Here is a 99,295-nt window from a genome sequence, read left to right as displayed (position 1 = left end):
CTCACCTCGACGAAGATCGTGGTCGCGGGGGGCTTCGGGGTGGGCAAGACGACGTTCGTCGGGGCGGTGTCGGAGATCATGCCGTTGACGACGGAGGCGGTCATGACGGACGCCTCCGCCGGTATCGACGATCTCGGGATGACGCCGTTGAAGTCGACCACGACCGTCGCGATGGACTTCGGCCGGGTCTCCCTCGACCGTGACCTGATCCTGTATCTGTTCGGTACGCCCGGGCAGCACCGGTTCTGGTTCATGTGGGACGACCTGGTGCGGGGTGCCATCGGCGCGGTCGTGCTGGTCGACACGCGTCGCCTGGCCGACAGCTTCCCGGCCATCGACTACTTCGAGGAGGCCCAGCTTCCGTTCATCGTGGGCGTCAACGGCTGGGACGGTCAGTACCTCCACGACGACGGCGAGGTGCGTGACGCTCTCACCCTCGCGCCGCACATCCCCATGGTCCGGCTCGACGCCCGCTCCAAGGACTCGGTCAAGAACGCGTTGATCCAGCTCGTCGAACACGCGCTCACCGTCCGGATGGCCGTGCCAGGCTGGAGCGGCTGAAGGAGCGGCTAGGCTGGAGTCTTAGACGTTCATTCGCTTCGAGGACTGGCCAACCACGTGTTCGAGACGCTTTCCGACCGGTTGACATCGGTCTTCTCCTCCCTCCGGTCCAAGGGCCGGCTGTCCGATGCCGACATCGACGCCACCACCCGCGAGATCCGCATCGCCCTGCTGGAGGCCGATGTCGCGCTGCCCGTGGTCAAGGCGTTCGTCGCCCATGTCAAGGAGCGAGCCCGGGGAGTCGAGGTCTCCCAGGCGCTCAACCCCGCGCAGCAGGTCGTCAAGATCGTCAATGACGAGCTCATCGAGATCCTCGGCGGCGAGACGCGCCGGATCCGCCTGGCCAAGACGCCGCCGACGGTCATCATGCTGGCGGGTCTGCAGGGTGCGGGCAAGACCACCCTGGCGGGCAAGCTGTCGAAGTGGCTGCGCGAGCAGGGCCACGCGCCCATGCTGGTGGCCGCCGACCTGCAGCGTCCCAACGCCGTCACGCAGCTCCAGGTCGTCGGCGAGCGCGCCCAGGTCGCCGTCTACGCCCCAGAACCGGGAAACGGCGTCGGCGACCCCGTCGAGGTGGCCCGCAGGTCGGTCGACGAGGCCAGGCGCCTGCAGCATGACATCGTCATCATCGACACCGCCGGTCGCCTCGGCATCGACCAGGAGATGATGAAGCAGGCGGCCGACATCCGCGACGCCGTCCGCCCCGACGAGACCCTGTTCGTGGTCGACGCCATGATCGGTCAGGACGCCGTCACGACGGCGCAGGCGTTCATGGACGGCGTCGGTTTCGACGGCGTCGTGCTGACCAAGCTCGACGGCGACGCGCGCGGCGGTGCGGCGCTCTCGGTCCGCCACATCACCGGCCGGCCGATCATGTTCGCCTCCACGGGCGAGAAGCTGGAAGACTTCGACGCCTTCCACCCCGACCGCATGGCCTCGCGCATCCTCGACATGGGTGACATCCTCACCCTGATCGAGCAGGCGCAGAAGACGTTCGACGAGGAGCAGGCCGCCAAGATGGCGGGCAAGCTCACGTCGGGCGAGAGCTTCACGCTCGAGGACTTCCTCGAGCAGATGATGATGGTCCAGAAGATGGGCCCGATCAAGAACCTGCTCGGCATGATGCCCGGCATGGGGCAGATGCGCGACCAGATCAACTCGATCGACGACCGCGACCTCGACCGCATCGCGGCCATCATCCGCTCGATGACCCCCGCCGAACGCCAGGACCCCAAGATCATCAACGGCTCGCGCCGCGCCCGCATCGCCGCCGGTTCCGGCGTCACGGTCAGCGCCGTCAGCAACCTGGTCACCCGCTTCTTCGAAGCACAGAAGATGATGAAGCGAGTGGCGGGCGGCATGGGCATGCCCGGCATGCCGGGCGGCCGCGGTAAGGCGGCCAAGGCGCAGAAGAAGGCCAAGAAGGGACGGCGCGTCAGCGGCGACCCGCGCAAGGCCGCGCTGGGCAAGGCCCCGGCCGAGACTCCCGCCGAGCCGCAGCCGGGTGGCGTGCTGGGCAACCTGGGCGGCAAGCTGCCGCCCGGCCTCGAACTCCCGCCGGGGTTCGACCCGTCCAAGCTGAAGCTGCCCGGTCAGTAGGAGCAGTCCGCCAAGGCCCGGCCGACCGGGACTTGGTGGGCCTTTGCGGCATGCCGCCGCGCGAGGTCGTGGCAGTGTTGTGGCAGTGTCGTAGCAGTGCCGTCGATCTGGCACAATGACATGTTGGAACATCGTGACCAGGCGGGTGCCCTCTCACCTCCCGCCGGACGCGCCTGTCCCTGGAGCGTCGTCCCGTCGTGCCCCACTCGGCGAGATGCCGTTCACCCACGCTCGAATGCAGGAGAGACCACACCCGTGGCAGTCAAGATCAAGCTCAAGCGGCTCGGCATGATCCGCAACGCTCAGTACCGAATCGTCGTCGCCGACAGCCGCACCAAGCGTGACGGCCGGGCGATCGAGGAGATCGGCCTGTACCACCCGAAGGACAACCCTTCGCGCATCGAGGTCAACGCCGAGCGTGCGGCCTACTGGCTCGGTGTCGGCGCGCAGCCGACCGAGCCGGTGCTCAAGCTGCTCAAGCTCACCGGCGACTGGCAGAAGTACAAGGGCGAGCCGGCTCCGGCTCCGCTGAAGGTCGCCGAGCCCGCTCCCGACCGTCACGCCATCTACGAGGCCGCGGCCAAGGAGGCCCTGTCCGGTGGCGACACCGGCACGGCCGCCACCACGCCGAAGAAGGCCAAGAAGAAGGACGAGGCCGAGGCCACGGCCGAGGCCACCGCCGAGACCAAGACCGAGGGCGAGGCCTGACGTGCTCGAGGAGGCTCTCGAGCACCTCGTGAAGGGCATCGTCGAACATCCTGACGATGTCCGGGTCCGCGCACGCCGCATTCGCAGCGGGCGCGTCCTGGAGGTCCGGGTGCACCCCGAGGACCTGGGCAAGGTCATCGGACGCGGCGGGCGCACCGCCAAGGCGCTGCGCACGGTCGTGAACGCCCTGGCCGACGGGAAATACGTGCGGGTCGATCTGCTCGATCTGCACGAAGCAGTCCGTTAGCGTCAGGAAAAGCGCGCCCTCATCGGTGTTCCGATGGGGGCGCTCGCGTTGAGAAAGGCAGATTACGTGCAGCTGGTCGTCGGCCGGATAGGCCGTCCGCACGGGGTACGCGGCGACGTGACCGTGGAGGTGCGCACCGACGATCCAGAGCTGCGCTTCGCCCCCGGCACCTCGATCGCGACCGATCCCGCGAGCCGCGGCCCGCTCGTCGTCGCGGGGCGCCGCTGGCACAAGGACGTGCTGCTGGTGACCTTCGAGGGCGTCACCGGCCGCGACGCCGCCGAGGAACTGCGCGGCACCATGCTGGTCATCGACTCCGCCGAGCTCACACCGCCGGACGACCCCGACGAGTTCCACGACGCCCAGCTCATCGGCCTGACGGTCGAGACCGTCGCGGGCGAGCCGGTCGGCGAGGTGCAGGACGTCCTGCACCACGGCCAGGACCTTCTGGTCGTGCGCCGCGCGGGGCAGGACGACGTGCTCGTCCCCTTCGTCAAGGCACTCGTGCCGGTGGTCGACCTGGAGTCGGGCAGGCTGGTCGTCGATCCGCCGGAAGGGCTGCTGTGATGCGGCTCGACATCATCTCCATCTTCCCCGAATACTTCGCGCCGCTGGACGTCTCCCTCATCGGCAAGGCCCGCGAGCGCGGCACCCTCGACGTACGCGTCCACCAGCTCCGCGACTGGGCCCACGACGTGCACAAGACCGTGGACGACACCCCTTACGGCGGGGGGCCCGGCATGGTGATGAAGCCCGAGGTGTGGGGCGAGGCCATCGACACGGTGGTCGGCGACGGATCCCCCCGGATGATCGTGCCGACGCCGAGCGGCCGGCCGTTCACCCAGGAGCTGGCGCAGGAGCTGGCCGACGAGCCGTGGCTGCTGTTCGCCTGCGGGCGTTACGAGGGCATCGACTCACGCGTCATGGACGAGTACGCCACGCGGCTGCGCGTCGACGAGGTGAGCATCGGCGACTACGTGCTCGCCGGGGGCGAGGTGGCGGTGCTGGTCATGGTCGAGGCCATCGGGCGGCTGCTGCCCGGGGTGCTGGGCAACGCCCAGTCGGCCGTCGACGACTCGTTCGCGCCCGGGTCGATGCAGAATCTGGTCGAGGGGCCGGTCTACACGAAGCCGCCGGTGTGGCGGGGGCACGAGGTGCCGCCCGTTTTGCTGTCCGGACATCACGGAAATGTCGCCCGGTGGCGACGTGACCAGGCGATCCGGCGTACCGTTCGCAACCGGCCTGAGCTGGCGCGGGAGCTCGACCCCGGCACGCTCGACAAGCACGACAGGAAGCTCCTCGACGAGCTCGCGTTTCGCGTCGGCCAGGAAGATGTGGCAAACTGAAGCGCTGCCGACCATCATGCGGTCGGTGTTGCGTGCCCGGGAATGCGACCCCGGGCCTCCGGAGACAGCAGGCGCGTCCACGTCTGTAGCCGTGCTCGCGTTCGGGTGTGGCCGGGTGGACCTCCGCGTGCTCGCTAAACGTTGAGGAATGACTCTCATGCACACGAAGATCCAGGAGCTCGAGAAGGCGACCCTGCGCAGCGACGTGCCGGGCTTCCGCCCCGGTGACACGCTCGAGGTTCACGTCCGAGTCGTCGAAGGCAACCGGTCCCGCGTCCAGGTCTTCAAGGGCTTCGTGCTGCGCCGGCAGGGCAGCGGCGCCCGCGAGACCTTCACGGTCCGCAAGGTCAGCTACGGCGTCGGCGTCGAGCGCACCTTCCCGGTGCACAGCCCGGTCATCGAGAAGATCGTCCTCGTGACCCGTGGTGACGTCCGCCGCGCCAAGCTCTACTACATGCGCGACCTGCGCGGCAAGGCCGCCCGCATCCGCGAGAAGCGTGAGACGACGGCCGCCAAGTGACCTGAGCCGTCCTCCAGAAAGGCCCGCGCTGTCCGCGCGGGCCTTTCGGTTTTACGGGCCCCTTTCTTTTATGTGGAGGGAATCAGGGGTGGGTGTAACGTCGGTCGGGGGTTGTCGAGCCGGGGCATCATCTAGGCTCGTCAGCGACGATTAGCGAGGGTCAGGAGTACGGCGCACCGCGCCGCCCTGTCGAGGACGAGGTGGACGTGGTCGCGGAAGAGGCTCAGGTGCCGGCCAAGGGCAAGGACAAGGAGAAGAAGGGCTCGTTCTGGAAAGAATTGCCCGTTCTCGTCGTGGTGGCCCTGGTCCTGGCCCTGATCATCAAGACGTTCGTGGTCCAGGCGTTCTACATCCCGTCGGAGTCGATGGAGAACACCCTGCTCACCAACGACCGGGTCCTGGTCAACAAGCTCGTCTACCACACGCGTGACATCGAGCGGGGCGACGTGGTGGTCTTCTCCGGCGTCGACTCCTGGGACGGCGAGTTCAAGCTCGAGGAGCCGTCCAACGCGGTGGCGGCGTTCTTCCGGTGGGTCGGCACGGCGTTCGGCCTCGTGCCCGGCGAGAAGGACTACATCAAACGGGTCATCGGCGTCGGCGGCGACCACGTCAAGTGCTGCGACAGCGAAGGCCGCATCACCGTCAACGGCGTGCCCATCGACGAGAAGAGCTACCTGTACCCGGGTGACGAGCCGTCCATGGAGTCCTTCGACATCACCGTGCCGCCCGGGCGGCTGTGGGTGATGGGCGACCACCGCTCGGTCTCGCTCGACTCCCGTTCCCACACCGGCGACCCAGGGGGCGGCTCGATCCCCGAGAGCCAGGTCATCGGACGCGCGTTCGTGATCGTGTGGCCGTTCAACCGGTTCACTTCCATCGACATCCCCGCGACTTTCGCCCAGCCGGCGCTCCAGGCGCTCGGCGGCCCCGAGCCGATGGTCGCCGGGTTCGCGTTGGCCGTACCCTTGGTGCTGGTCCGTCGGCGTCGGCAGCGCAAAGGACACTGACGGCCGTCACCTAGAAGGCGGAGGCGTGGCGAAAGAGAAGGAAAAGAAGAAGGGCGGTTTCCGCGAAACCGTCCTTCTGCTCGCGTTGGGGGTCGGCATCGCTCTGCTGCTGCAGGCGTTCGTGGTCGGGTCGTTCTACATCCCGTCCGAGTCGATGGAGCAGACCCTGTTGATCAACGACAGGGTGTTCGTCAACAAGCTGTCCGGTGCACCCGAGCGCGGCGACATCGTGGTGTTCAAGGGCTGGAACGGCGAGGACACCATCAAACGGGTCATCGGCGTCGGCGGTGACCACGTGGTGTGCTGCGACAAGCAGCGGCGGATCACCGTCAACGGCACACCGCTGGAAGAGACCTCCTACCTCTACCCCGGCGACTACCCGTCGGGCGACACGTTCGACGTGACGGTGCCGCAGGGCAAGCTCTGGCTCATGGGCGACCACCGCAGCGCCTCGGCCGACTCGCGGGCCCACATGGAGGAGCCGGGTCGCGGGTTCATCGCGGTGGACGATGTCATCGGCAAGGCTGTCGTGCGTTACTGGCCGCTGTCGCGGGGCTATCTTTTCTCCCAGCCCGACATCTTCGACAAGGTCAAGTAGAGCGGGCTTTCGGTCGCGGTTCACGGCGAATGGGGCGTACGCTGCCTGTGTCATGACAGTTGCGTTCCGCCCACGGCCCAGCGTCATCCGGCGCGACTCCGGTCTCTACGCCTACGAGCGGGCGCTCGCCCGCCGCGGCCTCAACCCCATCGCGGGTGTCGACGAGGCCGGACGGGGGGCGTGCGCCGGGCCGCTCGTGGTCGCGGCCGTCATCCTGCGCAAGCGGATCGACGGCCTGGCCGACTCCAAGCTGCTCACCCCCGCCGTGCGCGAACGTCTCTATGAGAAGATCGTGCGCGCCTCGCACGTCGGGGTCGTGATCATCCCGCCGGAGGAGATCGACGCCAAAGGTCTGCACAAGTGCAACGTCGCAGGAATGCGGCGGGCCGTCGCGCAGTTGCCATGTGATCCGGAGTACATCCTCACCGACGGGTTCCCGGTGCCTGGCCTGCCCGCCCCGTCGCTGGCGGTGTGGAAGGGTGATCAGGTGGCCGCCTGTGTGGCTGCCGCGTCGATCGTGGCGAAGGTGACCAGGGACCGCCTGATGGTGGCGCTCGACCAGCGTTACCCGCAGTACGGGTTCGCCGATCACAAGGGGTATGTCACACCAGGACACCGGCTGGCGCTGCAGGCGCACGGCCCATGTCCTGACCACCGCTACTCCTTCGTCACGGTGGCGAGGCGGATGGGCGAGAATGAGATGGGGGCCGGGGTTGCCTGAGCAGGCACACCGGGGGACCGGTACGACAGGAGGACCGCGATGAGCGCAGAGGATCTCGAGAAGTACGAGACCGAGATGGAGCTGCAGCTTTACCGCGAATACCGCGATGTCGTCGGTTTGTTCACTTACGTGGTGGAGACTGAGCGTCGGTTCTACCTGACCAACTCGGTCGACCTCGACGTCCGCACGGCCGAGAACGGCGACGTCTTCTTCGACGTCAAGATGCAGGACGCCTGGGTGTGGGACATGTACCGCCCTGCGCGGTTCGTGAAGAACGTACGGGTGGTCACGTTCAAGGACGTGAACGTGGAAGAACTGGCCAAGGCCGACCTCGAAATGCCCAAGGAGGGCTTCTCCGGGTAACGCTGGTGTGAGGGCCGGCTCGCGTCGCAGGTGCGACGGGGGCTTGGCCGCGTGCGTCTCTACGGTGGTGGGTCCGTCCGCACACGGAACTGGGGCGTACCGACCATGGTGAGCGGGGCCAGCAGCCGGCGTCGAGCCGTTGAGAGCCTGACGACACGCTCGGCCGCCTCCGGCCCGCAACGGCATGTTTCGCCCTGCTCCCAGACAGTTTCGTCGGGCATGGGGAAAGCCGGCTCATCTGCACGTCATCGCGGGTTCCATCGAACGCCACGCGCGCCACACAGGGCTTGCCTTCGGCAGATGAGGCCCACCACGGCCTCCGAATGGACCGGGTTGCTACAGCAGCAGGCCGGGGGTTCCCTCATGGCGCAGCCACGCTCGGGGAGGAGCACCCGGAGTCATGCAGATGCGCCCGGGCTCGTGAAGGAGCGCCTCCTGGGTTCCCGGAGAAGCGGCTGTCGCTCTCCGGCGGATCAGGGCTCCAGCATCCATTCGCGCCGGCCGGTCAGCAGTGGATTCGCTGCCGATACCGTGATCCGTTCCAGGGGGACCCCGCCCGTTGGGGTTGAGCCCGTTGCTCGGCAGTCTCGGCAACCACGAAGGCACCAGCCGGCGGTTTCGTCATGATCGAGGGGACTCGCATGCGCGTCGGCCCTTCCGTCCTCACGTATGAGGCGCTGTACGCCGCGCTTGGTGGAGCTGTGCCGGTAGGCCGGTGGTGACAGCGGTTCGCCTCTGACTGATCCGTTCAGTGGTGCCCCGGCCTGGGGCGGGGCCGTTGCCTGGCGTTTTCGGCAAGTTCGGGGACGTCTGTGGGTGTCTGCGCTGCCGCGACCACCATGAGCCGCACTACGCGTTGGGAGCCCGTTCCTTCACGTTGAGCCGGCCCGCCTGGATGGAGCGAACCCCGTATGCCGAGGGGCTGTCTTGTCCGATGGGGCATGGAAGGCATCGCGGGTTATCGGGTTGTCCACAGCCGTGCTGCCGTCCTGGCCTGTTGTCCACAGAACTCCGTTCTGGGGCCCTGGTGGGGTCTCGTTTTCGCGAAGGTCGGTGACCGGACCCCGACCTATCCCGACGGAGGTGGCTGATGAAGCCGGACAGCAGGCTTGATCTCGGCAGACAGGGCGAACAGATAGCCGCGACCTATCTGGAACGCCAGGGCATGACGGTGATCGAGCGCAACTGGCGCTGCCGTGACGGTGAGATCGACATCCTGGCGGAGGATGGCCCGCACCTGGTCGTCGTCGAGGTGAAAACCCGATCGAGCCGCTCCCACGGCACGGCTCTGGAGTCCGTACGTCCCGCCAAACTCGCCAGATTGCGCATGCTCGCGACCCGGTGGCTGGCCACGCAGCCGCGCACGTTCGAGACCGTACGCGTGGACGTCGTCGCGCTGGAACGGTTCGCGGGCGACTTCGCCCTGCGCCACGTACGGGGGGTGATGTAGGTGGCGGTGGCCCGCACCCGCAGCGTGGCGCTGGTCGGGGTCGCAGGCCGTACGGTCGAGGTCGAGGCCGACGTGGGCAACGGCCTGACCGGCATCCACCTCATCGGGCTTCCCGACACGGCCCTCAGCGAGGCCCGCGACCGGGTCAGGTCGGCCGTGGTCAACAGCCACTATCCATGGCCGGACGCCCGCATCACCGTCAGCCTCTTCCCGGCCAGCCTGCCCAAACGCGGCTCGCAGTTCGACCTCGCCATAGCGGTCGCGATCCTGGGCGCGGCCGGGGTGGTGCCCGCCGAGCGCATCGCCGACCCGGTCTTCCTGGGCGAGCTCGGCCTCGACGGCCGCATCAGGCCCGTACGCGGTGTGCTGCCGTCGGTTCTGGGCGCGGCCCAGCACGGCGAGGTGACGGCCGTGGTCCCGTCCGGCAATGCGGCGGAGGCATCGCTCGTACCCGAGCTGAAGGTCGTCCCGGTCGGGCACCTGCGGGAGCTCGTGGAGTGGCTGCGCAAGGGCGAGGAGCCGCCGCAACCCGAGGCCGCGGAGCCTGCGCAGCAGCCCCAGCCCGAAACGGCCGGTGAGGTCGATCTGGCCGAGGTCGTCGGGCAGCCGGTCGCCCGCCGAGCTCTTGAGGTGTGCGCGGCGGGCGGTCACAACCTCTGGATGCTCGGGCCCCCGGGCACCGGCAAGACCATGCTGGCCGAACGGCTGCCCACCTTGCTGCCACGGCTCGACCTCGACCACTCCCTGGAAGTCACGGCGATCCATTCCGTCGCGGGAACGCTGACGTCCAACGCTCCGATGTTGAGCCGTCCCCCGTTCGTCAGCCCGCACCATACGGCGACCACAGCGGCGATCATCGGAGGCGGCAGCACGGTCGTCCGCCCCGGGGCCGTCTCGCTCGCCCACCGCGGCGTGCTCTTCATGGACGAGGCACCCGAGTTCGCGAGACACGTCCTCGACGCTCTGCGGCAGCCGCTTGAGTCAGGGCGGGTGACGGTGTCGAGGGCGGCGGGCTCGGTCACGTTCCCGGCGAGGTTCATGCTAGTCCTGGCGGCCAACCCGTGCCCCTGCGCCAGGGCGGAGGACCAGACCGAGCGCTGCACCTGCACCCCCACGGTCAGGCGGCGCTACCTCGGACGCCTGTCGGGGCCGCTCCTCGACCGCATCGACATGAAGGCCACCGTGGCCCGCTCGTCCAGACGCGAACTGCTGGCCGACCGCCAGTTCGTGGAGACGAGCGAGACGGTGGCCGAACGCGTCCTGCTGGCCCGTGATCGAGCCGCCAAACGCCTGGCGGGCACACCGTGGCGGCTGAACGCCGAGATCCCGTCCGCCGTGCTGCATTCCGACTACCGTCCTCCGGCGGCCGCGATGCAGCCCATGACGTCCTGCCTCGACTCGGGCACGCTGACGGCCCGCGGCCTCGACCGGGTCGTACGGGTCGCCTGGACCCTCGCCGATCTGGCCGGCAAGGACAGCCCCGGACAAGAAGAGACGCACACCGCGCTCGGTTTCTGGCTCGGTGTGAAGTGACGAACGCCCCTGCCGCTGGCTCCGCGCCGGCCGCCACCACCATTCACCGCCGAGGGTTCTTCCCCCTCCGTACGCACAAGGAGACGCCGTGACCAGAACTGACCTCTCGCTCGTCGTGCGAGAAGACGTTCCTCCCCAGCAGATCCGGTCCGGCCCGAGATCCGAACAGGATGCCGAGGCCAGGGTCGCGCTCATGCGTGCCGCCGATGTCGGCGACGCGGTCATGGGCCGTCTCGTCGACGCGTACGGGGCTCCGGCGGCGGTGGAGGCGATCCGCAACCGGGCGCTGCCTGCGAAGTTCGCCGCCGAGGAGGCCGCCCAGGAGCGTCCGCCTGACCTGACCGCTCGCCTCAACGCCTGGTACGCCCGCCTCGCCGCGGTCAACCCGGCGGCTGACCTCGAAGCCGGTGAGCGATCCGGAGCAAGGTTGATCATCCCTGGCACGCCGGCCTGGCCGACCCAGCTCGACCAACTGGGTGCCGGACGCCCACTCGGCCTGTGGGTCCGCGGTTCGGCGGATCTCCGCCTCGCCTGTCTCAGATCCGTGGCCGTGGTCGGGGCCAGAGCAGCCACGTCGTACGGGTCGCACATCGCGGCGGAGTTCGGCGTCGGCCTGAGCGAGTCCGGCTGGACCGTCGTGTCGGGCGGGGCGTTCGGCGTCGACGGAGCCGCTCACAGGGGAGCGCTGGTGGCGGGTTCACCCACGATCGTGGTTCTGGCGTGCGGCGTCGACGTCTGCTATCCGCGCGGTCACAACACCTTGTTCGCGGACGTGCGGGCTCAGGGCGCGGTGATCAGCGAGTGCCCGCCTGGTGTTCATCCGACTCGGGCCCGCTTCCTCATCCGTAACCGGCTGATAGCCGCGCTCTCGCGGGGCACGGTCGTCGTGGAGGCGGCGGTCCGGAGTGGGGCGCTCAACACCGCCGCGCACGCGCTCACCCTCAACAGGCACCTCGGTGCGGTTCCCGGGCCGATCACGTCGGAGATGTCGGCCGGATGCCACAGACTTCTCCGCGAACGGAAGGCGGTCTGCGTCACGTCCCCTGAAGAGATGATCGATCTCGTCGGTGTGATGGGTGACGACCTCGCCCCGCACGTCCAGGTGCCGGGCCGACCTCGTGACAAGCTCAACGAAGTGACGAAACGGGTGCTCGACGCGATTCCCGCCCGAGGGGGAGCGGGGCCGGCGTCGATCGCGGTGGCGGCCGGGGTCGGCCTTGACGTGACGTTGAGCGCCCTGGGTGGTCTGGCAGCCGCGGGCTACATCGAGCGTTCGGCGAACGGCTGGCGGTTGTGCAAGCAGACGGTGTCGTACCGGAAGGCGGCGGAATCGGCAGTGCTCGACCCTCCTCCGGCTCCCGCGCCCGACCCTGACGAAACCCCGCCATATCCAGACGACTGCGCGACGTCTCCGGCCTGACGATGCGCCGTACGCGCTCCTGCCCGTCACCGCGAAGTCGTCGGATGCGATGATGCGATGGGCTCACTCGCGGACCCGCACACCCATCCCTTCGACAGCGGGAACACGGTTGAACAGCATCATCGACAAGATCGCTTGGGTCCACCTGGACAACGGGAAGATCCTCAGCGCCAGGTCGCGAGGCAAGGACGTCTACTACGTCCCCGGCGGCAAACGGGAAAGCGGCGAAACCGACCTCGACACACTCGTCCGCGAGATCAAGGAAGAACTCACCGTCACGATCGACCCCGCGACGGCCGTCCAACTGGGCGCCTTCGAGGCGCCGGCGCACGGCAAGGCGGCGGGAGTCACCGTTCGGATCACGTGCTACAGCGCCGACCACCGCGGATTGCCGACGCCGAGCGGCGAGATCGAAGAAGTGGCCTGGCTCGGTTACGCCGACCGGCATCGGGTGTCCCCGGCCAACCAGGCCATCTTCGACCACCTGCACCAACTCGGTCATCTCCGCTGAGTCCCGGGGTTCAATATCTGGAGGAGTCAAGGACGACCGAAGCTGCCGGCGTCCATGGCGACGGCCAACTAAGGGGCGGGCGTGGACAGGGACGAGGTTGTCAGCGAGTTCGGGCGGTACTTGCGGCTGGAGCGCGATCTTTCTCCTCATACGGTTCGTGCCTATCTGGCCGACGTAAGCTCCCTGCTCGATCACATGGGTGGGCAGCTCGAAGGGCTCGACATCGGTGCCCTTCGACGGTGGCTGGCCGATCAGCATGCGTCAGGAAAGGCGCGGGCGACTCTGGCACGCAGGACCGCCTGCGCACGTGTGTTCACCGCGTACTGCCACCGCCGGGGGTGGCTGCCCACGGACCCTGGGTTGTTGCTCGGCAGCGCGAAGTCGCCCCGGCCGCTGCCTGTCGTGCTCGACGAGAAGCAGGCGACGGCCGCACTGAGCGTGCCTCCCACGGATGACCCCAAAGAGCTGCGAGACCAGGCGCTGCTCGAGCTGCTGTACGCGACTGGTGTGCGGGTCGGTGAGCTGTGCGCGCTGGACGTCGATGACGTGGACCGCGAACGGAACGTCATCAGAGTGCTCGGCAAGGGACGCAAGGAACGCACGGTGCCGTTCGGACAGCCCGCGCTGCGTGCGCTCGATCGGTGGTGCATCCATGGCCGCCCGCTGTGGGTGCGGGCACGATCGGGGCCGGCGCTCTTCCTGGGGGTTCGGGGCGGGCGTATCGACGCGGGAACCGTACGCCGGGTGGTGCACGCCCGCTTGTCCACGGTTGAGGGCGCGCCCGACATGGGACCGCACGGATTGCGCCACACCGCGGCGACACACCTGCTCGAGGGTGGTGCGGACCTCCGCAGCGTCCAGGAACTACTCGGTCACGCCTCCCTGAACACCACGCAGATCTACACCCACGTCTCCATCGACCGCCTCAGAACGGCGTACCGCCAGGCACACCCAAGGGCGTGACGGCTGCACCGGGAGTCCGGCTAGTGGCGGATGGGCACGCCCAGGAGAAGGCTTCCGCGTGCCGCTCTCCTGGGTCTATGGGCACCGTGTAGGGCGGCGTCTGCGGGACCGGGTTCTGCGGCGTCCTTTGCGGTGCTGGCCTCTAGCAGGGGCGCGACGGTTCGAGCGGCGGTCGCGTGCTCGGCGTACCGCGAGGACCACGAGTATGGCGCCCAACAGCATGCCGAGCCCAATGGCGGGATCAGTCGGGATCGACACACCCCAGCCGGTCAGCAGCAAGCTCGGGGTCGAGGGCTTTCGGGCCTCGCGGCGTGCGACTTCGCGGTGTACATGGGCGGATGACGTCGACGAGGTGGTGCCAAGGCCTTGCCTGACGTCTTCGGACGATGGTTCTCCTGACGCGACTGCTGTCGAGATCTGTCGTGCTGATGGAGGGCCGGCGATGCGATTCGGTTGCGGTCGTGGGGTTGCGCCGGCCACAGAACCTTGATGGGGCGTCGGAGCGTTGCCTCGCTGCCGGATGACAGCGCGAGCCGGAAGGGGTGCCGTCGCCGGAGGCGACTCCCAGAAGGGGAGTAGCCGGGTGAGGACCTGCCCCAGGAGAAGCAGCGGGTCCAGGTAGCGGCCGTCACGGATGAGACCCCAGTGCAAACACGACTCGTGGCAGTGGGGTTTCGAGGTCGCCAGGACGCCCAGCAGGGTTCCGGGCGTGACGGTTTGGCCTTGGCGGACAGAGGGCTCGACAGGGAGGTACGTCGTGCGCAGCCCGTTCGGGTGGTCGATGGTCACCACGCCCCTCCCTCCGACAGCCCCGGCGAAGCGGATGGTGCCCGCGCCGGCCGCCACCACCGGCATCTTCGGGGGCGCGGCCAAGTCGATGCCGCGGTGACCGGCGAGCCATGGCTCAGGAGGAGGCGCGAAACGCTGTAGGACTCGGGGGTGGCCGTCGAGCGGCCAGCGCCAGGTCGCGGGGGATGCTCGCGCTGGGAGAGTTTGCACCGGTAGAGCGAGTGCTGTGGTGATCAGGATCAGCAGGATGGCCGCCCGGCGGCGCATCGATGTCCGTAGGCGGGCTGCTCTGCGTTGAACTTCGGTCAGCAGGCCGATCGCTGTGACCGGCGTCTGCGACGCTTCCCTCGTGAAGGGGCGACCCGGTGACGAGGTGGTGGTCGGGGCACAAGTCGCCTTGGACCTCTTGTTTGCCGCATCCGCGTCCCTCAGCGGTGTGGCGGTGGGAGTGACGTTCATGGCGCGAGTGTCGCCGCAGCGGCATCGGCGGCGGAGAAGTGAACCGCGTTCTGTGGATAGAGGCGTCAGGGCGTTCGCTGCCTGTGGACGACGGGACCGAGGAGCTTCGCGGAGCGGGCATGATGGGACGTGCCGGTGCGGCCGCTAGAGCCACCGAATACGGCTGCGAACGATCAAGTGCTCTACGGATTGACGGAAAGACGACTGAGCTGCGAAGTGGTCGTACGCCCTCCTGCGGGGATGGGAGGGCATGAGGCCGGTGCTGAGCGTCGGCCTCTCGGAGTGAGGGCTTGCGGTCGAGCGTCGAGGTGACGGGTCAGGGCGCGAAGTGCGGCGCTCGGAGCGATCAGGACGGATGGGTGACGTCCAGATCCAGACGCTGCTGAGAGCGATGCCGGCCGCGCAGATGAGGATGACTGGGCGAAGACCGATCAGTTCGGCCACGAAGCCGCCGACGAGACCTCCGAGCGCCAGCACTCCCTGAACGGCGAAGGTCATGGTGGCGTTCACCCGGCCGCGAAGCTCGGGCGAGCTCTCCCGCAGGGTGATGGCGCCCAGGCATGTGGAGAAGGTGACGACGATGCCGCCGGTGATGGTCCCGGTGAGAGCGAGCAGCGACAGTTTCCACCAGAGCGGGCCACCGAGCAGACCGACCGCGAGGATGTCGAGCGGGAAGAAGATCACGGAGTAGAGCAGGAGGCGGTCCTCCCCGTGGCGCTTGGACAAGCGGGACGTCGCCCAGGCGCCGAGCAGACCGCCCACGCCACTCAGAGCTATGAGGAAGCCGATCATGCTGTTCGGGATGTTGAGGGTGTCCAGCATGTAGAGCATGTAGACGGACGTGTAAGCCATGGCGAAGAAGTTGATCGTGACGCCGGCACCGAGCAGAGCGCGCAGAACGGGGTGAGTGACGCTGGTTCTCAGGCCCTGCACGACGTCGCGACCCATACCGCGCGACGCGGCGGGGGTGTTCTTCTCGGGAGTCCGGATTCTGTGGAGCAGCAGGGCTGAGGTCAGGAAGGACAACGCCTCAGCCAGTACGGCGAGCGGGGCCGTGAGGAGCTGCACCAGGAGGCCGGCCAGGCCAGGGCCGCTGACAGAGGCCACCGAGTAAGAGGACTGGAAACCGGCCATCGCCGCGGTCCGCTGGTCGGCGGCCACCATGCCCACCACATGGGGGAAGTTCACCGCTTTGAAGAGGACCCCAGCCGATCCGATCATCAGTGCCACGACGATCAACCAGGTGACATTGAGAAGCCCCAGCACCCAAGCGAGCGGGATCGTGGCCGCGGCGGCGGCGGAGACAAGTTCGCAAGCGATCATCACCGGACGGTGACGGCGGAGCCGGTCGGCGAGGGCGCCTGCCTGGAGGCTGAACAACAGGGCCGGTACGAAGGCAGCGGCGGTCAGGAGCCCCATCTGGGCGGGGGAGGCGGTCAGCAGGGTGACCGCGGTCAAGGGGATGGCCAACTTGGAGACTTCTGAGCCGGTGATCGAAGTCGTTCGTGCGGTCCAGAGCAGGCGATAGTCACGCTGCTTCCACAGTGGGCGCTGCGGCTGGTCGGGGCTGGAGGAGTGGCTGGAAGTCGTCGTGAGTGGAGTGTCGGGGGCTGCTGTGTTCGAGAGGCGAGCGGAGGGCGGAGCTGTCTCTGAGGAGGTGGGGGAAGGCTCGGGGTTCGAAGATAAGGCGAGGGACGAGGTGGGTCGAGGGGCCGGGGAGTTGTGAAGGGAACGCTTCATAGATGTGAAAGTACTCCTTCATAGTTATGAAGGCAATCCTTCATGTCTCGGATTGGTACCTTTGGCGCATGACGCGGCACACCGAGGACCTCAGTGATCCCAAGGCGATGCGGGCGTTGGCTCACCCGGCGAGGTTGAGCATTCTGAACAGGCTGAGTGCGGGGGGCAGTGCAACTGCCACTGAGGTTGCGGAAACTGCGGGGATCACTCCCAGTGCCGCCAGCTACCACCTGCGGATGTTGGCCAAATACGGGTTCGTGGAGGATGCGCCTCCACGGGGTGATGGCAGGGAGCGGCTGTGGAGGCCCGCGCACAAGGGCTTTCACGTCGGGGTGCAGCCGGATGACTCGCCGGAGGTCAAGGACGCCAAGGTGTTGGTGATGGAGGCGCTCCGGCGAGACGCCAACGAAGAGGCGCGCCGGGCCCTGGCGAACATCGACCGGGAACCGAAGGAGTGGCAGGACGCGACTCGGTTCAGCCGGTTCCGGCTCCGGGTCAGTGCCGCGGAACTGGCGCAACTGGCGGTCGAGATCGAGCAGCTGATCGAGTCGTACATTGCCAAGACCCGTAGTGAGGAGGACGCGCCGGAGGGGGCGAGGTTCGTCGAGGCGCAGATCAACCTGTTCCCGATGGTGAGCAGGCCGGTTCCTGGGCTGCCCACCGAAGATCACGACGCTCGAGGTGCGAGCGCAGGGCTGAGCGAATGAGGGTGGGCGCATAGGGGCGGCGTTGGCTTGCTGGTCTGGTCGGTGGGCGTCGGGTCGGATGTATAGCGGCGGCGCTGGACGTCCCGGCTGATTGGCGCCGGGCTGTGTGCATCGGGCTGTGGCGAGGGGGTGGCGTCAGATGTCAGGCCGGTCGATGTCAGGCCGGTCGGCGTGTGGCATGGGGCTGGACATCCGGGTGACTTCGCCGCAGCGGCGCGGTGCCCATCTCTCGTCGCCAGGTGCGTGGTGCCTATCTCTCGTCGCCGGGACGGCATGGGCGCCGGCATTGCTGATGCGTGGTGGCGCGAGTTCTGCTGTGGCCGTCATCGCTTGGGGTTTGTAGGGGTTGTCCGAGGCCGCCGTCCTCGGGGCGTGTGCTGCTGACAGCGTGCGGCCACCCGTCGCCAGTCGGTGACGTTCGGATGTTGAGGTGCATGGTGGCGGGGGTCTGCTGTGGCCCGGCCCGCGCTTGGGGTCTGTTCGGGGTCGTTGGAGGCCGCCGTCCGCGGGCCGTGTGGCTGCTGACGGGGTGCGGCCGCCCCGTCGTCAGACAGTGACCTTCGGATGTTCAGGCCGGAGTCGGCGTGCGCCCTGGTTGTGCGGCTGGCGCGCCCACAGCGGGTCGGTATGCAGCGGGATCTGCTGCGGCTGGCCTATGGGGTGTGTGCCTGGGGCAGCATGCGAAGCGGTCGACTGTCGGGGACGTTCTGCACGGGGTGGGTCGGCATGTGTGGGGTTTGTTGAGGCTGGCATGGGCGGGGCGTGTCGGGGCGGCGTGTGAGGGTGTCCGTTCGTCGCGAATGGTCTGTCCGGGGTAGGTCGGCATGCGTGTGGGTGCTGTTGATGTCGCGTGGACGGGGCCTCCGCTAGGTGTGGGCCCGGGTGGGTTCTGTTGCGGCGGGCGTGCCCTTGATGGCTGTTGGCGTCGGTATACGCGTGGACCGTGTTGGGCCGCATGCGTGCGGCGTCCGCTGTGGGTGGTGTCCCTCGCGCGCATGTGCGTAGTAGGGGTTGCGTGTCCATGGGGCGCGGGCTGGGTGGGTGCGGTGGGGCGGTTGCTGCGGGGTGCTTGATCGTGGGTCGGAGGTCGCGGCCTGGTGAGTGTTGTAGGGGGGTTGGGGTGGGTTTGCGGTGTTGGTGGAATGGTGGTGAGCGAGGGGCGGGATGTCTGTTTGACCGCAGGCGGTCAGCCGGGGGCGGTGCGGGAGGTAGACTTTCCGGTGGCCTGTGACTCACAGGCCGACTTCGCATGCCCCATTGCGGACCGCGCCATCGGTCCGGGCCACGGCCCGGCGGGTGCGGGCTCGGGGCATCAGGGCGGCAGACCACGCGCTGCTGCGGCATAACCGAAAACCGCGTCCATCCGCAGGACGCCCAGACCTGGAGGACCAGATCATGGCCCCCGTCGTCACCATGCGACAGCTGCTCGAGAGCGGCGTTCACTTCGGCCACCAGACCCGGCGCTGGAACCCGAAGATGAAGCGCTTCATCTTCACCGAGCGCAACGGCATTTACATCATCGACCTGCAGAAGTCGCTGTCGTACATCGACCGCGCCTACGACTTCGTGAAGGAGACGGTCGCCCACGGCGGCACGATCCTCTTCATCGGTACCAAGAAGCAGGCGCAGGAGGCCATCTCCGAGCAGGCGACCCGGGTCGGCATGCCGTACGTCAACCAGCGCTGGCTGGGTGGCATGCTCACCAACTTCTCCACCGTGCACAAGCGCCTGCAGCGCCTGAAGGAGCTCGAGGAGCTCGACTTCGACAACGTCGCCGGCTCGGGGCTCACCAAGAAGGAGCTCCTCATGCGGCGCCGCGAGAAGGACAAGCTCGAGCGCACGCTCGGCGGTATCCGTGACATGGGTCGCGTGCCCAGCGCCGTGTGGGTCGTCGACACCAAGAAGGAGCACATCGCGATCAGCGAGGCCAAGAAGCTTGGCATCCCGGTCGTCGCGATCCTCGACACCAACTGCGACCCCGACGAGGTCGACTACCCGATCCCGGGCAACGACGACGCCATCCGCGCCGTCGGCCTGCTGACGCGGGTTGTCGCCGACGGTGTCGCGGCCGGTCTGATGGCTCGCTCCGGCGCCGCTCGCGGTGACGAGAAGCCGGCCGCTGCCGAGCCGCTGGCCGAGTGGGAGCGTGAGCTCATCGAGCAGGGCACCGCTGAGGCGGCTGCTCCGGCCGAGGAGACCGCCGCTGCTCCGGCGGAGACCGTTGAGGCGGCTGCTCCGGCTGAGGCTGCTGCCGAGGCTGCTCCGGCCGAGGCCGCTGCTGAGGCTGCTCCGGCCGAGGCCGCTGCTCCCGCCGAGGCTGCTGCCGAGGGCGAGACCGAGCAGCAGGCCTGACGCCTCTCGGTTGGGTGCGAGCCTGTCCCGCGTGTCGGGGCAGGCAGGCGCTCCCGCCAAGCGGGCAGCAACGAGACGTTACAGCTGAATAAGGGCGAACCACCGGTGGCCACGGCCCTGGAGGCTTCGTCAGGCGGGGAACGCGTCCGGGATCGGCATCAGCTGAGCCCGGGGCGAGACTCACCGGACGGGCCACTTCAGGGCTGAGGCCGTAAGCCGGCCGGACGGGTCGGCCAGATCGATGCCACGGCGAGACAGCGGTGGCCGACCTGGCCGAGCCTGACGGCCTCGACCGGGGCATGGGGCGAAGCGGTTGAGAAGGCCCGGCGTTGCCGGGTGCTGAAGCGCTTGACCTGGGTTCCACGGTTGGGTGCCGCCGTAAGGTCGGCACCGGCTTGGCCGAACGGTCGGAGCTGCGGGGTTTCCGAGGCTCGGATCCGGTCGAGGCGGCTGCTGGCGCTGAGGTTCAGTTGGAGCGAGGGCGTGAGCTGGTCGTGAGGCGGTGCCGAGCTGAGGCGGTAGGCCAAGGCGAGGCTGGGCAGTATGTCGAGCGAGGTTAACGAAGCCGGCAGCACGCCGAACGGGCAGGCGAAGCTCAGTGGTTGCTGGGCAGAGTGAGCGAAGCCGGGCAGAGCGCCAGGGCGAAGCGAGCGAAGTCCGACGGTGTGCCGGGTGGAGTGCCGAGCCAGGCAGAACGCCGAGCTGGGCCGGCCGAGATCGGGGTGTGCCGGGCGGAGTGCGAGCTGAGTTCGGTCGGGGTGCTGGGCTGAGGAAAGAGGCTTGGCGGATGCCCTGGCGAAGCGAGCGAAGTTGCACAAGACGGGCTGAGTTGGGCCCGGAGCGCCTGTACGGCACGCGCCCGCCGTACGACCCTAGGGTGGGTGGCCGGATACCGGCGCCCGCCCGATCCACGATGACGACGACGAAATCCCACAAGGAAAAAGAGCAATGGCTTCCGTGAACATGGCCGACGTCAAGCGGCTTCGCGAGATCACCGCTGCCGGCATGATGGACTGCAAGAAGGCGCTGGAGGAGTCCGAGGGCGACTTCGACCGGGCCATCGAGCTCCTGCGCCTCAAGGGCGCCAAGGACGTCGGCAAGCGCGAGGCTCGTACCGCCTCGAACGGTCTGGTCGCGCTCAAGCAGGACGGCGACTCCGCCGCGGCGCTGCTCGAGCTCAACTGCGAGACCGACTTCGTGGCCAAGGGCGAGCGCTTCCAGGAGCTCGCGGCCCAGGTCGTGGCGCACATCCTCGAGACCAAGCCGGCCGACGTAGCGGCGCTGCTCGAGTCCTCCTTCGACGGCAAGACCGTCAAGGAGCACCTCGACGTCGCCAACGCCGCGCTGGGTGAGAAGATCGAGATCCGTCGGTTCCAGGTGCTGGAGGGTGGCTACATCGGCGCCTACATGCACAGGACCGACCCGGCGCTGCCGCCGGCGGTGGGCGTGCTCGTCCAGCTCGACAAGCCGAACGCCGATGTCGCCAAGGACGTCGCGCAGCACGCTGCCGCGATGGCGCCGCAGTACCTCAAGCCGGAGTCCGTCCCCGCCGAGGTCGTCGAGAAGGAGCGCAAGCTCTTCGAGGAGATGACCCGCGAGGAGGGCAAGCCCGAGGCCGCCATCGGCAAGATCGTCGAGGGCCGCGTGAACGGCTGGTACAAGGACTTCACGCTGCTTCAGCAGGCTTTCGTGAAGGACAACAAGAAGAGCGTGGGCAAGTACGCCACCGAGAATGGCGTTGAGATCCTCGCATTTGTCCGTTTCAAGGTCGGTCAGGCTTAGGCTTAGGCAAGCTTCGAGCTCGAACGATCCACCGATTGAAGGAGGCCGCCGCCGTGCAGGACCACCGGGAGTCAGCCCACGAATCCACACGGACGGCGGCTTCCTCATCGCTAGACCCGCACATCCCGCTTCGCTGGAAGCGGGTGATGCTGAAGCTGTCCGGAGAGGCGTTCGCCGGCAACGAGCCGCTCGGCATCGACCCGGGCGTCGTCGACCACCTGGCCGACTCGATCGCTGAGGCGGTCAAGGAGGGCGTGCAGGTCGCCGTCGTGGTCGGCGGCGGCAACATGTTCCGCGGCGCCACCCTGTCGCAGGGCGGCATCGACCGCGCCAGGGCCGACTACATGGGCATGCTGGGCACGGTCATCAACTGTCTGGCCCTGCAGGACTTCCTCGAGCGGCGCGGCGTGGAGACGCGCGTGCAGACCGCCATCACCATGCAGCAGGTGGCCGAGCCGTTCCTGCCGCGCCGTGCGATCCGGCACCTGGAGAAGGGCCGCGTGGTCATCTTCGGCGCAGGGCTCGGCTCGCCGTACTTCTCCACCGACACCGCGGCCTCCCAGCGGGCCTTGGAGATCGGCGCCGAGGCGCTGCTCAAGGGCACCCAGGTTGACGGCATCTACGACTCCGATCCACGCAAGAACCCCGACGCGGTCCGGTTCGACCATCTCGATTACGGCGAGGTGCTGCTGCGCGACCTCGCTGTCATGGACGCCACCGCGATCAGCCTGTGCAAGGACAACGACCTGCCGATCGTGGTCTTCGACCTCATGGGCGAGGGCAACATCCTGCGAGCGGTACGCGGTGAGAAAATCGGCACGCTGGTGAGTCCCGCAGGCAAATGACGAGCGAGCCCGATACCGCCAGCTAGTAGACAGGGAGCCGCTGTGATCGACGAAACCCTCCTCGAAGCCGAGGAGAAGATGGACAAGGCCGTGTCGGTCGCGAAGGAGGACTTCGCGAGCATCCGTACGGGCCGCGTCACCCCCTCGATGTTCAACAAGATCAGTGCTGAGTACTACGGCACGCCGACGCCGATCCAGCAGCTGGCGTCTTTCCACGTGCCCGAGGCGCGCATGGTCATCATCCAGCCCTACGACAAGAGTTCGATGGGCGCGATCGAGAGGGCCATCCGCGACTCCGACCTTGGCGTCAACCCGACCGACGACGGCCAGGTGATCCGTGTGACGTTCCCTGAGCTGTCCGAGGAGCGCCGCAAGGACTACATCAAGGTCGCCCGGAACAAGGGTGAGGCCGCCAAGGTGTCGGTACGCAACATCCGCCGCTCCGCCAAGGAAGTCCTCGACAAGATGATCAAGGACGGCGAGGCGGGCGAGGACGAGGTCAGGCGGGCAGAGAAGGAGCTCGACGACCTCACCCAGAAGCACGTCGCCAAGATCGATGAGCTGCTCAAGCACAAGGAAGCCGAGCTGCTCGAGGTCTGAGCGGCGCCGCGACGAAGGGCCGCGTCGGACGGCCCCGGCGAGCGGGTCAGCATCATCTACGGCCCTCGCCCCGGTGGCGGGGGCCGTGGCACATGGAGATTCTCAGTGGAAGAACGTACGGCTGGCACCAGTTCGAGCGGCGGCAGCCGTACCGGAAGGAACCTGCCGGCGGCGATCGCGGTCGGTCTGGTGCTGGGCGCGCTGGTCCTTGGCACGCTCTACACCGTCAAAGAGCTGTTCCTCGTGGTGGTCGTGGCTGCCGTCGGCGTCGGCGTGATGGAGCTGTCGAAGGCCTTCGCGACCCGTGACATCAAGGTCCCGGTCGTGCCGGCGCTGGCGGGGTTGGTCGCGATGCAGGCGGCCGCCTACTGGCTGGGCGCGTCGTGGTTACTCGCCGCGTTCGCTGTCTTCGCGTTCGTCCTGCTGATCTGGCGGATGTTCACCGCCGGCACCGAGGGCTTCGTACGTGACGCGTCGGCGTCCGTGTTCATCCTGTTCTATCCCGCGTTACTCAGCACGTTCGTGGCGCTGTTGCTCAAGGCTCCCGACGGTGACCATCGCGTGCTCGTCTTCATCGCGATCACCGTGGCCAGTGACACCGGCGGTTATGCCGCGGGCGTGCTGTTCGGACGGCATCCGATGACGGCGATCAGCCCGCGCAAGACGTGGGAGGGCTTCGCCGGGTCGCTCGTCGCGTGCACCGTGGTCGGCGCGTGGCTGGTGACGTGGCTGCTCGGCGGCGAGATCTGGCAGGGTGCGCTGATCGGCGCGCTGGCGGCGCCGCTGGCCACCCTGGGCGACCTGATCGAGTCGATCATCAAGCGCGATCTCGGCATCAAGGACCTCGGCACGATCCTTCCCGGGCACGGCGGCCTGATGGACCGTCTGGACTCGCTCGTGACGACGCTGGTGCCCGTCTGGGTGCTGATGACGCTGTTCCTCTGACCGTCGTTCAGCGCAGGGCCTCGGTGGTGACGGGGGACAGCCAGAGCCACCGTACGTTCTCCCCGCCGAAGGCGAATCCTGACATGTCGGGCATGTGGGGTGGGTTCGCCTGCATGAGCACCCCCGAATACTGCGGACCCAACGGGAACGTGGACGGCTCGTGGTACCACTTCGCCGTGTGTCCGTGACCGAGCCACGTGACCGAGTGCCAGGGGTACTGCGCCAGCCACACCAGCAGCAGCGCGGCGTCGCGCGGGTCGTCGCGGGTCGCCACGGCCAGCTCGATGCGGGCGTACGCGCCGGGCCTGTCGATCCACTGCTCCACCGTCGGCATGCGCTGGCAGCTCATCCCCACCGTCGACAGCACGGTGTACGCGCGGTCGCCGTGTGGCGGGCGTTCGGTGATGCCCACGGTCGGCAGGCGGTCGCCGCTCGCGTCCCAGTAGCGGGCCGCCGGACCCAGCGCCAGGTCGAGGTGTCCCATGACGAACTGCTGGAGCGACGGCCACGCACCCTCGCTGTGGCGCCAGCGCCAGAAGGACCTGGCGTTCGAGATACGGGGCTGTAACCCTTCCAGCGCCTCCTGCAGCGCCCACGCGAACGGCGTCTCGCCGACCGCGTCGCGCGCGTAGCCCGGCATTCCCCTGCGCATGTCGGCCCAGCCCGGGATGACGGCGAGCAGCTCGTCGTTCTCGTAGAGGGCCACGCCGTCGCCCTCCTCGAACCACAGCGCGCTGAGCTGTCCGAGCGGCCTGCGCCCCTCGGGATGCAGGGTGTTGGGACGGGGCATCAACGGCGGCAGACCGGCGTTGATCCGCGCCAGGTCGACCACGGGCGGGGCGGGCCGGTGGTTCGCCAGCCAGACGGCTCCGTGCACGGAACCGTCCGGTGAGCACAGGTAAGCTACCGAGGAGTCCTCGTCCCGCTCGACCACGAGCGTCCGGCTCCCGTACGGGTTGCCGACAGCGAGGACGACCTCGGTGCCGCCCGCGCCGGATGCCGACCGAAAAATCGCCATACGAGATGACTGTAGATCGGGTGGAGACCAGGACGCGAGTGCGACGTGACCAGGAATTCCGCTTCCGATCCGAACGTTCACTACCCTGGTCGAGAACCCCTCAAGCAAAGGCAGCAACGTGTCCCAGCCTCCAGGTCAGCTCACCTTCGTCGCGCCCCGGCGAGCCAAGCCCGCACGGCACCTGGCCGACCTGTCGATGGCCGACCGGCGGGCGGCGGTCGTGGAGCTGGGCGAGAAGGCGTTCCGCGCCGACCAGCTCTCGCGCCACTACTTCGAGCGGCTCACCACCGACGTCGCGGCGATGACCGACCTGCCGGCGGCGGCCAGGGAGAAGCTCGGGGCGCTGCTGCCGAGCCTGCTCACGCCGGTGCGCGAGCTCACCACCGACCGCGGCACCACCCGTAAGACGCTGTGGCGGCTGTTCGACGGCGCGTTGGTCGAGTCGGTGCTCATGCGCTATCCCGACCGGGCCACGATGTGTGTGTCGTCGCAGGCCGGGTGCGGCATGAACTGTCCGTTCTGCGCGACCGGGCAGGCAGGGCTGACGCGCAACATGTCGACCGCCGAGATCGTCGAGCAGGTCGTCGCGGGCGCCCGTGCGCTGGCGTCCGGTGAGGTGCCGGGCGGGCCCGGACGGGTGAGCAACGTCGTGTTCATGGGCATGGGCGAGCCGCTGGCCAACTACAAGCAGGTGATCGGCGCGGTCCGGCGGCTGGTCGAGCCTGCTCCCCACGGGCTCGGCATCTCCGCGCGCGGGGTGACGGTCTCCACCGTCGGGCTGGTGCCCGCGATCGGCAAGCTCGCCGACGAGGGGCTGCCGGTGACGCTCGCGCTGTCGCTGCACGCCCCCGACGACGAGCTGCGCGACACGCTCGTGCCGATCAACACGCGGTGGAAGGTGGCCGAGGTCCTCGACGCCGCCTGGGCGTACGCGGCCAGGACCAAGCGGCGGGTCTCGATCGAGTACGCGCTGATCAAGGACATCAACGACCAGGAGTGGCGGGCCGACCTGCTCGGCAAGCTGGTCAAGAACAAGCTCGTGCACGTCAACCTCATCCCGCTCAACCCGACCCCCGGCTCGAAGTGGACGGCGTCGCGGCCGGAGGACGAGGCGGCGTTCGTGCGGCGGCTGCAGTTCCACGGGGTGCCGGTGACGGTGCGCGACACGCGCGGCCGCGAGATCGACGGCGCCTGCGGCCAGCTCGCCGCCGCCGAATAAAGCCGTTCCGCGCCCATCGCCGGTGAGGGGCGCTGTACGCGAGGTTACGTACGGTGGCGTAGCCACGCGTACGTCGACAGGCCTGCTGTGCACCAGGCCAGCGAGATCGCGGTGAGTTCGGGGAGCCGGTCGAGGAGGTCGCCGGCGTTCGCCGCCTTCATCCAGGTGAGCAGCGGCACCGTCAGCCAGTACAGCGACGACGAGCTGACCAGCAGCATCACCATGAAGCCGAGCAACAGGGCCGTGATCGATACGGCCGGCGACGGGAGCAGGCTGCGGCTGGTGAGGGCGCCGAGCGCGGTGCCGGTCAGCGTGGCGAGCAGGTTCAGGAGCACCACGGCCCCCAGCACACCGGGCGACGGGGAGCCGGTGATGCCCAGCAGGAGCGCCCAGAGGAGGGCGAAAGCCGCGAGTGCCGCGCACGCCGCGAACGCCGCCAGCAGGCCCGCGGCGATCTCTCTGCCCCGCCCGCCCACCTGGACCGCCGACAGCTCGCGCTGCGTGTCAGGCTCGGTGTCGAGCAGGCTTCGCGCCGCCCAGGCGAGGACCGGGATGATGAGGACGGCTCCGTCGGTCAGCACGGCGGTCTCCGCGCCGGCCGGGGCCCGGCTGCCGTACAGGATGGCCAGCAGCGCCATGGTCAGGAGAAGGGCCTGGTAGACGCGGTGGGAACGGATGTAGGCGGCCAGACGGAAGCCGGTCAGGGCGATCACACGGCCTCCTCGATCTCGTGGGCGCCGTAGCCGTCCTCACGCATCCTGGTCAGGAAGCGCGGCAGGTCGGCGGCCGGGAGGGTGACGGCCACGGTGACGTGTTCGGTGTCCCATCCGGTGGCGGGCGCGTCCGCGTCGAGGTGGCCGTCCCGCAGGGTCCAGTGGCGCAGGGCGGGCAGGTCGCGCAGGCCGCTCTGGTGGTCGCTGGCGACGACGATCCCGCCCCGGTCCGCCACCTCGGACGCGATCACGGGCAGCGTCTTCCGCGTGTCGGCGTCGAGGCCGGCGAAGGGTTCGTCGAGGATCAACAGCTGAGGATCGGCCATCAGCGCCTGCGTCAGGCCGACCTTGTGCGCGCTGCCCTTCGACAGGTCGCGCAGGGAGGTGTTCATGAGGTGCCCCATGCCGAGACGCTCGGCCCAGGGCTCCCAGCGGGCGCCGCCGCGTACGCGGGACATGTGCCGCAGGTACGTCGTAACCGTGAACGGCTGGGCCGTCGGGAACCGGTCGGGGGCAAAGCCGACGACCGCGGGACGGTCGAGAATCACGCCAGAGGTCGGACGGGTGAGCCCGGCCAGGAGGCGGAGCAGAGTGGACTTGCCCGCCCCGTTCGTACCGGTGAGCTCGATCACCTCGCCAGGGAAGAGGCGCGCATCAACGTCCGTGATGACAAAGTGTTCACGTTTTCGGTAGCGAAACGACACACTGGACAGTCTCATGATCGGGTAACCCTATAAGTCAGGTCGCATGCTGGGGATAAAGGTCCGACAATAGATGGGCCTCAGCACAGGTCAAGAGGAGTGAGGTTGAACCGCTTTCCGCGTGTCATGGGCATGCGTTCGGGTTATGACCCCGTCGAGGTGGACGCCCTCGTGGGGCGGATCGAGTCGACCCTCGGCCGGGGCCCGCACGTTCTGGAGCCCGTGACCGCTGACGAGGTGCGCAGGGCGACGTTCCGGGCCAAGCGCGGCGGATACCAGGAGATCGCGGTCGACTTCGCTCTTGAGGCGTTCGTCGTGGCTCTGGAGACGCAGGCCAGGCGGCCCGTACGGCTGGCCATGGCCGAACCGACCGGCGACATGATTCGCGAGGAGTGGTTCGAGACGCAGGCGGCGCGGGTCGAGCGGGTCGCCTTCCGCGCCGGTCGCTGGGGGGCGGGCTACAACGAGGACGAGGTCGACGCCTTCCTCGACCGGATCGTGGCCACGCTGCGCGGCACGACGGAGTACCCGGTGACGGCCCTGGAGGTGCGGGAGGCGAAGTTCTCGACCGTGGTGGTTCGCTCGGGCTATCTCGTCGTGGACGTCGACGCCTTCCTCTCCGACATCGCCGACGTGCTGGAGCAGCGGCATCGGGAGCCGAGCGGCGCCGAGCTGCTGGCGCAGCGGTTCCGCGAGCAGAGCGGGGCCCACCTGCTCGCGCAACGCTTCCGCGACCCGAATCCTGCTGTGGCTTCCCAGACGTTCCGTGATCCGAATCCAGCTGTGGCTTCCCAGGGGTTCCGTGACCCGAATCCTTCCGTGGCGTCCCAGCGGTTCCGGGAACCGAACCGTGCCGCCGTGGCGTCCCAGCGGCTTCCTGAGCCGAGTGCCGCTGATGACACCAACGTCCCCGGCCTGTGGTTCAGGCGCGAGCCGCAGCGCTGACCGCACAGCCGCCCCGCCGACGAAACGCGGTCCGCGTGACGGCGGTGTGAGTGCCGTACGGCGGGTTCAGGCGGTTTCTACTGCGGCGAGGAGGTTGTGCAGGTCTGACTGGATGTGCGGGACCACTGTCCTGTCGGACGGCAGGTCGCCCAGGCGGTTGATCCACACTCGCGCCAGTCCCAGCCGGTACGCGGGTTCCATGTCGTGGAAGTAGCTCTGGGCGACGTGCACCCACGTCTCCGGCTCGTACGTGTTCCGGAACAGCTCGAAGTGGTCGTGGGCCGGCTTGTAGGCTCCCGCGTCCTCGGCCGTCACCACGGCGTCGAACGGCACGGGCAGCCGCCGCCGGGTCTCGGCGACGAGGTCGCGGTCGCAGTTGGTCAGCAGGGCGAGCCGCCATCCGGCCTCGCGCAGCGCGGACAGTTCGCCGCCGACCTCGGCGAACACCGGCCAGTACGGCAGCGTGGCGGCCAGCACGCCCGCGTCGTCGGGGTTCAGCCGCACCCCCTCCTCGGCGCACGCCCTGCGCAGTGCCTCGGCCATGACGTCGCGGTAGCGCGACCCAGGCGACTCGGCCTCCACGGCGTGCTCGTGCCGGTTGTACGCCTCCAGCAACCGCGCCCCCTGCCCGGGGGCGATGAGCTCGGCGCTGGTGGAGATGCCGTGCCGCCAGTCGACCAGGGTGCCGAAACAGTCGAACGTAACCCATCGCATACCACCCATCATGACGGCGGCGATCACTCGGTGCGGGTCTTGAGCGGGGTGGCGTGTGTGAGGGCGGTGGTTGCTTTGTGCGGGTCTTGTGTGTGAGGGCGGCGATCACTCAGTGCGGGTCTTGTGTGGGGGTGTGTGAGGTCGGCGAGCGCTCTGAGCGGGTTTGGTGTGAGGGCGGTGGTTGCTGGGGGCGGGTCTTGTGTGGGGGAGGGGTGGCGATCATGCGTGGCGGTGGTTGTGGACGAGGGCGACGATGACGGAGGTGACGGGGGCTGCCAGGAAGGCGCCGGTGATGCCGGCTACGACGCCGCCCAGGGCGATCGCCACCAGGATGACGGCGCCGGGGAGGTCGAGGGCCTTGCCGTAGATCTGGGGGGCGAGGACGTGGCCCTCGATCTGCTGCACCGCGATGGTCACCGCCACGACGATGAGCGCCACGAGCCAGCCCTTGGCGACGAGCGCCACCACGGCGGCCAGCAGGCCCGCGATCAGCGCGCCCACCACCGGCAGGAACGCCCCGACGAACGTCAGCACGGCGAGCGGCAGCGCGATCGGCACGCCGAGGATCCACAGGGCGATGCCGATGAAGAACCCGTCGACCAGGCCGACGAGCGCCACCCCGCGGATGTAGCGGCCGATCACGTCGAAGATCAGGTCGCCGGCCTCCGCCAGGCGCGACCTGGCCCGGATGGGGGCCAGGTCGAGGAGCCAGCGGAACAGCCGGTCGCCGCCGTGCACGAAGTAGACCGACAGGATGATGGCGAGGATCGCGCCGATCACGATCTCGCCGACCGTCTTGACCCCGGCCAGCGCGCCGGTGGTGATCTGGCCTCCGCGCGTCGAGATGTAGTCGCGGGCCTGCTGGAGCATCCGCTGGTCGTCCAGACCGAGCCGGGCGGCGAGGTTGTGCAGGTCGTCGAGCACCTGGCCGAGGCTCGTCTGCAGCTCGGTGACGCTGGCGACGGTGGGCGGCACGAGCAACGCGATCAGCCCGCCGGCCAGCAGCAGCCAGCCGACGAAGACGACGGACGTGGCCGCCGCGCTGTTCAGGCCGCGCCTTCTGAGCCAGCGCGCCGGTGGCAGCAGCAACGCCGTGAGGAAGACGCCGATGATGATCGACATCGCCACCGTACGCGCGTGGTACAGACAGAACAGGACCACGGCGGTCACCCCGAACCACCCGAGCAGCCGCCACGGCCCCATCCCAGCCCCCCTAGAACGCCCGGTCAGTGGCGTTCCCCGGGGAGATCGTGCTCACACGGGCGGAGCCAGGTGCGGGTGCTGGTCGCGCTTGCCCGCGCTGTATCCGGCGAGCGCCGCCTCCGTGGCGCTCGTGGTGGCGACCTGCGCGACCGGCACGTCCCACCACGCCTCGGAGGACGGCACGTCGTCGGCCATCCGGTCGGTACGGACGTAGACGACGGTGGTCTCGTCGGACGCGCGGGCCGCGTCGAGAGCCTTGCGCAGGTCGGCGACCGACTCGGGACGCAGCACGGTCGCGCCGAGGCTGGCCGCGTTGGCCGCGAGGTCGACCGGCAGCGGCCCGCCGTCGAACCTGCCGTCGCCGCGGTAGGCGTAGGCGGTGCCGAGACGTTCGGCGCCGACGCTCTCGGACAGGCGGCCGATGGAGGCGAACCCGGAGTTGTCCACCAGGACGACGACCAGCTTGACGCCCTCGGAGACGGCGGTGACGAGCTCCTGGGACATCATGAGGTAGGAGCCGTCGCCCACCAGCACGAACACCTCGCGCTCCGGGGCCGCCATCTTGACGCCGAGCCCGCCGGCGATCTCGTAGCCCATGCATGAGTAGCCGTACTCGACGTGGTAGCTGCCCGGGCCGCTGGGGCGCCAGAGCTTGTGCAGGTCGCCGGGCATCGACCCGGCGGCGCACACCACGACGCCGTCCTCGCCGGCGGCCGCGTTGACCGCCCCGATGAGCGCGGCCTGCGAGATCGGGGTGCCGTCGACCCCGTACGCCGCGTCGACGGCTACGTCCCAGGCCCGGATCAGCTCGCCGGCCCGCTCCCGGTAGGCCGCCGGGGTGCCCCAGCCCGTGCACGCCTCGGCCAGGTCGGCGAGACCCTCGCGGGCGTCGGCGACCAGCTGCACACCGGACAGCTTGGCCGCGTCGAAGCCGGTGATGTTGAGGTTCACGAAGCGGGCGTCGGGCGCGAAGATCGTGCGGGACGCCGTGGTGAAGTCGCTGTAGCGGGTGCCCACGCCGATGACCACGTCGGCCTCGCGGGCCAGGGTGTTGGCGGCGGTGGTGCCCGTCGCGCCGATGGCTCCGAGGGCGAGCGGGTGTCCGTGGGGCAGCGCGCCCTTGCCCGCCTGCGTCTCGGCCACGGGGACGCCGTACCGCTCGGCGAAGGCGAGCAGCTCGTCGGTGGCCTCGCTGTAGAGCGCGCCGCCTCCGGCGACGATCAGGGGGCGGGAGGACGACCTGATCAGCTCCGCGGCCCTGGCGAGCGCCGACCGCTCGGGGCGGGGGCGCGGGATGTGCCAGACGCGGCGGGCGAACAGCTCGTCGGGCCAGTCGAACGCCTCGGCCTGGACGTCCTGCGGCAGGCCCAGCGTGACCGCGCCGGTCTCGGCGGGGTCGGTGAGCACCCGCATGGCCGCGAGCAGCGCGGACGGGAGCTGCTCGGGACGGTTGATCCGGTCCCAGTAGCGGGAGACCGGCTTGAGGCAGTCGTTGACGGAGATGTCGTACGAGCGCTGGTCCTCCAGCTCCTGCAGCACCGGCCCCGCCACGCGGGTGGAGAAGATGTCGCCGGGCAGCAGCAGCACGGGCAGCCGGTTGATCGTCGCGGCCGCCGCACCGGTGATCATGTTGGTCGCGCCGGGACCGATCGACGTGGTGCAGGCCAGCGTGGCCAGCCGGTTGCTCGCACGGGCGTAGCCGGCCGCGGTGTGCACCATGGCCTGCTCGTTGCGGCTCAGGTAGTAGGGCAGGTCGTCGCCGGCGGTGGCGAGGGCCTGCCCGATGCCGGCCACGTTGCCGTGGCCGAAGATGCCGGTGCATCCGGCGAAGAACCTGCGCTCGACGCCGTCGCGCTCGCTCCACTGCGCGGCCAGGAAGCGTACGACGGCCTGGGCGACGGTCAGGCGGGTCATGAGGTCCTCCCGAACGGCAGTCTGGTGTCGATGAGCTGGTGGTCCCACGAGGAGCGGATCCAGGCGTGGCGCGGGTCGTCGCAGAACGCCATCGACCGCTCGTCGGCCGGGCCCGCGAGGACGTTCAGGTAGTAGAGGTCGTAGCCGGGGGCGGCCATGGACGGGCCGTGGTAGCCGTACGGCACCAGGACGACGTCGCCCGACGAGACCTCGGCGAGGGTGTCGATGCGGCCCCGCTCGGAGGAGTAGACCCGCTGGTAGCCGACGCCCTGGTCGGCCACCTCGAAGTAGTAGATCTCCTCCAGCACCGCCTCGCCCGGGTTGGGGGTGTCGTGCTTGTGCGGGGGATAGGACGACCAGTTGCCGCCGGGGGTGAGCACCTCGACGGCCACGAGCTTGTCGCACTCGAAGACGCCGGGGGCGCAGAAGTTGTTGACCTGGCGGCTGGCCTGCCCCGCGCCGCGCAGCTCGACCGGGACCTCGGCGGCGGCGACGTAGCGGGGCGGCAGCGCGCGGGTGGCCCGCGCGGAGGGCAGGGCGACGCGGCCTGCGCCCTCCAGCGTCACCCGCGTGCCGATCGGCACGTACGCGAAGTCGGAGGGCCCGTCGAACACCGATGGCCGCCCGGCGAGGGGGAAGACGTCGTTCGGCAGCGTCACGGTGCAGGAGCCCGCGAGCGGCAGGACGAGCATCTCCTCCTCGCCCGTGTCGAACGACACCGGGGCGTCGGCCAGGTCGACGACCCGCAGCCCGGAGTACGTCCAGCCGGCCGCCGACGGTGTGATCTCCACCGACCATGGGTCGGCGGCGGCCTTGCCGTACGGGAGGTAGGTCATGCTCGCGCCTTTCGCACCAGCGCCGCGGCTCCGTCCACGGCGCTCGCCACATCGTCGTCGGGAGGATAGAGCAAGGCGCGCCCGACGACGAGGCCGCGTACGCCGGGCAGGCTCAGCGCGCGGTGCCAGTCGGCGAAGGCGGCGTCGATGTCGGGCGGGTCGCCGCCGAGGAGCAGGGCCGGCAGCGTGGTGGCGGCCATGACGCGCTCCATCTCGGCCACCGCCGGGATCTTGAGCCAGGTGTAGGCCGACGTCACGCCGAGCGCCTGGGCGACGCTGATCGCCCGGATCACCGCGTCGGGCGACAGGTCGTTGCGCACGGCTCCCGACTCGGTACGGCCCGACCAGAACGGCTCGACCATGGCGACCAGGCGCCTGCGGGCCAGGCCGGTGACGGCGTGCGCGCACGACTCCAGCGTGGCCACGGTCGCGTGGTCGGCGGGGTCGATGCGGCAGAGCATCTTGCCGCCGTCGAGCCGCATGGCGTCGATCGTGGGGGCGTCGTAGCCGGTGAAGCGGTCGTCCAGCTCGAACACCGAGCCCTGCAGGCCGCCGCGGTTCATGGAGCCGAAGGCCAGCTTGCCCTCCAGCGCGCCGAGCAGCAGCAGGTCCTCCAGGATGTCGGGGGCGGCGAGGATGCCGTCGACGCCGGGCCTGGACAGCGCCAGCTGGAGGCGGTCGAGCAGGTCGGCGCGGCTGGCCATGGCGAACGGCCGGTCGCGGACGCCGAGGGCGCCGCGAGCGGGGTGGTCGGCGGCGATGATCAGCATCCGCTCGTCCTCGGTCGGCAGACCGCGCCGCTGCCGGCGGACGGCCGCGGCGTGGATCTCCTCCGGGTTCGTGGCGCGGATGTGGGTGATCCGCTCGTAGCCGGTCGTCCTGGACAGCGTGATGTCGCTCAAGAGGGCACCTCGTTCAGCAGATCCTCCACCTCGACGGTCGTCGGCATGGCGTCGGCGCAGGCCAGGCGGGTGGCGACGAACGCACCGGCGGCGTTGGCGAAGCGCAGGGTGCGCTCCAGCGGCCAGCCGCGCAGCAGCCCGAGGCACAGCGCGCCGCCGAACGCGTCGCCCGCGCCGATCCCGTTGACGACCTTGACCTCCATGGGCTCCACCCGCGCGCTCTCCTCCGCGGTGCGCGCGAACACCCCCTCGGGGCCCATCTTCACGATCGCGACGCGTACGCCGGCGTCGAGCAGGGCCTGGGCGGCGGCCTCGGGATCGCGGACGCCGACGGCGACCTCGACCTCGTCGAGGTTGCCGACCGCGACGGTCGCGTGCGGCAGGGCCAGGCGGGCCGCCTCGTGGGCCGCCTCGCGCGACTCCCACAGGTTCGCCCGGTAGTCGAGGTCGAAGACCGTCCACCCGCCGGGGGAGGCGGCGGTGCGGGCGGCCAGCGCCGCGTGGTGGGCGGCGGCGCTCGGCTCCTTGCTCAGCCCGGTCAGCGAGAACCAGAACAGGTCGGTGCGGGCGATCGCGTCCAGGTCGAGCATGGAGGGGTCGATCCGCAGGTCGGGCGGGTGCTCGCCGCGGTAGAAGTAGATGGGGAAGTGATCGGGGGGGAAGATCTCACAGAAGGTCACCGGCGTGGCCGGACCCTCGATCGTGTGCACGAAGACGTCGTCCACGCCGAAGCCGCGGATGGCCCGGCGTACGTACTCGCCGAACGGGTCGGCTCCCACAGCGGTGATCACGGCGGAGCGCAGCCCGTGGCGTGCCGCGGCGACGGCGACGTTGGTGGGGCTGCCACCGAGGAACTTGCCGAAGGTCTCGACGTCGGCGAGGCCGACGCCGGTCTGGAGCGGATAGACGTCGACACCGCAGCGACCGAATGTGATCAGGTCGTACAAAGCACCTCCTGGTACGGAGCCTACGTTCGACACTATGGCATATTGTCATGACATTCGGATGTCCACTATGTTGCGTCTTGTGCTCCTCGCCGCCGTCAGGAGGCGCGCGCACTTTCGGACAACGAGGTCCGCCCTCTTGGCTCGAAAGTGCAGCGTGTGGGCACTTTCCGGGTTTGCCGAGCCTTTACGTCATCTACATGTCATGACATATTGGCCCATGGCTACTCCCCTTTCGGGACTCGTCGGAGGATGTGCATGGTGCGGAAACGGTCGATGAGTGTGGTCGCGGCGATAGCCGCGGCCGGTCTGGGGTTGGCCGCCTGCGGCCAGTCGTCGGGTGGGGGAGGTGACACCGTCGAACTCACCATCGCCGCCAACGCCATCGCGGGCGGAAAGAACAGCGCCTCGGCCGAGCACATCACGAAGTGGGTCATCCCCAAGTTCGAGGAGGCCCAGAAGGCGAAGGGCAAGGACGTCACGGTCAAGTTCGTGCCCAGCGGTGTCGACGACGAACAGTACAAGACCAAGCTCTCCCTCGATCTGAAGTCGGGCAAGGGCGCGGACGTGTTCGACTTCGACAGCATCTGGGTGGGCGAGTTCGCCGAGGCCGGCTACGTCAAGCCGCTGTCGGAGTTCGTCGGCCCCGAGGCCGACAGCTGGGACGGCTGGGCGCAGATCCCCGGCGCCGTCCAGGAGATGGCGAGCTTCAACGGCAAGAAGTACGCGCTGCCGGTCGGCACCGACGGCCGCGTCCTCTACTTCAACAAGACGCTGTTCGCCAAGGCCGGTCTGCCGGCCGACTGGCAGCCCACGAGCTGGCAGGAGATCCTCGACGCGAGCGCCAAGCTGAAGTCGGCCGGCGTGCCCGTGCCGATCCAGCTCAACGCGGGCACCGCGATGGGCGAGGCCACCTCGATGCAGGGCGCGCTGCCGCTGCTCGCGGGCGCGGGCGGCGAGGTGCAGCAGGACGGCAAGTGGTCCGGCGCCTCGCAGCCGGTCAAGGACGTCCTCGGCCTCTACCAGAAGATCTACGGCGGCGGCCTCGGCGACCCCAAGCTCCAGCAGGAGGCCAAGGGCCGCGACAAGTCGTTCCAGCAGTTCGCCGAGGGTGAGGTCGGCATCCTGCTCGAAGGCGACTACTTCTGGCGCAGCGTGGTCAACCCCAAGACCGGCGTCGCCCCGATGGCCGACCGCGACCAGACCGTCGGGTACGCCATGATCCCGGCGATCGAGCCGGGCAAGGGCATCCACGGCCAGGACTTCGTCAGCATGTCGGGCGGCGGCGTGCGGACCGTCAACCCCAACAGCGCGCACCCGAAGGAAGCCTTCGAGCTGCTCACGTTCATGCTCTCTCCGGACGCGCTGCGCGAGGAGACCAAGGACGGCAACATGCGCATCACCCCGCGCACCGACGTCAACAAGGAGATCCTCGCCGGAGACCCGCTGCTGACGTTCGTCTCGGAGAAGGTGCTGCCGGTGACGGCCTACCGTCCGCCGCTCGCCGTCTACACGCAGGTTTCGGTGGCGCTGCAGGAGGCCACCGCCGCGATCGTCAGCGGCACGGCCCCCGACCAGGCCGCGGCCGACTACCAGAAGAAGCTCGAAGGAATCGTCGGTGGCGCAGGCAACATCGCCTCCTGAGGTCGTGCAGGAAGACAGGTCCCGCCGCGGCGGATACAGCTCCGACGCGGCGGGCCTGGGGCGCGGCAGGGCGGCCGCCTTCGTGGCCCCCGCGCTGCTGCTCATCGCGGTTTTCCTCGTCTTCCCCGCCCTCTGGGTGCTCTATCTCGGGCTCACCAACTACCGGCTCACCGGCGCCGCCGCCGCCGAGCCGCAGTTCGTCGGCCTGGACAATCTCATCGAAGCGGTCACCACCCCCGAGTTATGGAACTCGACCTGGCTGACCCTCCAGTTCGTGCTCGGCTCGGCCGTCATCGGGCAGGTCGTGCTCGGCTTCACCATCGCCTGGCTGATGCGCGACCGCACCGGTCCGCTCAAGCGGGCGGTCGAGGGCCTGGTCATCCTCGCCTGGATCCTCCCGAGCGCGATCGTGTCGTTCCTGTGGGTGGCCCTGCTCGACGCCGACGACGGCACGCTCAACGCGATGCTCGGCATCCCGGGCTTCCCCTGGCTGCTCGACCACCCGATGTTGTCGATCATCATCTTCAACACCTGGCGCGGCACGGCCTTCTCGATGATGTTGTACGGCGCCGCCCTCGGCAACGTGCCGCCCTCCCACCTGGAGAGCGCCCGCCTGGCGGGGGCGTCCGGCTGGCAACAGCTGCGCGACGTGGTCTTCCCGCACATCAGGGGCCACATCCTCACGAACCTGCTGCTGATCAGCCTGTGGACGTTCAACGACTTCAGCCCGTTCCTGCTCACCGCGGGCGGTCCCGACGGCAGGTCCGAGGTGCTGGCCGTGCACGTCTACAAGGTGGCGCTGCAGAGCGGTGAGCTCGGCCACGGCGCCGCGGTGTCCACGGTCATCCTCCTGATCAACCTGGTCGTGGCGGTGTTCTACCTGCGGCTGCTGCGGAGCAAGAAATGACGCGTTTCGTGCTGGGCCGGATCGGCTTCTACACGCTCATCGCCGTGCTGCTGGCGTTCTTCACCATCCCGCTGCTGTGGCTCGTGACGGCGCCCTTCACCTCGAACCCCACGTACGAGGTCAAGGTGCCCGACTTCACCCTGGAGAACTTCCAGGCGGTCATCGACCATCCGTACGCGCTGCCGTCGCTGTGGAACTCGGTCGTGCTGTCCGTCGGGACCGCGCTGCTGGTCGTCCTCCTGGCGGCGCTGGCCGCGTACGCGCTGAGCCGGGTACGGCTGCCCGGACGTGACGCGCTGCTGTACGCGCTGCTGCTGCTGTCGTCCATCATCACGGGGACGGCCGCGATGGTGCCGCTGTTCCAGCTCGCGGTCGAGCTGAACCTCATCGACTCCCAGTTCGGGCTGATCCTCATCCTGACCGGCGGACTGCTGCCCGCCGCGATCTTCATGATGAAGGACTTCATGGACTCCACGCCGAAGTCGTACGAGGAGTCGGCCCGGGTGTTCGGGGCCTCGCCGCTGCAGATCGTCCGGCACGTCGTCGTCCCCCTCGTACGGCCGGGCCTCGCGACCATCGGAGTGTGGGCGGTCGCGAACGTGTGGGGGAACTTCCTGATGCCGTACCTGCTGCTGAGCGACGTGGAGAAGCAGCCGGCGGCGGTCATCACGTACACGCTGTACACCGAGGGCGGACAGGCGAACCTCAAGATGTTGTCCACGTTCGGGCTGCTGTACTCGGTCCCGGTGGTGCTGATGTACCTGTTTGTCAGCAAAAAGTACGGCTTCCGCTTCCACGGAGGGATCAAGCGCTGATGGCTGCCATCGAATTACGGGCGCTGACCAAGGTCTACCCCGGCGGGGTCAAGGCGCTCGACGCACTCGACCTGACCATCCCCGAGGGCGAGTTCTTCGCCCTGCTCGGGCCGTCCGGCTGCGGCAAGACCACGCTGCTGCGCACGATCGCGGGCCTGGAGACGGCCACCGGCGGAGCCGTGGTCATCGGCGACCGCGACGTCACCAACCTGCAGCCGGGCGCCAGGGACATCGCGATGGTCTTCCAGGACTACGCGCTCTTCCCCCACATGGACGTCACCGACAACATCGGCTACCCGCTGCGGATCAAGAAGGTGGCCAAGCCCGCCCGCCGCGAGAAGGCGGCCGAGGTCGGCGCGCGGCTCGGCCTCGACCACCTCATGGACCGGCGGCCGGGCCAGCTGTCCGGCGGCCAGCAGCAGCGCGTCGCGCTCGCCCGGGTGATGGCCACCCAGGCGCAGGCGTTCCTGTTCGACGAGCCGCTGTCCAACCTCGACGCGCGGCTGCGGCTGGAAGCGCGGACGTTCCTCAAGAAGCTGCAGCGCGAGCTGGGCGTCACCACCGTGTTCGTCACCCACGACCAGGCCGAGGCGCTCGCCATGGCCGACCGCATGGCCGTCATGGAGGCCGGGCACATCCGGCAGATCGGCACGCCCGCCGAGGTGTTCCAGCGACCGGCGAACACCTTCGTCGCGTCCTTCATCGGGTCCACCCCGATGAACCTCCTCGACGGCGTCGTCCGCGGTGACACACTGGAAGTGGCGGGTCACTCGGTCGCCGTGCCGACGTCGGCGAAGGGGCGCGTCCCCGACGGCGCCGAGATCGTGTACGGCGTGCGGCCCGAATACATGACCTACGCGGCGGAACCCGCCGAGGGTGCGTTCGGTGGCAAGGTGGCCATCGTGGAGAACCTGGGCGCCACCCACCTCGTGACGCTTGACGTCAACGACGTGACCGTGCAGGCGATCGTCCCCGAGGGCAGTGAGCCTGCGATCGGGGACGACGGCTACGCCCTGCCACGGCACGACCGCGCACTCGTGTATCGAAATGGAGAATTGGTGTGAAAGGGCATTGGACCCTCGATGACCGGCTGGAGCGCATCCTGCGCGAAGTGCCGTTCGAGGTCCCCGCGGGCACGGCGGCCGTCACCGTACGGCTGTCCTACGACCGGTCGCAGGGGGTGATCGACCTCGGCTGCTCCTCGCCGGACGGTTTCCGCGGCTGGTCGGGCGGCGCGCGCGACGAGTACACGATCACGCCGGGCTGGGCGACGCCCGGCTATCTGCCCGGCGAGCCCGAGGCCGGCACGTGGCACGTGTGGCTGCGGCTGCACCGCATCCCGCCGCAGGGGCTCGACTACACGCTCGACGTGACGTTCGAGACCACGGCCCCGCCCGAGCCGGTCGTGGCCGAGCCGCCGCACGGCGAGCGCCCGCCGCGCCGGGACATCCCCGACATCGACGGCCTGCGCTGGTACGCCGGCGACTTCCACGCCCACACCCTGCACAGCGACGGCTCGCTGAGCATCCCGGAACTGGCCGAGCTGGCCCACGGGCGCGGGCTCGACTTCCTCGCCGTCACCGACCACAACACCGTCAGCCACCACCCGTGGCTGCGCAAGGTCGACCGGGACATCATGCTCCTCCCCGGCCAGGAGGTCACCACCGACCGCGGCCACGCGAACGTGTTCGGCGACGTCGGCTGGGTCGACTTCCGTCAGCCCGTCGACTCCTGGGTCGACCACGCCGAGCGCGAGAACGGCATCATCTCGATCAACCACCCGCTCGGCGGCGACTGCGCCTGGCTGCAGCCGGTGACCCGCCGCCCCCGCGTGGCCGAGATCTGGCACTCCGGCTGGTGGGACCGCCGCTGGGGCGCCCCCCTGTCCTGGGCCGGCGCCTGGCGCGACGACCTGGTCGTCATCGGCGGCAGCGACTTCCACCGCATGGGCGAGGACGGCCTGCCAGGCGCGCCCACCACCTGGGTGCTGGCCGACGCCACGGGCCCGACGGTGGACGGCGTGCTGGACGGCGTACGCGGCGGCCGCACCGCCGTCTCCGCCGGGCCTGACGCGCCGCTGCTGCTCCGGCTCGGCGACGAACTGCTCGCCCTGGACGCCGACGGGCTGGTGCTCGTCCGTCCCGACGGAACGCGGCAGGTCGTCCGCGGCGAGCGGGTGCTGCTCCCCGCGATCGAGGGGCCGCACCGGTTGGAAACTCACGAGAACGAGGTGATCGCGCTATGCGCGTGAGGAAAGTCGCCAACGCGCCGGTCAGCTTCGGCGTGTTCGAACTGGTCGACGGACCGGCGCCGCTGACCGCCACCGAGATGATCCACGCTCTGACCGAAGCCGGCTACGACGGCATCGACCTCGGCCCGCTCGGCTACCTGGGCACCGCCGAGACCCTGGCCGATAACCTCGGCAGCCTGTGGCTCGCCGGCGGCTGGATCGACCTGCGCTACAGCGACGCCGAGGAGTTCCGGCGCGGGCTCCCGACCCTCGACGCGACGCTCGACATGTTCGCCGCCGCGCCGGTCGGGCCGCTCCCGCCGCGGCCCACGCTCGGCTGCTCGGGCGCGCCGCACCGCTTCGCCCGTCCCGGAGGGGACACCCCCGGGCTGGACGCCTCGGAATGGCCCGGGTACGCCGCCCGCGTCCAGGAGGCCGTCGACCGGTGCCGCGAGCGCGGCTTCGACCCCGTCTTCCACCACCACCTCGGCACGTACGTGGAGACCGCCGAGGAGACCGAGCGGCTGCTCGAACTGACCGACGTGCAGCTCTGCCTCGACACCGGCCACCTGCTGCTGGCCGGGGGAGACCCCGTCGCGGCGCTGCGCGCGTGGGCCGGCCGGATCGGGCACGTCCACGTCAAGGACGGTGACCTGAAGATCCTCGCCCAGGCCCACGCCGACGGCGTCGACCTGCGCGAGCTGACCCGCCGCGGCGGGTTCGCGCCGCTCGGCCAGGGCGTGCTGGACCTGCCCGCCGTGGTCGAGACGCTCGACGAGATCGACTACTCCGGCTGGGTCATCGTCGAGCAGGACACCCTGCCGGGACGGCGCACCGTCGCCGAGAACATCGCCGACCAGGCGGCCAACCGCCTGATGCTGAAGGAACTGGGACTTTGAGAATCGCGCTTGTCGGGTGCGGAGCCGTCACGCAGGCGGTGTACGTGCCGCTGCTGTCGCGTCGGCGTGACCTGTTCGAGGTGGTCGCCGTCTGCGACCTGTCGCGCACCCTGGCCGACGCCGTCGGCGACCGCCTGGGCGCCACGAGCCGCCACACCTCGGTGGAGGACATGCTCGCCGAGGGCGGCTTCGAGGCCGTCGTCGTGCTGAACTCCGGCTCCCACGGAGAGACCGTGCGCCGCGCACTCGAAGGCGGCTACGCCGTCCTGTGCGAGAAGCCGCTCGCCCTCACGCGTGCCGAGGTGGCCGCGCTGCCCGAGGGACGGCTGATGGTCGGCTACATGAAGCAGTACGACCCCGCGGTCCGGCGGGCCGAGGAACTGCTGGCCGAGCTGGGCGGCCCCGGGGCGATCCGGTCGGTCGACGTGACCGTGCTGCACCCGAGCGGCGCGTCGCAGCTGGCGTTCGCCAACCTGCAGCAGGCCCACGACGTGGACGCCGACCTGCTCGCCTCGCTGCGCGCCGCCGAGACCGAGCTGGTGTCACGCGCGCTCGGCGAGTCGGCGCCGGAGTCCGTCCGGGCCCTTTACGGCGTCTCGCTGGGTTCCATCTGCCACGACCTGTCGCTGCTGCGGCGCTTCACGGGCTCCCCTCGCGAGATCTCGTACGTGGAGACGTGGGGCGAGCAGCTCGGCTCCGTCGAGATCTCCGGGCCGCTGCCCGTCCGCGGCCGGTTCTCCGTCCGCTGGCACTACCTCGAGGACTACCCGGCCTACCGCGAGACCGTGGCCATCCACCACGACAAGGGCACGCTCGAGCTGGTCTTCCCGGCCCCGTACCTGATGAACGCCCCGACCACGCTCACCGTGGTGTCCGGGGGCGAGAGCCGCACCGAGTGGCGCGACGTGACCGAGGCGTTCGAGGTGCAGCTCGCCGCTTTCCATGCTTACGTGAACGAGGGCAAGCAGCCGCTCACCGACGTGGCCGGCGCGCTCGAGGACATCGTGACGGCCCAGCGCATCGCCGCCCGTTACGCCGTCCAGCACGACCTGCCCATCGGAGGAGAGTCCGCGTGAGCAACGAGATCGTCGTCGTCCCGCACACCCACTGGGATCGGGAGTGGTACGAGCCGTTCCAGCGGTTCCGCCTGCGCCTCGTGGCCCTGCTCGACGAGGTGCTCGACACCATGGAGCGCGAGCCCGGCTACCACTTCACCCTCGACGGGCAGCTCGCCTGCGTGGACGACTACCTCGAGGTGCGTCCGGAGAACCGCGACCGCATCGCCGCGCTCGTGGAGTCGGGGCGGCTCGCGGTCGGGCCGTGGCAGATCCTGCTGGACGAGTTCCTGTGCTCGGGCGAGAACATCGTCCGCAACCTCGAACTCGGCATGTCCCGCGCCGACAAGCTCGGCGGCGCCATGCCGGTCGGCTACCTGCCCGACATGTTCGGCCACACCGCCCAGATGCCGCAGATCCTGCGCAAGGCCGGGCTGCTGCACGCGTGCGTCTACCGCGGCGTGCCGTCCTCCGTCGTCACCGACGCGTTCGCCTGGGTCGCCCCCGACGGCACGGCGCTGCGCACCCAGTACCTCCCGGCGGGCGGGTACGGCAACGGCGCGTACATGTTCGCCGACGCAGAAGGGCTCGAGGGCAGGGCCGCCGCGTTCACCGCGACCATGCGTGAGTGGCACGGTCCCGAGGGCCCGCTGCTCGCGATGTACGGCACCGACCACTCCGCACCCGTACGCGGGCTGCCGGAGATGGTGGCCACGATCGGCGCCCGCATGGACACCCTGACCGGCTACATCGCCGCCCACTCCGCCGAGGTGGACGGCCTGCCCAGGGTCGAGGGCGAGCTGCGCTCGCACGCCCGCGCCAACATCCTGCCCGGCGTCATCTCGATCCGCCCGCACGTCAAGCAGGCCATGGGCCGCGCCGAGCGGATGGTCGAACGCTACGCCGAGCCGCTGTCCACCCTCTGGGGCGGCGCGTGGCCGGGCCGCTTCCTCGACATGGCGTGGTGGCGGCTCGTGGACGCCAGCGGCCACGACTCCGTGACCGGCTGCGGCGTGGACGACACCGCCCAGCAGGTCGCCGCCCGCATCGCCGAGGCCGAACACCTCGGCCAGGCCGTCCGCGACATGGTGACCGCCCGTCTGGCGAGCGAGGTGCCCTCCGGCGGCGTGCTCGTGGTCAACCCGACGCCCGCCACCCGGAGCGGCGTCGTGGTCGTGGACGTCGCCGGCACCGACCCGCTCGTCGACGCCTCCGGCCGTCCCGTGCCCGTCCAGCCGCTCGAGCACGCCGCCACGCTGCTGCTCGACGAGGAGATGGACCCGGCCACGGCGCTCACGTTCGTCCACGGCACCGAGCTGTACGGCCAGCACATCACGGGCTGGTCGGTCGAGGACGGCACGCTGACGTTCACGGTGGCCCGCGAGACGACGGTCACCATGGACATGGAGGAGCTGCGCGCGCGGCTCGACGGCGTGACCCGCGTCCGTATCGTCGCCGAGCCCCGCCGTACGGTGGCCGCCCTGGTGGAGGCCCCGCCGCTGGGCCACACCAGCCTCCGCCCCGCCCCGCACGACCAGGCGTACGGCGGCGCGCGGGACGGCGAGCACCACGAGGCGTGCTGGCGCGGCTCCGACGCCGCGCCGCAGCCGGTGCGCGTCGAGGCCGACGTGCTCGACAACGGCCTGCTGCGGGTCGCGATCGCGGCCGACGGCACGCTCACCCTGGTCTCCCGCGACGGGACGACCGTCACGGGCGCGGGCCGCGTCGTCGACGGCGGCGACGTGGGCGACACCTACAACTACGCGCCCCCGGCCGACGACCTGGTGGTCTCCGAGCCGGAGAGCGTCGAGACCGAGCTGATCTGCTCGGGGCCGCTCGTCGCGGCGGTCGAGGTGCGGCGCACGTACCTGTGGCCGGCCTCGGGCGACGGCGTCGAGGGCGCGCCGGAGCTGCCGGCCGCGTCGCGTTCGGCCCGCCTGGAGGAGACCGTCGTCTCCACCCGGGTGGAGCTGCGCGCCGGTGAGCCGTTCGTGCGGCTGCACGTCGAGTTCGACAACCGCAGCGACGACCACCGGGTACGCCTGCACGTGCCGCTGCCCGCCGAGGCGTCGGAGTCGTACGCGGAGGGCCAGTTCTCGGTCGTCCGGCGCGGCACCGTCGCGGAGGCCGGCTGCGGCGAGACCCCGCTGCCGACCTTCCCTGCCTCGTCGTGGGTGGCCGCCGGAGGCGTCGCGGCGCTGCTGGAGCACGTCACCGAGTACGAGCTGACCGGCGGCGAGCTGGCGCTCACGCTGTTGCGCTCGGTCGGTTACCTCTCGCGCAACCGCAACGCCCTGCGCCCCGAGCCCGCCGGCCCGCAGCTGCCCACCCCGGCCGCGCAGTCCCGCGGGCGCCGCTCGGTGAGCCTCGCGCTGATGCCGTACGCGCAGTCGTGGCAGGAAGTGGTCCCGCACGCGGAGGCGTTCCGCCACGACCTGCTCGTGACGCCGGGCCAGGCAGACCCGTCCCTGCCCCTGCCCGCTCCCGCGACCGGGCTCTCGGTGACCGGCGACGGCGTCGTGATGACGTCGCTCAGGGACCGCGACGGCTGGTCGGAACTCCGGGTCGTCGCCCTCACCCCCGACGCCACCGAGGCCGTCATCGCGGGCGACCTCGCGGAGGCCCGCCACGCCGACCTCCGCGGCCGTCCTGGCGCCTCCCTTTCCGTGACGGACGGCGGGCTACGCCTGCCGCTGGGCCCGTGGGAGATCGCCACCATCCAGTTCCGCAAACTCTAGGTAATGTTGATGTAACTACGAGTAATATCGCGGCGTGATCACGTCGCAACACGAAGGTCTGAACAAGCTCGCGGTCCTGGATCTCGGCCACACGAGACAGATGCTGCGGGCCCTGTTCGACCTGCCGATCCCGGAGTCGGGCGAGGCGCGCCTCGCCTCGCCCGACCTCTCGGAGGCCGACCCCGGCGTGTGCCGGGCCGACGGCGCCATCCTGTACGGGAAGGCCGAGGAGAAGTTCGGCGTCATCGTCGAGACGCAACGCAGGCCCGATGACGACAAGCTCTACGCGTGGCTGGAGTACATCGCCAATTTCCGGGCGCGAGAGAAATGTCCGGCCTGCCTGGTGGTCATCTGCCCCAACGCGCGCGTGGCCCGCTGGGCCGAGCAGAAGATCGAGACCGGACACCCGGGTCTGGCGCTGACGCCCTTGGTCATCCATGGGGGCAACACTCCGGTCATCACCGATGTGTCCCAGGCCGTGGACAACATCGGCCTGGCGGTCATCTCGACCGTCACCAAGAGCGATCACCCGCAGTTCCACGCCATCGCCGATGTGGTCGAGCAAGCGCTGAACGCCATCGATCGAGACGTGGCCTGGAGGTACGCTCGATACATCAACCTGTCACTGAGCGGTGACGCACAGCGAGATTGGGACCGGCGAATGGCCATGATGACGTACCCGTACCAGGGCGAATACGCCGAACGTCTGCTCGCCGAAGGCGAAGCGAAGGGAAAGCTCGAGGGCAAGCTCGAGGGGAAGATCGAGGGCAGGGCTCAGGATGTGCTCGATGTCTTGGACAGGCGGGGGATTCCGGTGTCCAAGCGGGTGCGGGAGCGGGTCTTCGGTTGCCAGGACCCCGATCAGCTGCATGACTGGTTGATGCGGGCGATCGAGGTCGAGTCGGCAGAGCAGATCTTCGGGTGAGGTCTGCGAGCTCGCTGGTCAGGTTTCCCGCGGGGGGTTGAGGGCGGTCAGGGCTTCCTGGCGGCTTTGGCGGGCCTGGTCTTCCTCGGCTCGGGGGAGGCCCAGCGACAGGGCTCGGTCGAGGTCGGCGAGGGCGCCGCGGTAGTTGCGCAGGGAGATCCGGACGCGGCCGCGTCCGTAGAGTGCCCGCGGGGCGTCGCGGTCCAGGTCGAGCGCGTCGTTGTAGGTGGCTTCCGCGTCGGCCGGGGAGCCCGCCCGCCAGAGCGCGTGCGCGAGCACCGTACGGGACGCGACGTCCCCCGGCATCCTGGACACCGCCTGCCTGCCGAGGTCGACGGCCTCGTCGGGGCGTCCCATCGACAGGCACACCTCGGCGAGCGCGGTCAGGACCCGTACGGTGGCGAGCGTGTCCTGCTGGCTCTCGAACTGGGAACGGGCCGCGGTCAGCGTCTCCTTGGCCGACTCCAGGTCGCCCTCCACCCTGGCGACCTCCGCCTTGAACGTCAGCAGGTTGGCGAACTGCCGGTCGTCGCCCGCCTCCAGGAAGCGGTCGGCGGCCACGTCGGCGAAGCGGCGGGCGGAGACGAAGTTCCCCTCGCCCAGCGCCGCCTCGGCGGCGGCGCGGAAATCGGCGGGCGATCGTTCGCGCCGGTCGCCGCCGACGAGCGGCCCGTGGAACGCGCGGTTGGCGGTGCGGACGGCTTCGACCAGGCGTTCCTGGCCCAGTTGGTACCACAGGCTCCTGGCACGCTGCTCCTCCGTGAGGATGTGCCGGGCGACGAGCGCGTCGACGACGGCGTTGGGCATGTCACCGGTCTGGGTCAGGCCGCGGTAGGCGGTGCCGCGGGTGCCGCGTTCCGTGATGAACGTGGTCTCTATCCAGGCGCGGAGCTCCGCTTCCGCTACGCCGGTCTCCACACTGACGTCATGGACGGTCCGGTCGAAATAGGCGGCGAGGATGCCGGCGAGATCACCGAACCGGGCGAGCTGTTCAGCGGTGATCGTGTCGTCGGTGCTCCCCAGGCTCGTCCAGAGGGCCGCGCACGCGATCTGCAGCTCGAACGGCGAGACGCGCTCGCTGACGAGCTCGACGCTCTCGCCCAGCCGGTCGGTGTAGCTGGTGGTGCGCAGCCGGTCGACCAGCTGCTCGGCGACGCCCGCCGCGTACCGGCGCCCGCTGCCGGACAGGGGCCCGGTCACGGCGGCCACGGCGGCGGCCCGATCGAGCCCTTCCAGCCGCACGTACGTGAAAGGCTGCGGGCCGAGCAGCCCTTCGTACCCGCTCAGCGTGGCGAGCTGGTCGTCGCGCACCACGAGCAGCAGGTTGAGCGGCAGATCACGCATGGCCTCGGCGAGCTCGCCGACGAGGCGCTCGCGCTCCGCGAGGCGGGCGGGGAAGGCGGTGAACAGCTCTTCCAGATGGTCGATCGCGGCCAGCACGCGCCGGCGCGGGGTGGCCGCGACGATGCTCTGGAGCGCCGACCCGACCGGTTGCCCGGGATCGGGGGTCTGGCCGGCGGGCGTCCAGCTGCTGACCAGGGTGAAACGGTACCCGCCGGGCCCGGACGCGTGGGCGAGCGGCCAGGTCGGCTGGTGGATCAGCCGGCCGACCGGCAGCACCAGCGCGTGCGGTTCGTTCTCCAGCAGCGGGAGCACCCCGGCGTGCAGCAGGGACGTCTTGCCGACCGCGGCGGGGCCGTGCAGCACCACGACGCGTTCGGACAGCCACATGTCCTTGAGCCGGCGGGCTTCCACCGGCCGTCCGTGGAACAGCGCCGACTCGGCCCGGCGGAACGGGCGCGGACCGATGTACGGCTCAGGGGGACCACTCGTCATGGCGCCCCCTTGAGACCGGCGGCCAGCCTGTCGTTGAGCGAGCGCGGCGTCTCCCACAGGATGCGGATGTTCTGGGACTGGAAGTAGCGCTCCAGGTAGCGGCGTTCGTCGGCGCCGTGGTCCTTGGGATTGAGCTGGATACTGGCGTGTTCCCTGCGCATGGTGCCGGGCAGGCCGTGCAGCAGGGTGCGGAACATGACGTGGAACGTCCAGTCGCGCAGGCCGTAGCCGATGAAGAGCAGGGCCTTGGTCCGCAGCGCGGTGCGGATCTCGGATGGCAGCAGCGTCATCGTGTGACCGCCGGGTGCGGAGGCGGTCATGTGCCTGCCGTCCTGTGCCAGCCTGACCAGGAAGTCGAGGTAGTCGTCCTCGATGAGCACGATGGAACGTGGTTCGTCGTGGTGACCGTGGAGGTGGAACACCAGCGGCCGTTCCACGCACGGGGTGTAGGCCGAATCACGGAACGGGCTCCTGGTCCAGTCGTCGGGGGACATCGCGTACCACGGGCAGAGGTCCCAGGCCGGCTGTTTTCGCGCCTGTTGCAGAGCGCGGAACATGAAGTCGTCGTAGTTGGTGGTGATGTACAGGGGGAGAGGGTATCGCGCCAGCACGGCATGCACCGGGAATCGGTCAGAACCGTCCGGCGGGGCGACGTCGGAGAAATGAGCTCTGAGGAATTCCCGTTTCGTACGTGTCGCATCGCGATACACCATCGTGGTCGCGTACTGCATGACATGTGCGAGATTTCCGTTGACCGGGTACGGATAATGGATCTTGGCCGCCCATTTCTCCGCGAGCTGCCCACCGAGCGGGAGGCGCTCCGCGCTGGCTCCCGCACCGAGGAAGGGGATGCAGTCTCCATTGTTGAGATCCCCGATCAGCAGATCCCAGGCGGCCTCGTTGTCGCAGTCAATTTCCCCGCTGTCCACCCGCAACCGCCTTTCGGGTATGGCGGTGCCAGTGCTCGACTCTCTCAGAGGGTCTATGAAAGGACCGCCGCCGTCAATAGCCCTGAATGGCCGACTACTGAGTATGGATCATGTCTCGCATCTCTGATACATGATAGTGATGCCTGTCGGGTGGAGACCGTTTTGTCCGGTAACCGAACGGCTATTAAGGTCGGTCCACTTATGGGGCTGAACGTTCTTTCCGGCAACCGTTTCGCGACCTGTCGATGAACGCTAATCGCATTAGGATCGAAGGCGACAACCGAACGGCGACGGTGGTGGTGATGGCGTTGGAGGGTCTGGCGCGAGAAGAACGGCAGCCCACCCTCTGGGGGCGGGAAGTACCGTTTCGTAATCGCTACTTCACCGGTCGTGATCGTGAGCTCGCCGAGCTGCGCGAGCGCCTGGCCGAGCACTCCGTCGCGTCGGTCGGCCAGCCGCCACAGCCCCTCTACGGCATGGGCGGCATCGGCAAGACCGAACTGGCCGCCGAGTACGCCCATCGGCACAGCGACGAGTACGACCTCGTGTGGTGGATCAGGTCCGAGCAGGAGGAGACCATCGTCAACTCGCTGGTCGCCCTCGGACGCAGGATGTCTCTCGACGGCTTCCGCCCCGACGACCGCGACTACTCCGCCCGGCTGGTGCTGTCGGCGCTGGCCGACCGCCGCCCGTACCGGCGATGGCTGCTCATCTACGACAACGTCCAGGGGGCGAAGGCGATCCAGAACTACCTGCCCTCGGGTGGCGGCCACGTCATCATCACCACGCGCGACCGCCACTGGCGGCGGGCCATTGACGCCGACGGCATCGAGGTCGGGGAGTTCGCCCCTGAGGATACGGTCAAGTTCCTGTACAAACGGGTGACCGCCCTCTCCGCCCCGGGTACGTCGCGATCCGTGGACGCCGAGGCCGAAGCACGTGCACTGGCCGACCAGCTCGGAAACCTTCCGCTGGCCGCTGAGCACGCCGCCGCATATTTGAACGAGACCGGCACGAGCATCGCCGAGTATCTCGAACTGTTCCGCGCCAACGCGCACGAGCTCCTGGCCAGCTCGGTCGACATCAAGTACCCGCAGACGGTCGCCACGACCTGGAGCGTGGCCCGCAACCGGATCTCGCCCGAGGCGCATGCGCTGTTCAACCTGCTGGCCAGCCTTTCGGCGGAGCCGATCGCCGAGGAGCTGCTCGTGCAGCCCACCGCGGCCGCCGGCCTTGCCGAGCCGCTCGACCGGGTGCTGGGGTCGGTGACCGAGTTCCGCAGGGCGGCGCGCGAGCTGGGCCGCTTCTCCATGCTCAAGCTCGACGGCGTGCGCAACGTGGTGCAGCTCCACCGGGTCGTGCAGGCCGTGACGAGAGACCGCCTGCTGCGCGAGGACCCGGAGGCCGCGGCGCGCTACCGGGACATCGCGCACATCCTGCTGGCGGCGTCCGACCCCGGGTCGGTCGATCGCGAGGGCAGCGAGTTGCATTACCAGCATTCCCTGCAGCATCTGGTGCCCTCCGGAGCCGTCGAGTCCGGCAACCCCCTGGTCCGCCGGCTGATCATCAACCAGGTCCAGCATCTCGCCCTCCGTGGCGGTTTCCAGGAGAGCCTGCGCCTCGGCCGTCCCACGCTCGACCTGTGGCGCGAGAGGTTCGGCAGGGACGACAAGCAGACCCTGGCGCTGGCGCTGCAGGTGGGCAACGCGCTCCGCATGGCCGGAGAGTGGGCGCAGAGCCTCGACATGCTCGCCGACACCCTCCAGCGGCTGCGTGACAATTTCGGCGAGGTCGACCCCGTCTACCTGAGCTGCGCCAGAGCTCACGGGATCGGGCTACGACTGCTGGGGCGCTACTCCGACGCCCTGGAGAACGACCAGCGGCTGCTGCCGATCTTCGAGCGGGAGCTGCGTCCCGACCATCCCGACACGCTGCGGATCCGCAACAACCTGGCGGTGAGCCTCAGGTGCCTGGGCCGCTTCGCCGACGCGCTCGCATACGACGACGAGACCCTCGCCGAACGGCAGCGCATCTTCGGCCCGGTCGGCGATCCGACCCTGGGCTCCCAGTTCGCCCGCGCCCGCGACCTGCGCGGCCTCGGGCGTTACGAGGAGTCCCTCGACCTGATCAGGCAGGTCAGCAACACGCTCGAACGCAAGGACGAGCCGTGGAACGACTTCCGGTTGCTGGTCGCCATCGACTTCGGCGTGGCGCTCAACCGGGTCGGGCTCTACGAGGACGCCTTCGAGCAGGGACGCAAGGCGTGGGAGCTGCACAGGTCGGTGCTCGGCCCCGAACACCGTCAGACGCTGCAGTCGGCCACGAACCTCATCAACGACTACCGGCTCAACGAGGACCTCGCCGGCGCCCAGCGGCTGGGCGAGGAGACGGTGCTGAGCCTGGAGAAAGTGGCGGGTTTCGACCATCCCAACACGCTCATCGCCTGCGCGACCCTCGCCATCGTGCTCAGGGTCAGGAACAACCCGGGCGGCGCCCGCGCGCTGAACGAGCGGGCCGTCGAAGGGCTGCGCAACCGGCTGGGCGACGCCCATCCCAACACGCTGATCGCCATGCACAACCTGGCCAGCGACCTGGCCGCGCTGGGCGAGGTGGCGCGGGCCCGGCGCATGGGGGAGACGGTGGTCGAACGCTGCGCGGACACGCGCGGCGCCGGCCACCCCAACACGCTGGCCGCCATGGCCAACCTCTCTCTTGACCGCAATGCGGCCGGCGACAAGGAAGGCGCGCAGAGTCTGCGGCAGGGCGTGCTGGAGGCCTACCAGAACTCGCTCATGCCCGACCACCCACATGCCCGCCAGGCTGCGCAGTACGGCCGCATCAACCTCGGCATCGAGCCCATGAACGACTGACGTCCTGGCCCGTCGTCAAAGAGGACCTGCTGTCTCAGGGGCTCTCCGTGCCGTGCAGGACCAGCGTCGGTGCGGTTATGGCGGTCAGGTCGGGTGCAGAGCCTTGTTCGGCGGCGCCGGCGAGGGTGTGGTTGAGTGCGGCCTGCAGGTCGCGCGCCCGTTCGTACGCGCGCTGCTCCATCACGCGGTACTCGTCCTCGTTGAACGGCAGCACCCGGCCGTGCAGTGCGCGCCACAGCGGCAGGCGGGCCGCGAGGTACTCCTCCAGGGACGGCGCGGGGCCGGGTGACGATGCCATGAGCGCGGCGAGCAGCTCGGGCCCGGGCGGGGGAAGCGCCCACGAGGTGGGCCCGTCCGGCCCCGAACGCGTCCAGGACGGCCAGCGCGTCGGAAGCCATATCGGCGACGGTGTAGGGCGGGCGGCGAGTCGACGGTGGACGAGGGGGCCAACCTGGTATGGCTGTTGGACCCCGAACAGGTGGACCTGCTCGCCGTCCACCGGAGCTATTTCGAGGGGCCGGCCGCCAGAATCCGGGCATGACCGGTTACGCCGGTAGCCCCGGGTTGGCGCGCAGCCATCGCGTCCGGTGCTCGTCCTGGAGCTGTCTCGCGCGCCGCTCGGCCGCGGCCGGCACCGGTTCTTCGAGCCACGGGCCGATCCGGTCGAGGAGCCCGTGGACGAGGATCTCGCCGGGTGGAGTCAGGCTTCCCGACCTCGCGGCTCGGGTGAGCGCGTCGTGCGTGATCGCCCGGCGGTAGGCGAACTCTGTCCCGGCCCGCTGACCGCCCGCACCGCGTTCGGCGCGCCAGAACGCGGTGATCCCGAAGCTGGCGAAGCAGCCCTGCAGCAGCGCGGCCAGGGGACGCGCGTCCGGGCGCCAGGGCGCGTACCACCGGCGCCCGTCATCGGGGAGGGCCAGCTCGGTCAGATCTTCGACGGTGCTGAGGAGCAGGTGCCACACCTCGTGGACCAGGCTCTCGGCGAACGCGGTCGGATCGGGAGGGGGCGAGAGCGCTATCGCGCCGTACGCCCAGCCCGAGGTCGCGCTGGCGGGCTGGCCGCCCGCCGGGATCTCGAGCGGGACGAGGGTGGTGAACAGCGCGGCGATCGCCGTTGCGGCGTCGCGGTGGCGTTCACAGAGCAGCTGCCAGGCCGGCTCCAACGCCTGCTGCCACCACGACGTGTCGCTGCCGCCCCGCCTGCCGTACCGGGCGAGGTACGGGTCGTCGGCGTCGAGCGTGACGGACAGGTTCAGCCCGTTCGCGCGCGCGTGCAGCGACGGGACGGGGACGAGCCCGGTGTCGGTGAACGTGCCGAGCCCGGGGATCACGGTGCCGGGTCGCGGCAACGGCCGGTCGCCGGCGCGCAGCGCCGCCCCGGCGGTGAAGGAGGAGAGATAGGCGAGGTCGGGATCCTGCCCGTCGTGCAGGTGCCGTAGGGCGTCCACCGCCCAGCAGCCCACCTGGGGAAGGAGCAGAAGCTCCGTCATGAGCCGCGGGGCGCTCAGCTGGAGCCGGGCCAGTGTGCGGAAGTCGGCGTCGGCGGCGGTGCCGCGCACCTGCCGCCGCACCGCCTCAAGGAGCAGCTGGTTCCTGCGGAGCTGGACATTGCGGAGCCGGTCCAGTAAATCGGGCGTGGGGTCTCCGTGGGCCAGATCGTGGCAGATCTCGTACGTCTCGGCCGCCGGCTTCCCGTCAGTCATCACATGGGGCGTCGCCGTCGTTCTTCTGCCACAGCCGGTCGCGTGGGCCGTTTCTCCCCAGAATTCTGGCCACCACGGTGTCGAGCGTGGTGTCGTCGAGTGTGGTCAGTTGGAGCAGCGTCAGGTCAGTCAGCTCCGCTAGACCGGTGCCGACCGCGTGAGCCGGTTCTGCCATCGAGAGTCCCTTCTCGGCTCCTGGGCCGATGATACGACGGGGCTTTGCGCTAATGAAATGCCGGAAAAGGGACGGTATTTTCGGGTGGTTGTCAATTAAGGCAGATGATTTCCCTTTATAGAGCAGTTTCTACGGGCCGAGGAGGCCGAGGCGGCGGGCGGCGCGGATGGCCAGCCATACTTCTGCGAAGGCGGCGGTCGAGGACAGGTCGCGGCCGGTGAGGGTGGCGAAGCGGCGCAGGCGGTAGGCCAGGGTGTTGGGGTGGATGTGCAGGGCGGCGGCCGCCTCGTCCGACTGGCGGTTGCGTTCCATCCACGTACGCACCGACATGAGCAGTCGCGAGTCGTGCGCCTCGTCGTAGGCGAGCGCCGCCCCCAGCACGTGGTCGACCAGGGCGGCCAGCGTCGCGGGGTCGTCGGGGAGCCAGCGGGCCGTGGTGTCCTCGCCGTAGTGCACCAGGGCGCGTCCCGACTCGGCCGCGTGGGAGGCGGCCCAGAGGGCCTCGCGTTCGGCCACGCGCAGCGGCTCGCCGCACGGGAACGGGCGGCTCGCCCCCGCGGCCACCCCCGGCACCGTCGCCACGGCCGGGCCGAGGCTCGCCGGGCCCAGCAGGTAGTGGTCGTCGCCGCGGCGCAGCATGAGGTGGGGCAGGTCGTCCATGGCCCGGCGCAGGGCCTCGTCCGGGACGCCGCGCGCCACGTACAGCACCGACTCGCCCTCCATCGGCAGGCCGAGCCTGGCCAGCCGGCGGCGCGCCGCGGGCGGGTCGAGGACGTCCTGCAGCAGCTCGGCGAGCGTCTCCGCGCCCTCGCGGCGCAGCGTCTCGCGCTCGTGCCTGACCATCGCCACCTGCAGCGCCGCCACCGTCGCGATGTGCTGGACGACGGACAGCCCGGCGGGCCGCGCGCCCTCACGCGCGAACGCCACGAGGTAGCCGGCCGGACCTCCGGGCGCCGACACCGGCAGCACGAACCCGCTGGGGATCGTCGGCGGCGCGTCGGGCTGGTCGGGCAGCACGTCGAGCGGCGGGACGGGGACGCCAGGCAGGAGCGGCCGGCCGCCGCGGGTGGACAGGTAGACGTCGTAGCCGGACAGCCGTTCGAGCCGCCTGAACAGCGTGGCCGTGTCGAGGTCCTCGGCGGCCAGCCAGCGCAGCGCCCCGAACACCTGCAACTGCGCGCCCAGCCGGTGGTCCGCGTCCGACTGGAGCGCGGCGGCGACCTCCTGCGAGATCGCGATGAACGGCACCGCGAGGGGCACCTCAAGCACCGGCATGCCGCGCTCCTCGGCCGCCGCGAGGAACGCCGGGTGCAGCGGCGGCACGTGCAGCTGGGCCGACAGGGCCAGCGCCGACACCCCGGCGTCGTCGAGGCGTTCGAGGTAGGAGCGCTGCCCGGCCGCCGTACGCGGGACGCCGAGCCCCGTCGTCATGATGAGCTCGGCCCCGAGCAGCCAGGGCGTGGGGTCGTCCAGCTCGCTCACGTGCGCCCACGACACCGAGCGGGTGAGGCCCGACTCGCCCGCCAGCACGCGCAACTGCAGCGCGGGTGAGCGCAGGAGATCTTCGACGGTCAGCTTGTGGTCAGCCACAACACACACCGTAGTACTTTGTGATGGCGACAATTGTCGCAGGTCAAAGCCATGACGAACACTGTCCGCATGCATCAAGGCCCCGTCGACTCCTCCAAGGTCCCGCGGTTCGCCGGACCGGCCACGTTCGCCCGCCTACCCCGCCTCGACCAGGTACCGCGTGCCGACGTGGCCGTGGTCGGCGTGCCCTTCGACACCGGAGTGTCCTACCGGCCCGGCGCCCGGTTCGGCCCCGCCGCGGTACGGGAAGCGTCCCGGCTGCTGCGGCCCTACCATCCCGGTCTCGACGTGTCGCCGTTCGAGCGGGTGCAGGTGGCCGACGCCGGTGACATCGCGGCCAACCCGTTCGACATCGGCGAGGCCATCGAGGCGATCGAGGCCGGCGCCGACGCGATCGACGCGCGCCTCGTCACCATCGGCGGCGACCACACGATCGCCCTGCCGCTGCTGCGCTCGGTCGCCAGGCGGCACGGGCCGGTCGCCCTCGTCCACTTCGACGCCCACCTCGACACGTGGGACACCTACTTCGGCGCCGAGTACACGCACGGCACGCCGTTCCGCCGGGCCGCGGAGGAGGGCCTGCTCGACACCGAGGCGCTCAGCCACGTCGGCATCCGCGGCTCCCTGTACGGCAAGAAGGACCTGGAGGAGGACCGCCGGCTCGGCTTCGGCATCGTGACCGCGGCCGACGTGCTGCGGCGCGGCCTGGACGAGGTCACCGACCTGCTGCGGCAGCGGATCGGCGACCGTCCGGTGTACATCTCGGTCGACATCGACGTGCTGGACCCCGCGCACGCGCCCGGCACCGGCACCCCGGAGGCCGGCGGGCTCACCAGCAGGGAGCTGCTGGAGATCCTGCGCGCGCTGGCGGGCTGCCGGCTGGTCGGGGCGGACGTCGTGGAGGTCGCCCCGGCCTACGACCACGCGGAGATCACCTCGATCGCCGCCTCCCACGTGGCCTACGACCTCGTCAGCCTGCTGGCGCTCAACGCGGAGGAGCGGGGATGAGCAACGCCATCACCGAGATCGAGACGTACGGCGTCGAGCGGATCCCCGACGCCGACCGCACCGCGCGTCCGCTCGACCTGTTCCGGGTGGCGTTCGGCGGCGCGAACACCTTCGCCACCTGCGTGCTGGGGGCCTTCCCCATCCTGTTCGGGCTGTCGTTCTGGCAGGGGCTGGCCGCGACCGTGCTCGGACTGGTGGTCGGGTCGCTGATCCTGGCGCCGCTGTCGCTGTTCGGCCCGCTCAACGGCACCAACAACGCGGTCTCGTCCTCGGCGCACCTCGGGGTGCACGGGCGGGTCGTCGGCTCGTTCCTGTCGCTGCTGACCGCGATCGCGTTCTTCTCGATCTCGGTGTGGTCGTCGGGCGACGCGCTGGTGGGCGGCGCGCACCGGTTCGTCGGGCTGCCCGACGACGACGTGTCGTACGCGGTCGCGTACGGCATCTTCGCGGTCCTCGTGCTCGTCGTCTGCGTGTACGGCTTCCGCTTCATGCTGTTCGTCAACAAGATCGCGGTGGCGGCGGCGTCGCTGCTGTTCGTCCTCGGCGTGTTCGCCTTCGCCGGTGACTTCGACCCCTCCTACCCCGGCACGCTGGCCCCCGGCGACCCGCTGTTCTGGCCGTCGTTCATCGGCGCGGCGCTGATCGTGCTGTCGAACCCGGTGTCGTTCGGCGCCTTCCTGGGTGACTGGTCGCGCTACATCCCGGCCGACACGCCGCGCAGGCGGGTGATGGCGGCGGCGTTCTGCTCGCAGATCGCCACGATCCTGCCGTTCTTCTTCGGCCTGGCCACCGCGTCGATCATCGCGGAGAAGGCGTCCCAGTACGTCGACCCGGCCGCGCCGAACTACGTCGGCGGCCTGCTGGCCGTCTCGCCGGGCTGGTACTTCGTGCCCGTCTGCCTCATCGCCCTGATCGGCGGCATGTCCACCGGCACGACCTCGCTGTACGGAACCGGCCTCGACTTCTCCAGCGTCTTCACCCGGTTCTCGCGGGTGCAGGCGACGCTGTTCATCGGGACGCTGTCGGTCGTGTTCATCTTCGTCGGCCGCTTCGCCGCCAACCTGACGCAGAGCATCTCCACCTTTGCCACACTGATCATCACGTGTACGGCGCCCTGGATGGTGATCATGATGCTCGGCTACGTGACGCGCCGCGGCTGGTACGACCCCGAGGCGCTGCAGGTGTTCAACCGCCGCCAGCGCGGCGGCCGCTACTGGTTCGCCCACGGCTGGAACGCCAGGGGCCTGGTCGCCTGGCTGGTGTCGGCCGGGCTGGCGCTGACGTTCGTCAACCTGCCGGGGCAGTTCGTCGGACCGCTCGGCCACCTGGCCAACGAGGCCGACATCTCGCTGCCTGTCGGTCTCGGCGCCGCCGCGGTGCTCTACCTCGTCCTGCTCGCGCTCTTCCCCGAGCCGCGCGCGGTCTACGGCCCGCGGGGCCCGCGCCTGGTGCGGGCGGCCGACACCCCGGTGCCGCCCATCGTGGACGCGGTCACGACGCCCACCGTCGAGCCGGCGACGTGGTGACTCCTCCGCTCCCTGCAGGGAGCGGCTTCTCGCTGAGCCGCTTCCGCAGCCTGGCGAAGGGCAAGCCCTGCCCTGAGGATGTTGACCGCCGCGTTCACGTCGGCGTGTGTGGCGTGCCCGCACGCCCTACAGGCGAACTCGGCCTGGGTGAGGTGGTTCTCCTTCGCGCAGTGCCCGCACCGGGCGCACGTGCGGGAGGTGTGGGCGGGGTTCACCGCGATCAGCTCTCGACCGGCGCTTTCAGCCTTGTGCGCGAGGACCGTCAGGAACACCCCCCAACCCGCATCCAGAATCGAACGGTTGAGCCCGGACTTCTGCACCACGTTGCGGCCGGGCGCTTCCATCGTGCCGGACGCCGAGCGGGTCATGTTGGTGATCCGCAACGCCTTGTGCACGATCACGTCGTAGGCGCGGACCAGCGCGAGCGCAGCCTTGTGAGCGCCGTCGAGGCGCTGACGCCGCACCTTCGCATGCAGGGCAGCGACACGGGCCACAGCCTTGCGGCGGCGTTCGGAGCCGCGCTTCTTACGGGCAAGGTTTCGTTGAGCGGTGGCGAGCCGGTCGGCGGACGTGGCCAGATGGCGCGGGTTGACCAGGTGCTCGCCGTCACTGGTCGTGGCCAGCGACGCGACACCGAGGTCCACCCCGACGACGGCACCGGTGGCCGTCAGAGGTTCGTCCGGCACATCATCGCAGGACAGGACCACGTACCAGCGGCTGCCTTCCCGCTTCACGCTGATCGTCTTCACCCGGCCCTTGACCGGCCGGTGCTGATGCACCCGGACGTGCCCGATGCCCTGCAACCGGACGTAGGACGCGGCGGGATGCTCGGGCTGGGAGTCCCACCGACAGCCGTCGCCGTCCTTCGGCCACTCCACCGTGTCGAACCAGCCACGCCCCTTGAACCGCGGGAAGCCAGGCGTCCGTCCCGTCCTGACCCGGTCGAAGAACGCGCCGAACGCCTTGTCGAGCCGCCGCAGCGTGGCCTGCTGGGACGAGAACGACCACCGGCCCTGCCCACCGGGGTCATCGGCGCGGATGTGCTTCAGTTCGGCCGACTGCTCGCCGTACCGGACGCCCACACCCGCTGTGGCGTAGGCGGTGCGGCGGTGCTCCAGCGCGGCGTTGTACAGCTGCCGGTGGTCCTCCAGGCACTGCGTGAGCGCCGCCGCCTGCTTGCTCGTGGGGCGCAGCAGGAACTTGCACGATCTACGCACGGCCACCGCCCTTGGACGGCCGCTCGTCCTGCGTCTCGATACAGCGCTGCACCGTCTCGGCCGACACCGCGCCGACCATGGCCATGAAGCAGGACCGTGACCACAGCGTGGGCAGTTGGGAGCGCAGGTGGCCGAAGTCGGCGCGCAGGTGGTGGGAGGTGAATCCCTTGAATTCGGCCACGTACGAGGGCGAGTTCCTCAGGTGGCGCTTGACGAACAGATGCACGTGGTCCGGCATCACCTCAACCGCCACAATCTCCCACCCGTGCTCGTCGGCCTTGGCACGGATCAACTCCTCCAGGCGGTCCTTCACCCGGCCGCCCAGGACCGGGCGACGGTACTTCGGGCACCACACCACGTGGTACCCGACGTCATACGCCGCACCGGGGGAAGTGCGCACTTGCCGAGCCACATGCTCGTTATAACAGTGCTGCTCATCCAAGACGCGACGAACGGAGATCTCTGATGCGCAGACCAGGCAGATCACTGCACGCTCGGGCCTTGGCGGCCCTCCCGCTCCCGATTCCCCCGTCGCCTGAAGGCGATGGTCCCCTCGGGAGAACCTGATGGAACTCATCGACCTGTCCGTGCCGATCGAGACCGGCATGCCCGTCTACCCGGGCGACCCGGAGGTCTCGGTCGGCCCGGCGCTCACGGTCGCGGACGACGGCGTCAACGTGCTGCGGCTGCACCTCGGCTCACAGTCGGGCACCCACGTGGACGCCCCGTTCCACGTGGACGACACACTGCCCGCGCTGGACGAGCTGCCGCTGGAGCGCTTCTGGGGCCCGGCGGTGGTGGTCGACGTCCGGGGCGCGGCACCGCGCTCGCCGATCGGGCCCGAGCCCTTCCGCGCGGCCGTCCTGGAGGGGGCGATGGTGCTCGTCGCCACCGGATGGTCGGCGCACTGGGGGAGCGAGGCGTACGCGGCGCATCCGTACCTGACGGAGGAGGCGGCGCGGCTGCTGGTGGCGCGCGGGGTGCGGACGGTCGGGATCGACGCGCTGAGCGTCGACCCCACGCCCGCCGACGACTTCCCCGCCCACCGGGTGCTGTGCGGCGCGCACGCCGTCATCGCCGAGAACCTGACCGGCCTCGACCGGCTCCTCGACGCCCAGGCGCGGGGGCTGCCGATCGAGGTCTCGCTGCTGCCGCTGCGCCTGCCGGGGGCCGACGGCGCGCCTGTGCGGGCCGTGGCGAGGGTGGGTTAGCGGGTGCCCCAGGAGTACGTCTGCTTGCGCAGCTTCAGGTACACGAACGACTCCGTCGCCCGGACGGCCGGGATGGCGCGGATCTTGCTGAGGATCTCCAGCAGGTGTCCGTCGCCCTCGCAGACCACTTCCACGATCACGTCGAAGGAGCCCGCCGTGAGCACCACGTAGTCGATCTCCTCGATGGCCGAGAGCTCGTCGGCCACCGACTCGAGGTCGCCCTCGCAGTTGACGCCGATCATGGCCTGGCGGGGGAAGCCGAGGGTGAGGGGGTCGGTGACGGCGACGATCTGCATGACGCCGGCGTCCTGCAGCCGTTGCACCCGCTGGCGCACGGCGGCTTCCGACAGCCCGACCGCTTTCCCGATCGCCGCGTACGACATCCGCCCGTCGCTCTGGAGTTGTTCGATGATCTGCTTGGAGAGGTCGTCGAGAACCACCGGTCCGGCGATGGGGGTTGTTCGTCGTACACGGGGCGGCGTCGTCATTGAGAGGATTCCTTCCCTGACCGTCCCGCGTTACGGGGCTGTTCCGGGGGCGTTCCGGTCGAGTTGCCGTTCTGCTGCGACATGTTGTCAGTTCTTGGCGGTCTGTCAAGCGAATTCGTAGCAATTTGATATCTTCACCACGAAATCCCTTGTCGGGATGCTTCCGCTCTGTAAGAGTCGCGGCATCTCAGCCCACCTCGCGGAGAAGGTCATCCGTGACCGGGTCCGCCGAGGTCATCCTGGACACCATCATGGTCATACGACCGACAAAGGAGGGCGAATGACCACCCGTCTGCAGAACTACATCAACGGTGAGTTCGTGGACGCGAAGAGCGGCGAATTCTCCGACATCATCGACCCGTGTACGGGCGAGCCTTACATCCAGGCTCCCGTTTCGGGCCCCGACGACGTCGACGCCGCTTTCGCCGCCGCCGCCGCGGCTTTCGAGTCGTGGGGCCGGACCACGCCCGGCGAGCGGGCGGCCCTGCTGCTCAAGGTCGCCGACGCGATCGAGGCCCGGGCGGACGAGATCAACGAGGCCGAGTGCCGCAACACCGGCAAGCCCCGCGCCCGGATGGCGGAGGACGAGACCCCGGTCGCCGCCGACCACTTCCGGTTCTTCGCGGGCGCGGCGCGGACGCTGGAGGGCCCCACGGCGGGAGAGTTCCTCGCCGAGCACACCAGCGTCATCCGGCACGAGCCGATCGGCGTGGTGGGCCAGGTCACCCCGTGGAACTACCCGATGATGATGGCGGTCTGGAAGATCGCCCCGGCGCTGGCGGCCGGCAACACGGTCGTGCTCAAGCCCTCCGACACCACCCCGGTCTCCACGGTCAAGCTGGCCGAGATCCTCGGCGAGGTGCTGCCGCCCGGCGTCTTCAACGTCGTCACCGGCGACCGTGAGACGGGCGCCCTGGTCGTGAGCCACCCGACGGCCTCCATGGTCGCGATCACCGGCTCGGTGGGCGCGGGCATGTCGGTGGCCAAGAGCGCCGCCGACGACCTCAAGCGGGTGCACCTCGAACTCGGCGGCAAGGCGCCGGTCGTGGTCTTCGAGGACGTCAAGGACCTGCGCAAGGCCGCCGCCGACATCGCCGTCGCCGGGCTCTACAACGCCGGCCAGGACTGCACGGCCGCCTGCCGGGTGCTGGTCCAGGAGAGCGTGCACGACGAGTTCGTGGCCGCGCTCACCGAGGCCGCCGCCGGCACCGTGACCGGCGACCTCGACAACGCCGACGCGCTGTACGGGCCGCTCAACAACGAGACCCAGCTGACCCGCGTCCAGGGGTTCATCGACCGGGCGCCCGCGCACGCCAAGATCCTCACCGGCGGAAGCCGGGTCGGCGACAAGGGCTGGTTCTTCGCGCCGACCGTCGTCGACGGGCTGCGCCAGGACGACGAGATGGTGCAGAACGAGGTCTTCGGCCCCGTGATCACCGTCCAGACCTTCACCGACGAGGCCGACGCCCTCGCCAAGGCCAACGACGTCAAGTACGGTCTGAGCGGCTCTGTGTGGACCTCCGACCACGGCCGGGCGATGCGCATGTCGAACCGGCTCGACTTCGGCGTGGTGTGGGTCAACACGCACATCCCGTTCGTCTCGGAGATGCCGCACGGCGGCTTCAAGCACTCCGGGTACGGCAAGGACCTTTCGGTGTTCGGTCTGCATGACTACACCCGGGTCAAGCACGTCATGCACTACATCGGCGAATAGGTGAGGGACTACCTGGAATGACCGGGCTGAACGCGATTGAGCTTGAGGACGTCGTCAAGGAGTATCTCTCGCACGGCGAGGTCGTCCAGGCAGTCAAGGGCGTGACGCTGGACATCGCCGAGGGGGAGTTCTTCTCCCTCCTCGGCCCGTCCGGTTGCGGCAAGACCACGACCATGCGGATGATCGCCGGCTTCGAGGAGCCCACCAAGGGCCTCGTCAAGCTGCACGGCCAGGACGTCACGAACGTCCCGCCGAACAAGCGCGACGTCAACATGGTCTTCCAGTCCTACGCGCTCTTCCCGCACATGAGCGTCTGGGACAACGTGGCCTTCGGCCTCAAGCAGAAGAAGACCCCGCAGGACGAGATTAAGCGCCGGGTCGGCGAGATGCTGGAGATCGTCGACCTCACCGGCAGGGAGAAGCGCAGGCCGCGCGAGATGTCCGGCGGCCAGCAGCAGCGGGTGGCCCTGGCCCGCGCGCTGGTCAACCGGCCGCGCGCGCTGCTGCTCGACGAGCCGCTCGGCGCGCTCGACCTGAAGCTGCGCCAGGCCATGCAGATCGAGCTCAAGCGCATCCAGCGCGAGGTCGGAATCACGTTCGTGTACGTGACGCACGACCAGAGCGAGGCGCTGACCATGAGCGACCGGATCGCCGTCATGAACGACGGCCTGGTCGAGCAGCTCGCCTCGCCGCGCGAGATCTACGAACGTCCGGCGACGGGGTTCGTCGCCGGATTCATCGGCACCTCCAACCTGCTCACCGGCACAGCGGTCGGCGGCGTGTTGAAGGTGGGCGACAGCCGGGTGCTCGTACCGGGGCACGACGGCGATGTGACGGTGACCGTACGACCTGAGAAGATCGCCATCGGCACCGAGGAGCCAGCTCCTGAGATGAGTGTCGTTCGCGGCACCGTGACTGAGGTCGTCTACCTGGGCACCTACAACAGTTACGCCGTCCGTCTGTCCGACTCCACCGACGGCACGGTCATCACGGTGTTCCAGCAGAACGCGCATGACGCGACGGCCACGGCGGAGCGGGGCGACTCCGTGTGGCTGTCGTGGCAGGCGCGGCATTCGTACGTGATTGGAAGTTAACACTCGATGAACCCCTTCATGCGTGGAATGACGCAGCCGCGCACCCGCCGCGACATCTTCAAGCTCGCCGGGGCCTCGGCTGCCGGACTCGCCCTCGCCGCCTGTGGTGTGCAGGGGCAGAAGGCGGCGCCCCCGAAGGCCGACGCCGTGGCCGACTTCTGGGCCAAGCAGCAGAAGCACGGCAAGGTCGTCTTCGCCAACTGGCCCGAGTACATGCCCGAGGACAAGGGGCCGCTGGAGAAGTTCAAGGCCGACACCGGCATCTCGTACGAGTACAAAGAGGTCATCCAGGAGAACGCGGAGTTCTTCGGAAAGGCCGACCCCGTGCTGCGCGCCGGTCAGCCGCTGGGCTACGACATCGTCGTCATGACGAACGGCGTCCAGCTCCAGCACATGATCGACCTGGGCTATGTCGTGCCGCTCGACCATTCCAAGCTGCCCAACTTCCAGGCCAACGCCGGGCAGAAGTACAAGGAACGCGCGTACGACCCGGGCAACAAGTACACGGTTCCCTACACCTCCGGTGTGACCGGGATCGCGTACAACACCAATTACATCAAGGACGACCTCACCAGCATTGAGGCGCTTTTCGACCCCAAGTACAAGGGGCGGGTCGGCATGATGGCCGACGCGCAGGAGATCGGCAACTTCGGCATGATCTCGCTGGGCATCGCGCCGGAGACGTCGACCGAGGCGGACTGGCGCAAGGCCGGCGAGAAGCTGAAGGCACAGCGCGACGCCGGAATTGTGCGGAAATATTATGATCAGTCGTATATCGACGCTGTGTCGAAGGGCGACCTCTGGATCAGCATGGCCTGGTCCGGCGACGTGTTCCAGCGGCAGCTCGCCGGCGAGCCGGTCAAGTTCTACGTGCCCGAGGAAGGCGGCACGATCTGGACCGACAACATGCTGATCCCCAAGGGCGCCGCCAACCCCGTGGACGCCATCATGTTGATGGACTACCTCTACCAGCCGGCCGTGGCCGCCGAACTGGACGAGTTCATCCAGTACGTCACCCCGGTGCCCGCCGTCCAGGACCTGCTGCGTGAGAAGGCCGCCTCGGCCACCGGCGAGGAGAAGAAGACGCTGGAGGAGATGGTGGCGAGCCCGCTCATGTTCCCCTCCGACGAGGAGTACGCCAAGCTCCACAGCTACACCCCGCTCACCACCCAGCAGGAGCAGGTGTTCAACCCGATCTTCCAGTCGATCACCCAGGCCTGACGATGAAGCGGCTGACCCCCTACCTGCTGGTGCTGCCCAGCTGGATCTGGCTGGCGATCTTCCTGGTCGTCCCCATGGCCGCGATGGCGTCGGTGTCGCTGCAGACCGGAAACGCCATCGACGGCTTCGCCATGACGTTCAGCTTCTCCAACTACGGCGACGCGCTGAGCAGGTACAGCACCCAGCTCCTGCGCTCGCTGCTGTACGGGGGGCTGGCGACGGTGGCGATGATGCTGATCGGCTACCCGGTCGCGTACTGGATCGCCTTCCGGGGCGGCAGGCGGAAGTCGATGTACCTCTTCCTCCTGCTGCTGCCGTTCTTCGTGTCGTTCGTGCTGCGGACGATCTCGTGGAACTTCCTGCTGGCCGACAACGGCATCCTGTTCGGCACGCTGAAGGGCTGGGGGCTGCTGCCCGAGGGCTTCCACGTCCTCGCCACGACGTTCGCCGTCGTGGGCGGGCTGACGTACAACTTCCTGCCGTTCATGATCCTGCCGATCTACGTGGCGCTGGAGCGGGTCGACCCGCGGGTGGTGGAGGCGGCCCAGGACCTGTACGCGACCCGGGGAGCGGCGTTCCGGCGGGTCGTACTGCCGCTGTCGCTGCCCGGGGTGTTCGCCGGGGTGCTCATGACGTTCGTGCCGGCCACGGCCGACCCGATCAACGCGGCCATCCTCGGCGGCACGTCGAACACGATGATCGGCAACATCATCCAGACGGAATACCTGACGAACCTCAACTACCCGACCGCCTCGGCGCTGTCGTTCACGCTGATGGCGGTCCTGCTGGTCGGCATCTTCGTCTACGCCAGAGTGCTCGGGACGGAGAACGTGCTGGAGGCGGCGGCGCGATGAGGACCCGCGGAAGACTCGGCGACCGGCTGCTGCACGCCTACACCTGGCTGATCATCGTCTGGCTGTCGTCGCCCATCGCCGTGATGATCCTGTTCGGGTTCAACGACAAGAAGAGCAAGTCGAACACCACCTGGCAGGGCTTCACCCTGCGCTGGTACACCGAGCTCTTCGACATCTCCGACCTCACCGTGGCGCTGCGCAACACGCTGGTGATCGCCCTGGTCAGCACCGTGATCACGGTGGTGATCGGCACGATGCTGGGCATCGCGCTGGGCCGTCACCGCTTCCGCGGCGCCGGCGCCACGAACTTCCTGGTGTTCGCCGCGATCTCCACGCCCGAACTCGTCATGGGCGCCTCGCTGCTGTCGCTGTTCGTCTCAGGCAACGTCCCGCGCGACGCGAACACGATCATCATCGCCCACGTGCTGTTCTCGCTGTCGTTCGTGGTCGTCACGGTACGGGCGAGGGTCGTCGGCCTCGACCCGTCGCTGGAAGAGGCCGCCAGAGACCTCGGTGCCACGGCGTGGGGCACGTTCCGGCAGGTCACGCTGCCGTCCATCATGCCCGGCGTGCTGGCGGGCGCGATGCTGTCGTTCGCGCTGTCGATCGACGACTACGTGGTGACGAGCTTCGTCAACGGCTCGACGGTGACCTTCCCGCTGTGGATCGTCGGCGCCGTCAAGACCGGCATCCCGCCGCAGGTCAACGTCATGGGTACGCTGATCTTCGGCGTCGGTGTGCTGATCGCGATCGCGAGTGCGGTCGCGTCCCGCCGCCGCGCCTGAACACCGGGTCACCGGCTTCCCCTCCGCTGCCGCGGAGGGATTCGTCATTGGCAAAGAACAGGGAGGCGAGATCGGATTCCGACGGGGGGAACCCGTGCGTGATCACCATTTGGTCCCGCGATTTCATCATCAAATATTCTGAACTTTCGTAGGGAAGTGGGATTTGTGGATCCGCTGAAGGCGCTGGCTGATGCGGAGCGCAAGCCGTACTGGCTGGACAGCCCGGCCAGACCCGAGCCGCAGGAGCGGCTCACCGGAAAGACCGTCGCCGACCTGGCCGTCGTCGGCGGCGGCTTCTCAGGGCTGTGGACGGCTCTGATGGCCAAGGAACGAGACCCCTCGCTGGACGTCGTCCTGCTCGAAGGACGCAGGATCGGCTGGGCCGCCACCGGCCGCAACGGCGGGTTCTGCATGGCGACCCTCACCCATGGCCTGGCCAACGGCCTGGAACGGTGGCCCGAGGAGATCGAGCGGCTCGAACGCATGGGCGTCGAGAACCTCGACGAGATCGAAGAGACCCTGCGCCGCCACGGCATCGACTGCTCGTTCGAGCGCACCGGCGAGGTGCAGGTCGCCACCGAGCCCTGGCAGGTCGAGGCGCTGGCCGAGCAGCACGCCATCACCTCAGAACTGGGCCTCGACTACCAGCCGCTCGACCGCGAGCAGGTGCGGGCCCAGATCGACTCGCCGACCTACCTCGCGGGCCTCTGGGACCGCAAGGGCTGCGCCATGCTCGACCCGGCGCGGCTGGCGTGGGGCCTGCGCGAGGCGTGCCTGCGCCTCGGCGTACGCGTCCACGAGCGCAGCCCCGTGCGGGCGCTGCACGACGACGGCACGCTGCTCACGCTGCGCACCCCGCACGGCGAGGTGGCCGCGCGCCGCGTGGCGCTCGGCACCGGCGTCTTCCCGCCGCTGCTGCGCCGGCTCAGGCACTACGTGGTCCCCGTGTACGACTACGCACTCATGACCGAGCCGCTGAGCGCCGACGAACTCGCCTCGGTGGGCTGGCGCAACCGACAGGGCGTGGGCGACGGCGGCAACCAGTTCCACTACTACCGGCTGACCGACGACAACCGCATCCTGTGGGGCGGCTGGGACGCGGTCTACTACAACGGCGGCCTCGTCAGGCCGGAGTACGAGCAGCGCGACGAGACGTTCGTCAAGCTGGCCGAGCACTTCTACGACACCTTCCCCCAGCTTGGCGACGTGAGCTTCACCCACCGGTGGGGTGGCGTCATCGACACCTGCAGCCGCTTCAGCGCCTTCTACGGCAGGGCGCACGGCGGGCGGCTCGTCTACGCGACCGGCTACACCGGCATGGGCGTCGGCGCCACCCGCTTCGGCGCGAACGTCATGCTCGACCTGCTGTCGGGCGAGCGCACCGAACGCACAGAACTGCGGATGGTCAAGGAGAAGCCGTTCCCGTTCCCGCCCGAGCCGGTGCGTTCCCCCGTGATCCAGTTCACCCGCTGGTCGATCGCCCAGGCCGACGAGCACCAGGGCAAGCGCAACCTGTGGCTGCGCGCGCTCGACCGGATGGGGCTGGGCTTCGACTCCTGACGCGTACCGGGTCCGGTGAGAGCAGACTGGGCCCATGAGAATCGAGTTCACCTCCGACGGCCTCACGCTCACCGGCGACCTGCGGGTCCCCGAGGGCGTGGGGCCGTGGCCGGCGCTGGTACTCACCGGGCCGTTCGCCGGGGTGCGCGACCAGGTCACCGGCCTGTACGCGGCCCGGCTCGCCGAGCGGGGGCACGTCACGCTGTCGTTCGACCACCGCAACTGGGGCGAGTCCGAGGGCGGTCCGCGCCGCCACGAGGACCCGCAGGGCAAGCTGCACGACCTGCGCGCCGCCGTGTCGTTCCTGCGCGCGCGGCCCGAGGTCGACCCCGGCAGGATCGGGGCGGTGGGCATCTGCCTCGGCGCCGGCTACGCGCTGAAGTTCGCCGCCTTCGACCCGCGGGTGAAGGTGTTCGCGGGGATCGCGGGGGCCTACAACAACCCGTACGCGATGCGGATGGGCGCCGACTACCAGGCCGCGCTGGCGGCGTCCACCGAGGTGCTGGAGCGGCAGGACCTCGGCGGGCCGGTCGAGTACGTGCCGGCGGTGGCGGAGCGGGGCGAGGCGGCGATGCCGGGCGACGAGCCGTACGCCTACTACGGGACCGAGCGCGGAGCCTCGCCGCACTGGGCGAACGAGGTGACGCGGGCGAGCGTGCGCGAGCTGCTCACCATGGACAACATGATGGGCGCCGACTTCCTGTCGCCCAAGCCGGCGTTGGTCGTGCACGGCGTGGTCGACCGGTTCTGCTCGCCGGAGGGGGCCGAGGAGGCGTTCCGGCGGCTCGACGAGCCGAAGCGGCTGGTCTGGGTCGATGCCAAGGAGCACATCGACCTCTACGACCGTGAGCCGTACGTCACGCAGGCCGTGGACGCGACCGCCGGGTTCCTCGCCGAGTACCTCTGAGCGTCGGTTTTGGCAAGAATGCGCTGATGGTCCGTCCAGGAAAGTGCCGGGTGCGATGCATCCGGGCCTGAAGCCGGGAATGTTCCTTACGCCCCCGACGAGCTCGCGGGGGTTGGCGTGCGGACGGTGGGAACGGCGTGTGTGGGGCTGGCGTTCGTGGCAGGGTGCGGGGCCGGGGCGCCTCCGGTGCAACCCGTGATGGTGCGGGCGCCGGTCAAGGTGGCGCACTGCTTCATGAAATTTCCTGACGTACGGGGCGGCCGGATCAACCGCGCCCGGCTCCAGCGCGACCTCGCCCGCTACGTGGCGGGCCGTCCCGGCCGCGTCGTCTACGGCGCGCACGACCTGGTCAGCGGCGTCTCGCTGGGGCAGGGACAGCACCGCAACGACATCATCACCGCCAGCGGCGCCAAGGTGGACATCCTGGCCGCGCTGCTGCGCCGCCGCTCCGGCCGGCTCGGCGAGGACGAGCTCGACCTCGCCACCCGCATGGTCACCGAGAGCGACAACGACGCGGCGGACCGGCTGTGGGCGCGGGTCGGCGGCGGGGGCACCATGAGCGGCTTCTACCGCAGGATCGGGCTGAAGGAGACCACTCCTGGGCCGGGCAAGTACTGGGGAGGCACCCTGACCAGCCCCGCCGACCGCATCCGGCTGCTGAAGGTGCTGGTCAAGGGCGGCAGAGGGATCTCGTCCAGGAGCCGGGCGCAGGTCCTGTCGCTGATGGGACGGGTGGTCAAGGACCAGGCGTGGGGGGTCAGCGCGGCGGCCCGGCCGCAGGACCGGGTGGCGCTGAAGAACGGGTGGACACCGCGCCCGTTCGTGCACAACACGTGGGCGGTGACGAGCTACGGCCGCGTCCACGGGCCCGGGCGCGACCTGCTGCTGTCCGTACAGACCGACCAGCAGCCGGGGGAGGGGGCGGGCATCCAGACGATCGAGGGCATCGCCCGCATGATCGGCCGGCGTCTCGACACCCTCACGCCCACCGTGACCCGCCGCTGCCCCACCAACCCCACCTTCTGACGGCGTCCTTGCGGGGGTGGCACGGGCGTCCCGGGTGGTGCGGGTCTGTGCCGGGGCGGCGTACGGCGATCAGGAGCGGGCGCGGGCGAGAACCTCCTCCGGGATGACCTTCGGGACGCCGCGCAACCCCACCAGGGCCACCACGGCGACGGCCGCCAGGGTCGCGGCGGCGACGAACGAGGTCAGGTGCAGGCCCTCCAGGAACGCGGCCCGCGCCGCCCTGGCCAGCTCCGCGGCCGGGCCGGAGGGCAGCGTGGCGGCCGTGCTCATGGCCTCGGCGAGCGACTCGCCCGCGCCTGAGGAGGGAACCCCGGCGGGCAGCGCCAGGTTGGCCCGGTACGCCGCGGTGAGCACCGTGCCCAGGACCGCGATGCCGAGCGCCCCACCCAGTTCGAACGCCGTCTCCGACACCGCCGCCGCGGCCCCCGCCCGCTCGGGAGGCGCCGTCGCCAGCACGTTGTCGTTGTTGACGGTGAAGGCGAACCCGATGCCGACACCGCCGATCAGCAGGGCGGGCAGCAGCGTGAGGTAGGTCAGTTCGGTGCCGAGCGTCGTGTACCAGAGGAACGCGCCCGCGTTCATGGCGAGGCCCAGGGCGACCACGCCGTTCCTGCCGAGCGGCCGGATCAGCCTGGCGGCCAGGACCCCGCCCACCGCGCCGCCGAGGCCGCCGGGCAGCTGTGCGAGGCCCGCCTGCAGCGGCGACCAGCCCAGCACCAGCTGCAGGTACCAGGCGAACATCAGCATCATCGCCGACATCGCGAAGATCGCCAGCAGGTTCGTGACGATGGACGCGCTGAACGCCCGCCGACGGAACAGCCGTACGTCGATCAGCGGCTCGGGCACCCGTGTCTGCCGCCACCCGAACGCCACGAGCAGCGCCACCCCGGCGACCCCGGCGGCCGGCACGTCGGCGTGCTCCAGCCCGGTGTGCGCCGCCTCCTTGACCGCGTACACGACGGCCACGACGCCCCCGAACGACAGCAGGACGCTCGGCACGTCGATCCGTCCGGCGTCGGGGTTGCGCGACTCGGGCAGCACCAGGAGCCCGCCGATGATGACCAGCGCCATGACCGGCACGTTGATCAGGAAGACGGAACCCCACCAGAAGTGGTCGAGCAGCAGGCCGCCGACCACCGGGCCGACCGCGAAACCCGCCGCGCTCATGCCGCTCCAGATGCCCACGGCCGCCGTCCGCTCGCCGGGCTCGGTGAACACGTTGCGGACGATCGACAGCGTGGACGGCATGATCGTGGCCGCGGCCACTCCCAGCAGCGCCCGGGCGGCGATCAGCAGCTCGGCGCTCGGCGCGTACGCGGTGATCACCGACGCCGCCCCGAACGCCGTGGCACCGATCAGCAGCAGGCGCCTGCGTCCGACGCGGTCGCCGACGTTGCCCATGGTGACGAGCAGGCCGGCGAGGGCGAAGCCGTACACGTCGCCGATCCACAGCAACTGGGTGGAGCTCGCGCCGAGGTCGGCGACCAGGCTCGGCAGCGCCAGGTGCAGCACGGTGAGGTCGAGAGAGAGCAGCAGGGTGGCCACGCAGGCGACCGCCAGACACGCCCATTTGTTCGTCATGCCACCGACGGTCGCGAACCACGCTGACGAACGACCTACCGCCCGCTGACCACCCCGCCGGCCGGTTCGCCGTGCGGGGTGGGGAGTGCTGCCAGTGCGGTTGCGATGCGGGTGCGGGTTTCCTCCGTGCTGTACCAGCCCACCGGGCACTCCTCACGCGCCCGGGTCAGGTGGGTGCGGGCCTCGGCGAGGTCGCCGCGGGCCAGCGCCAGCTCGCCCAGGCCGAGTTCGGCCCAGGCCAGGTTCTCCAGGGAGCCGTTGCGCCGCGCCAGCTCGGCCGCGAGCACGTAGTCGGCCCGCGCCCCCTCCACGTCGTCGAGGCGCACCAGCGCGTCGGCCCTGCGGCACAGGGTCTCGGCGATGTCCGTCCCGCAGCCCAGCTCCCGCGCCAGCGTCAGCGCCTCGTCGGCCAGCGCGTACGCGCCGCGGTGGTCGCCCTGATCCCGCCGCAGCGCGCACAGCCCGGACAGCACCAGCACCGTGCCCCACCGCTCGCCGATGGCCCGGAACCCGTCCAGGCCGGCGGCGAAGTGCTCCAGCGCCTCGTCGGTGCGGCCGAGCGTCTGGTGGACGAACGCGGCCCCGCAGTACGACAGCGACCGCTGCCACGGCGGCAGCCGCGGCAGCAGATGCAGGATGTCCTCGACGGCGTGGTCGAAGTCGGGCGGCGGGCCGGTGAACATCGACAGCAGCATCATGAGGAAGTCGAGCCTGACCGGCACGTAGTTCCAGCCGAGCCGCTCGCGCAACTCCTCGAGCCGGGCCCGCAGGTCGTCGTCGCCCGTCCCCGCCCATGCGGCCACGAGCACGCACAGCGCGTGCTCCTCCTCCATGCCGGGAAAGGTCACGGAGCCGAGCGCGCGCAGCAGGCGGGCCGCGAGGTTCGCGCTCGTGACCCGGTTGCCACGCATCCACCAGTAGCAGGCGCTGTACGCGGTCAACCGCAGGGCCTGCTGCAGGTCGCCCGACTCGGTGGCGGACCGGGTGGCCGCGACGATGTCGTCGCTCTCCTCGTCGAGCAGGGCCAGCCACTCCAGCTGGTCGGCGGCGCGCAGCCGCGGGTCGGCCGCTTCGAGCAGCTCGACGTAGTACGCCGCGTGCGCCCGCCGGACGGCCTCCTCCTCACCCGACTCCGCCAGCCGTTCGGCGCAGAACGCCCGGATCGTCTGGAGCATGCGCAGACGCCCGTCGGTGAACTCGACCAGAGACTTCTCCACCAGCGCGAACAGCACGTCCTCCGGCAGCCCGCACACCCGCTCGGCCGCCTCCGGACGGGCGCCCCCGGCGAACACGGCCAGCCGCCTGGCCGCCTGCTGCTCGTCGGCGTCCAGCAGGTCCCAGCTCCAGGCGACGACCGCGCGCAAGGTCTGGTGGCGCGGCAGCGCCGTACGGCTGCCGCGGGTGAGCAGCTCGAACCGGTCGTCGAGCCGCGCGGCCACGTCGGCGACCGGCAGCGTGCGCAGGCGGGCCGCGGCCAGCTCGATGGCCAGCGGCAGCCCGTCGAGCGCCCGGCAGATGCGTACGACGTCGGCGGCGTTGCCCGCGTCCACGCTGAAGCCAGGCCGGACGGCGGCGGCCCGGTCGGCGAACATCCGCACCGCCGCGTAACCGAGCGGGTCGTCCGCCTCGGGCGGCGGCAGCCGCAGCGGCGCGAGGGGCAGGAGCGACTCGCCCGTGATGCCCAGCGCCTCGCGTCCTGTCGCGAGCACGCGCAGGCCAGGGCAGGCGGCCAGCAGGTGGTCGACCAGCTCGGCGGCGGCGCCGACGAGGTGCTCGCAGTTGTCGATCACGAGCAGCAGCTCGCGCTCGGTCAGCGCGGACACCAGCCGGGCCACGGGATCGACGGCCGGGCGCTCGGGGACGTGCAGCAGCGCGTCCCTGATGCCGAGCGCGGCGAGCACCGCCCCCGGCACGCCCGGGGCGTCGGAGACCGGCGCGAGCGGCACGAAGCACACGTCGCCCGGCTGCCGCGCGGCCGCCTCGGTCGCGAGCCGGGTCTTGCCCGCGCCCCCGGGGCCGGTCAGCGTGACGAGCCTGCTCTCCGTGAGCAGGGAGCGCAGCCGGTCGAGCTCCTCCGAGCGGCCCACGAAGCTGGTGAGCTGGGCGCGTAACCCCCGCCGCAGCGGGAACGCCGCCGGAGCGGACGCGCCGAGCGCGGGATCGCCCCGCAGCACGGCCAGGTGCGCGGCGGTCAGCTCCGGGCCAGGCTCCACGCCCAGCTCCTCGTCCAGCAGCTTCCTGGCCGCGTCGTGGACGGTCAGCGCCTCGGCCTGGCGGCCGCTGCCGTACAGGGCGCGCATGAGCTGGGCGCTCAGCCGTTCGCGCAGCGGGTGGGCGCCGACGAGCCGGCGCAGCTCCGCCACCAGTTCGCGGTGCCGGCCGAGGTCGAGGTCGGCCTGGACGCGGTCCTCGGTGGCGGCGAGCCGGAGCTCCTCCAGCGCCGTCGCGGCGGCCCCGGCGTGCGGGGCGTCGGCGAGCGGCGCGCCCCGCCACAGGTCGAGGGCGTCGCGCAGCAGCGCCGCCGCCCGTCCGGGGTCGCCGGCCGCCAGCGCCTGCCGCCCGGCCTGCGCGAGCAGCTCGAACCGGCGCGCGTCCACGTCCTGCGGGTCGGCGACCAGCCGGTAGCCGGTCGGATGGAACTCCACCAGGTCCCTGCCGAGCGCCCGGCGCAGCCGCGACACCTGCGACTGCAGCGCGTTGGCCACGCCCTCGGGGGGATCGGTGCCGTACAGGCCATCGGCCAGCCGCCCGGCGTCGACGACCCGGCCGGCGTGCAGGGCGAGCAGGGTCAGCAGGGCGCGTACCCGGGGGCCGCCGAGCGCGATCGGCCGGTCGTCGTCCAGCACTTCGGTGGGCCCGAGAATGTGGAACCGCATGTCCCGATTATCGGGGGAGGCTCTCCGCGATCTCGGCGTATGTCGGGATAGATGGTGGTTGCTCGCCCCGGAGTGCCAGCGCGACGGCCGCGGCCTCCCGCAGCGCCGCCCGGTAGAGCAGCGACCCGGTGCTCACCCGCGCCACCCCGGCCGCGGCGAGCTGGGCGATCGTCGGGCCGTCCGGCTGGTGCAGCACGTTGAGCGGCAGCGGCGTGCTCGCCGCCACGTCCGCGATCTCGCCGAGGCCGGTCAGCCCCGGTACGAAGATCCCGTCGGCGTGGGCGTACGCGCGTACCCGCTCCCGCGTGTCACCCGTACGCAGCCAGCACGTGTCGGTACGGGCGTTGACGAACACGCCGTGCCCGAGTGCGGCCTCGATGATCCGCTGGTGCAGCTCGATCGGGCGCAGGGTGCCGTCCGGCCGTCCGTCCTCCAGGTTGACGCCCGCGACGCCGAGCGCGGCCAGGGCCGCGACCAGGTCGGACACCTCGGCAGGGTCGTCGCTGAAACCGCCCTCGATGTCCACGGTGACGAGGACGCCGAGGCCGCGGATCGCCTCGGCCAGCTCGATCGTCTCGGCCTTGGTGGCGCCGGCCGCGTCGGGCTTGCCGTACGCGGCGGCCACGCCGAGGCTCGTCGTGCCGATGGCGGGGAACCCCTGCGCGGCCAGGTACGCGGCCGAGCCGTAGTCCCAGGCGTTGGGCAGCACCAGCGGGTCGCCGGGGCGGTGCAGCTCGCGGAAGGTCATCGCAGTGCCTCCAGGACGCCCGCGGCCAGGGCGAGCGCGTGGTCGGGCGCGGGGCAGGGGCGTACGCCCGAGCCGAAGGTCAGGTGCGGGGTCCTGCCGCGCGCGGAGTCGAACCGCTCCGGGTCGGGGAACACGTCCGGGTCGCGGTTGACGGCCACCAGGTCGATCGTGAGTTTCTCTCCCGTACGGGTGTCCAGCCTGCGGGTCGCCTGGAGCGGCGGGTCGTGCCGCAGGGTCTCGTGCAGCAGCGTCTCGACGTCCCCGCCCCGGTCGTGGGCGAGCGCGTTCTCGATGAGGCCCTCCGTGGCGGCGTGCGCCTGCAGCAGCAGTGTGATCACCGGGACGCCGGTCTGCTCCAGCAGGTCGGCGACGGCGGCGTCGGCCTGTGGGCTCTCCTCGCCGGACAGGTAGCCCGCCGCGGCGGCGGGCACCGCGCGGGTGTCGTGGACGCCGAGCGCGGCTCCGAGCACGGCCGCGGGGACGCCGCGCCGGCGTCCTTCCCGCTCCAGGGTCAGGGCGCGGGCCGCCGCGCGCAGCTCGGCCGGGTCCAGCGCGTCCAGCAGGTCGACGAGCGGACGGCGGCGCTCGGCGTGTTCCTGGCCCGCGCAGAAGCGGGAGACGCGGGAGCGCAGCCAGGCCAGGGTCCCCTCGGTCTGTCCTGCGGGGACGGGCGGGGGCGTGTACCGGGGGTCGGCCAGGACGGCGACCGCCTCAGCATGACGGGTGACGGGCATGCGCCCACGTTAGGACGGGATCGTTTCGCCGCCCGTCGAAGCGTGTCAGGCGGCCAGCCGCTGCCGCTCCGTCGCCGGCTCCTCGCTCAGCGCGTTCCGCTCGGGGGCCGCCTGCGCGGCAGGGGCAGCCGAGGTGGCGGCCGCGACGGCCATCACCACCAGCAGCGCCATCTCCGCCAGCACCAAGCCCCGCTCCAGCAGCCCGTAGTACGCGTCGCCGCCCACGAGTGGCGAGGTGAAGGAGGCGGGGTGCGCCACTAGGTACGCCCCCAGCGTCACCGCCGCCGCCACGCTCATCGCCCGCACCGCGGTCATCGCGGCGGAGGGCGCCTTCGCGGCGGAGGGAGCCTCGGTGGCGGAGGGCGCCGCGCGCCACCAGGGAGTGCCCGCCCGGCGGGCCAGCATCCAGCCCGCCATCGGCAGCGCGGTGAACACCACGGCCGACGACCAGCGGTGGATCTCGCCGGCCAGGGTGCCGATCTGCGACGTCCCGGGGTCGGTCGGGAAGATCGCGCTCATGATCAGCCCGCCGGCCCCGGCCAGCAGCAGCACCCGCGTGGCCGCCGTCCGGCCCGGGTCCTGCCGCGCCAGCCCGTACGCCAGGCACAGGCACGCCCCCGCGAGTGCCAGCATCCCGACCAGGACCGGCGCCATCCCGCCGGGGACCAGCGCGTAGTCGCTCAGCAGCGCCTGAGCCGGCAGCTCCGCCTGCGCGTACGCGACCGCCCCCGCCGACACCACGGTGGCCGCCACGGCCCCTCCGGCCCACAGCCGCCTCATCAGCGGTTCACCTCGTCATAGATCTGCTCGAACCGGGCCAGCGAGGACTGGTCGTCGTGGGTGAGGGCGAGCTCCCTGCTGGCCCTGCCGAGGCGGGCGCGCAGGTCGTCGTCGGTGAGGACGGCGGTCAGGTGGCGGGAGAGCCCCACCACGTCGCCGGGCTGGAACAGGTAGCCGTTGCCGTCGACGAGGTGCGGCAGCGCCATGGCGTCGGCGGCGACCACGGGCAGCCCGCTGGCCATGGCCTCCAGGGTCGCGATGCTCTGCAGCTCGGCGATGCCGGGCATGGCGAACACGTCGGCCGCGGCGAACGCCTGCGGCATGCTCTCGTCGGGGACGAACCCGAGGAAGAACACCCGGTCGCCGACGCCGATGCGCCGCGCGAGCCGTTCCAGCTCGGCCCGCTGGTTGCCGGTCCCGACCAGCGCCACCTGGGCGTCGGTCACGTTGAGCACCATCGGCAGGGCGCGTACGAGCTCGGTGATCCGCTTCTCCTCGTCGAGACGGCCGACGAACAGGGCCGTGGGACGGTCGGGCAGGTCGAAGAGCTTGCGCGCCCACGCCTTGGGCTCGCTGTGGGGGTGGAAACGGCTCAGGTCGATGCCGCACGAGACGGGCTCGACCGCGCGGGTGAAGCCCTGGTCGGCGAGGAGCCGCGCGGCCAGCGGGGTCGGGGTGGTGATGTGGTCGGCGCGGCCGTAGACGCGGCTGAAGTCGCGCCAGGCGAGCCGGCCGGCCTGGCGGCGCAGCCGTTCGGGGATGTGGCCGAACTGGAAGAGGTTGTCCGGCATGAAGTGGTTGGTGGCGACGATGGGGACGCCCGCGCGACGGGCGGCGGCGATGGCGGCGCGGCCGACGACGAAGTGGCCCTGGGTGTGCAGCACATCGGGGGCGATGCTCGCGACCAGCCGGTCGAGACGGGCCGGCACGCTGACCCGCATGGTCGGGTGCACCAGCAGCGGCGCCGAGCGCAGGCGGTGCACGACCACGCCGTCCACCACGTCGGCCGCGGCGGGCCCGGTGTCCGACTGGCAGATCACGTGCACCTCGTTGCCGCGCGCGGCCAGGCCGGTGGCCAGGCGGTGGGTGAAGTACGCGGCGCCGTTCACGTCCGGCGGGTAGGTGTCGGACGAGATGAGGATCCGCCGCGGACGGACGGGAGCGCGGCTGGGGGAGACGGCGGGCGGCGGGACGTCGTGGGGGGTGCGCAGAGGCATGGCCATGGGGGTTCGACTCCGTTTCACAGCGGACGACAATGAGTGATCAGGCAGGCGCGCGGCGTTCCTCCAGCGGGCTGGTCCTGGCCAGCGCGACGGTGCCCACCGCGGTCAGGGCGGCCGCCACGACCGGCAGCACACCGGTCGGCAGCGGCTCGCCGAGCAGCAGCGCCCCGAACGCCACCGCGGTCAGCGGGTCGGCGATCTGCAGCGAGGCGAACGAGACGCCGAAGTGCCCGACGGCGTAGGCGCGCTGGAGCATCGCCAGTGCCAGCAGCGCGGGCACGGGCAGCGCGAGCAGGTACCACCAGTTCCAGGTGCCGTCCACCAGCGCCCGCATGAGGGTCGCGGTGGCGCCGTACAGGACGCCGGCGCTGGTGGCGAGCAGGGCCGCGCGGCCCGCCGGCGCGGCGGCGAGGGAACCGGCCCAGAGCAGCGCGGCGGCGGCTCCGGCCACACCGATCAGCGTGACCACGCCCGTGGTGCCGAGGTGGACGGGACCCTCCGCCTCGGGGACGAGCAGCACCAGGGCCATCAGCCCGGCCGCCACGACCCCGGCGGCGGACAGCTCGGCGCGCGACGGCCGGCGGCCGTGCAGCGTGGCGGCGATGGGCAGCGCGAAGAGCAGGCTGGCCACCCCCATCGGCTGCACGACCGTCAGCGGCCCGAGTCCGAGTGCCGCGATGTGCAGGAGGCCACCAGCGGCGATGGAGGCGCCTCCGAGCAGCCAGCGCGGCCTGCGCAGCAGCGCGAGCAGCCCCGGCCGGGCGGAGCCGACCGCCTCGAACTGCTGCACGGCGGCGCCGAGCGCGAAGAACAGCGAACCGACCAGGGCGATCGCTGCGGCCAGCACCGTCATGGAGCACTCCTTTCACTCGGATGGTCGTCGGGCAGGGTCAAACGGAGGTGTCCACCGCACGTCGGGCCGGGGAAGCCCGGATGGCGCGCCGCTTCCTGATCCACCGCACGACCTCGACGACGGCAGTGATCGACACCGCGATGCCGAGCCCGAGCAGCAGCCCCTTGATGGGGTCGTTCTCGAACGCCATGCCGCCGAAGAAGCCGATCAGAGCGGAGTACAGGCCCCACGAGACCGCCGCGATCCCGTCGAAGAAGCTGTACGAGCGCAGCGGATGCCGGACGGCGCCCAGGGTCAGCGTCGTCGCGGTGCGTCCGCCGGGGATGTAGCGGGCCGCGACCAGGACGAGCCCTCCCCGTACGGCGAGGGCCTCGCGCACCCGGACGAACGCCTTGCGCTCGCGCAGCCTGCCGCCCGCCCTGGCGCCGATCAGGTAGGAGATGTGGTCACCGGCGAACGCTCCGACCGCCGAGACCACGATGACCAGGGCCAGGTTCGGCCCGCCGGTGGCCGCGGCGAACACCCCTGCGGTGATCACCGCCGTCTCGGCGGGCACGACCGGGAAGAACGCGTCGAGCAGTGCGAGGCCGAACAGCGCCGCGTACAACCAGGGCGACGACATGGCCTGCTCGATGAGGCCCAGGAGGGCGTGGGACATGAAGATGTACTCCGATCGGTGGGGGTACTGGCACAGCGTCCCGGTACGGGGCGCACCGGGACATCGGGGAACGCCCCGGTTCGAACGCGGAGGCTTCCCTGACACCAGTCAGGGCCCGTACCTCATGACGCTAGGAACCCAAGGGATGTGCCACATCGGACGATCGGTGTTAAATGCCCCCTACTTTCGTCAGGGGTGTGCACCGAACTGCGGGAGCAGCTGTGGTGCGCCCCTGGTGCATCGCTTGTGCATCCGTGGTGGCGCCGAGCCCACCCTGACTTTCGTCAGGGCCGGTCCATGACGACGGAGGGGGACGGCCGTCCGTGACCGGCGGGTAGCGTTGCACATGTGCACGCTCTTCGCCGTCTGCGCCGTGCGAGCCGCCGGCAGGTGATCTACGACCTGCTGCTGTGGGTGGCGCTCGGCGTCGTCGTCTCCGTCATGGGGCCCGACCCGCTCACCGACCCGGCGGGCTTCGGCGTGGTGACCGTGCCGAAGCTGGTTCTGGCCGGGGTGGCGGTGCTGCTCGGCCGGCCGTACCCGCCGGCGGCGCTGATACTGCTGCTGCCGTTCGGGCCGTGGCAGTTCGACATGGGGTTCGCGACCGTCGATCTGAACTGGCTGCTGCCCCGCGACAACGTGAAGATCCTCCCGCTGGTCCCGGCCTCGCCGTTCATCATGTGGTACGCCTACCTGTCCGGCCGGCGGCTGGCCAGGGTGTGGCCGGCGCTCGCGGTGTTCGGGCTGATCGCGCTCGTCGGAGTGGCCGTGGGCCTGGCGGCCGGCGGCGACCTGACCGTCTGGGTGTCGCTGGCCACCGCGCTCGTCGGCACCTACGTGGTGCCGTACCTGCTGGGGGTGCTGCGGCGCAGGTTGCTGCAGCAGCGCAAGCAGACCCGGCTGTCGGTCGAGGCGCAGGCCCGGATGCGGGAGCGGGCGAGGATCGCCCGTGACATGCACGACTCGCTCGGTCACGAACTGGCGCTGATCGCGGTGCGGGCGGCCGGGCTGGAACTGGCGCCCGGCCTCACGCCCGCGCAGGTCAGGGCGGCGGGCGAGGTGCGCGCCGCGGCCGCCGAGGCCACCGAGCGGTTGCGTCAGATCATCGGCCTGCTGCGCGAGGAGTCCGACGCGGCGCCGCTGTCGCCCGTGGACGAGGACGTCGCCGACATCGTCGCGCGGGCCCGCGACTCCGGCATGGCGATCACCTTGGACCTCGCGCCCGGCCCGGTGCCCGATCTGGCCTCGCCCGTCGTGCAGGAGGCGCTGACGAACGCCGCCAAGCACGCCCCGGGCGCCGCCGTCGAGGTCTCGGTCTCGTCGCACCGGATCCTCGTCCGCAACGGTCCGCCGCGCGCCCGTTCCACCGCGCGTTCCGGCGGCCTCGGCCTGGCGGGCCTGCAGGAGCGCGTACGGCTGTCCGGCGGCACCTTGTCGGCCGTCCCTCAGGCCGACGGGTTCCGGCTGGAGGTCACCATCCCGGAGGACTCCTGACGGTCAGGCGTGCGCCACGTGCAGGCGCTGCAGGAGCCGCTTGAAGGCGACGACCGAGAACGTGATCGCCGTGCCGCTGATCACCGCCACCGCCGAGGTGCGCAGCAGCATGTACGCGCCGAGCGAGCCCTCCAGGTACTGGTAGACGGCCAGGAAGATGCTCAGCGTCGAGTTCGCCAGCAGCACGAACGCCCACAGCAGGGTGATCCTGGCGAAGAACCGGCGCACCCGCTCGTGCCCGAGCACCGCCGACGGCAGGTGGATGTAGTCGAGCGTGAGCTTCTGCACGATCGGCCGGTTGAGCCGTACGGAGGCGAGGAACGCGATGCCGATGCAGATGGTGCCCATCTCCGGCTGGATGAAGAACCACATCCAGGTTCCGGTCCAGAAGGCCACGACCGCCCGTACGGTGATCGCGAACGCGGCCAGGTACATGGTGGCGGGCACCTTGATCCCTCTGATGAGCCGCCAGACGACCCCGAGGTAGACCCAGGCGACGGTCAGGGCGAGCGCCCACTGGAACCCGAGGATCACCATGGCCAGGTAGAACACGGCCAGGGGCGCGACGACGGCTTCGAGCAGCTTGGGGGCCGCCTGCCGGGCGAGCGCGGTGAGGCGTGGAAGGGTGACGGGAGGAGAGTTCAAGGCTGCTCCGCAGATAGGCCGACGATCCGCGACTACCCGGCGTTCGAGGGGCAAGGCTTTCCGGATGGTCCGCTCGGTGTCACCGAAGCGTCATCACCGCCGTCCCGGGAAGCACGCGGTGGCTTACCGTACTCGAGGCGGGGTGGTGCGACGGCCTGTTCGACCCGTTCGGTCTGATCTGCGCGCGATGATGTGGCCGTGCGGGCTCAGCTCAGTGACCTCAGCTCAATGACGCTGTGGCGAGCTTCGCGCCGAAGCCCAGGAAGACGGCCCCGACCCCCGAGGTCAGCCCGGCGCTGAGCCGCCGGCGACTGCGGAACTGCCGGGCCAGGTAAGAACCGCAGAAGATCAGCGCGGTGAGGTAGAGGAAGCTGAAGATCTGCACCACGGCCCCGAGGATGAGGAACGACAGCGCCGGCGTGGCGTACCCCGGGTCGACGAACTGCACGAAGAACGAGACGAAGAACAGGATCGCCTTCGGGTTGAGCAGGCTGATCGTCAGCGCCTTGCGGAACGGGCGCACGACGGGCGCCTGCGCCGCGACCGGCTCGGCGTCGGCCGCGGCCTCGGCGGAGGCGCGCAGGCTCCGCCAGGCGCCGCGGATCATCTGGAAGCCGACCCACGCCAGGTAGGCGGCGCCGGCGTACTTCACGATCGTGAACAGCACCGGCTGGGTGCGCAGCAGGGACGCGGCGCCGGCGGCGGCCAGCAGCATGAGCACGGTGTCGCCGACGAACACTCCGGCCGCGGCCCGGTAGCCCTGGCGCACGCCGTTGCGGGCGGCGTACGTCAGCACGAACAGCGAGTTCGGCCCCGGGAGCAGGATGATGAGGAACGCGCCGATGGCGTAGGCCCAGAAGTCGGTGATGCCGAAGAACATGCCGCTGCCTCCCACGAATATTCGCGACACATCACGTTATAGGAGGATATGACCTGTGTGGATGTCCCTCCTGGGGTCCGAGGGAGGTCGAGGGGGAGGAGGTGACCTGTGCGGATATCCATCCTGGGGCCGATGGAGGTCGAGGGCGACGGCGGGCCGATCGCGCTCGGAGGGTTGCGCCTGCGGGCGCTGCTGGCCCTGCTCGCCCTCGAAGCCGGGCACACCGTCACCTCCGCGCGGCTGATCGACGCCCTGTGGCCCGACGAGCCGCCCGCCAACGCCCCCAACGCGCTGCAGACACTCGTCAGGCGGTTGCGCGCGGCGCTGCGGCCGTACGACGTGGTCGAGAGCCGTCCCGGCGGCTACGCGCTCGCCGTCGCGGCGGACGACGTGGACGCCCTGCGCTTCCGGCGGCTCGGCGCCGACGGGCTCGACCTGTGGCGCGGCGCGGCGCTGACCGACCTGACCGCCGTCCCCGTGCTCGCGAACGTCGCGGCGGCGCTGGAGGAGCAGCGCCTGGCCGCCGTGGAGGCCCGCGCCGAGGAACGGCTGGAGGCCGGGCTGCCGGTCGACCTGACCGCTGAGGCGGCCGCCCACCCGCTGCGCGAGCGGCTCCGCGCGCTCGCCATGCGGGCGCTCGCCGCCTCGGGACGCCAGGCGGAGGCGCTGGAGCTGTACGAGCGCACCCGCCGCACGCTCGCCGAGGAACTCGGCGTCGATCCCGGCCCCGAGCTGCGCGCCGCCCACCTGGCAGTGCTCTCCGGCGACTCCCCGCCCCGCCCGCCGGCGCCGCCGAAGCGGCCCGGGATCCGCGCGCCCCGCACCAGCTTCGTCGGACGCGAAAACGAGCTGGACCGCCTGGTCACCCTGCTCGGTGAGGCGGCACTCGTGACCCTCGTCGGCCCCGGAGGGGCGGGCAAGACCCGGCTGGCCACCGAACTGGCCCTGCGGCTGGGCGACGACCGGCTCTGGATGGTGGAGCTCGCCTCCCTCAGCGACCCCGGCGACGTCGAGGGGGTGCTGCTCGACGCGCTGGGCCTGCGCGACGACCGTCTTGGCGGCCACACCGCTCCCACGTCAGGCGACCCGCTCGCGCAGGTCGCCGCGGCCCTCGCGGGACGGCACGCCCTGCTCGTGCTGGACAACTGCGAGCACCTGGTCGAAGCCGTCGCCGTGGTCGTCGAGCGGCTGCTCACCGCCTGCCCCGACCTGCGGGTGCTGGCCACCGGCCGCGAGCCGCTGAACGTCTCCGGCGAGCACCTGGTGCCCGTCCCGCCGCTGCCGCAGCCGCCCGCGGGCGCCGGCCCCGAGCAGGCGCGGACCTACCCGTCCGTACGGCTCCTGCTCGACCGGGCGACCGCGGCGCGGCCCGCGTTCACGCTGGACGACGCCAACACCGCCGCCGTGGTGGAGCTGTGCCGCAGGCTGGACGGCATGCCGCTGGCCATCGAGCTGGCCGCGGCCCGCCTGCGCACGATGACCCCGCGCCAGCTCGCCGACCGCATCGGCGACCGGTTCACGCTGCTCACCGGCGGCAGCCGCACGGCGCTGCCCCGTCAGCAGACGCTCAGGGCCGTGGTCGAGTGGAGCTGGGACCTGCTCGCCCCCGAGGAACGCGTGCTGGCCAGGCGGCTCGGGGTGTTCGCGGGCGGCGCGACGCTGGAGACCGTCGAGCAGGTCTGCGGGGGCGCGGCCGACGTGCTGGGCGCGCTCGTGGACAAGTCGCTCGTCCAGGTCTCGCCCGACGGGCGCTACCGGATGCTGGAGACGATCCGCGCGTACGCGCTGGAACGGCTGGAGGAGGCCGGCGAGGCGGCGGCGTACCGGCGCAGGCACGCCGCCCAGCTGCTCGCCCTCGCCGAACGGGCGGTCCCCGAACTGCGCACGGCCGCGCAGATCGGCTGGATCGAACGGCTGGCCGCCGAGCGCGACGACTTCGCCGCCGCGCTGCGCTGGGCCCTGGACGAGCGCGACACCGAAACGGCGCTGCGGCTGTGCGCGGCGCTCAACTGGTACTGGTGGATGTGCGGCTACCGGCAGGAGAGCGCCGTCTGGGCCGGGCAGGTGCTCGACCTGGCGGGCGACGAGCCGCCGCCCGGTCTCGCCGGGGCGTACGCGGCGTGCGTGTTCGCCCGCGGTGTCGACGCGTTCCTCGAGCTGAGCCACGACAGGTCGGCCCTGCTGGCCCTCGCACGGCGGATGGACGACCTGGTCGAGCTCGCAGAACGGGAGGGCCCGGTGCACCCCATGCTACGGCTGAGCGGGATCGTCATGACGGCCGTGGCGGGCCAGGACGAGCGGGCCGCCGAACTGCGCGACGCGTACGCCGCCGCCGACGACCTGTGGCTGGCCAGCTCGGCCCTGCTGATCGGCCCCGGCCGTACCGAGGAGGGCCTGGAACGGGCGGTGGCCGGGTTCAGGAAGCTGGGCGACCGGTGGGGGCTGAGCGAGGCGCTGCTCGGACTGGCCACGCTCCGGGCCGCGAGGGGCGCGCCGACCGCCCACCTGATCGCCGAGACCTGGTCGCTGACGAGTACGTGGGTCTCTTCCGACGAGGCGATCGGCACGCTCGTCCGGCTGGCCTACCTGCGGGCGACGGCGGGCGACCTCGACGGCGCGAAGGAGGACCTGGCCAAGGCGCGGGCGCACGTGGACGCCGGGACGTCCGTGCCCAGCCGGTTGTTCCTCGGTCAGGCCGAGGCCGCGCACGCCTGCCGCCGCGGCGACCTGGATCGCGGGGTCGCGATCTTCCGTGAGCTGTTCGCCCTGCTCGACGACCTGCCGCCCATCGCCCAGTACGAGGTGTCGCTCAGGTCCGCGTACGGGCGTGCGCTGGCGCAGACCGGCGACCTGGACGCGGCCCTCGACCAGCACCACCGGGCCCTCGACGCGCTCGGCGGTGACGACCCCGACCGCCCGCTGCTGTCGGTCGTGCTGGCCGGGTACGCGCTGCTCGCCCAGGCGGGCGGCGACCAGGAACGGGCGGCCGCGCTGTTCGGGGCGGCCGCCGCGGTCGAGCCGCACGACACCTCACCGGAGACCGTGGCGGGGGAGCAGGCGGCGAGAAGCGCACTCGGCGACGACCGCTTCACCGCCTGCTTCACCCGGGGCGCGACCATGCCGGCGGCGCAGGCCCGCGCCCTGGCGCGGGAGCCCGGCGTGGGTCCTGGCGCAGGGCCCGGGCCTCACCGGACGCGCCTGGCGTAGGCGCGCACGGCCAGCGGGACGAACAGAGCCATCAGCGCGGCGGTCCAGCCGTGGGTGATCCACACGTCGGCCACCCGCAGCCCGCCGCCCAGCAGCCCGCGCAGCGCGGACGCCAGGTGGGAGACGGGGTTGACGCCCATCCACCAGACGAGCCAGCCCGGCATGCCGGTGGCGGGGACGAACGCGCTGCTGCCGAACGTCAGCGGCAGCAGCACCGCCGTGGCCATGCCCTGCATCGACGACACCGTCTTCGCCACGAGCCCGAGCCACGCCGACCCCCAGCTCAACGCCAAGGCCATGAGCAGCACCAGCCCGATCGCGCCCAGCACGCCGAGCGGCCCTGTCGTGACGCGGAAGCCGACGGCGTACCCGACGACCAGCGACGTCACGATCGTGATCAGCAGCGCCGCGAGGTCCGCGAGGATGCGGCCCGTCAACGGCGCAGAACGGGCGATGGGCAGGGTCCTGAACCGGTCGAAGACGCCGTTGCCGATGTCGGTGGCCAGGTTCATGCCGGTGCCGATGGTGGCGATCAGCGACACCTGGACGAGCACGCCTGGCACCATGTACGCCACCACGTCGGCCCGGTCGCCCGTCGCCCCGCCGAACAGGTAGACGAAGACCACGATCATGAACACGGGCTGCACGAGCAGGCCGACGAGCTGGCCAGGGCTGTTGCGCAGGGGGATCAGGCTGCGCCAGGCGAGCACCAGCCCCTGCGACAGCGCGGCGGACGGGCCGCGTCGGACGGCGGGTTGCGTGAAGGTCATCGTCGGTCTCCTGTGAGGGTGTGGAACACGTCGTCGAGTGAGGGCAGGCGCAGCGCGTGCTCGGCGAGCACGATCCCGGCGTCGTCGAGCGCCCGCAGCAGCGCGGGCGGCTCCGACAGGTCGTGGACGGGTACGGTGAGCGCCCCGTCGCAGGCGCTGACGCCGAGCAGGGCCTCGGCCTTCTCCACGTCGTCCGGGCGCAGGGGGCGCACGTCCAGCCGGTGCCCGCCCGCCATGGCCTTGAGCTCGGCGGGGGTGCCCGCCGCCGCGACCCGGCCCTGGTCGATCACGAGCAGGTCGTCGGCCAGCCGGTCGGCCTCCTCCAGGTACTGCGTGGTCAGCAGCACGGTCACCCCGTCGGCGGTCAGCTCCCCGACGACGTCCCACAGCTCGCCGCGGGCACGCGGGTCGAGCCCGGTCGTGGGCTCGTCGAGGAACAGCACGCGCGGCCGGCCGACCAGGCTCGCCGCGAGGTCCAGCCGGCGGCGCATGCCGCCCGAGTAGCCGCCCGCCGCGCGGGCTGCCGCCTCCTCCAGGCCGAAGCGGGCCAGCAGCTCGGACGCCCTGGCCCGGGCGTCCGCCCTGGACAGGCCGAGCAGGCGGCCGATGAGCCGCAGGTTCTGGGCGCCGGTCAGTTTCTCGTCCACGGAGGCGTACTGGCCGGTCAGGCCGATCAGCTCGCGGACCCGGGTGGGCTCGCGGGTGACGTCGTGCCCGCCGACCCGCGCGTGACCGGCGTCGGGGACGGCGAGGGTGGCGAGGACGCGCACGGTGGTGGTCTTGCCGGCGCCGTTGGGGCCGAGGACGCCGAGCACGGAGCCGGTCTCGGCCCGCAGTCCGACGCCGTCGAGCGCCGTCTTGTCGCCGTACCTCTTGACGAGCCCTTCGGCTTCGATCGCGTAGGTCATGCCGGAGAGACTGCCGGGCGGCGCTGGCAGCGGCCTGGCACGAACCTGTCAGGCGGCTGTCACGCCGAGGATCTTGACTGTGCCGGGATTGGGCCTTGTAAGGGTGCTTTGTCAGAGCTACGATCGCGGCAAATATTAGGAAACTTTCCTAAAAGTTCTGCACACCTCCGGTCGATCCGCACCTTGAGGGGATGTCCATGAGACTCCGCAGAAGACTCACCGCCCTCCTCGCGGGAGTGGCCCTCGCGCTGGCCGGCGCGGGGCTGGCCGCCCCACCCGCCGCCCTGGGGGCCGTCCAGCAGATGGCCCCCGCCTGGACCCCGTGGACCGCGTACGCCGTCGGCGCGGTCGTCACCTACAACGGCGTCGACTACGTGTGCCTCCAGGCGCACACCTCCCAGCCCGACTGGGCGCCGGCCACCACCCCCGCGCTCTGGCAGGCCGGATCCGGCAACGGCGGCGACACCAGCCCGCCCTCCACGCCAGGCAACCTCCGCTCGACCGGCGTCACGTCCTCCAGCGTGTCGCTGGCCTGGAACGCCGCCACCGACAACGTCGGCGTCACCGGCTACCAGGTCTACCGCGGCGGCTCCGCGGTCACCACGGTGAGCGGGACGACGTTCACCGACACCGGCCGCGCCGCGGGCACCGCCTACACCTACACCGTCCGCGCCCGCGACGCCGCAGGGAACCTGTCCGCCTCGAGCAACGCCGTCACGGTGACGACCTCTGGCAGCGGGCCAGGTCCCGACCCGAACCCCTCCAAGATGGCCGGAGCCCCCTACCTCTACATGGGCTGGGGCAGCCCGCCCAACCCCGGCACGGTCATGGACGCGACCGGCATCAGGTCGTTCACGATGGCGTTCATCCTGTCGAGCGGCGGCTGCAACCCCGCCTGGGACGGCCAGCGCCCGCTCACCGGCGGCCCCGACCAGCAGGCCATCAACACCATCAAGTCGAAGGGCGGCAGCGTCCAGATCTCGTTCGGCGGCTGGTCGGGCAACAAGCTCGGCCCCAACTGCTCCTCGCCGCACGCCTTCGCCGGGGCGGTGCAGCAGGTCATCAACGCCGTCGGGCCGGCCGTCGTCGACTTCGACATCGAGAACAGCGACGAGTTCGGCAACCCCACCGTCCAGGACCGCATCCTGAACGCCCTCAAGATCGTCAAGGCGAACAACCCGAACGTCAAGGTCGTCGTCACCTTCGGCACCACCAGGAGCGGCCCCGACGGCAACGGCGTCCGGCTCATCAACCAGGCGCGGGCGCTGGGCGTCCCGATCGACAACTACACGATCATGCCGTTCAACTTCGGCGGCTCGAACCTCTACCAGGACACCGTCAGCGCCGCCGAAGGGCTGAAGAACGCGCTCAAGAACGCCAACGGCTGGACCGACGCCCAGGCCTACGCCCGCATGGGCATCTCCGGCATGAACGGCATCTCCGACCAGCAGGAAACCACCTCGCCCTCCACCTGGACGCAGATCCGCGACTGGGCCAAGACCCGCGGGCTCACCAGGCTCGCGTACTGGGCGGTCAACCGCGACCGTCCCTGCCCGGGCGGCGGCTCGGTCGCGCACTGCAGCGGCATCTCGCAGCCCGACTGGGAGTTCACCAGGATCACCGCCGGCTTCTGACCGCCCTCACGCGCGCACGAGCTGGGTGGGCTTGAGCGGGATGCCGAGGCCGGGCGGCCGGTAGGTGGGCAGCGCCTCGCCGTACTCGCGCATCCAGGCGTGGTCCACCAGCAGCCGCATCCGCCCTGACGCCCGCCCGCCCGGCTCGGCCGGGGCCGCAGGCCCGGCCTTCCCGGCCAGCCTGAGCACGGCCCCGGCCACCAGCTCGGTGTCGGGCGGCGACAGGTCGCAGTGCTCGTCCGGCCCGATCAGCAGGTCGAGGTCGGGCGGCAGCGGGTAGATCGGGCGCGGCAGCGCCAGCACGCGCGGCGGCGGCGCCATCGGCCAGCCGTCGCGCACCGCCTCCAGCAGCACCGAGCGCGACGTCCTGCCCGCGAAGAACCCGTCGGCCAGCGCCCAGCTCAGCGCCCCCACGTCAGCGCGGTCCTCCCCGCACGCGTGCAGGCACAGGTACGGCACCAGCGGGATGCCCGGCGTGCCCGCCTGCGCCCACCCGTTCCCGCACCCGGTCAGCACCAGCAACGCCAGCATCGCCCGGTAGGCGGTGTCGGCGTGCGGCGTCTCCAGCCGTCCCGGCACGATCACGCACCGCCCACCCGTCTTCTCGGCCGTCACCCCCAGCTCCCGCGCGATCTTCACCACGCGCGAGGCCGCCACCCCCGTGTACGCCTCCTGCCAGGCGGGCGTGTACGGCTCGCGCCGGTCGTCGTACCCGTCCGGCCACACCCCAGGCAGGCCGGGCCGCGCCACCCCGTAGACCGCGAGCAGCAGGTCGAACACGGTCGTCACCAGTTCGTCGCCGTCGCGCACCACGGGCACGCCGCGCCGCAGCACCCGCGGCCCGTCGTCGAAGCGCGGCAGCAGCACCTCGACCGTCTCCCCGCCGTACAGGCTGAGCCGGTCGCAGACCGTGCCCTCGGGTTTGCCCGCCAGCCCGTCGGGCACCCACGCCGAGTCCCGCTCGCGGAGCCTGACGAGGAACGGCAGGTCGGTGCCCTCCAGCGCGTGCCGGCCGAAGGGGGAGCGGTCGAGGAAGAACTCCTTGAGCAGCACGTGCCCCATGGCCATGGCCAGCGCGCCGTCGGTGCCCGGCCTGACCACCAGCGTCTCGTCGGACAGCCGGGTCGGATGCGTGCCGATCGCGACCACCTTCTGCCCCCGGTACCGCCCGGCGATCACCGGCGGGGTGTCCGCCGTACGCGCCATCCGGTTGTTCTCACCCCACAGCAGCACGTACGCCTGCCGCGCCCAGTCGTCGGCGCCAGGGCCCGTGAACCCAGGCCCGAGAACCTGGTCGGGCGCGCACGGATGCTCGGTCAGCACGGCGCCGCCGAGACCGCCCACGAGCCGCGCCAGCGGCGTGGTCGCGAGGGCCGCCACCCGGTCGGCGCCGTGCGCGGCGGTCGTGTGCAGGATGGCCGCCGCCGCGATCTCCGCGGCCGTGTCGTCGTCCAGCGGCACCCGCCGCTCGCCCCTGGCCGACCGGTACCTCAGGGCGTCGCCCGCGAGCTGCCCCCAGGCGGCGACGGGGTCGCGCAGCGCATCCCTCACCTCGAAATAGAGCCTGATCAGTGCCTGGTTGACCTGCGATCCCCCCATGGGAGAAAAGTTCAACACAGAGCGGCATCCCGTATCGGGATACGTGTCGGCATGTCGGGGATAAGAATCGCAAGCCCAGGTGGCAGTGTCCGTGATGTTGCGGCAGGCTAGTGCCCGCCATGGATTACGCACTTCTCACGGGCACTGTCCTCGTCGCCGGGCTCGTCCTCGCCATCGTCGCCCAGTGGCGCGACTGGCGTCCGCCCCTCATCGTCGCCGTCCTCGTGGGCGTGGCCGTCCGTGTGCTCATCATGTGCACGTCCGCTGTCGACACCTGGCAGCCGGTCGACTTCGTCGAGAGCTTCAAGCCCGCAGGTGAGGCGGTGCTGCGCGGCCAGGACCCGGTGCTGGCCAGCAACGGCGGCTGGCACTTCCTGCCCACCATCCCGTACGTCTACGGCATCCTGCTGTGGCTCGGCATCCCCTGGGAATACGCCGGACGCCTGGTCACCGTGGTCGCCGACATCGTGCTCATCCCGCTCGTCGCCAAGCTCGCGGGCGGTCCGAAGGCGTCCCTGCGCGCCCTGCAGTACGCGCTCAACCCGCTCGCCGTGCTCATCGCCGGCGTCCACGGCCAGGTCGAACCGGTCGCGCTCGTGTTCGGCGTGGCCGCGTTCGTGGTCGCCCGCGGCCCCGGCGATCCCGACCGTCCCGGCATGGTCACCGACGTGGTGGCCAGGCTGCGCCACGGCCTGGCGGCGCACGGCGTGGGCGGCTCGATCGCGCGGGTGCTCGGCCGCGGCGGCCCGCTCCACAACGCCCTGCTGCCCGGCCCCGACGACCGCGCCCAGCTGAAGCGCGGCGCGCTGGCCGGCGTGCTCATGGGCCTCGCGCTGTGCGCCAAGAGCTGGCCGATCTGGCTGATCCCCGGCATGCTGCTGCTCCTGCCCACGCTGCGCTCCCGCATCGCCGCGCTGTTCACGACCGGGCTCGTGCCGCTGTTCTTCCTGGTCACGCTGCCGGTCTTCGCCGGCACCTCGCTCCAGCAGATCCCCGCGGTCATCGACACCATCCGCGACATCCGGCCCATCGTCGGCGAGTGGGGCTACACCCCGTGGTTCACCGGCGGCGACTGGGCGCTTCGTCCCGACCTGGCGTCGTTCGGCACCAACCTCATCTACGTCAGCGTCATCGCCGTCATCCTCCTGTGGCGGCGGGCCGACCCGATCGACCTGACCACGGCCATCCTGCTCGTCTTCATGGTCATGACGCCCCGGCTCGGCGCCCAGTACCTGCTGTGGTTCATGCCGTTCCTGATCGCCCGCCCGACGAAGTTCGCCTGGCCGGCCATCGTGGGCGTCTGCCTGTGGTCCGGCTACGGCTACCTCTACATGACGCAGTTCGACGTCAACACCTGGTGGATGCTGCATTCGTACTGGTCGCGGGCGTCGATCGTGCTGCTGCCGATCCTGGCGCTGGCCATGCCGTGGGGCCGCCGCGTCTCGACGGCCCCCGCGCCCGTGCCCGCCGGAGCGGGCACGGCCACCACGGCTACGTCATCGGCATAGGCGCCCCCACAGCGTGACCCACTGGTCGGGGTGGACGTACCCGACGACGGCGTCGCGGGGCACGCCCGCGGCGTCCAGCGCCGCGTCCACCCCGTCGTAGCGGGTCCGCAGCGAGGCCCGTACCGACCCGCCGACCCCGCCGAAGCCCAGCTCCACCAGCTGCCGGTACGAACGCGGGTCGTCGACGAGCGGCTCAGGCCTGCGCTCGATCCGCAGGATCGCCGAGTCGACCGCGGGCACCGGACGGAACGCCTCCCTGCCCACCGTGTCGCCCAGCCGCCAGCCGAACCACGGCCACGACTCCACCGTGACCAGGCTCCACCGGCCGTAGTCGCCGGTGCGCTTGCGGGCGTACTCCCGCTGCGTGAGCAGTGTCGCCGAGGTCAGCGACGGCGCCCGCAGGCACCAGTCGACGATCTTCGACGTGATGGCGTACGGGATGTTCCCCACGACCGCGAACGGCTCGCGCGGAGCGCGGGCGCGGGTGAAGTCACCCCTGACCACCTCGATCCGGGGATCGTCACGCGTCCGCGCGGCCAGGAGCCCCGCGAGCCGGGGATCGATCTCGTAACCGACGACCTGCGCGCCCGCCTGCGCCAGCGCGAGCGTGAGCACGCCCTCGCCGGTGCCGGGCTCCAGCACGAGCCCCGCGGGCGCGGCCGCCTTGACCATCAGATCGACGGCATGCCGGTCGACCAGGAAGTTCTGGGACAGCGTCCGCCGGTTCCTGTCGGCGGAGGTACGGCCGCCCTTGCCGGTCCTGGCCTTCTTCTGGGTGTGTGAATAGTTTCCGTGCGCGAAATTCTGCGCCACAGCACTGCCCTTCCGGGTCCTCGAGATTGTCGGGTCTCGAAGGGCCCTGGGCGCGCCTGCGGACGCGTCGGCCTCAGTTCAACCTGGGGCTGCCTGGGGTGTCGCCTCCGCTAGCGGGCCAGAGCCCGGCTGCGGCGGATGCGGATGAAGAACGGGCAGCAGAACATGCTCGACATGCGTGTCACCGTACGTGGCCGCTGATCGCCCGGGCAACGGATTAAATGGGGTGCGAGCACTTCGCTCGGTTCGTCATGCTTGATCCATGCAGGCGACGATCACCGTGACCCCGGCCCAGCTGCCCGAGCTGCTGCTGCACGTCGCCGTGGTCAGGCCGGTGTTCCTGTGGGGCGCGCCAGGCATCGGCAAGAGCTCGCTGGTGCGCGACTTCGCCGCCTCCCTCGGTCTGGAGTGCGTGACCCTGCTCGGCACCCAGCTCGCCCCCGAGGACCTGATCGGCGTGCCCGAGCTGGTCGACGGCCGCAGCCGGTTCGCCCCGCCCGAGTCGATCGCCAGGGACGAGCCCTACTGCCTGTTCCTCGACGAGCTCAACGCCTCAGCGCCCGAGGTGCAGAAGGCGTTCTACTCGCTGATCCTCGACCGCAGGATCGGCACGTACGAGCTGCCGGAAGGGTCCGTGGTCATCGGCGCCGGCAACCGGGCCACCGACAACGCGCTGGCCCGCCCGATGGCCTCCGCCCTGGTCAACCGCCTGATCCACATCCACCTGCGGGCCTCCGCCGACGACTGGCTGACGTGGGCGGCGAAGAACGGCATCCATCCGTGGGTCGTCGACTACCTCGTGCAGCGTCCCGACCACCTGTGGAGCCCGCCGCCGAAGACCGAGGAGCCGTTCTCCTCGCCGCGCGCCTGGCACATGCTGTCCGACGTGCTCCACTCCTACGGCGACGACCTCGCCGACGAGACCCTCGCGACGCTCGCGTTCGGCACGGTCGGCGCCGCGCACGCCTCCGCGTTCCGCGCCTACGTCAAGACCGTGCGCCACGCGTACGACCTGGAGGCCGTGCTGAAGGGCGAGGCCCCCTGGCCGCGGCGGCCCGAGGAGCGCGACCTGCTCTACTTCCTGGCCGAGGCGTTCCGCGCCCGCCTGGTCAAAGAGCTGCCCGCCGACCGGCGCCGAGCCTCCAGAAGCGGGCGCGACCTGGGCTTCCGCGCCAAGACGCTGCTCGTGGAGCTGGCCGAGATCTCCCTCGAATGCGCCCAGCTCGTCATCGCCAACGACGCCCACGGCGCGCCCGCGCTGCCCGCCTGGTTCCTGGTCGAGGTCGGAAGGGACGTGCCCCGGCTGATGGCGGCGCGATCGTGAGCAGGCACAAGCCCAAGGCAGACCCGTGGCGCGAGGAGGTGCTGAAGGGCTGGAAGGCCGTCGCCCGGCGCGCGCTGTTCAGCCTCCTCGACGGCGAGCTGTACGAAGCCGACGAGGGCATGCTGCACCCCGACACCTGGGCGATCGTCACCGAGTACGGCGAGGTCTACTACCACCCGACGCGCCGCGCCCCCGCCGAGGAATGGACGTGGGTCTTCGCCCACCTCCTGCTGCACGTGGGCTTCGGCCACGCCGATCCGCGCACGTGCGCGCCGAAGGACGTCGACGACGACCGCCCCGTCCCCGCGTACCACGCCGCCTGCTGCGTGGCGGTGGACCGGTTCCTGCGCACCCTCAAGCTCGGACGCTGCCCCGCGCCGCTGCCCGCCGACCTCCCGGACAACGACGAGGTGACGCTGTCCGAGCAATGGCGCAGGCTCGGCGTGCCCCCGCAGTTCCAGCCCATGGGCGAGCCCGACTTCCGCATCGGCACGGCCGAGCTGGCCGAGACCCTCGACTTCCAGCGCTCGTTCGCCATCGGCGTCGCCGCCACCGCGACCGAGGCGCTCGACCGCGCCGGCGCACCCCGTACCCCCGCCGAGGGGCACGTGAAAGGGCCGTGGGACGCCGCGCTGCGCTGGTTCATGTCGTCCTATCCGCTGCTCGGAGCGCTGGCCACCGGCATGTCGATCGTCTCGGACGCCCAGCTGGCCAGGGAGTGGGACATCGCGATCGCCGCGGTCAGCTCCGAGGCCGGCGAGATCTACGTCAACCCGCTCGCCAAGCACTCCGAGCCCGAATGGCGGTTCGTCCTCGCCCACGAGATGCTGCACGCCGCCCTGCGCCACGGCGAGCGGGTCGGCATGCGCGACCCGTACCTGTGGAACGTCGCCTGCGACTACGTCATCAACGGGTGGCTCGTCGAGATGGGCGTCGGCGAGATGCCCGAAGGGCTCCTGTACGACCAGTCGCTGAGTGGCATGTCCGCCGAGGCCGTCTACGACCTCATCGCCGTCGACCTGCGGCGCATGCGCAAGCTCGCCACCCTGCGCGGGCGCGGGCTCGGCGACCAGCTCGACCGCCCGCCTGGCCGCGTCCGCGACTACGTCGACCTCGACGAGTACTACCGCAACGCCCTGCGCACCGGCCTCGCCTACCACCAGTCGGCCGGCCGCGGGTTCGTCCCCGCAGGCCTCGAACAGGAGATCCGGGCGCTCGACCAGCCCCCGCTGCCCTGGGACGCCCAGCTCGCCCGCTGGTTCGACGAGCACTTCACCCCCGAGGAGAAGCGGCGCAGCTACGCCCGCGCCTCCCGCCGGCAGGCGTCGAGCCCTGGCATCCCGCGTCCCGGCTGGATCCGTCCCGAGGAGACCGTGCGCAAGCGGACGTTCGGGGTCGTCCTCGACACCTCCGGCTCCATGGACGTACAGCTGCTCGGCAAGGCGCTCGGCGCCATCGCCTCCTACGCCGCTGCCCGCGACGTGCCGCGCGCCCGGGTCGTCTTCTGCGACGCGGCGGCGTACGACGCCGGATACCTGCCGGTCGAGGAGATCGCGGGCAAGGCCAAGGTGCGCGGCCGGGGCGGCACGTACCTCCAGCCGGGCGTCAGGCTGCTCGAACACGCCGACGACTTCCCGCCCGACGGGCCGGTCCTCGTGATCACGGACGGCGACTGCGACGTGCTGCGCATCCGCCGGGAGCACGCGTTCCTGGTGCCGCGCGGCGCCTCCCTGCCCTTCAGGCCGCGCGGGCCGGTGTTCTTCCTGACGTGAGCCGTCCGATTCTGACAAGAGATCCGCGCCCCGCCCCGGTAACGTCACCGTCGTAACCGGCCGCCGGCACGAGAGGAGCCCCTCCCTCATGGACGTCGTCGACAAGGCGGAGCACTATCTGCGCCTGCACGGCAGGCTGATCGACAGGATGCGCTTCGAGGCGCTGTTCCGGGGCGGTTCCCGCGAACGCGTGCTCGACGCGCTGCGCTGCTACCAGAACCTCGACGGCGGCTTCGGTCACGCCCTCGAGCCCGACCTGCGCGGCCCCGGCAGCCAGCCGGAACCGGTCGAGGTGGCGTTCTGGATCCTCGACGAGCTCGACGCGTTCGACGCGCCCATGGTGGCCGCGGCCTGCGACTACCTCACGTCCGTCAGCACACCCGACGGCGGCGTGCCGTTCGTCCTGCCCTCCGCGCGCGAGGCCCCGCACGCCCCCTGGTGGGCGCCGCAGGACGACCCGCCCGGCCACCTCATCCCCACCGCCGGGATCGCCGCCCTGCTGCACAAGCACGGCGTCGCCCACCCGTGGCTGGCGCCCGCGACGGAGTTCTGCTGGTCGCGCATCGCGGCCCTCGACGAGCTGACCCCGTACACGGCGCGCGCCGTGGTGCCGTTCCTGGAGCTCGTCCCCGACCGGACGCGAGCGGAGGCCGAGTTCGCGCGGCTGCGCGCGGCGATCCTCGCGACGGTGAGCCTCGACCCGCACGCCGCCGGTGAGGCGCACTTCCCGCTGGACTTCGCCCCCGCGCCCCTGCGGCTGCCGCTGTTCGAGCGCGACCTGCTGGAGCCGCACCTCGACGCGCTGCTCGCCGCCCAGTCGCCCGAGGGCGGCTGGAACGGCAACTGGCTCATGTGGACCCCGCTGGTGGAACACGAGTGGGGCGGCCACATCACCGTCGCCCGCCTCGCCACCCTCCGCGCGTACGGCCGCATCCCCGGCTGACCCCGACGGGACCAGCCGCATGCCGAGCCGACCCCGCCTTACGGGACCGGCCGCATGCTGGGCTGACTCCGTCCCGTCCGACCTGCCGCGTACGGCCGCATGCTGGACTGACCCCGTCCCGTCCGACCTGCCGCGTACGGCCGCATGCTGGACTGACCCCGTCCCGTCCGACCTGCCGCGTACGGCCGCATCCCCAGCTGAGCCTTTCCTGTCGGACCTGCCGCGTACGGTGGGGTCATGTACGTCGAGCGGCCCGCCACCCCCGACCTCACCCGTCGCGTCGCGTGCGAGTGGGTGCGCACCAGCTCGGCGGCCGCGACCACGCTCGTGGTGCCCGACGGGTGCATCGACCTCATCTGGGGGCCGGAAGGGCTGTTCGTGGCCGGTCCCGACACCGGCCCCATGCCCGCGAGCGTCGGGGCCGGTGACGCGCTGGCCGGCATCAGGTTCCGGCCGGGCGCGGCCGGCGGCTTCTTCGGCGTCCCGCTGCACGAGCTGCGCGACCAGCGCGTCGCACTCGCCGACCTCCCCGGCATCCTCGACCCCGGCATCCTCGACCCCGGCATCCTCGACCTCGACCTCGACCTCGGCACCGGTGCCGACCGCGGCGACGTCCACGGCGACGTCCGCGGCGACGTCCACGGCGACGTTAAGGCGCGGCTCGCCGCGATGCGCGCCGCGGTCCGTCGGCGTCTCGTGGCGGGCGCCGACGCCCCCGACCCCGCCGCACCCGCCGTCGCGGCAGGTCTGCGCGCGGGCCGTTCGATCGCCCAGGTGGCCTCCGACCTCGGGTTCAGCGAGCGCCACCTGCACCGCCGCTGCGTCGCCGCGTTCGGTTACGCCCCCAAGACGGTCCAGCGCGTCCTCCGCTTCCAGCACGCGCTGCGGCTGGCCCGTGCGGGCGTCCCCCTGGCCGAGGTGGCGGTCACGGCGGGCTACGCCGATCAGGCTCACCTCGCGCACGACGTCCGACGCCTGAGCGGCGGGCCGATCCGCCGCCTGCTGTCACCCGCGCGGGCGGCCTGACACGAGGGCTCGCGCCCACTCGGCGTCCGGGTCGCTGTCGATCAGCAGCGCCCGCGTCAGCAGGCTCAGCGGGATCGCGAGGATCGCGCCCAGCGGCCCCAGCACGAACGTCCAGACGATCAGCGAGACGAACGTCATCGTCGTCGTCAGCCCCACCGCGTCACCCAGGAACTTCGGCAGGATGAACGACTGCGTGACCACGTTGATGACGATGTAGGCGATGATGACCAGCACCATCGTCTGCACGCCGCCGTCCAGCAGGGCGAGCATCGTCGGCGGCAGCAGCGCGATGACGAACCCGATGTTCGGGATGTAGTTGGCGATGAGCGCGAGCACGCCCCACAGCAGCGGCAACGGCACGTCCAGCAGCGACAGCGCGAGCATGTCGAGCACTGCGTTGATCAGCCCGAAGACGGTCGAGACGATCAGGTAGCGGCGCGTCTTGTGGGTGAACGTCCCGAGGGCGGTCACCAGGTGCGGGCGGCGACCTTCGGCCCTGGAGACGACTCTCGCGGTCGCCGGCGCGTCGAGCGACATCGCGAGCAGCAGCACCACGATGAGGAACAGCGACGACAGCACGCCGATCAGGCTTCCGAGCAGAACCTGTGCCAGCCCCAGCACCCGCTCCGGGTCGAACGCCGTCACCCACTTGCTGAGCACCTCGTTGCTGAGCCCGTGCGAGGTGGCCCACGCCTGAGCGTCGGCCACCAGCTTCTCGAACTGCCCGGTGTACGTGGGCAGCAGCGTGGCGAGCTCGGTGGCGGAGACGGTCAGGATGGCCACCATGCCGACCAGCACGAGCACGACGATGAGGAACGGCACCGCCACCTGGAGCCAGATGGGGGCGCGTCGCGCCGCGAGCCAGTTGCGCACCGGTGACACGGCGATCACGAGCACGAGCGCGAGCACGACCGGGCCGGCGATGGAGGACACCTCGCGGATACCGAAGAGCACGACCACGGCGGCCGCCGTGCCCAGCAGGATGGTGAGCGACCTGGGCAGGGGTTGATCTGGCACCACCCATACCTACCCCCGGCGCGGTCCGGAACCATCGATTTGACGGTTCCGGGAGGCGTACATAGAGTTCACCAGTCCCACGGGAGCGGCGTTGATCGCCGAGCCCACTCGGGACCACCTCCTGACACAGTCGCAAAGACGAAGACGTGCGCGTCCACTCGGAACGGCTGGTAAGTTAGAGGGGTTGTCCCCGAAAGGGGGCAGGGATTAATTCCCGCAGATCGAGCAAGACCGGTCAATTTGACAGGAACTTGAACGGCTGAGAGAATTAAGACACAACGAAAGACGAAATGAACGCCTCCGAGCGGGGATCACGAAAGTGGTTCTGGTCAGGAAGTACGCGTCCGTTTCTTGAGAACTCAACAGTGTGTTAAAAGCCAGTGCATGATTTTTCATGCAACACCTCGTCAAATGATTTTTGACGGTTTTGCTTGGACGAAGTTTCCAAACATTTTTTGGAGAGTTTGATCCTGGCTCAGGACGAACGCTGGCGGCGTGCT

Annotated in this window: 88 protein-coding genes; 53 read left to right on the top strand and 35 right to left on the bottom strand. The window is 70.6% G+C overall.

Annotated features, from left to right (window positions below; translation table 11 throughout):
- The 16 genes from BLR04_RS30550 to BLR04_RS30475 all read left to right on the top strand — a co-directional run.
- The coding region (locus BLR04_RS30550; protein ID WP_245740725.1) for a GTP-binding protein at positions 1-561 on the top strand (561 nt) is incomplete at its 5' end.
- A 57-nt stretch (positions 562-618) separates the two neighbouring features.
- Positions 619-2,160, top strand: coding sequence for a signal recognition particle protein (ffh, locus tag BLR04_RS30545; protein WP_090771763.1), 1,542 nt, complete (start codon positions 619-621; stop codon positions 2,158-2,160).
- Positions 2,161-2,415: 255 nt separating this feature from the next.
- Positions 2,416-2,868 carry a 30S ribosomal protein S16 gene (gene rpsP / locus BLR04_RS30540; RefSeq protein ID WP_090771761.1) on the top strand — a complete coding sequence of 151 codons (453 nt, stop codon included), beginning with the start codon at positions 2,416-2,418 and terminating at the stop codon, positions 2,866-2,868.
- A gap of 1 nt (position 2,869) precedes the next feature.
- Positions 2,870-3,115, top strand: a complete 246-nt coding sequence (locus BLR04_RS30535; RefSeq protein WP_043634919.1) for an RNA-binding protein — start codon at positions 2,870-2,872, stop codon at positions 3,113-3,115.
- Between the two features lie 66 nt (positions 3,116-3,181).
- The gene (rimM, locus tag BLR04_RS30530; RefSeq protein ID WP_090771759.1) at positions 3,182-3,682 is read left to right on the top strand and encodes a ribosome maturation factor RimM; all 501 of its coding nucleotides are present in this window, start codon (positions 3,182-3,184) and stop codon (positions 3,680-3,682) included.
- Positions 3,682-4,461: a tRNA (guanosine(37)-N1)-methyltransferase TrmD gene (gene trmD, locus BLR04_RS30525; protein WP_090771757.1), complete on the top strand. Its 780-nt coding sequence runs from the start codon at positions 3,682-3,684 to the stop codon at positions 4,459-4,461. The genes rimM and trmD overlap by 1 nt, the downstream gene beginning before the upstream one ends.
- Before the next feature lie 157 nt (positions 4,462-4,618).
- A complete protein-coding gene (rplS, locus tag BLR04_RS30520) occupies positions 4,619-4,981 on the top strand; it encodes a 50S ribosomal protein L19 (protein WP_090771755.1) in 363 nt (120 codons plus the stop codon).
- A 200-nt stretch (positions 4,982-5,181) separates the two neighbouring features.
- The gene (gene lepB, locus BLR04_RS30515; RefSeq protein WP_090771753.1) at positions 5,182-5,988 is read left to right on the top strand and encodes a signal peptidase I; all 807 of its coding nucleotides are present in this window, start codon (positions 5,182-5,184) and stop codon (positions 5,986-5,988) included.
- A gap of 25 nt (positions 5,989-6,013) precedes the next feature.
- Complete coding sequence (lepB, locus tag BLR04_RS30510) at positions 6,014-6,586, top strand: signal peptidase I (RefSeq protein WP_090771751.1); 573 nt, start codon at positions 6,014-6,016, stop codon at positions 6,584-6,586.
- Positions 6,587-6,638: 52 nt separating this feature from the next.
- Complete coding sequence (locus BLR04_RS30505; RefSeq protein WP_090771749.1) at positions 6,639-7,307, top strand: ribonuclease HII; 669 nt, start codon at positions 6,639-6,641, stop codon at positions 7,305-7,307.
- A gap of 39 nt (positions 7,308-7,346) precedes the next feature.
- Positions 7,347-7,670, top strand: a complete 324-nt coding sequence (locus BLR04_RS30500; RefSeq protein WP_026215037.1) for a DUF2469 domain-containing protein — start codon at positions 7,347-7,349, stop codon at positions 7,668-7,670.
- A 1,090-nt stretch (positions 7,671-8,760) separates the two neighbouring features.
- Positions 8,761-9,120 (top strand): YraN family protein, encoded by a 360-nt coding sequence (locus tag BLR04_RS30495; protein WP_090771747.1) that lies wholly within the window; start codon positions 8,761-8,763, stop codon positions 9,118-9,120.
- A complete protein-coding gene (locus BLR04_RS30490) occupies positions 9,121-10,653 on the top strand; it encodes a YifB family Mg chelatase-like AAA ATPase (RefSeq protein ID WP_090771745.1) in 1,533 nt (510 codons plus the stop codon).
- An 88-nt stretch (positions 10,654-10,741) separates the two neighbouring features.
- Complete coding sequence (gene dprA / locus BLR04_RS30485; protein WP_245740724.1) at positions 10,742-12,073, top strand: DNA-processing protein DprA; 1,332 nt, start codon at positions 10,742-10,744, stop codon at positions 12,071-12,073.
- Positions 12,074-12,182: 109 nt separating this feature from the next.
- A complete protein-coding gene (locus tag BLR04_RS30480; RefSeq protein WP_218129236.1) occupies positions 12,183-12,584 on the top strand; it encodes an NUDIX hydrolase in 402 nt (133 codons plus the stop codon).
- Between the two features lie 81 nt (positions 12,585-12,665).
- Complete coding sequence (locus BLR04_RS30475) at positions 12,666-13,547, top strand: tyrosine recombinase XerC (RefSeq protein ID WP_090771743.1); 882 nt, start codon at positions 12,666-12,668, stop codon at positions 13,545-13,547.
- Between the two features lie 75 nt (positions 13,548-13,622).
- Here the strand turns inward: BLR04_RS30475 and BLR04_RS42875 are convergent, their stop codons facing one another.
- Both BLR04_RS42875 and BLR04_RS30465 read right to left on the bottom strand, forming a co-directional pair.
- Positions 13,623-14,402, bottom strand: a complete 780-nt coding sequence (locus BLR04_RS42875; RefSeq protein ID WP_425413460.1) for a M23 family metallopeptidase — start codon at positions 14,400-14,402, stop codon at positions 13,623-13,625.
- Between the two features lie 537 nt (positions 14,403-14,939).
- Positions 14,940-16,340, bottom strand: coding sequence for an MFS transporter (locus BLR04_RS30465; RefSeq protein ID WP_245740726.1), 1,401 nt, complete (start codon positions 16,338-16,340; stop codon positions 14,940-14,942).
- A gap of 263 nt (positions 16,341-16,603) precedes the next feature.
- On the opposite strand from BLR04_RS30465, the gene BLR04_RS30460 reads away from it, so the two are divergent.
- The 6 genes from BLR04_RS30460 (at position 16,604) to BLR04_RS30435 (ending at position 23,766) form a co-directional block, all read left to right on the top strand.
- Positions 16,604-17,242 (top strand): ArsR/SmtB family transcription factor, encoded by a 639-nt coding sequence (locus tag BLR04_RS30460; RefSeq protein ID WP_090771784.1) that lies wholly within the window; start codon positions 16,604-16,606, stop codon positions 17,240-17,242.
- 1,395 nt (positions 17,243-18,637) lie between these two features.
- Positions 18,638-19,594: a 30S ribosomal protein S2 gene (gene rpsB / locus BLR04_RS30455; protein ID WP_090771737.1), complete on the top strand. Its 957-nt coding sequence runs from the start codon at positions 18,638-18,640 to the stop codon at positions 19,592-19,594.
- Positions 19,595-20,542: 948 nt separating this feature from the next.
- The gene (gene tsf, locus BLR04_RS30450) at positions 20,543-21,376 is read left to right on the top strand and encodes a translation elongation factor Ts (RefSeq protein ID WP_090771736.1); all 834 of its coding nucleotides are present in this window, start codon (positions 20,543-20,545) and stop codon (positions 21,374-21,376) included.
- 146 nt (positions 21,377-21,522) lie between these two features.
- Positions 21,523-22,221, top strand: a complete 699-nt coding sequence (gene pyrH, locus BLR04_RS30445; protein ID WP_218129234.1) for a UMP kinase — start codon at positions 21,523-21,525, stop codon at positions 22,219-22,221.
- 42 nt (positions 22,222-22,263) lie between these two features.
- The gene (gene frr / locus BLR04_RS30440) at positions 22,264-22,821 is read left to right on the top strand and encodes a ribosome recycling factor (RefSeq protein ID WP_090771734.1); all 558 of its coding nucleotides are present in this window, start codon (positions 22,264-22,266) and stop codon (positions 22,819-22,821) included.
- A 105-nt stretch (positions 22,822-22,926) separates the two neighbouring features.
- Positions 22,927-23,766 (top strand): phosphatidate cytidylyltransferase, encoded by an 840-nt coding sequence (locus BLR04_RS30435; RefSeq protein WP_176903365.1) that lies wholly within the window; start codon positions 22,927-22,929, stop codon positions 23,764-23,766.
- A gap of 7 nt (positions 23,767-23,773) precedes the next feature.
- On the opposite strand, the gene BLR04_RS30430 is transcribed toward BLR04_RS30435, so the two are convergent.
- Positions 23,774-24,784 (bottom strand): suppressor of fused domain protein, encoded by a 1,011-nt coding sequence (locus tag BLR04_RS30430; RefSeq protein ID WP_090771732.1) that lies wholly within the window; start codon positions 24,782-24,784, stop codon positions 23,774-23,776.
- Positions 24,785-24,902: 118 nt separating this feature from the next.
- On the opposite strand from BLR04_RS30430, the gene rlmN reads away from it, so the two are divergent.
- Entirely contained in the window at positions 24,903-26,003 is a 1,101-nt protein-coding gene (gene rlmN, locus BLR04_RS30425) for a dual-specificity RNA methyltransferase RlmN (RefSeq protein ID WP_090771730.1), read from the top strand.
- A 44-nt stretch (positions 26,004-26,047) separates the two neighbouring features.
- On the opposite strand, the gene BLR04_RS30420 is transcribed toward rlmN, so the two are convergent.
- On the bottom strand, positions 26,048-26,716 hold the full coding sequence (locus BLR04_RS30420; protein ID WP_090771728.1) for a hypothetical protein: 669 nt from the start codon (positions 26,714-26,716) through the stop codon (positions 26,048-26,050).
- Positions 26,713-27,435 (bottom strand): ABC transporter ATP-binding protein, encoded by a 723-nt coding sequence (locus BLR04_RS30415; protein ID WP_090771727.1) that lies wholly within the window; start codon positions 27,433-27,435, stop codon positions 26,713-26,715. The genes BLR04_RS30420 and BLR04_RS30415 overlap by 4 nt, the downstream gene beginning before the upstream one ends.
- A gap of 114 nt (positions 27,436-27,549) precedes the next feature.
- On the opposite strand from BLR04_RS30415, the gene BLR04_RS30410 reads away from it, so the two are divergent.
- On the top strand, positions 27,550-28,362 hold the full coding sequence (locus tag BLR04_RS30410; RefSeq protein WP_218129233.1) for a DivIVA domain-containing protein: 813 nt from the start codon (positions 27,550-27,552) through the stop codon (positions 28,360-28,362).
- 66 nt (positions 28,363-28,428) lie between these two features.
- Here the strand turns inward: BLR04_RS30410 and BLR04_RS30405 are convergent, their stop codons facing one another.
- The 6 genes from BLR04_RS30405 to iolC form a co-directional block, all read right to left on the bottom strand.
- Positions 28,429-29,076: an HAD-IA family hydrolase gene (locus tag BLR04_RS30405; RefSeq protein WP_218129232.1), complete on the bottom strand. Its 648-nt coding sequence runs from the start codon at positions 29,074-29,076 to the stop codon at positions 28,429-28,431.
- 219 nt (positions 29,077-29,295) lie between these two features.
- Positions 29,296-30,279: an AI-2E family transporter gene (locus BLR04_RS30400; RefSeq protein ID WP_245740722.1), complete on the bottom strand. Its 984-nt coding sequence runs from the start codon at positions 30,277-30,279 to the stop codon at positions 29,296-29,298.
- Between the two features lie 51 nt (positions 30,280-30,330).
- A complete protein-coding gene (gene iolD, locus BLR04_RS30395; protein ID WP_090771723.1) occupies positions 30,331-32,193 on the bottom strand; it encodes a 3D-(3,5/4)-trihydroxycyclohexane-1,2-dione acylhydrolase (decyclizing) in 1,863 nt (620 codons plus the stop codon).
- A complete protein-coding gene (gene iolB, locus BLR04_RS30390) occupies positions 32,190-33,029 on the bottom strand; it encodes a 5-deoxy-glucuronate isomerase (RefSeq protein WP_090771721.1) in 840 nt (279 codons plus the stop codon). Before iolB ends, iolD begins: the two co-directional genes overlap by 4 nt.
- On the bottom strand, positions 33,026-33,931 hold the full coding sequence (locus BLR04_RS30385) for a Cgl0159 family (beta/alpha)8-fold protein (protein WP_393493700.1): 906 nt from the start codon (positions 33,929-33,931) through the stop codon (positions 33,026-33,028). The genes iolB and BLR04_RS30385 overlap by 4 nt, the downstream gene beginning before the upstream one ends.
- Positions 33,928-34,878, bottom strand: a complete 951-nt coding sequence (iolC, locus tag BLR04_RS30380) for a 5-dehydro-2-deoxygluconokinase (RefSeq protein ID WP_090771719.1) — start codon at positions 34,876-34,878, stop codon at positions 33,928-33,930. Before iolC ends, BLR04_RS30385 begins: the two co-directional genes overlap by 4 nt.
- A gap of 273 nt (positions 34,879-35,151) precedes the next feature.
- On the opposite strand from iolC, the gene BLR04_RS30375 reads away from it, so the two are divergent.
- From BLR04_RS30375 to BLR04_RS30335, 9 genes are read left to right on the top strand one after another with little or no spacing between them, the layout of a single operon-like run.
- Positions 35,152-36,519, top strand: a complete 1,368-nt coding sequence (locus BLR04_RS30375; RefSeq protein WP_090771772.1) for an extracellular solute-binding protein — start codon at positions 35,152-35,154, stop codon at positions 36,517-36,519.
- Entirely contained in the window at positions 36,494-37,426 is a 933-nt protein-coding gene (locus BLR04_RS30370; RefSeq protein WP_218129231.1) for a carbohydrate ABC transporter permease, read from the top strand. The genes BLR04_RS30375 and BLR04_RS30370 overlap by 26 nt, the downstream gene beginning before the upstream one ends.
- Positions 37,423-38,241 (top strand): carbohydrate ABC transporter permease, encoded by an 819-nt coding sequence (locus tag BLR04_RS30365; protein WP_090771715.1) that lies wholly within the window; start codon positions 37,423-37,425, stop codon positions 38,239-38,241. Before BLR04_RS30370 ends, BLR04_RS30365 begins: the two co-directional genes overlap by 4 nt.
- Complete coding sequence (locus tag BLR04_RS30360; RefSeq protein WP_090771713.1) at positions 38,241-39,305, top strand: ABC transporter ATP-binding protein; 1,065 nt, start codon at positions 38,241-38,243, stop codon at positions 39,303-39,305. The genes BLR04_RS30365 and BLR04_RS30360 overlap by 1 nt, the downstream gene beginning before the upstream one ends.
- Positions 39,302-40,492: a CehA/McbA family metallohydrolase gene (locus BLR04_RS30355; protein ID WP_090771711.1), complete on the top strand. Its 1,191-nt coding sequence runs from the start codon at positions 39,302-39,304 to the stop codon at positions 40,490-40,492. The genes BLR04_RS30360 and BLR04_RS30355 overlap by 4 nt, the downstream gene beginning before the upstream one ends.
- Complete coding sequence (locus BLR04_RS30350) at positions 40,483-41,370, top strand: TIM barrel protein (RefSeq protein WP_090771709.1); 888 nt, start codon at positions 40,483-40,485, stop codon at positions 41,368-41,370. Before BLR04_RS30355 ends, BLR04_RS30350 begins: the two co-directional genes overlap by 10 nt.
- The gene (locus BLR04_RS30345) at positions 41,367-42,446 is read left to right on the top strand and encodes a Gfo/Idh/MocA family protein (RefSeq protein ID WP_090771707.1); all 1,080 of its coding nucleotides are present in this window, start codon (positions 41,367-41,369) and stop codon (positions 42,444-42,446) included. The genes BLR04_RS30350 and BLR04_RS30345 overlap by 4 nt, the downstream gene beginning before the upstream one ends.
- Entirely contained in the window at positions 42,443-45,163 is a 2,721-nt protein-coding gene (locus tag BLR04_RS30340; RefSeq protein WP_090771706.1) for a glycoside hydrolase family 38 N-terminal domain-containing protein, read from the top strand. The genes BLR04_RS30345 and BLR04_RS30340 overlap by 4 nt, the downstream gene beginning before the upstream one ends.
- A gap of 34 nt (positions 45,164-45,197) precedes the next feature.
- On the top strand, positions 45,198-46,088 hold the full coding sequence (locus BLR04_RS30335; RefSeq protein ID WP_090771704.1) for an RpnC/YadD family protein: 891 nt from the start codon (positions 45,198-45,200) through the stop codon (positions 46,086-46,088).
- 18 nt (positions 46,089-46,106) lie between these two features.
- On the opposite strand, the gene BLR04_RS30330 is transcribed toward BLR04_RS30335, so the two are convergent.
- Both BLR04_RS30330 and BLR04_RS30325 read right to left on the bottom strand, forming a co-directional pair.
- Positions 46,107-47,924, bottom strand: coding sequence for a tetratricopeptide repeat protein (locus BLR04_RS30330; RefSeq protein ID WP_090771702.1), 1,818 nt, complete (start codon positions 47,922-47,924; stop codon positions 46,107-46,109).
- Complete coding sequence (locus BLR04_RS30325; protein ID WP_090771700.1) at positions 47,921-48,853, bottom strand: SIR2 family NAD-dependent protein deacylase; 933 nt, start codon at positions 48,851-48,853, stop codon at positions 47,921-47,923. Before BLR04_RS30325 ends, BLR04_RS30330 begins: the two co-directional genes overlap by 4 nt.
- A gap of 302 nt (positions 48,854-49,155) precedes the next feature.
- Here BLR04_RS30325 and fxsT point away from each other — a divergent pair, with 302 nt between their 5' ends.
- Positions 49,156-51,723, top strand: a complete 2,568-nt coding sequence (fxsT, locus tag BLR04_RS30320) for an FxSxx-COOH system tetratricopeptide repeat protein (protein WP_176903364.1) — start codon at positions 49,156-49,158, stop codon at positions 51,721-51,723.
- A 34-nt stretch (positions 51,724-51,757) separates the two neighbouring features.
- Here the strand turns inward: fxsT and BLR04_RS30315 are convergent, their stop codons facing one another.
- The 4 genes from BLR04_RS30315 to BLR04_RS30305 form a co-directional block, all read right to left on the bottom strand.
- Positions 51,758-52,021 (bottom strand): alpha/beta fold hydrolase family protein, encoded by a 264-nt coding sequence (locus BLR04_RS30315; RefSeq protein ID WP_176903363.1) that lies wholly within the window; start codon positions 52,019-52,021, stop codon positions 51,758-51,760.
- Positions 52,022-52,268: 247 nt separating this feature from the next.
- The gene (locus BLR04_RS30310; RefSeq protein WP_090771696.1) at positions 52,269-53,426 is read right to left on the bottom strand and encodes an aKG-HExxH-type peptide beta-hydroxylase; all 1,158 of its coding nucleotides are present in this window, start codon (positions 53,424-53,426) and stop codon (positions 52,269-52,271) included.
- The gene (locus tag BLR04_RS40010; protein ID WP_143022273.1) at positions 53,419-53,601 is read right to left on the bottom strand and encodes a hypothetical protein; all 183 of its coding nucleotides are present in this window, start codon (positions 53,599-53,601) and stop codon (positions 53,419-53,421) included. Before BLR04_RS40010 ends, BLR04_RS30310 begins: the two co-directional genes overlap by 8 nt.
- Positions 53,602-53,730: 129 nt before the next feature.
- A complete protein-coding gene (locus BLR04_RS30305) occupies positions 53,731-55,191 on the bottom strand; it encodes a PucR family transcriptional regulator (protein WP_245740720.1) in 1,461 nt (486 codons plus the stop codon).
- A 51-nt stretch (positions 55,192-55,242) separates the two neighbouring features.
- On the opposite strand from BLR04_RS30305, the gene speB reads away from it, so the two are divergent.
- Complete coding sequence (gene speB, locus BLR04_RS30300) at positions 55,243-56,199, top strand: agmatinase (protein WP_176903362.1); 957 nt, start codon at positions 55,243-55,245, stop codon at positions 56,197-56,199.
- Positions 56,196-57,725: a purine-cytosine permease family protein gene (locus BLR04_RS30295; protein ID WP_090771690.1), complete on the top strand. Its 1,530-nt coding sequence runs from the start codon at positions 56,196-56,198 to the stop codon at positions 57,723-57,725. Before speB ends, BLR04_RS30295 begins: the two co-directional genes overlap by 4 nt.
- On the opposite strand, the gene BLR04_RS30290 is transcribed toward BLR04_RS30295, so the two are convergent.
- The gene (locus BLR04_RS30290) at positions 57,623-58,942 is read right to left on the bottom strand and encodes an RNA-guided endonuclease InsQ/TnpB family protein (protein ID WP_245740719.1); all 1,320 of its coding nucleotides are present in this window, start codon (positions 58,940-58,942) and stop codon (positions 57,623-57,625) included. The two genes, BLR04_RS30295 and BLR04_RS30290, sit on opposite strands and share 103 nt — an antisense overlap.
- Positions 58,935-59,354 (bottom strand): IS200/IS605 family transposase, encoded by a 420-nt coding sequence (tnpA, locus tag BLR04_RS30285; RefSeq protein WP_143022272.1) that lies wholly within the window; start codon positions 59,352-59,354, stop codon positions 58,935-58,937. Before tnpA ends, BLR04_RS30290 begins: the two co-directional genes overlap by 8 nt.
- Positions 59,355-59,508: 154 nt before the next feature.
- On the opposite strand from tnpA, the gene BLR04_RS30280 reads away from it, so the two are divergent.
- Positions 59,509-60,153 carry a cyclase family protein gene (locus BLR04_RS30280; RefSeq protein ID WP_090771686.1) on the top strand — a complete coding sequence of 215 codons (645 nt, stop codon included), beginning with the start codon at positions 59,509-59,511 and terminating at the stop codon, positions 60,151-60,153.
- Here BLR04_RS30280 and BLR04_RS30275 read toward each other — a convergent pair.
- Entirely contained in the window at positions 60,150-60,641 is a 492-nt protein-coding gene (locus BLR04_RS30275; RefSeq protein ID WP_090771683.1) for an Lrp/AsnC family transcriptional regulator, read from the bottom strand. The genes BLR04_RS30280 and BLR04_RS30275 overlap by 4 nt on opposite strands.
- Positions 60,642-60,921: 280 nt before the next feature.
- Between BLR04_RS30275 and BLR04_RS30270 the strand changes: the two genes are divergently transcribed.
- The 8 genes from BLR04_RS30270 (at position 60,922) to BLR04_RS30235 (ending at position 69,802) form a co-directional block, all read left to right on the top strand.
- Complete coding sequence (locus tag BLR04_RS30270; protein WP_090771681.1) at positions 60,922-62,355, top strand: gamma-aminobutyraldehyde dehydrogenase; 1,434 nt, start codon at positions 60,922-60,924, stop codon at positions 62,353-62,355.
- Positions 62,356-62,372: 17 nt separating this feature from the next.
- Positions 62,373-63,449, top strand: coding sequence for an ABC transporter ATP-binding protein (locus BLR04_RS30265; protein WP_090771679.1), 1,077 nt, complete (start codon positions 62,373-62,375; stop codon positions 63,447-63,449).
- 18 nt (positions 63,450-63,467) lie between these two features.
- Entirely contained in the window at positions 63,468-64,670 is a 1,203-nt protein-coding gene (locus BLR04_RS30260; RefSeq protein WP_245740718.1) for a polyamine ABC transporter substrate-binding protein, read from the top strand.
- Positions 64,671-64,672: 2 nt separating this feature from the next.
- Positions 64,673-65,524 (top strand): ABC transporter permease, encoded by an 852-nt coding sequence (locus BLR04_RS30255; protein ID WP_090771675.1) that lies wholly within the window; start codon positions 64,673-64,675, stop codon positions 65,522-65,524.
- Positions 65,521-66,309, top strand: coding sequence for an ABC transporter permease (locus BLR04_RS30250; protein ID WP_090771673.1), 789 nt, complete (start codon positions 65,521-65,523; stop codon positions 66,307-66,309). The genes BLR04_RS30255 and BLR04_RS30250 overlap by 4 nt, the downstream gene beginning before the upstream one ends.
- 165 nt (positions 66,310-66,474) lie before the next feature.
- Positions 66,475-67,869 (top strand): NAD(P)/FAD-dependent oxidoreductase, encoded by a 1,395-nt coding sequence (locus BLR04_RS30245; protein WP_090771671.1) that lies wholly within the window; start codon positions 66,475-66,477, stop codon positions 67,867-67,869.
- A gap of 34 nt (positions 67,870-67,903) precedes the next feature.
- Positions 67,904-68,776 carry an alpha/beta hydrolase gene (locus BLR04_RS30240; RefSeq protein WP_090771669.1) on the top strand — a complete coding sequence of 291 codons (873 nt, stop codon included), beginning with the start codon at positions 67,904-67,906 and terminating at the stop codon, positions 68,774-68,776.
- Positions 68,777-69,010: 234 nt separating this feature from the next.
- The gene (locus BLR04_RS30235) at positions 69,011-69,802 is read left to right on the top strand and encodes a serine hydrolase (protein WP_176903360.1); all 792 of its coding nucleotides are present in this window, start codon (positions 69,011-69,013) and stop codon (positions 69,800-69,802) included.
- A 69-nt stretch (positions 69,803-69,871) separates the two neighbouring features.
- On the opposite strand, the gene BLR04_RS30230 is transcribed toward BLR04_RS30235, so the two are convergent.
- Genes BLR04_RS30230 through BLR04_RS30195 form a run of 8 tightly spaced genes read right to left on the bottom strand, consistent with a single transcriptional unit; the run spans position 69,872 to position 79,255 of the window.
- Positions 69,872-71,383 carry an MFS transporter gene (locus BLR04_RS30230; RefSeq protein WP_090771666.1) on the bottom strand — a complete coding sequence of 504 codons (1,512 nt, stop codon included), beginning with the start codon at positions 71,381-71,383 and terminating at the stop codon, positions 69,872-69,874.
- Between the two features lie 35 nt (positions 71,384-71,418).
- Positions 71,419-74,259 (bottom strand): AfsR/SARP family transcriptional regulator, encoded by a 2,841-nt coding sequence (locus BLR04_RS30225; RefSeq protein ID WP_090771664.1) that lies wholly within the window; start codon positions 74,257-74,259, stop codon positions 71,419-71,421.
- Between the two features lie 7 nt (positions 74,260-74,266).
- Positions 74,267-75,007 carry an isocitrate lyase/PEP mutase family protein gene (locus BLR04_RS30220; RefSeq protein ID WP_090771662.1) on the bottom strand — a complete coding sequence of 247 codons (741 nt, stop codon included), beginning with the start codon at positions 75,005-75,007 and terminating at the stop codon, positions 74,267-74,269.
- Positions 75,004-75,741: a cytochrome P450 family protein gene (locus BLR04_RS30215; protein WP_090771660.1), complete on the bottom strand. Its 738-nt coding sequence runs from the start codon at positions 75,739-75,741 to the stop codon at positions 75,004-75,006. Before BLR04_RS30215 ends, BLR04_RS30220 begins: the two co-directional genes overlap by 4 nt.
- A 45-nt stretch (positions 75,742-75,786) precedes the next feature.
- Complete coding sequence (locus tag BLR04_RS30210) at positions 75,787-76,521, bottom strand: DUF998 domain-containing protein (RefSeq protein WP_090771658.1); 735 nt, start codon at positions 76,519-76,521, stop codon at positions 75,787-75,789.
- Entirely contained in the window at positions 76,521-77,744 is a 1,224-nt protein-coding gene (locus tag BLR04_RS30205; protein ID WP_090771656.1) for a glycosyltransferase, read from the bottom strand. Before BLR04_RS30205 ends, BLR04_RS30210 begins: the two co-directional genes overlap by 1 nt.
- 40 nt (positions 77,745-77,784) lie before the next feature.
- The gene (locus BLR04_RS30200) at positions 77,785-78,597 is read right to left on the bottom strand and encodes a DMT family transporter (RefSeq protein WP_176903359.1); all 813 of its coding nucleotides are present in this window, start codon (positions 78,595-78,597) and stop codon (positions 77,785-77,787) included.
- A gap of 37 nt (positions 78,598-78,634) precedes the next feature.
- Entirely contained in the window at positions 78,635-79,255 is a 621-nt protein-coding gene (locus BLR04_RS30195; RefSeq protein WP_090771654.1) for a DedA family protein, read from the bottom strand.
- A 348-nt stretch (positions 79,256-79,603) separates the two neighbouring features.
- On the opposite strand from BLR04_RS30195, the gene BLR04_RS30190 reads away from it, so the two are divergent.
- Positions 79,604-80,749, top strand: a complete 1,146-nt coding sequence (locus BLR04_RS30190) for a sensor histidine kinase (RefSeq protein ID WP_218129230.1) — start codon at positions 79,604-79,606, stop codon at positions 80,747-80,749.
- A 3-nt stretch (positions 80,750-80,752) separates the two neighbouring features.
- Here the strand turns inward: BLR04_RS30190 and BLR04_RS30185 are convergent, their stop codons facing one another.
- Both BLR04_RS30185 and leuE read right to left on the bottom strand, forming a co-directional pair.
- Positions 80,753-81,394: a VC0807 family protein gene (locus BLR04_RS30185; RefSeq protein ID WP_090771653.1), complete on the bottom strand. Its 642-nt coding sequence runs from the start codon at positions 81,392-81,394 to the stop codon at positions 80,753-80,755.
- 220 nt (positions 81,395-81,614) lie between these two features.
- Positions 81,615-82,274, bottom strand: coding sequence for a leucine efflux protein LeuE (gene leuE / locus BLR04_RS30180; protein WP_090771651.1), 660 nt, complete (start codon positions 82,272-82,274; stop codon positions 81,615-81,617).
- Between the two features lie 108 nt (positions 82,275-82,382).
- Here leuE and BLR04_RS30175 point away from each other — a divergent pair, with 108 nt between their 5' ends.
- Entirely contained in the window at positions 82,383-85,481 is a 3,099-nt protein-coding gene (locus BLR04_RS30175; RefSeq protein ID WP_143022270.1) for an AfsR/SARP family transcriptional regulator, read from the top strand.
- Here the strand turns inward: BLR04_RS30175 and BLR04_RS30170 are convergent.
- Together BLR04_RS30170 and BLR04_RS30165 are read right to left on the bottom strand one after the other, a co-directional pair.
- Positions 85,460-86,251: an ABC transporter permease gene (locus tag BLR04_RS30170; protein WP_090771647.1), complete on the bottom strand. Its 792-nt coding sequence runs from the start codon at positions 86,249-86,251 to the stop codon at positions 85,460-85,462. The genes BLR04_RS30175 and BLR04_RS30170 overlap by 22 nt on opposite strands.
- Positions 86,248-87,159 carry an ATP-binding cassette domain-containing protein gene (locus tag BLR04_RS30165; RefSeq protein ID WP_090771645.1) on the bottom strand — a complete coding sequence of 304 codons (912 nt, stop codon included), beginning with the start codon at positions 87,157-87,159 and terminating at the stop codon, positions 86,248-86,250. The genes BLR04_RS30170 and BLR04_RS30165 overlap by 4 nt, the downstream gene beginning before the upstream one ends.
- A gap of 197 nt (positions 87,160-87,356) precedes the next feature.
- Here BLR04_RS30165 and BLR04_RS42475 point away from each other — a divergent pair, with 197 nt between their 5' ends.
- Positions 87,357-88,793, top strand: coding sequence for a carbohydrate-binding protein (locus BLR04_RS42475; RefSeq protein WP_090771767.1), 1,437 nt, complete (start codon positions 87,357-87,359; stop codon positions 88,791-88,793).
- A gap of 6 nt (positions 88,794-88,799) precedes the next feature.
- Here the strand turns inward: BLR04_RS42475 and BLR04_RS30155 are convergent, their stop codons facing one another.
- On the bottom strand, positions 88,800-90,392 hold the full coding sequence (locus BLR04_RS30155; protein ID WP_090771643.1) for a molybdopterin-dependent oxidoreductase: 1,593 nt from the start codon (positions 90,390-90,392) through the stop codon (positions 88,800-88,802).
- 119 nt (positions 90,393-90,511) lie between these two features.
- Here BLR04_RS30155 and BLR04_RS30150 point away from each other — a divergent pair, with 119 nt between their 5' ends.
- Entirely contained in the window at positions 90,512-91,900 is a 1,389-nt protein-coding gene (locus BLR04_RS30150; protein WP_090771641.1) for a hypothetical protein, read from the top strand.
- Here the strand turns inward: BLR04_RS30150 and erm are convergent.
- Complete coding sequence (erm, locus tag BLR04_RS30145; RefSeq protein WP_090771639.1) at positions 91,889-92,713, bottom strand: ErmE/ErmH/ErmO/ErmR family 23S rRNA (adenine(2058)-N(6))-methyltransferase; 825 nt, start codon at positions 92,711-92,713, stop codon at positions 91,889-91,891. The genes BLR04_RS30150 and erm overlap by 12 nt on opposite strands.
- A gap of 262 nt (positions 92,714-92,975) precedes the next feature.
- Between erm and BLR04_RS30140 the strand changes: the two genes are divergently transcribed.
- From BLR04_RS30140 to BLR04_RS30125, 4 genes are all read left to right on the top strand, one after another.
- Positions 92,976-94,037, top strand: a complete 1,062-nt coding sequence (locus BLR04_RS30140; protein WP_090771637.1) for an AAA family ATPase — start codon at positions 92,976-92,978, stop codon at positions 94,035-94,037.
- The gene (locus tag BLR04_RS30135) at positions 94,034-95,809 is read left to right on the top strand and encodes a vWA domain-containing protein (RefSeq protein WP_218129229.1); all 1,776 of its coding nucleotides are present in this window, start codon (positions 94,034-94,036) and stop codon (positions 95,807-95,809) included. Before BLR04_RS30140 ends, BLR04_RS30135 begins: the two co-directional genes overlap by 4 nt.
- Positions 95,810-95,897: 88 nt before the next feature.
- Positions 95,898-96,752, top strand: a complete 855-nt coding sequence (locus tag BLR04_RS30130; protein WP_090771633.1) for a hypothetical protein — start codon at positions 95,898-95,900, stop codon at positions 96,750-96,752.
- A 237-nt stretch (positions 96,753-96,989) separates the two neighbouring features.
- Positions 96,990-97,778: a helix-turn-helix transcriptional regulator gene (locus BLR04_RS30125; protein ID WP_090771631.1), complete on the top strand. Its 789-nt coding sequence runs from the start codon at positions 96,990-96,992 to the stop codon at positions 97,776-97,778.
- On the opposite strand, the gene BLR04_RS30120 is transcribed toward BLR04_RS30125, so the two are convergent.
- Positions 97,758-98,795, bottom strand: a complete 1,038-nt coding sequence (locus tag BLR04_RS30120; protein WP_245740717.1) for an AI-2E family transporter — start codon at positions 98,793-98,795, stop codon at positions 97,758-97,760. The two genes, BLR04_RS30125 and BLR04_RS30120, sit on opposite strands and share 21 nt — an antisense overlap.
- Between the last annotated feature and the right edge of the window lie 500 nt (positions 98,796-99,295).

This window comes from Nonomuraea maritima (assembly GCF_900100395.1).
Taxonomy (GTDB): domain Bacteria; phylum Actinomycetota; class Actinomycetes; order Streptosporangiales; family Streptosporangiaceae; genus Nonomuraea; species Nonomuraea maritima.
The sequence above is the reverse complement of the archived record's forward strand: the minus strand, read 5'-3'. Positions and strand labels throughout refer to the sequence as shown.

What these genes read in the sequence shown, in the direction of transcription:
- trmD (WP_090771757.1), top strand. Translation starts at nt 3,682, where the DNA reads ATGCGGCTCGACATCATCTCCATCTTCCCCGAATACTTCGCGCCGCTG.
- rplS (WP_090771755.1), top strand. Translation starts at nt 4,619, where the DNA reads ATGCACACGAAGATCCAGGAGCTCGAGAAGGCGACCCTGCGCAGCGAC.
- BLR04_RS30505 (WP_090771749.1), top strand. Translation starts at nt 6,639, where the DNA reads ATGACAGTTGCGTTCCGCCCACGGCCCAGCGTCATCCGGCGCGACTCC.
- BLR04_RS30500 (WP_026215037.1), top strand. Translation starts at nt 7,347, where the DNA reads ATGAGCGCAGAGGATCTCGAGAAGTACGAGACCGAGATGGAGCTGCAG.
- BLR04_RS30495 (WP_090771747.1), top strand. Translation starts at nt 8,761, where the DNA reads ATGAAGCCGGACAGCAGGCTTGATCTCGGCAGACAGGGCGAACAGATA.
- BLR04_RS42875 (WP_425413460.1), bottom strand. Translation starts at nt 14,402, where the DNA reads ATGCCGGTGGTGGCGGCCGGCGCGGGCACCATCCGCTTCGCCGGGGCT.
- BLR04_RS30460 (WP_090771784.1), top strand. Translation starts at nt 16,604, where the DNA reads ATGACGCGGCACACCGAGGACCTCAGTGATCCCAAGGCGATGCGGGCG.
- rpsB (WP_090771737.1), top strand. Translation starts at nt 18,638, where the DNA reads ATGGCCCCCGTCGTCACCATGCGACAGCTGCTCGAGAGCGGCGTTCAC.
- tsf (WP_090771736.1), top strand. Translation starts at nt 20,543, where the DNA reads ATGGCTTCCGTGAACATGGCCGACGTCAAGCGGCTTCGCGAGATCACC.
- pyrH (WP_218129234.1), top strand. Translation starts at nt 21,523, where the DNA reads ATGCTGAAGCTGTCCGGAGAGGCGTTCGCCGGCAACGAGCCGCTCGGC.
- BLR04_RS30430 (WP_090771732.1), bottom strand. Translation starts at nt 24,784, where the DNA reads ATGGCGATTTTTCGGTCGGCATCCGGCGCGGGCGGCACCGAGGTCGTC.
- BLR04_RS30415 (WP_090771727.1), bottom strand. Translation starts at nt 27,435, where the DNA reads ATGAGACTGTCCAGTGTGTCGTTTCGCTACCGAAAACGTGAACACTTT.
- BLR04_RS30410 (WP_218129233.1), top strand. Translation starts at nt 27,550, where the DNA reads ATGCGTTCGGGTTATGACCCCGTCGAGGTGGACGCCCTCGTGGGGCGG.
- BLR04_RS30405 (WP_218129232.1), bottom strand. Translation starts at nt 29,076, where the DNA reads ATGCGATGGGTTACGTTCGACTGTTTCGGCACCCTGGTCGACTGGCGG.
- BLR04_RS30400 (WP_245740722.1), bottom strand. Translation starts at nt 30,279, where the DNA reads ATGGGGCCGTGGCGGCTGCTCGGGTGGTTCGGGGTGACCGCCGTGGTC.
- iolD (WP_090771723.1), bottom strand. Translation starts at nt 32,193, where the DNA reads ATGACCCGCCTGACCGTCGCCCAGGCCGTCGTACGCTTCCTGGCCGCG.
- iolB (WP_090771721.1), bottom strand. Translation starts at nt 33,029, where the DNA reads ATGACCTACCTCCCGTACGGCAAGGCCGCCGCCGACCCATGGTCGGTG.
- BLR04_RS30375 (WP_090771772.1), top strand. Translation starts at nt 35,152, where the DNA reads ATGAGTGTGGTCGCGGCGATAGCCGCGGCCGGTCTGGGGTTGGCCGCC.
- BLR04_RS30365 (WP_090771715.1), top strand. Translation starts at nt 37,423, where the DNA reads ATGACGCGTTTCGTGCTGGGCCGGATCGGCTTCTACACGCTCATCGCC.
- BLR04_RS30360 (WP_090771713.1), top strand. Translation starts at nt 38,241, where the DNA reads ATGGCTGCCATCGAATTACGGGCGCTGACCAAGGTCTACCCCGGCGGG.
- BLR04_RS30350 (WP_090771709.1), top strand. Translation starts at nt 40,483, where the DNA reads ATGCGCGTGAGGAAAGTCGCCAACGCGCCGGTCAGCTTCGGCGTGTTC.
- BLR04_RS30330 (WP_090771702.1), bottom strand. Translation starts at nt 47,924, where the DNA reads ATGACGAGTGGTCCCCCTGAGCCGTACATCGGTCCGCGCCCGTTCCGC.
- fxsT (WP_176903364.1), top strand. Translation starts at nt 49,156, where the DNA reads ATGGCGTTGGAGGGTCTGGCGCGAGAAGAACGGCAGCCCACCCTCTGG.
- BLR04_RS30315 (WP_176903363.1), bottom strand. Translation starts at nt 52,021, where the DNA reads ATGGCATCGTCACCCGGCCCCGCGCCGTCCCTGGAGGAGTACCTCGCG.
- BLR04_RS30310 (WP_090771696.1), bottom strand. Translation starts at nt 53,426, where the DNA reads ATGACTGACGGGAAGCCGGCGGCCGAGACGTACGAGATCTGCCACGAT.
- BLR04_RS40010 (WP_143022273.1), bottom strand. Translation starts at nt 53,601, where the DNA reads ATGGCAGAACCGGCTCACGCGGTCGGCACCGGTCTAGCGGAGCTGACT.
- speB (WP_176903362.1), top strand. Translation starts at nt 55,243, where the DNA reads ATGACGAACACTGTCCGCATGCATCAAGGCCCCGTCGACTCCTCCAAG.
- BLR04_RS30295 (WP_090771690.1), top strand. Translation starts at nt 56,196, where the DNA reads ATGAGCAACGCCATCACCGAGATCGAGACGTACGGCGTCGAGCGGATC.
- BLR04_RS30280 (WP_090771686.1), top strand. Translation starts at nt 59,509, where the DNA reads ATGGAACTCATCGACCTGTCCGTGCCGATCGAGACCGGCATGCCCGTC.
- BLR04_RS30275 (WP_090771683.1), bottom strand. Translation starts at nt 60,641, where the DNA reads ATGACGACGCCGCCCCGTGTACGACGAACAACCCCCATCGCCGGACCG.
- BLR04_RS30270 (WP_090771681.1), top strand. Translation starts at nt 60,922, where the DNA reads ATGACCACCCGTCTGCAGAACTACATCAACGGTGAGTTCGTGGACGCG.
- BLR04_RS30265 (WP_090771679.1), top strand. Translation starts at nt 62,373, where the DNA reads ATGACCGGGCTGAACGCGATTGAGCTTGAGGACGTCGTCAAGGAGTAT.
- BLR04_RS30260 (WP_245740718.1), top strand. Translation starts at nt 63,468, where the DNA reads ATGCGTGGAATGACGCAGCCGCGCACCCGCCGCGACATCTTCAAGCTC.
- BLR04_RS30255 (WP_090771675.1), top strand. Translation starts at nt 64,673, where the DNA reads ATGAAGCGGCTGACCCCCTACCTGCTGGTGCTGCCCAGCTGGATCTGG.
- BLR04_RS30250 (WP_090771673.1), top strand. Translation starts at nt 65,521, where the DNA reads ATGAGGACCCGCGGAAGACTCGGCGACCGGCTGCTGCACGCCTACACC.
- BLR04_RS30240 (WP_090771669.1), top strand. Translation starts at nt 67,904, where the DNA reads ATGAGAATCGAGTTCACCTCCGACGGCCTCACGCTCACCGGCGACCTG.
- BLR04_RS30235 (WP_176903360.1), top strand. Translation starts at nt 69,011, where the DNA reads ATGAAATTTCCTGACGTACGGGGCGGCCGGATCAACCGCGCCCGGCTC.
- BLR04_RS30230 (WP_090771666.1), bottom strand. Translation starts at nt 71,383, where the DNA reads ATGACGAACAAATGGGCGTGTCTGGCGGTCGCCTGCGTGGCCACCCTG.
- BLR04_RS30225 (WP_090771664.1), bottom strand. Translation starts at nt 74,259, where the DNA reads ATGCGGTTCCACATTCTCGGGCCCACCGAAGTGCTGGACGACGACCGG.
- BLR04_RS30220 (WP_090771662.1), bottom strand. Translation starts at nt 75,007, where the DNA reads ATGACCTTCCGCGAGCTGCACCGCCCCGGCGACCCGCTGGTGCTGCCC.
- BLR04_RS30215 (WP_090771660.1), bottom strand. Translation starts at nt 75,741, where the DNA reads ATGCCCGTCACCCGTCATGCTGAGGCGGTCGCCGTCCTGGCCGACCCC.
- BLR04_RS30210 (WP_090771658.1), bottom strand. Translation starts at nt 76,521, where the DNA reads ATGAGGCGGCTGTGGGCCGGAGGGGCCGTGGCGGCCACCGTGGTGTCG.
- BLR04_RS30205 (WP_090771656.1), bottom strand. Translation starts at nt 77,744, where the DNA reads ATGGCCATGCCTCTGCGCACCCCCCACGACGTCCCGCCGCCCGCCGTC.
- BLR04_RS30200 (WP_176903359.1), bottom strand. Translation starts at nt 78,597, where the DNA reads ATGACGGTGCTGGCCGCAGCGATCGCCCTGGTCGGTTCGCTGTTCTTC.
- BLR04_RS30195 (WP_090771654.1), bottom strand. Translation starts at nt 79,255, where the DNA reads ATGTCCCACGCCCTCCTGGGCCTCATCGAGCAGGCCATGTCGTCGCCC.
- leuE (WP_090771651.1), bottom strand. Translation starts at nt 82,274, where the DNA reads ATGTTCTTCGGCATCACCGACTTCTGGGCCTACGCCATCGGCGCGTTC.
- BLR04_RS30170 (WP_090771647.1), bottom strand. Translation starts at nt 86,251, where the DNA reads ATGACCTTCACGCAACCCGCCGTCCGACGCGGCCCGTCCGCCGCGCTG.
- BLR04_RS30165 (WP_090771645.1), bottom strand. Translation starts at nt 87,159, where the DNA reads ATGACCTACGCGATCGAAGCCGAAGGGCTCGTCAAGAGGTACGGCGAC.
- BLR04_RS42475 (WP_090771767.1), top strand. Translation starts at nt 87,357, where the DNA reads ATGAGACTCCGCAGAAGACTCACCGCCCTCCTCGCGGGAGTGGCCCTC.
- BLR04_RS30155 (WP_090771643.1), bottom strand. Translation starts at nt 90,392, where the DNA reads ATGGGGGGATCGCAGGTCAACCAGGCACTGATCAGGCTCTATTTCGAG.
- BLR04_RS30150 (WP_090771641.1), top strand. Translation starts at nt 90,512, where the DNA reads ATGGATTACGCACTTCTCACGGGCACTGTCCTCGTCGCCGGGCTCGTC.
- BLR04_RS30140 (WP_090771637.1), top strand. Translation starts at nt 92,976, where the DNA reads ATGCAGGCGACGATCACCGTGACCCCGGCCCAGCTGCCCGAGCTGCTG.
- BLR04_RS30130 (WP_090771633.1), top strand. Translation starts at nt 95,898, where the DNA reads ATGGACGTCGTCGACAAGGCGGAGCACTATCTGCGCCTGCACGGCAGG.
- BLR04_RS30125 (WP_090771631.1), top strand. Translation starts at nt 96,990, where the DNA reads ATGTACGTCGAGCGGCCCGCCACCCCCGACCTCACCCGTCGCGTCGCG.